Genomic DNA, 115,343 nt, shown 5'->3' with positions numbered 1-115,343 from the left:
CTTCGGCGTTCTTAATTACGGGCTGACGTTCATCGGCGTAAGTCCGTACTGGCAGCTGATCGTTAAGGGCTTGATCATTGTAGCCGCCGTTGCGTTCGATATTCGGAAGCATGTAGCGAAGAAATAAGTAGACCAAAGCGCTTCTCCTCTGCGGATGAGCGCTTTTTTTCTATGTCGCGGGCTCCCTCTGCCGCTCATACAATGCAGTAAATGGATGCAGAAGGCAGGTGAACCGAGCCGATGAACCCTATGTTTAAACAAGCCATGAAAATTCTCTTGGAGGACAAGGGGATGAAGAAAATGTACGGTGATCTGGAAAAGATGGCCAAGGAGCTGCAGAAGACCCTCAAGGAGTCGGAGGAATTGAAAAAGAAGTGGAAATGAAGCGGCAGTCAACCGAGCCGTGATTGTGAGCCCTCGTCTTTCTCTGTTATAGTTAATAAAAAACAAAGAAATGGACGGGGAGACGATGATCAAATTAGCAGCCTTTGATGTAGACGGGACCCTTCGGGACCGGGATTACCTGCCTGATTCCACTAGGGAAGCCTTGAAGAAGCTGAAGGAGCACGGAGTTCAGCTAGCCTTGTGTACCGGTCGGCCGGAATTTGAGATGGCGTCGCTTCGACAGGAGCTCGGCATCGATTGGGCCATAACCTGCAACGGAAGCCATATCGGGTATCGGGGGCAAACCGTCGTGGGCAATCCATTCCCGCAGGAGACGATTCGCAGATGGCTGGCGGAGGCGGAGCGCAGCAACCACTATCTACTGCTTTACGGCGCGGACCTGATGTATTGCAACGGAGCCGATGATACTCTCTTCCGTCAAGCGCAGCAGGAGATCGGCTTTATGGAGCCGATCCCGCTGGATACGGCAGGGGACATTCCTGATATGTTCCAAGTGATCGTATTCTGCACAGAGGAAGACGAGTATGCGTATACGGGAACGGGGGACGAGCGTGCGGGCTATTATCTTCACCGCTGGCGGCCTTGGGCGCTCGATATCAATCCGAACGGAAGGCACAAGGCGATCGGTCTGAGCCTGCTGCTGGATCATTTAGGCATTGCCCCGGAGGAAGCTGCGGCTTTCGGAGACGGCGGTAATGATTATGAGCTTCTGCAGGCGGTAGGCACCGGCATTGCCATGGGCAATGCGGATGACAGGCTGAAGGGTGTTGCCCAGCGGGTGACCCGGTCGCTTCACGAGGATGGCATTGCCTATGCCGTGAACGAGTGGCTGGTAAAGAAATAACATGCCGACAGGAGGATTCCGATCATGAACAATAAGGAGCGATTTTCGAACCGGGTGGAGGCTTATGTGAAGCATCGCCCCAGCTATCCGAAGGAGGCGCTTGACTATTTGTACGAGGTCGTAGGCTTTCAGCCCGGCTCGTCCATTGCCGATATTGGCTCAGGCACAGGCAAATTCTCCAGACTGCTGCTGGAGCGGGGAAGCACGGTGCTCGCCATAGAGCCCAATCGAGAGATGAGAGAGGCGGCCGAGGCGGCACTGGCATCGGAGAGCCGGTATCGCAGCGTTGCAGCGGCAGCCGAAGAGACGGGCTTGCCGGACCAATCGGTAGATTATATTGTCTGCGCGCAATCGTTTCATTGGTTTGACCGGGCTGCGGCACAGGTCGAGTTTCACCGTATTCTGAAGCCCGGCGGCAAGGTGGCGTTGATTTGGAACTCCCGCCGTATAGGGGGGACGCCCTTCATGGAGGCCTATGACAGGCTGGTGCGCACCTACGGTATTGATTATGATAATGTCGGACATAAGGTCATCACGGCGGATACGCTGAAGCCCTTCTTCCAAGCGGACAAGCTTACCTTGGGCCGCTTTGATTACCGTCAGTATTTTGATTACGAAGGGCTGCAGGGTCGTCTCGTATCCTCCTCCTACATTCCTACGCCGGGTCACCCTAGCTACGAGCCGATGATGGCCGAGCTAAAGCGGATATTCGAGCAAAACCGGCAGGAAGGGTTAGTGGAATTTCTGTATGATACGGAAGTGTTTTGGGGCGAAGTATAGCTACTTTAATGACGGACAATGGATCGCGTTCCACGACTTGGCGACAGGACTATCCTCAGTAGGAGGGATGCAGGCTTGAACTACCCCTCGAAGGCTAAGGTTTAGGATCAGCGTGTGGGTTACCTCCTGGCCCTCAGTCAGCAGGGTGACCCAAGCTCTGCCGTCCATGCGTTCTCTGTCGAACGGAACTCGCAACCCTTCATACCGGATGAGCGTAATGCCCGACCGGTTCACCCGCTCAGTCCACTCGTTCACATTGTGCAGTTTCTTATCCAGCGCCGCGGCCGCTTGGCCGTAATCCTGCCGGGCCAGAGCATTCATATACTGCTGGGCATACCGCTTGTGAATGGGGTTCGCTACCCAGCCGATCACCCGGATCGGGTCCAGCAGGAAGATCAAGAGAAGAAACGAGATGACACCGGTGAACGGAATCCATACGCCCGTCAGGCTGCGATTTGTTTTCATGACGAAGCAGCTCCTCCCGCTCAGAATTTCTATGAGTAAGACGGCAGCTTCGGAATAAAAGTTCCAAAAGAAGGAGCTTCTCCATCATGTTTGCTGTAACAGGCGCCATTCTATTTATTATTTATCATTTGATTTTATTGTACATCGGCTGGAACGGCTGGGTTTGGCTGCGTACCCTGTGGAGCGGCCGCAGGAGTATCCGCTATGTATACATCCTCGTACTCATGCTGCTGGCGTATTCCTTTTTTATCGGTCGATGGCTGGATGGCAATGTAATCATTACCTTGATTGGTGCGTATTGGCTTGCCTTGTTTTATTTCTCTCTCATGGTGCTTCCCCTTGCCAATCTTACGGTATTCCTGAGTCGATTTACGCGGGTCCCGCGTGCTCAGGCCGAGAAATGGATGGGCTGGGTAGCGATAGGCGCCGTAGCCGTGCTGTTTGCCTTGGGTTTGTTCAACGCGTACATACCTGTCGTAAGAAGCTACGAGATCACGATTCCCAAGAAGGTGGAAGGGAAGCAGGAGCTGCGGATCGCTATGGCGTCGGATATGCACTTCGGGATCCTGTCCGGCAGCAATCATGCCAAGAGACTGGTAGAGAACATTAATGCACTGAAGCCGGATCTGGTGCTCTTTCCCGGTGATATCATGGATGATGACATCGAACCGTTCTTAGGCAAAAACATCCCGCAACTTCTTCAGCAAATCGAAGCTCCGGTCTATGCCTCTTTGGGCAATCACGACCGGATGCACGGGAGGCTGCTGGAGGCGCTGGAGAGCACCGGCATGGAGGTGCTGTACGATGAAGCGGTGGTCGTGGATGACCGGTTCACGCTGATCGGCAGGAAGGACCGCCGGGATCGGGGAAGGCTGGAGCTGCCGCAGCTCGCGAAGCAGGCGGATCCGTCCAAGCCGGTCATCCTGCTTGACCACCAGCCGTATGATTTTGACATTGCGCAGCAGAATGGCATCGATCTTTTGGTAGCGGGACATACGCATCGCGGACAGATCGCCCCGGGCTTCCTTTTTACGGGCCGGATGTATGAGAATGATTGGGGATACCTGCAGAAGGGATCTCTCCACACTGTCGTATCCTCAGGCTATGGCTTCTGGGGAACGCCGGTTCGGATGGGCACGCGTTCCGAGATCGTCCAGATTATCGTGAAATTTCAATCGTAAGCAAACAAAACAGCCCGGATCGCCGTGATGCGTTCCGGGCATTTTTACGTGATTTATGCATTGACAAAAATCAATGCATACAGGTAATATACAAGTATACGAAATAGAGGGGGCTGAAGCAGCTGTGGGTGATTTGCATATATCCAGGCCGTCTCTGCTGGAGGTCGGCGAGGATTCCCTTCTTGCTTTGCGGACAGCAGACACGTCAGGGGTGACCAGTTGTGTTGATAAAGAGGCTTGGATCGTCAGCAGTGATGCCCCGAACGTAGTGGAGGCAAGCGGATTTCGCTTGCGGGCAATGGCTCCCGGGAACGTTACGATCCGCGTCAGGCCGTGCACGGAACCGGACGCCGAAGGCAGAAGCTGGACCGTTCAGGTAATTGACCGTCAATTAAATTCCAGTATACACCTTTTCAATAGACCGCGCATTCTCTTTACCGATAGGGAGCTGCAGGAATTTCGAAAGCGCATACAAGACACATCACCTATAGGCGAGAATTTCCTAGCAACCGATCGGCCTGCAATCCATTTTCCTCAGCTTTGGAAGAGTATGCTGAATACAGCGGATAACTACGTACAGGAAGAGCGGTTTGAGGTAAAGTATCCATCGGTCACGATGACTATGCTTGTGGAGCTGCCGCTCACGGAGCCAAAGACTATTCCTAACCCGGCGGGCTACGTCGATTATCCGTTCTGGACGATGTTCTCGCGGGCCGTGGAGGAGCGGCTGACCGTCCTATCCACTGCTTATATGGTGACCGGGGAGACGGTTTATGCGGACAAAGCGAAAATGTACCTGCTGGCTCTAACGGAATTCAGCAAATGGTATGAGTTCGACCATCGCGGTGCCGAAGGCAACTTGAGCAATGCGCATCTGGTGATCGGTGCGGCTAGCGCCTACGATGCGCTTTACGGTTACCTTACCGCCGAAGAGCGAGAGATTGCGGCAAAGGCGCTGCTTTACCGAGGGCTGCAGCCGCTCGCGATCGACCTCGGCAACCGGGATATGCACAATATCGTCGCGGCCAAGCAAGTGGCCATGATGTATGGAGCGGCAGCGCTGCATGGTGATTGTGCCTTCGCGGACAAATATTTGCAGCAGGCGTACGACTATATTTTGTCTTACCTCGATCGGAAGCTGGTATCGAGCGAGACGGAGGGCCTGCTGTACGACAACGTTGCCGCAAGGCACGTCTGGATGGCGGCAGACTTATACCGCCGGGCTACCGGCGATGCTACTCTCTGCAATCATCCTTATTTAAAGGAGGAGCTTCCGGAACGTTTCTTCCGGTTCCTTTCGGCAGGGAATACCAACACGTTCCCTAACCTTGCGGATTCGTTCCTGAAGCTGGATGTCTCCTACATGATGACGATGCTGGCATCCCACCATGCCCATCCCGCAGCAATGTGGTATGTGGAGAAGTTTGAAGCGGATAAGACTTCCGTGTTGATGAACCTGCGCGGGATTCCGTCTGCCATCGGACCCGATGTGTTTTACAAGGAGCAGCCGTCTCGGGTTTTCGGTACGATCGGTTGGGCAGCACTCCGCACGGGGTGGGGCGCCAACGACCACCTGCTGGCGTTCACCTCGAGTGGCTCCGCCAGAGATCATACGCATAAGGATCAAAACAATCTGATGCTGAACGTAGCCGGGGAATGGCTGCTGACGAATCCGGGGTATCAGGATTATGTTCCTGGGCCAAGAGCCGATTATACGGTAGGCACCGTCGGACATAACAGCTTGCTGATCAACGGACAGGGACAGTCCGCTCGGGGAGGCGGCTTTATAGCAAAGGCTTGGATGACTTCGTGCTTCGAAGCGGTGCAGGGAGACGCATCAGCCAGCTATGAGGGAGCGCTGAAGGCTTATCGCAGGAGCATCCTGCATATCAACAAAAGCTGTTTCCTGGTGTGGGATGAAGTGGAGACGAATACCGTGGACGATAGCCCGCAGCTCCTGTTTCATACGGCGTCGGCAAATCGGTTCTGCCAGCAGGATAAGGTCCTGAGCGTAAGGGATAAGGTCATGACGAACACGGTGACGATCCACGGGGAGAAGGAAGCCGTGAAGCTGCAAGTGCTCTTCCCGCCGGATGCACAGATGGACATTACGGAGTATCCGGGAGCGGAAACATACGGGCCGTACGCATCGGTCCGGGAGCAAGCATCGAAGAGCACGCGCAAGCAGTTCGTGACGCTGCTGGCGCCATCTTCGACTAACAGCACTGACATCATGGCTGAGGGCAAGGAGCTGGCGGAAGGAGTTCTCGGTGTAACCCTGGCATTCGGAGAGGGCAACGATGCACTGATCCTAAGCGCCGATGAACGGATCACAGTGGACTTTGACGGGAACCGATTCCAGGGTAAGGCACTGTGGATGCATCGGAACAGCTCGAAGCTAGCCGCATGGGAAGCGCAGCATCTGCACATCGAAGGCAGGCTGACACTGCAAGCGGAGATCCCGATGAACATCGCGTACGACGCATTCTCCGGTGAGCTGGCCGTCCACCATTACGGGCAAGAGGCGGCGGCGCTCATTTGGACAATACATGGCGAATCAAGCCGAACATGGACCTTATCTCCGGGAGAGCACAGGCTCCATAGAGTAGAAGGGGTGAATGATTGAATACGGTGACGAAGCAAGCTGCTGACAACGTAAGCTCCGTCCTTCCGCGCAAAAGCAAGGGAGCCCGCTTAAGAGCCAGGCTCTGGAAGGACCGTTATATTTATTTACTGCTGATGCCGGGGCTGCTGTTCTTTCTGGTCTACCGGTATGTGCCGATGCTCGGCATCGTCATTGCCTTTAAGGATTACAGTCCGTTCATGGGCATTGCCGATAGCCCTTGGGTCGGGATGAAAAATTTCGCCCGGATTTTTGAAAATGCGGAGGTCGTCCGGGTTATCTGGAATACCCTGATCATTTCCCTGCTGCAGATCGTGTTCGCCTTCCCGGCGCCGATCCTGCTCGCACTGATGTTGAATGAAGTGTCCCGAAGTGCGTTCAAACGCGTCATTCAGTCCATCGTTTATTTGCCGCACTTCCTCTCTTGGGTCGTTGTGGTCGGAATCGTTACGATCTTTTTCCGCAATGACGGCCTTGTAAACGACTTTCTTGTGGAGAAGTTCGGCTTGGAGCAGACGATTCCGTTTCTGACGAATCCGGATTACTTCCGAACCTTCATTGTGGCGGAGGTCATATGGAAAGAGGTGGGCTGGGGCACGATCATCTTCCTGGCGGCTCTAGCCGGCGTCAATCCGGCGCTGTATGAGGCCGCGGTCATGGACGGTGCCAGCCGTATGCGCCAAATCTGGCACATTACGCTTCCTGCTATTCGCAGCACGATTGTCATTTTGCTGATCATCCGGCTCGGGGACGTGATGGAGGTCGGATTCGAGCAGGTATTCCTGCAGCTGAATCCGTTCAATATGGACATCGGCAACACGCTCGACACCTACGTGTACTACAAAGGGATTCAACAGTCCGACTACAGCTTCTCAACAGCGGTCGGCGTGTTTAAAGGTGTGGTCGGCCTGGTGCTGGTTATGGCGGCCAACAAGCTGGCGAAGCGTTTCGGTGAGGAGGGTGTTTATTAATGAAAAACAGAACATCAGCCTTCGACCGCCTGTTCGACTGGGTTAACGTTTCCGTGCTTTTATTGATTGCAGCCGTTATGCTGTTTCCGTTTCTGTACTTGTTCTCGGTGTCCTTCTCATCGCTGGAGGACTTCCTGGCCAGCAGACTGCTGCTGTGGCCATCGAACTGGACGACGGATGCGTATGAATACATCCTTGAATCCAGAGCGTTCCGCAACTCGATGATGATCACGATTGTGGTGACGGTCATCGGTACGCTGGTGAACCTGATTTTTACGGGAACGATGGCTTATGCGCTCTCCAGGCAAATCATCGGGCAGCGAACCGTGATGTTTATGGTAGTGTTCACTCTCCTGTTTTCCGCAGGGATGATTCCTTCCTACCTGGTTGTGAAGGCGACGGGCCTGCTCGACTCGATCTGGGCGCTCATTTTACCGGTTGCTATCACGCCGTTTAACCTGATTGTCATGCGGCAGTTTTTCTTGAGCATTCCGGGCGATCTGTACGATGCGGCGCATATGGACGGAGCGAATGATTTGCAGATTTTCACGCGCATCATTCTTCCGCTTTCCAAGCCGTCGCTGGCTGCCTTCGGCCTCTTCTATGCCGTTACGCATTGGAATAACTATTTTGCGCCGATTCTTTACATCAATGCTCCGGAAAAATGGACGATTCAAGTCATTCTAAGGCAAATCGTCGTGGTAGGCGAGGCCACGGCTACCTTGGCGGGGGACAATTCCTTCTCGGAGAACCCGCCGCCGCCGGAGACGATTCAGATGGCCGCCATTTTGCTGGCTACGCTGCCGATTCTCCTGGTGTATCCGTTCCTGCAGAAGCATTTTGCCAAAGGAGTCATGCTGGGCGCTGTGAAAGGCTAGGCTTCCTTGTAAGCTTCATACTCGGGTTGTACTGAAATGACATATAAATGGAGGGTTCGAAGAATGAATGCAAAACGCACGACGTTCGTCACCTTAGCCGTCCTGCTGGCGGCAACTGCAGTAGCGTGCTCCAAGCAACCGGCAGCGGGAACCAATCAACCGAGCGCAGAGGCTCCTAAGGAAGATCCCAACAAGAAGCACACGATTACCGCACTGGACTTCCGCTACGGTGATCCGCCCCCAAGCTCGAGTCCAGGGCTGAATATGATCAACGAAAAGTTTAACATCGATTACAAGGTTACCTTTGTGACCAACACGGCCTTTGATGAGAAAATCAATGCGACCTTCGCTTCCGGCGACATTCCGGATATGGTAGGCCTGATGTCGACGGACCTGAAGGCTCGTTATGCCAAGTTTGCCAAACAAGGCGCCTTCCTTCCGCTTGACGATTACATTAAACAGTACCCGACCCTGCAGGTGGTGCCGGATTTTATCTGGGATTCTATGCGCGTCAACGGTAAAATTTATGCGATTCCGCAATATTCGCCCAAATTCCAAGTGGTTACCGTCATTCGTAAGGATTGGCTCGATGCCGTCGGGATGAAGGTACCGACAAACTATGAGGAGCTGAAGCAGGTAGCGCTTGCTTTCACGAAGAACGACCCGGACAAGAACGGGAAGAACGATACGTACGGCTTCGCTATCGGAAAGGACATCAACCCGAACTTTAACCAAGGGCCTTATTGGGATCCGGACGCTTGGTATCATAAGAACAAGGACGGAAATTACATTCCTGGCATGATCGGCGAGGGCCGCAAGGAAATCATTCAAATGCTGGCCGATCTTTACAAGGAAGGCGCGATCACGAAGGACTACGCGGTTCTGAACTGGGCGGACACGAACAAGGAATTTTATTCAGGCAAGGCGGGGATCTTCATCGGTACGCCGCGAGGCATGTCCCAAGCGTACATGGACGGTCTGCTCAAAATCCACCCGAATGCGCAGTTCGTCAGCCTGGGTGCCTTCGTGGATAAGAACGGCAACCAAGGCCTGACGGCGGGGAGCGGCTTTGCCGGTTTGACGGTGCTGAACGCGAAGCTGGCGAAGGAGCCCGATAAGCTGAAGCGGATTCTGACGCTGAATGAGTTCGGCCGCAAGTTTTATGCCGATGATCAGAAGAACGAGAAGAATGCGGATTTCGACTGGTGGTCCGGCAAGGTGGGCGTAGGCTATGACATGGTGAACGGCCAGCCGGTGAACAAGAAAAATTTTGCCTCCGACGGTTTGGCTCCATCGACTTATTTTGTAGACAATGTCGCTTGGGCACCGAAGGATACCGACGTGAATTATTCCATCACTTATCAGACGAAGCAGCTGTCCGATCTGGTCAAAGAAATTGAGACGATGTACAAGAGCGTGAAGCTTTATGCGAATCCGATCAACGGCTTGGAATCCCCTGCAGATCTGGAGAAGGGCGACGAGCTGAAGAAGTACCTCATGAACGAGCAGGTGAAAATGATCGCCGGCCAGCGTCCGGTATCCGATTGGGATAAGCTGGTTCAGGAGTACATGGACAAGGGCGGAGCGAAGATCGTACAGGAGTACAATGCCGGCATCAAAAATAAAGACCCGAAGGCGTTGTTTAAATAATGACAAACAAGGGGCAAAGCGGGCTTTTGCCCCTTTTCCTTTTAGGAGAGGAGCGGGACATCATGCTAAGACTGGCTAAAGTAGGCGTATGGCTGGACGGCGCCGCTGCGGAGAAGAGATGGCGCTATGGGCAGAACGTTTTTGAATTGTACATGGAGGAAATATTGGCTCATGCGGGAATTCCGTTTCGCAGGCTGACCACGGGTGCCGAGCTGACGGTATACAGTCCGGATGTGCTGCTCGTTGCACTGGCCGGGGAATCCGATGCGGCGCTGGAGGAGCTGCTGTCCTTCGTTCGAAGCGGCGGCACGCTCATATCCTATGCTGGGTTGAACCGTCTAGCGGGACAACTGGGCTGCCGCGAGCTTGCCGTACGGGACGCGGCGTATGCCGAGCTGCCTGAGCAGGGGATCGCCGCCGATGGGGTGGCCCTGAGGGCCTTGAAGGTACGCCCATGGGTCCGTGTAGAGGCTGAGACGGCGACGGCGCAAGGCGTGCTTCGCAAGGGAGAGCCGAACGGCGAGACGATCGGGGCGGCTTCGTTGGAGCTGGTTATCGGTTCGGGAAAGCTGATTCGCTGGAACGTCAACGTGCCGGAGACGATCGTACGTCTTCAGCAGGGCTCCGGCCCGGTAGTGGAGGACGGAATCCCGGCAGCGGATGGAACAGGCACGCTGGATGAAGGAATCCTCAAAGCGGATGATTGCTGTGAGCTGGATTGGGAGCTGGACCGGACGGAGACGGCGACAGGCGTACCTTACTACGGGGTCCCGTATGCGGACCTGTGGCGCGAAGCCATGATCGGTCAGCTGCTTCGGGAAACGTTGGAGCGCGGGGCCGCATTGCCTTTTGTGGACTACTGGCCGGAAGGTGTACGGCAAGTGGCGATGATATCCCATGACAGCGATTTTAATGTGGATGCCTCGGCGGAGGCTACGCTGGAGGTGCTGAAGGAGAACGGCGTTCAGTCCACCTGGTGCATGATCGAGCCTGGATATTCCACAGATATCTATGAGAAAATCAAAGCGGACGGCCACGAGCTGGCTTTCCATTATAACGCGCTAGAGAAGGAAGACGGCATTTGGGATGCTTACGAATTTGAGCGGCAGCTGGAGTTTATTCGCTCCTCTACAGGGGAAGAGGTCGTATCGAATAAGAACCATTATACCCGCTATGAGGGCTGGGGCGAGCTGTTTCAGTGGTGCGAGAAGAACGGGATCGAGGCGGATCAAACCCGCGGACCGAGCAAGAAGGGCAACATCGGTTTTTTGTTCGGCACCTGTCATCCGTACTACCCGATCGCTTGGTCGGATGAGCGGAACCGAACGTACAACGTACTGGAAATCGGCTTCCTGACGCAGGATCTCGAGCATCCGTCACTGGCGGATACTTCGGTGATCGACCCGTTCCTGGATGGCGTGGAGAGGGTGCGCGGCGTGGCGCATTTTCTGTTCCATCAGCTGCATGTGCTCCAGCAGCCGAAGGTGCGGGAAGCCATGGGGCTGGTAGTCCGCAGAGCGAAAGAGCGGGGCTTTACTTTCATGACGTCGGCGCAGATCTTACGCTGGGAGCAGGCCCGGCGGAGGACTGTTCTGGCAACCGGCGAACAAGGAGGACTGCAGCTGCAGCAGGCGCCGGACGGCGCTGTCGTATGGATTCCGACGACAGCAGGTGAAGGCGCGGAAGCCGTACGCTTCGGCGTAGGGTGCAGAAAGGTTGTTATTGGAGCGGGAACGGATGTACAAGCGGCAGCGGGACGGGAGGCATAACATATGGAACAGTTAGCGTTATTAGGCGGTCCGAAGGTCAAGACGACCCCGTTCGGGACGGGACGCCGCTTTGGTCTGGAGGAGGCGACCCAGCTGCTGGAGGCGCTGGAGCAGAACACGCTTTTCTACCATTTCGGCGGCAAGGTGAAGCAGTTTTTGAACGATTTTAACGTAATGTACGGAGTAAAATACAGTGTGGCCACCTCCTCCGGCACCGCTGCGCTTCATGTAGCGATGGGGGCTGCAGGCGTGTCGGTCGGGGACGAGGTGATTACAAGTCCGATTACGGATCAAGGAACGTTAATCGGAATTCTGTATCAGAATGCGATTCCCGTATTCGCCGACCTGGATCCGCATACGTACAATATGACGCCGGCATCAATTAAAGCCCGCATCACGCCAAGAACGAAGGCGATTGTCGTTGTGCATCTGGCAGGGAACCCGTGCGATATGGATCCGATTATGGACATTGCGCGCAAGCACGGGCTCAAGGTCATCGAGGATTGCGCACAGGCGTATCTTACAAGATACAAGGGACGGCTGGTCGGGACGATCGGCGACTACGGCTGCTTCAGCACCAACGATTTCAAGCACATTAGTACGGGCGATGGCGGTATGGTGACAGTAAATTCGGCAGATGAGACGGATTACCAGGTGACGCATGCCTTCGCCGATAAAAATTACCGCCGATTCGGGACGGGGCTCCAGCGGGATACGCATTATGTTGCTCCTAACTACCGCATGACGGAGCTGCAAGGAGCGGTCGGTATCGCTCAGCTGAAGAAGCTGGAGTGGATTTGCTCCCAACGCAGACGCTTTGGAGACCGGATTACGGCAGGATTGGAGAAGGTTAACGGCTTGGTGCCTCATCACGTGGCGGGGGGGAATGAATGCACGTATTGGTTCTATATGTTTCGACTGCGCGAGGAGGAGCTGACTTGTACTCGTGAGGAGTTTTGCCAGGCGCTGACCGCGGAAGGCATTCCGAACCGGGCGGGCTATATTCCGGATGTGTGCTACATGCAGCCATTGTTTCAGCAGCGCCAGGCGTACTTGGGCAGCCATTTTCCGTTTGATCAGAGCGATGTATCGTACGATCGGGGACTATGTCCGGAAGCGGAGCGGATTTTGCAGACTGCGGTGCAAATTCCTTTAAGCGAATTTTATACGGAGCAGGACGTGGAAGAGATCATAGCCGCGCTGCGCAAAGTAGCGGGTTCCTATGCGAGGTAGCGACATGGCAGATCCATTTATATGCCTTGGGACGCCGGTAAGGGCGGATGAAACGCGGTCGGCTGCGGTATGCACTTCCGCGGACGGCAAGCAGCTCGTCGTTCTTGCGGCGAGAGGCTACGTGGTCATCGTCGACCCTGAGACCGGCAGCTGCCGGCAGACGGCGTTTCCAGAGGGGCTCATCGATTATCCCTTCGGCTCCATGGCGACAAGCTCGGGCTTATTTATTACCGGGGCGGGACCGCTGCTGATGGTGCTCGATCCGTTCTTAGGTCAATTTATCCGATGGTTCCGGCCCGCACCGGAAGAAGAGATCATCGGAATGGCATTTGCCGAGGATCGGGAGGGCATCGTGTATGCCACCACTTATCCGGGGTGTAAACTGTTGCGGTTGGAGCTCTCGCAGGGAAAGGTGGAGGAATTGGTTCAGCTGGACCCGCTGCAGAAGTATGCCATGACCTTGGCTGCAGGTGAGGACGGCTGGATTTACGCCGGGATCGGTACGCAGACCGCCGTCGTAGCGGGCTTCGAACCGCGAAGCGGCGCGCTGCGGAAAGTATTTGCCGCGGGCAGGGGGGCCGGCGAAGTGCATCTTGGCGAGGACGGTCGGGTATACGCCGCTCTGCCCGCAGCGGAAAGCGGACGCAGATGGTTTCGGATGGCAAGGGGTGAAGCCGTTCCCATGGAGGGTTCGGCTGTTGCCCCTTCACTCTATTTTGGCACAGGCTACAACAAGCTGCATCGCAACTTATCCGGTCGCCGGCGGGTAATGCAATACCAGCTCGCGGAAGGGGAACTGGTGCTTTCCGACGGAGAGAGCGAGACTGCCGTTCCGCTGCGTTACGAGGGCAATGGGACGGCGCTTTCGCCTATGTTCCTTGGGCCCGACGGGCGCATCTACGGAACCTCGAACCATCCCCTTCACTTGTACTCTTACGAACCCGGTGCAGCCGGTGTGGTTACTTACGGCGGCAAGGCCGTAGAGAAGGGCGGTGGCGGCAATATTTGCGCTTATGCCTCGCAAGGGGAGCTGCTGTTCGGAGCGGCCTACGCAGGAGGGCATCTCCACGTATTGGACACGACAAAGCCTCTGGCGGGCGAAACGGGAGGCTCCAGAAACCCTAGGCTGCTTTATTCCGATGAGCGGATTCATCGTTCCCGCTGCATGCTGACGCACCCGGACGGCGAGCACGTGCTGTACGGCGGCTTTCCAGGCTACGGCATGGTGGGCGGCGCTCTCGGTGTGCTGCACGTGCCGACGGAGTCCGTCACGGTATATGAGCACCACGAGCTCTGCCCATACCAGAGCACGCTAGGCCTAGCCGCCTTATCCTGCGGCGATGTAATCGGCGCAACCAGTGTAGAGACGCCAGGGGGTGCGGAGCCCATTGCAAAGCAGGCGGAGCTGTACCGTTTCGACTGGAAGAGCCGTGCGGTTTCCGCCCGCTGGGTGCCGGTGCCCGGTGCGAAGGAAATTTCCATGATCGCAGTGGACAGTATGGAGCGGATCCATGGGCTGACCTCAGATTCAATCTACTTTGTATTCGATACGGTACGGGGTGAGCCGGTCTATCAGCAGGATTTATCCGCTTGGGGCCAAGTAGTAAGGCATGGGCTCATATGGATAGAGAGGCAAGGCAGGCTCAGCCTCATAGGGCTGTTAAGCGGAGCCGTCTTCGAGGTAGATCCGAACACGTATCGTGCCGGGCTTCTCGCAACTCTTCCGAAGCCCGCCACCAGTGGCATAGCCTATAAGGACGGGCTCTTATATTTCGGGTGCGGGTGCGAGCTGTGGATGTACCGTTTGGTGGAAGGGAGTGTATAAAACCATGGGTTATAAGCTTTCGGAGAGAACACTGGCCACGATACCTAAGCTGCTGGCCGGAGTAGATTCTTCGGCAGCATGGCAGGCGAAGCGCGAGAAGATCAGGGAGGTGTGGAAGCGGCTAGTAGGGATGCCGCCCTCGCAGGATTTTTGGCCCGAGCCTGGCCGGCACGTGGCATTCGAGGTGATGTCTGAGCGGACGGAGAAGGATCATCGCAGGCTGGATATTCGCTACTGTACGAAGGATGGCGATATCATTACGGCCTATCTGCTGCTTCCGTCAGGAATGGAGCCCGGACGGCAATATCCTGCTGTTCTCGCCATGCATCCCACAACGGATTGCGGACGAGCGGACGTAGCGACCCCACAGGGCCGAGAGAACCGGCGGTACGGCTTGGAGCTTGTATCCCGTGGCTACGTAGTGCTTGCACCGGACTCCATCAGCTTCGGCGATCGAGTGTATGAGGGGGCGGAGCCGTTCCAGACCGCGCCGTTCTACGAGCTTAACCCCCAGTGGACGGCTGTCGGCAAAATGCTGGCGGATCATCTGCTCGCTCTCAATCTGCTTTGCAGTTTGCCGGAGGTGGATCCGCAGCGGATCGGCGCTATCGGGCATTCGCTAGGTGGGTACAACGCGTGGTTTTTGGCCGGCTGGGACCGGCGTATCCGCGCGGTCGTATCCAGCTGCGGCTTCTCCATGTTCACAGCTGACCCGGAGCCGAATCGCTGGGGTCAACGGGAATGGTTTTCCCATCTTCCCGAGGTCACCCATTACCTTCGTGAGGATCAGATTCCCTTTGAATGGCACGAGGTCGCGGCATTAGCTGCTCCTACCCCCTTGTTTATGTGGAGCGGGTTGAAGGATCGTATATTCCCGAATTGGCAGGCCATCGCTGAAGGAATGTCCGATTTGGAAGAGCTGTACGGGCAGGAAGCGGCGGCCGGCTCCTTTGAGTTTTGGCTGGGCCCCGCCGGCCATGATTTTCCTCCCCGCGCAAGAGAGCTGGCGTACTCCTTCCTGGATCGATGGCTGGCCAATAATGAGAAATGATGGAAGCCGAATGGAATTGTCGCAGGTCCCATGATATACTGAAGCTTAAAGACATGTATAGGAGCGGTATATATTGCTGCGAAGAAGAAATAATTTTCAAGAACGGTACAACCAATTCCTTCAAGAGCTACGGGACGAAATCGTCAGCGGCGGTCTGCAGCCGGGCGAGTACATTTTGCCGGAAAATACACTGAGCGTTCAATATGAAATAAGCCGGGTGTCCGTTAGGAAAGCGCTAGCCGAGCTGGTCGAAGAGGGCTTGATCGAGAAGATCGCCGGCAAGGGCAATCGGGTCAAGCCGCCGGATCAGGACCAGACGCCGGTGGTGCTTCGGCTGGCCTGGTTTTCCAGCTCGTATGAAATCAATATCGTTCGCCGCATCATCGGTGCATTCGAGGAGAAGCACCCTTTCGTCAAGGTAGAGCTGGAGCTGCTTCCTGAGCAGGGATACGCCGATCTGCTGATCCGTCAGATGGAGCAGGAGCAGGGGCCGGATGTATTTATGTTATCCGATTTGCATTTCCGCCAGTGGCTGGATGCAGGGAAGTCGGAGCAGGTTACGGGCTATGTTCCGGGACACCTGAAACCGGATGAAACCACCTATCCGCAGGTGTTCGAATTGTTCTCGGACGGAGGCAGACTGCTGGCGGCTCCGTTTATTTTCTCCCCGGTCGTTATTTGCTTTAACCGCACCTTATTCCGGGAGAGCGGGCTGTCCGAGGAAACGGCGCTGAAGGATTGGGAGGATTTGCTCAGGGTAGCCAAGCATTGCACCCGTGATGTGAACGGGGACGGGCTAGTGGAGCAATACGGCTTCTGTTTCTCGTCGTCCTACAACCGCTGGCCTGTGTTTCTGCTGCAGAACGGCGGCGAGATCATGTCCGAGGACGGGGAGCGGTGCACGCTGGCCAAACCGGAGAACATCGAAGCGCTGGATTTCTGTACCTCATTGATGTATAAGCATGGCGTGTCTCCGATTTATGCCCATGGGAGCAGCCATTTGGCGGAGAGCTTATTCATGAAGGAACGCGTGGCAATGATCATGTCCACGTATTACTTCATGAATGAATTCCGGGATCATTCCATCCAATGGGACGTGCTGCCGGTGCCCCAGCATAAGAAGCAGGCGACGCTGCTGCTTGGCGGCGGCTTGGCGGTGAACGCCGGAAGCGAGCATGAGCGGGTGGCCCAGCGGCTGGTCGATTTCATGACAGGAACGGAGGCGCAGACTCTGTTGAAGCAGTATGGCTGTACAATTCCCGTATTGAAGTCGGTGGCCGAGGACGATACGCTGCTGAATCCGGCCATCCATCCGCAGCACTACAATCGGTTCTTGGATGTGCTGCCCTACGCACAGCCTCTGAGGAGCCTGCGTCTCAGCCAGCAGGAGATCGATAAGCTTTATGATGAGCTGAACCTGCTCTGGGCCTGCATGGAGAGTCCGGACGAGGCCTGTCAGAGGATTGAGCGAAGGTTTAACGAGCAACGGAGCACGCAGCCCCTTTCGTAGCTTCGAGGCGGCGAGGGGATCGACATCGCTCATATACCCGGACACATGCCGAGGATATAGTATACGTCTTAGCTTCTGGGGCTGTCCCAAAAGTCATAGATGACTGAGGGACTGCCCCTTTTTCTCAATTTTGTAAAACAAAAAGAAACCAATCCTTGGTAAAATGGAAGTGTCGAGCAACCATTGAAAGGAGAGGTTTCTTTGTTTATTCAATATACCATGGATCAGCTATGTCTGCCAATGGATTTGGAAATGGACATCCCACCACGTCACGTAGCGCGAGTTATTAATAGCTTCATCAATCGTTTGGACGACAGCTTGTTTACAGCTGCGTATCCCGGAGGCGGTCGGGATAGCTATCACCCTAAAATGCTTACTAAAATCATTGTGTATGCTTATTCTCAACGTATCTACTCCTCTAGACAGATTGCCAAGGCCGTGCGTGAGAATATCCCTTTCATGTGGCTGGCAGGTCGCCAACAGCCGGACTTCCGGACCATCAATCGGTTTCGCTCCGAGCGGATGAAGGAGCAGCTCGAGAAGATTTTTGCAGGAATGCTGGAACTACTAACGGCCGAGGGGTACATCAAGCTGGAGAACTACTTCGTTGACGGCACCAAAATCGAAGCGAATGCGAACCGGTATACGTTTGTCTGGGGAAAAGCTGTCAAGAAACAGAAAGCCAGACTGGAAGAGAAAGTGAAGCAGCTCTTTATTGAGATTGACCAGCAGGAGATTCAGGAAGATAAAGAGCACAACGGTAAGGACCTGCTCGAGCTGGGCGGAGATGTCGATCTAACAAGCGAGGGCATGGAGGCGGCCTTAACGAAGCTGGAAGCCAAGTTGAAAAGTGAACCAAAGAACAAAACGGTTAAGAAAGCGGTACGGCAGCTGCGTAAGGATTTTGTTCCCCGCCAGCGGAAGTACGAAACTCAGCTTCAGATCCTTGGCGAACGAAACAGTTTCAGCAAAACGGATCCAGATGCGACGTTTATGCGAATGAAGGAAGACCACATGGGTAACGGTCAACTCAAGCCTGGCTACAACGTACAAGTCGGCACAGAGAACCAATTTATCGTAGGTTACTCCCTCCACCAGCGTCCGACAGATACGCGTTGCCTTATTCCGCACCTTAACAAGGTAAAAGAGACGCTTGGTCGTCTTCCTAAAACCGTCATCGCCGATGCCGGTTACGGTGGTGAGGAAAATTATGCGTACCTAGAGAAAGAAAACGTGGAAGCGCTCGTGAAGTACAATTCCTTTCATAAGGAAGTATCAAGGGCATGGCGAAACGACGTATCCCGCTTAGAAAACTGGACGTACAACGAGGACAAAGACATCTGGGTATGCCCAAACGGAAGAACACTACATTTTATTAAGGAAAGCAAGAACAAGACTGATAGTGGGTACGGGGTCAAATTGCGGATCTACCGAAATGAGAACTGTGAGGGGTGTCCGTTCAAAGAGAAATGCACCAAGTCTGAACGCAGCCGTGAAATAAGGGTCAGCATGGAGTATCTTCGCTACAAAAAAGTGGCTAGAGAAAAATTAAGAAGCGAAGATGGACGCAAGCTCTCGGTTCAGCGAATGATCGAAGTGGAAAGTGTGTTTGGGCAAATGAAAAATAACCGGGGATTCCGGAGGTTCCTGCTTCGCGGCTTACCAAAAGTAAGCTTGGAGGTCGGGTGGCTTTCGCTTGCCCACAATTTGCTTAAGGTGGTGACCACGGAGCAAAAAAGACAAATAGCCGGGCAAGAATAAACCCTGCCCGGCCATTTTTATTGCGATATACGAAGTTGTAAAATAAGAGGCGGTCCCCTCGAGTAGATTTTACGCTACTTTTGGGACAGCCTCTTTCCATGATCAGAAGGGAGCCCCAAGTAGCATTGGTTCACCCCATTAAATACATGTTTTTTACTTGTATACAACTACACGTCTATGCTACAATCGTAACGATTGATCTTCTGTCTTACTATCACCTGGAAGGGGAGAAGGATTGATGAAGAGCAAATGGTTTCGAAGGCTTTCCACTACAGCTTTAACGATCGCTTTATTGGCAGGAATGGTAGCGGTTTCACCGTACCAGCCTCCGCATGCAGCCGCAGCTGAGGCAGTGCAGAATGCTTTGCTCAACGGGAGCTTCGAGCAGCTTACCGTCGATGGGCGTCCACTGGGCTGGCAGCCAGAGGGTGTATCCGGCTCGGTTAAAGTAAGCGATTCCGTTTACAAGGATGGAGCAAGAAGCCTCATTGTTGAGAAAACGACACCGGGCGTGCAAGGTGCCGTTAGTGACGCCCTTCCTGCAGCACCGTTCAGCAATGTTGTTCTAACGGCTCAAGTTCGCTCGGAGTCGGGCAGCGGCGGCAAGGTAGACCTGCAGTTCTACAGCACCGAGGGTAAGCTTATCTCGATTGTCAGCGGCTTGGTGCAGGGGGAGCCGAACGAATGGTCCGAGCTTCGCGTAGCTGCAGCAGCACCGAAGGACGGAGCGCAAGTGAAGGTCTCATTTTATTTTCCTAATGATAAAAATGGCCGCTTCTATGCAGATGACGCCGTGCTGCAGATCCGAGATACCCCTCCGTACATAACGAACCTCGGTCCTCAGAGCACCAGCTTGACGCTCATGACCGGCTCTTACGGCAAAGACCGCCAAGGTCGTGACGTCATGTACACGGTAGTGCAGGGCGATCCGGCTCAGTTCCTTGTTACGGATGTGAAGAACAAGGCAGTTCTGGGGAAACATCCGCTGGTGGCGCTGGACGGCAGCAACGTAACGGCTGCCTGGGCAATCGCAACGGCCACCGACGGCAAGGTTTACGTAGGCAGCACGCCGAACGGGACGTTGTTCCAGTACGATCCGGCCAGCGAGACGATGCGTACGATCGGCAAGCCTGTGCCTACCGATACCGTCATCTGGGTGCTGGTGCCCGGTCCGAACGGTAAGATGTACGGCGGAACCGGTTACTCCCAGTCGGTCTTTGAGTATGACCCGGCTACCGACGCAACCAAGACGTTGGCCTCCTTTAAAACGGCGAGCAAGGAGCAGCACACACGCAGCTTGGCATACGACCCTGACCGCAATGTGCTTTATGTAGGCGGCTCCGATGTAGCGAAGCTTTATAAATACGACTTGGCGACGGGACAAAAAACGGCATTAACCCCACCGGAATTTGCAGGTAAAACCTCGGTGTACGACCTGCAGTATACGGCCGGCAAGCTGTTCGTGCGACTCGACCCGGGACCGGTCATGTTCGTATACGATCCCGCAACGGCTGCATGGATAGTGAAGAATAATACGGCGTATAACACGCGCGGATTCTCTCCTGTTTCCCCGGACGGCCGGGTGTTCTATACCTTTTACGAAACGCTGCCGGACGGCAAGCAGCAATGGTCCCTGTATGAATATGACACCAAGACGAACACATATAAGTCTACCGGGGCTGATGTCAAGGGCGCAGGTGTCGCCTTCGGCTATGTTACTATGAATCTGCCGGATTACCCGGGTACCACGCTCGTAGGTTTAGCCGGGAACGGCGGTCGCGCCTTCTATTACAACCTGGAGACCGGCAAGCTGGATACGCCCGAGCTGGATTTACCGCCGCAATTCGTAGAGCTGTTCAATATCGGGAAGAGTGTGGACGGCAAAATGCTGACATCCGGCTTCATCTCGGGCGGCGGCATGGGTATTTACGCCCCGTCAGCGAACGAGACGAAGCTTTATCCACAGATTGGCCAAGTCGAGGGCTACGGTTCCCTGAACGGCAAGATGTACTTTGGGGTGTACCCGCGGGCTACCATCTTTGAGTATGATCCTACGCAGCCCTGGAATCGGACCGACCCAAGTGCACCGAACAATCCGCTTCGATTGGGCCAGCTAGGCGATGAGCAGGACCGTCCGGTCGCCTTCGCCAGTGCGGAGGAGCTTGGAAAGCTATACATCGGCACGTACCCGATAGCAGGTAAGATCGGCGGCGCTTTGACTACCTATGACCCTGGGACAAAACAATTCGATGTGAAGCGCAATATCGTTCCCGATCATTCCATTAATACCTTGCTATACCGGAACGGTAAACTGTACATGGGTACCAGTGCGATGAACGGCGGAGTGGGAAAGCTCGTCATCTACGATGTAAAAACCCAATCTATAGAGTTTGAAACCATTCCTGTTGCGGGTAAAAAAGCAGTCACCTCCTTCTTCTGGGGACCTGACGGCAAGCTGTGGGGTATGGCGATGGGGGCACTGTTTATCTTCGATCAGGATACCCGCCAGGTGACTTATAGTGACGATAAGTTCCCGGCGGCCGATTATGCTCACAGCAATCCTCGCCTCATGGTAGGGACGGACGGCAACATCTACGGCTCGATCTATCTCGGCTACGTAGCGGATAAAACCTACACGAGCAAGCTGTTCCGTATTGATGCAGATACCAAACAAGTAACCGTTCTGCTTGAAGGCAACGTGGAGAAGCTGGCGCAGGACGATTTCGGCAACCTGTACTTCAAGTACGGGAGCGAGCTGATGAAGTACAGCGATCCGAAGCTGGTCTTGAAGCTGGCACAGGTCGAGCTGAAAGCCGGACTTACGGAGCTGCGCCGCGGCGAGACGACATCCTACACTTATCAAGCTATCTTGGAAAAGGGCCGTGTCACCCGTGAGCTCTCCGGAGCCACGATTGAATACGTCAGCAGCCGACCGAAGGTAGCAGAGTTGACGGCAGACGGCCAAATTCATGCGAACCATCCGGGACAAACGGACCTGTCGGTACGCATCACGTTGAATGGAGTGACCGTTCAATCGGCGCCGGTTACCGTCAAGGTCACAGGACCGGAGCCCAAATAACGGGGGATTGCGTGTTTTTGGCAATATGGATAAATTAGGGCGGAAAGGGCACTCTTAAGATAAGACATCGTGTATGGAGGACGTTACCCATGATAGACTTATCTGTACTAGCCAATATTCATGCCGATATAGAGGTTGTGCACCAGCTGGTGGAAACCTTGAAGGCACGGGTAGACGGCAAGGATATCGGCATTCATATTTATCGAAATCGAAACGGACATTTCTTTTATGAGCTGAGCCATATGTACCGTGGCGCGGACAGCATGGACCCGGCCGTCTCGATCGGCAACAGCTACGATTCTGTCGAGGAAGCGGCGAAGGGTGCCTTGCAATCAGCTGTCATGTTTTACCGGAGCACGGATGAAGGCGGTGCTTGGGTGCGTAACGAAGCGTTTTTTCACTAGGATAAATGGATCTATGGAAGCAGCATGCCTGGGTTTGTGAGGCAGGCTGTTTTTTTATGGGGCCAGAGGTTGGCCTCGGGTCTCGTCCGCCCTTTTGGCCCTTATCCCCATGACTCAGTACGCAGGGGGGGAGTGTGGATGATTAGACCAAACCATGAGGTTTGAGAAAAAAATCACATGGAGAAGCTTGGAACACCATTCTATGGTTACAGCACTTTAACACAAAAGTATGCACAACAAAGAAAAGGAAGGTGACACCCGGGAGGAAAGTTTATAGGGCTATTTCGTTCATCTTGCATGTATCAGAGGTAGATCAAATAAGCGGTAGTCGCTAAAGGAGGCCAAGTACCTGATTACGAGCTGAAGGAAGTTAATTGTTTGTAAGTAAAGCGGGGAGCTCTCATACACAGATTAGCAAGAGTTGAGAGGATGCAGGTGCTGATTCTGGACGTGTTCAGACGATAGCAGAACTCATCCAAATAGACCTGCAAATGCTTGCGGCCTAAACCCATGAAAGTGCGATTGATCCAACGGCATGCTCGAGCTGCCAGCTGAAGCAGCGGAATAAACCGGGCAGAGCTATAGCGCTGCGCGACGAAAGTAACATCGGTAGTAGTACCGTCGATTTCGCTTTCCGTGAAGGCTTGGATCGCTTTGCCGTTCACAACACGATCACGGATATACTGCTTGGGAATCAGCTTCATTTTTACATAATCGGGCTCCGCGGGAGTCTCCATCGAAGCTCCGGCACCGACGAAGAAGGGCTGTTCCGTAGGCGAGGCTTGAAAAGATGAGTTCTGTGGGCGGTTATAGACAGCGGTGTTCACCCGAACGGTACCGAGGAGAAGTGTTTCCGTGTCCGCACAGCCGATAGCATAACGAATTTTCTGCAGCATCAGCCATGCGGTTTTGTAAGTAACACGAATAATTTGATGCAGCCGGTTGGCAGAAGTTCCTCCCTCGGTGGAGACTAGGGCAAGGGCGGTAAACCACTTGGTCAGATCCGTCTTGCTTCCTTCAAAGATTGAGCCTGTAAGAAGCGAAGCCTGATAATGACATAAACGACATTCGTATAGGGGGAGTCGGCGTGTAGAAATGACGTAGAAATCCGAATATGTGCAGCGCGGACATACAAATCCGTCAGGCCATTTTATTTGAAATAAAAGGGTGACACAAGCATCCTCCGATCCCGATGGGTACGTATGAGCTTCAGTGAACAAAAAATCGGTTTTCATAACGCGAACAGCCCCCTCCTTTTATTACCATTATACCAAACATATGTTCTGGTATCAAGAAAAAAATACCAAAAAATTCAACTGAGCGATCGGGATAAGGTCCAAAAGCGATGGGAAAAGAGTGTCCTCGCCACTTGCTGCAACTTTTTTCCAAATTCCCCGTCAACAAAAATAAACATACACGACAGGGAGGAGAACCTATGAAAGTTATCTTTTGGCTGGCGGCGATCGGGCTTGGCATTGCTTTTACTGTTAGCAGCTTGAGCTCGGCTAAAGATCCGATGCCTGTCCAAGCAGTCACACCGAAGCAGGAAGCTCTCCCGGACCCGCCGACACGGCCCCGCACAACAGACGGACTCCATGAAATTAAAAATAAAATTACAGAGCATTCGGAAGAGCTGAAGGAGCGGCATTCGGTTCAAATTCAGATGGCTGGGGTAGGCGAGGATCATATTATAGTGCATATTCGACGAATTGGTGATATCGAAGGGAACGTCTCCGAAGAGGAGCTCGCGCTGATCAACAAAACCTTGTTCGACATCGCCGGGAAGGAGTTTCCGTTGAAGCTCTCGGTTATGCAATGCTGTAAGGGCGAGCCGCAGGTTACGGGAACAATCAAGACGTTCGATCAGGAGCACCGGCGGATACTCGTCGTCAACGAGCAGAAGAAAAACGGAAATACCGATGACCCGGAGGCGTCTTGGGTAGCTCTTCAGCCTGACGGGAAGCTGATCGTAGCGGGGATTCCGTTACATACGGGGTTTAGCAAGGAACTTATAGGCAAGGAAGCAAAGGTATGGACTACAGGGCTGATGCTCTCATCCTATCCCGGCCAAACATCGGCGTTGAAGGTGGTCGTAGAATAGGCCACAAGTAAGCTGTCACCGCTAGGGCTCCTGCAATCGGATCGGCCTTTGAATTTCTGCATAATTTTCCTCAATGTCTCGCTTAATGGATTCCAGCAGATGCACGGCCTCACTTTGGATGTGGCGGTCCTCGATGCTCCGCAGCAGCGTTTGCAGGTGGTCTAATCTCCATTGGGTCACATATCTCACGGGAGTCGCCTCGCTTTTAATGTAATTGCGTAGATACTAAAAAGATTCGGACGAACTCCCCAATTTGCTACCCTACGGCGACCCCCACAAACCGGTATGAAGCGTCGAATGCTGTAACAGCAAATCTACGGCTCGTCCATATTTCAAGAAAGTGACGGTGGCTTCAATGAATCTGATGAACTGCAGCGGCTGCGGCAAGCTTCAGCTCGCATCCTACACCTCCTTGTGCCCGGACTGTTTAAAACATCACATCGACGATTCCCATCGTATCCGTGCCTACCTGCAGCAGCATCCGCTAGCCACCGTGATGGAGTTGTCCCGGGATACCGGATTGCCGTTGAAAAAAATAAACGAGCTGGTAAAAAGATAAACACGCAGAGGCCCTCTTAAGATAAGAAGGGCCTCTTTTTAATAATTGCTACGTCACGGCTACGGCCATACAGCAGCCAAGCCGACGCAACGAGCGCCATAAGCGCAGCGCAAGTGAAACTGACGGCACCGAGACCGAAGGTGCCGGCCAGGGCATAGGCGGCGAGCGGACCGGCCGCCGCCCCGATATCGACGACGGTCGTATACGTCGTCATATACGCCGCCGCGCTGCGGCCCGAGGCGGCGTCTGCGGCGAGCGCGTCGGTCAGCGTGGTGATGGCGGTGTTCGCCAGCATCACGCTGAGCAGGACCGTGAGCCACGCCGCGAGAGGCATACCGAGCGGCAGCAGGGCGAAGCCGCCCGCGGCCAGCGCAAGCGCGGCGAGGTAGAGCGGCAGGCGGCCGCTCGGGCCGTCCGACAGTCTCCCGAACCAGGGAGACAGGAAGGGCGACCAGCCCCAGCGCAGCGCCTGCACGGCGCCGGCCACCGTGGCGGCGCCGACGGCGAGGCCGAGGAGCTCGGTGCTACCCGGCAGATGGGAGGCAATGAGCGGGCTAAGCGTGGCAAGCAGCATGCCCATGAAGACAGCCGCCGTCAGGAAGCCGGACAGCAGCGGGAGCCATCCGGCGGGCGGGAGCTTCCACAACGGGGCGGAACGTGCGCTGCCGGGGACGGCTGCAGTAGTAGCCGGCACATGACGCCATGCCAGAGGCAATCCGGCCGCGGTGACGATGCCGAGCATCAGGGCGACTTCCCGCGGCCCCAGCACCTCGGCGAGCATGCCGCCGGCCAGCATGCCGATAAGGCTGCCGACGCCAATGATACCGTTATAGCTGCCGAGCAGCTTGCCGCGGGGGCCGTCTTGGCCTGCCGCTTCCAGCACGGTAAGATAGCCGCCGATGCGGAGCATGGACCAGGCTGCGCCCCAAACCATGCGAGCGATCAGGAAAGGGACGAAGCCGCTCACCAACCCGTACCCAATGGTGGTCGCAACGGCAGCCGCTGCGGCAATGACCACACCTATCCGCTTAGGCACCCGGATATACAGCCATCCGACCAACGGATTTAGCGGCAACCGAATGAAGCGATTGATGGACAGCAGGACCCCTACCTGCCACAGCGCATCCAGGCCGAATTGATCCCAGTATAGCGGCAGCACAATATATAACATAGCGTCGCCAAGCAGGCAAAGGGCTGTAACCCAAGAAAGACCTCGAACGGAAGGAAACCCGGAAGCTTGTTGCATAGGCCATAACTCCTTCTACTGCGATGTTATGCTTCATTGTATATAGAAAAAGGAAAATGAAAAGGGTAAAATAAAAACATTAAATTTCCCCTTTTATCAAGGACAGCGCCCGCAAGGAGGAGCCATGCAGCTTTGGGAGCATTATGTCGTACTGTACAAGAGCCTGTCCCCTACGATGGAAGCGCATATTTCGCTGCCCGAGCTTTCCGTCATTTTGAGCTGTACCGAGCGAAACGTAAAGCTGCTCATGCGGGGGATGCGGGAGCAGGGCTGGATAGTTTGGTCGCCGGGACGCGGGCGGGGGCGAAGGTCGGTGCTGAAGCTGCTCGCCGACCCTGACAAGCTGCTTGCCGATCAGGCGGCAGCCCGTCTGGAGGCCGGACAATGGTCGAGCCTATCATCATTGCTGCGGCAAGGAAAATTCGCCGCGCTGGGGCAAGCACCATTGCTCCGGCTGCTGGAGCAGTCGCTGCAGACGTATACTTACAGTAAAGGAGACGCTGACGTTTTGCGCTTTCCTACTTATCGAATCGTCGGCGGATTGGACCCAGCCTACGTTACCCGCAGAACCGAGCTGCATATGGTACGACAGCTGTTCGATACGTTGGTGAAATACCGCCGGGAGACGGGGGAATTCGAAGCGCAGCTTGCACATCATTGGATTCCGGGCGAACGGCGCTGGAGCTTTTATCTGCAAAAGCGGGTGCGATTTCACGACGGAACCATCATGACCTCGAAGGATGTAGCGGGTACGCTGCTTCGATTACGGGAAACAGGACCTTACAAGGACTTGTTTCGCTGCATTCGCGGCGTCGACATGCACGGCGACTACTGTATCAGCATCGATCTTCACGAACCGGTTCCCGGATTGCTGAGCTTGCTGGCTTCCACTGCTGCCTCCATCGTGCCGGCTAACCGGGAGCAGGATTATGGGGATATGCCGATCGGAACCGGGCCGTTTCGACTGTCAGACCGAAATGAGAGACTTTTGGCTTTAGAGGCGCATCCTGATTATTTCCTGCGTCCGGCTCATCTGGACCAGGTAGAGATGTGGTGTTTTCCGGAGTTATACGACCTTCGGCAGCAAAGCCGTTCGGAGCCGCTGGAAGAAATGAATTTTCAGCATTACCGGCATACGGAGCGCCAAGAGCCCTGGCAGGAGGTGGAGCGCACGGATCGGGGGTGCAAGTACATCGTCCTTAACCAAAGAAAAGCGGGTCCTCTTCAGCGGAACTCGGAAAGAAAGAAGCTTGTCATCTGTCTTACGGAGGAAGATATTGCTTTCGAAGCAGGAGGCAATCGGGGACCGCGGGCTCGGCGGCTCATCTCCGAGTTCGATCATGACGCGGAAGAAAAATGTCCTGAAAGCCCCGATGAGGCGCCGTTGCCTAATGAGGCCATTCATCTTACCGCCGCTATATACTTCGGAGGAAGCCATGAAGCCGATGCGGAATGGCTGCAAGAGAAGCTTAAGGCCAGAGGAATCCGGCTTAGCATTCGTCTTGTGCCCTTTGAGGAGCTTACCTCCGATGCTACGCTTGCTTGGGCTGACCTGCTGCTGCTTGAGCTGCCGGTCGACGAGGATGCGGAATGGACGCTTCAGGTACATCTGATGTCGCCTGCCGCCTTGCTTCAGCGGGTGCTGAGTGACGCCATGAAAGTGCAATTGCAGCAGCTGCTTGCACCGGTTCGTTCAGAACCCTCCAGAGAGAAGCGATTGGATGCATTACTTGCCGGAGAAGGGCTCTTGCTGCGTACGAACATTTTGCTTCCCTGGTACCGCTGGCGACAATCGGCTTCTTTTCCGAAGGAGCTGGAGGGTGTCCGTATCAGCTCTTTCGGTTGGGTGGATTACAAGGAGCTATGGTTTCGTTCATAAGACTCAGTTTTCCTTTTTGAGGAGAACCGGGTCTTTTTTTATGTGGATAACTACGGTTGTGGATATGTTGATGAAATGGGCTGAAGATATACACAGACTGACGCTTAGGGGGTGTGAATATTGTGTATAACGCTGTGAATAACTATTCGCTACGAGTGCTTATATTGTTTTCCGATCCCTTGGGCTTACGATCATCCGACGGCAGAGACGGCTTATCCCCACTTCCGTTAAACAGCGTTTCGGTCAGGAGCTTTAATTTGTCCATCAGCTTTCCGTAGCCGAACCCGACAAGGAAGGCAATGCCTACTTTGGCCGATAAGGAGCTGCCGGTTTGCAGCAGCATGATCCCACTTTGAAACAGTATTATTGTCATCACCGCAGCAGCTGCGCATTTCATCGGACGAACCAGATACCAAACGACCCACCGCTCGGACATTGTTTCGTAAAATTCGTGAAACAGCCGCATAGAGTACAAGGTTCCACCGATGGCCCCGGAGAGTGCGTAATAGGTGTAGGGCTCCACAGCCGCGAGCTCTACGCCGAGCAGGGTAGTTAATTTTCCGCTGCGAACGAGACCGGCCAGCCAGAAGCAGCCGATGAGCCACAGGAGCTGATACAGCAGCAGTCCAAGCTTGAAGCCGTTTTGCTTGAAAAATAGCATCCCTTCTCACCTGCTTTCCGTTTAGGTAGTACATGTTATGAGGCAAGGAGGGCAAGAGTGAATGATTTACTGGGCGGTCGTTTGCGCGGTTGCTTTCGATGCCGTATGCTGTTCTTACAGAACATCGGGAGGCGGAATTTACATGATCGGTAAAAGGCTCGGGCAAGGGAATACGGCGGAAGTGTATGCGTGGGGAAAGGATCGGGTCATTAAGCTGTTTCGTCATTCCTCTTTCGATCCGTGGATGGAGAAGGAGTATCAGCTAAGCTTATATGTATCGCAGCTGGGGCTGCCGGTTCCAAGGGTGTTTGGAATCGAGGAAGTGAAGGGTAAACGGGGCATTGTGTTCGAGCGCTTGGAGGGTCATACCCAGATCCGTCAGCTTGTCTCGCGGCCTTGGTCTGCACGGGCTGAGGGAAGAAGATTGGCCGAGTGGCATGCGGTCATTCATCAGGAGCAGGGGGAATCGTCCATGCCCAAAAGAAAGCTCTCGCTGCAGGAGGCGATTGAACATACATCCCTGCTGTCCGCCGCAGAAAAGTCGGCGATCCTGAAGCGGCTTGCACAGCTGCCGGAGCAAGACGCTCTTTGCCACGGAGACTTTCATCCCGACAACCTCATGATGACCTCCCGCGGCCCTGTCATTCTGGATTGGATGACGGCCACGAGCGGACATCCGTATTCGGATGCGGCAAGGACGGTGCTGTTGCTTACACACGCAGTGCTGCCGAGCTCAATGCCAAAGCTGGTCAAGCTGATGATCACCCGGCTTCGGGCAGCGCTATGCCAAGCTTATAAGGAGCGCTATATGGAAATGACCGGGGCCACGGAAGCGGAGCTGCAGGCATGGGAGCTCCCGCTTGCTGCGGCCCGGCTGGTAGAGAGTGTACCTGCGGAGGAGAAGCAGGTGCTTCTCGGTGTAATCCGGCGGTCCTTACAAAAGTAAACCTACTGGAAGAGGGGCGTGGACAAATAGCGTTCTCCCGTATCGGGGAGCAGGACGACGATGGTTTTTCCTTTATTCTCCGGCCGTCGCGCGATTTGAGCAGCTGCGTAAGCGGCAGCACCGGAGGAAATGCCGACGAGCAGTCCTTCGGTGCGGGTAAGCAGGCGAGCGGTCTCGAAGGCGTCCTCGTTTTTCACGGTGTAAATTTCATCGACTACGCCGCTTGCTCCTCCTTTAATAAAAGTGGTGTTATTCAATCGGTATAGTATGTATTATACCAGCGCCGTTCCTGGTTGGAAATACAAAAGGACGAAGCAAGTCTCGGTGAGACGCTGGCTCCGCCCTTTTTTCAGATGAGGACAACCTCAATTACATCGTATGCGACTGCTTCTTCTTTAATGAATAGCACTTGCGGCAGACGGGCAAATAGCTTTCATTGCCTCCGATCTGAATCTGAGCCCCTTCGAACACAGGAACGCCATCCTTGCAGCGCATATTCATGATCGCTTTCTTATCGCAGTACCAGCAGATCGTCTTGATCTCTTCGATTTTGTCGGCCAGCGCCAGCAGGTGATAGCTGCCCTCGAAGAGCTCTCCCATGAAATCCGCCCGCAGCCCGTAAGCAATGACCGGGATATTCAGCGTATCTACAATTTCCGCGAGCTGAAGAATCTGCTCTTTTTTTAGAAACTGCGCCTCATCGATTAGAATGCAGTTCGGCCGTTCTTTCAAAGCCATTTGAACCATATCCAGCCCGTCATCGATTATGATGCCTTCCTTCTGCATGCCGATCCGGGAGGCCACCGTTCCCACGCCGTACCGGTCGTCGACTAGCGGAGTGAACAGCAGCACCTTCTTGCCTTGTTCCTCATAATTATGCGCCGTCCGAAGTACCTCAATGGATTTCCCGCTGTTCATCGTGCCATATCGGAAATAGAGCTTCGCCACCTGTCAAACGTCCTCTCGCCGTAAAATACGTGTTTTATCATAGCACAAGAAGTTCAGCAGGTACAGGCAATCTCGAGCCCACTATTTGGGAGCAGCTCTCAGGCGCTTTTAGGATGGAATGGCTGGAAGTAAAATGGTGACCGTCGTTCCAAGGGAAGGTCGGCTTGCAAAATGCATACGACCCTCATGCTCGTTAATGATTTTTTGGCTGACCATCAGTCCGAGGCCGGAGCCCTTCTCTTTGGTTGTGTAGAACGGCTCGCCCAGTCGCCCCAGCAGCTCCTGCGGTATGCCGATTCCCTCATCCCGGAAGGTGAGCTCCAGCATACCCGGCTCCCTCTCGGAGGCCGCCGCACGTATCTGAATGCTTCCGCCAAGGGGCATCGCCTCGATCGCATTTTTCAAGATGTTGATGAACACTTGCTTGAGTTGATTCTCTTCGCAGCGGACCGGGGGCATATCTCCGGACGGTACCCAATCGAGCATCACATTGCTGATGTTGGCATGCGATTCGAGCAGGGAAACGACGTCCGTAAGGATCGGCTCCAGCGGCTTCACCTGAAAATGAACTGTCTGCGGCTTGGCCAGCATCAACAGCTCGCTGATGATCTGCTCGATCCGGTTCAGCTCCGAGATCATGATTTGCAGATATTGCTCCCGGTATACGGAGTCCGACTGCATGAATTGGATGAAGCCCTTGAGGGCGGTCAGCGGATTGCGAATTTCATGCGCGATGCCGGCGGCAAGCTGCCCTGCAATGGAAAGCTTCTCCGAATGCCTCAGCAGCTCCTCCGTTTTCTTTCGCTCACTGATGTCGCGGGAGACGATAAGCACCGCCTCCGCCTGTCCGTCCTGCCCGAGGATCGGCACACCTTTTGATTCGACGACCATGCTTTCATGCTCCTTGCTGGGCAGGGTAAGCTCGATCTGCCTTGCTTCCCGGCTTTGCACAATGTCTTGAAACCATTGAACGGCCTTGGTCTTCCACGGCTCCTTCAGCAGCTCGAAAGCATTGTCGCTGCCGGACGACGGATTACGAGCAATGGCCCGATGCGAAGGCGAAGCAAACAAGACTTTTCCCCGGACGTCCATAAGAGAAACGAAGTCCTTCGTATTTTCCGCAATCAAGCGATATCTTTCCTGACTTTCCCTAAGCTTTCGCTCCAAATGCTTCGCCATGGTGATATCGCGGCCAATGATACAGATCGAAACGACCTTCCGGTCGGCATTAATGATCGGGGAGAGCGTAAGACTGACGTCGATGAGCGTTCCGTCCTTGCGAAGGCGCCGGGTTTCCAGCGGAGGAATCTGCTCTCCGGAAAACACCTTGCGAAACAGATGCTCAGTCTCATCAACAAGCTCTGTGGGAATCGTCTTCGGGATGTTCCCGGCGAGCTCCTCCTCCCTATATCCGTACATGTCCCAAAAGGCCTGATTCGCACGGATGATCCGTAGTGTATCGTCCAGGATGACGATCGAATCGGCAGCATTGTCGATCATGGAGTCCAGATGCAGCTTGGTGCTCAGCAGCTCCTGTTCCTGCTGCTTCTGTGTTGTAATGTCACGGAAAAATACAGTAAGCCCGTGCTTCGAGGGATAACAGCTAATATCGTACCAGCGTTCGTGCGGAGGGTAGTAATTTTGCAAATGGCGTGGCTCCTGCTCCTCCATAGACTGGTAGTACGCACTATACAGGTTGGTATCCACCGCTTCGGGAAAAAGGTCCCATATCTCCCTGCCGAGCAACTGCTCCCGTTTGCGCCTAATCATTTGCTCCGCACCTTTATTCAAGTAAGTAAATTGCCACTGGCGATTCAGCATAATGAAAGCGTCCGGTATGGTTTCGAGCAGCGAGGAGATTTTAAGCGCCGATTCCTGAAGGGCCAGCTCGGCTTGCTTTTTCTCTGTCATATCCATGGCTTGCACCAAAATGTAGCGCCCATTTCCTGTCTGTGAGCCCAGCATCGAAACGGTAATGTGGGTCCAAACGGTATGGCCCGCCGCATGAGTAAGGCGGATGATAGCTTGATAGGGTTCAATCTGTCCCGCGAGGAATTGGCTCAGCTGATGCATGCACAGCAGCAGATCGCCGGAGTGGATCAGCGACGGGAGCGATTGGCCGCTCAAGTGGTCCGCTGTGAGCCCAAGCTGCCGGCAGATGGATTCGTTGGACAGCAGGATCTGAAGCTCCGTATTCAGCAGCAGCATTCCGGCAGGAGAGTAAACGAAGCTTTGGTATGCCAGCTCTGCCAACGGAGATGGCCGATGATCGACTGCGCCGAATAAGGCAAGCAGTTCAGCGTTTCCGATCGTTTGATTTCTTTTTAACACGGCGGCATACCCCCAAGTTAGGTTGAGTAGATTTACAATTCGCTGTATTGGAAAAATTTCCTTTTTTCAAAACGTGACAATTGGATAAATTTTCTTTAAGGCTTATACTTAAACGGATGGCAATCACCGGAATGGAGCTGAGGGAATGGGAACGATCAAATGGGCGTTGATAGGCGCGGGAGATGTAGCGGAACGACGTGTAGCAGGAGCTTTGCAGCAAGCGCAGGGAAGTACCTTGCTGGGGGCATACCGCCGAAGCCAAGAAAAGCTGAAGGAGTTTACGGACCGCTTCTCGGTGCCGAAGGCATATGGCAGCTATGATGAGGCGTTGGAGGACACGGAGGTGGATGCCGTTTATATCGCCACCCCTGTGGCCGGCCATGCGGAGCAAACGATCCGGGCGGCCCGGAGCGGGAAGCATGTGCTGTGCGAGAAGCCGATGGCGCTTACGGGCGTCCAGGCCCGCGAAATGGTGAACGCCTGCCGGGAACATGGCGTTCAATTAGGGATCGCTTATTATCGACGATTCTATCCGAAAATGCAGCAAATTCGCCGCATTATCGCCGAGGGCGGTATTGGCGTCCCGGTGTACGCTAGGGCCCAGTTCAGCGGGAAAACCGACTACGCGGAGACGGATCGGGCGTGGCTCCTTCGGCCGGAGATTTCGGGTGGAGGACCGCTGATGGATGTAGGCAGCCATGTAATCGATCAGTTGATTTACTGCTTGGGTCAGCCTGTACAGGTAGCCGGTATGACCGGCAATGTGTGGCAGTCGCTCCCGGTCGAGGATCTGGCTTCGCTCCTGATCCGGTTCGAGTCCGGCTGTCAGGCTTCGGTGCATGCCGGCTTCAGCGCAGCGGTCGGCAATCAGCTGGAGGTGTTCGGAAGCGACGGGAAAATCACCATGCGCAGTATCGAGGATTCTTTCTTCGAATGGACGGACGGCAGCGGTCAGCAGCATACATTCGACCTGCCGAAGCATATGAATATGAACGTACCTATGATAGAGCAGTTTATTCGGTCCATTCGGGGGGAAGAGACGTATCTTTGCCCGGGAGAAGAAGGCATTCTGACCTCGCTTGTTATGGAGGCGGGCTATCGGTCGGCATTCGAAGGACGGCATATTTTCGTGGAGAAATGACATTCTTTTTCGTTGTCATAACCCAAAGCAGATGGTAATATAAAACATATTATCGAAAATGTTCATAGAATTGTCACAACCAAGACATGCAGAGACTGGAATGTAAGATTCGAGGCGCTGGATGGGTGCGGCGTTTATCGATGCCATGCCGATTCCGCGCCTATTTGTGTTTTGCAGCTGTTTACGGCTTTAAAGCATCACAACCAAAAACCACAAGAAAGAAAGGTAGCGCTTTCATGATGAAAAAAGGATTGCCTGTCAAGCAGGGCTTGTACGATCCGCAATTTGAGCACGACGCCTGCGGTATCGGTTTTGTCGCGAATATCAAGGGCCGCCCCTCCCATGAGATTGTATCCCAAGCGCTGAATGTGCTTTGTAACCTGGATCATCGCGGCGGTCAGGGCTGTGAGACGAATACGGGCGACGGTGCCGGCATTCTCATGCAGCTTCCTCATACTTTCTTGCGAACGGCCTGTCAGGAGGAGGGCATCCAGCTCCCTGAACCCGGCAGCTACGGAGTGGGCATGGTATTCCTTCCTCAGGATCACGAGGCGCGCATCGCATGTGAGCGGGTGCTGGAGGAGAAGATTCGCGATTCCGGCCAGAGCTTCCTCGGGTGGAGAACGGTTCCCACCGATAACGCCTCCCTAGGGAATACTGCCAAGTCCGCCGAGCCTTATGTTCGACAAGTGTTTATCGGCGCCTCCGAAGACGTCCAGGATGAGCTTGGCTTCGAACGCATATTATACGTCATCCGCAAACGGACGGAGAACGCAATCCGGTCGGTGCAGGGCGGAGAATCGTTCTATTTCTCCAGCTTGTCCAGCCGGACCATCGTGTATAAGGGGATGCTGACCCCGGAGCAGGTCGACAGCTATTATGTCGAGCTCAGAGATCCGAAGCTTGAGTCGGCCATGGCGCTTGTTCACTCGCGCTTCTCTACCAATACGTTCCCGAGCTGGGAGCGTGCGCATCCGTACCGTTACATCATTCATAATGGGGAGATCAATACGCTCCGCGGTAATGTAAACTGGATGCATGCCCGGCAGGCGGTATGCGAAACGGGTTTGTTCGGAGAGGACTTTCGGAGCATCCTCCCGGTAATTGACACGGATGGCTCTGACTCCCAGATGTTCGATAACTGTCTGGAATTTCTCATGCTGGCGGGCCGGTCATTGCCGCATGCAGCCATGATGATGATTCCGGAGCCTTGGTCCAAGCATGAGTCCATGAGCGATGAGAAGAAGGCTTTCTACGAGTATCACAGCTGTTTAATGGAGCCTTGGGACGGTCCGGCGGCAATTTCCTTTACGGATGGTAAGGTCATCGGCGCGGTGCTGGATCGCAACGGGCTGCGTCCTGCAAGGTATTATGTTACCAGTGACGATCTCATTGTGCTTGCTTCCGAGGCCGGCGTGCTGAATATCGAGCCGGAGCGTATCGTGGCGAAGCAGCGGCTGCAGCCTGGGCGTATGCTGCTGGTCGATACGGTGGAAGGGCGCATCGTCTCCGACGAGGAAATCAAGGAGCGCATCGTGAAGGAGCATCCTTACCGGGACTGGCTCGACGAGCACTTGGTATCGCTGGAGGAGCTTCCGGAGGCGGCGGACGCCGATGTGCCGCAGACCGATCATGAAACGGTGCTGCAGCGGCAGCAGGCGTTCGGCTACACGTTCGAAAATTTACGCAAAATTTTGGAGCCGATGGCCCGTACAGGGGTCGATCCGATCGGCTCCATGGGTTTCGACGCTCCGCTAGCCGTTCTGTCGGAGCGTCCGCAGTTGCTGTACAGCTACTTCAAGCAGCTGTTTGCGCAGGTGACGAATCCGCCGATCGACGCGAACTTTGAGGAGATCATCACAGCGCAGGGCACGACCGTCGGACCGGAGCGCAACCTGATCCAGCCGGAGCCGGAGAGCTGCCGGCAGATCCGTCTGGCTACGCCGGTGCTGACGAATGCGGAGCTGGCGAAGCTGCGCCATATTCAGCGCGAGGGCTTCAAAACGGTGACGCTGCCGATTGTGTTCCCGGCCGTAAAGGGGCCGGAGGGTCTGGAGCGGGCGATGGAAGGGCTGTACGCCGCTGCGGATGATGCCATTGCGGACGGTGCTACGCTGCTCATCTTAAGCGACCGAGCAGTAGACGAGGACCATGCCGCCATCCCGGCGCTGCTGGCCGTTTCGGGCTTGCACCATCACCTGATCCGCGAGGGGACGCGTACCCGGGTCGGGCTGCTGCTCGAATCGGGCGAGCCGCGCGAGGTGCATCATTTTGCGCTGCTGCTCGGTTATGGCGTGAGCGCGGTGAATCCGTATCTGGCACTGGAGACGCTGGGGGATCAGGTGCGCAGCAACAAGCTAAAGGGGCTGACGGCGGAGAAGGCGGTTTACAATTATGTTAAGGCTGTAACCAAGGGCGTCGTGAAGGTGCTCGCGAAGATGGGGATCTCGACGATCCAGTCGTACCGCGGGGCGCAAATATTTGAAGCGATCGGGCTGGATTCGTCCGTGATCGATAAATACTTCACGTGGACGTACACGCCCGTCGGCGGTATTAAGATTGATGCGATTGCGCAGGAGGCGCTGCTGCGACATAAGCGGGCCTTCTCTCCGCAGGAGGGCCGCGACCGCGTGTTGGATACGGGAGGCGAGCTGCAGTGGCGGAAGGACGGCGAGGAGCATCTCTACCATCCCGAGACGATCCATGCGCTGCAGTCTGCCGTTCGGACGAACAACTATTCGCAGTATAAGAACTTCGTCAAGCTGATTCATCGGGAGAACGAGCGGTTCATGTCCCTTCGTTCGCTGTTATCCTTCAAGCCGGGCAGGAAGCCTGTGCCGATCGAGGAAGTGGAGCCGGTGGAATCGATCTTCAAGCGATTTAAAACCGGGGCGATGTCTTACGGCTCCATCAGCAAGGAAGCCCATGAAAGCCTTGCGATCGCGATGAACCGGATCGGGGGCAAGTCGAATACGGGCGAGGGCGGCGAGCATCCGGATCGTTTCACGCCGGACGCTAACGGTGACTCCAGGCGCAGTGCGATCAAGCAGGTGGCCTCGGGGCGCTTCGGCGTGACGAGCAACTACTTGGTCAATGCCGATGAGATTCAGATCAAGATGGCGCAGGGCGCCAAGCCGGGAGAAGGCGGACAGCTGCCGGGCTCAAAGGTGTACCCGTGGGTTGCCGAGGTGCGCGGGGTTACGCCGGGGGTTGGCTTGATCTCGCCGCCGCCGCACCATGATATCTACTCGATCGAGGACTTGGCGGAGCTGATTCACGATCTGAAGAACGCGAACCCGAGGGCACGAATCAGTGTGAAGCTGGTGTCCGAGGTCGGCGTAGGCACGATTGCAGCCGGCGTGGCCAAGGGCAAGGCGGACGTCGTGCTTATCTCCGGCTATGACGGAGGGACCGGCGCCTCGCCGCAGACGTCCATTCGCCACGCGGGCCTGCCGTGGGAGCTGGGGCTTGCCGAGACGCATCAGACGCTCGTGCTGAACAACCTCCGCAGCCGGATCACCGTGGAGACGGACGGCAAGCTGATGACCGGGCGGGATGTGGTTGTGGCCGCCCTGCTCGGCGCAGAAGAGTTCGGCTTCGCGACTACGCCGCTGATCGCCCTCGGCTGTATCATGATGAGGGTATGTCATCTGGATACGTGTCCTGTCGGCGTAGCGACGCAAAATCCGGAGCTTCGCAAGAAATTCGCCGGCGATCCTCAGCATGTGGTGAATTTCATGCACTTCGTGGCGCAGGATGCGCGCGAGCTGATGGCGGAGCTTGGCTTCCGCACCGTCGAGGAGATGATAGGCCGCACGGAGATTCTGGAGACGAACGCGGCCGTACAGCATTGGAAGGCGAAGGGCATCGATCTGGCGCCGCTGCTGCATCAGCCGGAGGTAGATGAAGAGGTGGGCCGCTTCTGCTCAGAGCTTCAGGATCATGGACTCGATCGCTCGATCGACCGGAGGGAGCTGCTCACCATCTGCGAGCCTGCGCTTGAGCGCAAGGAGAGGGTCCATGCGATACTGCCGATTCGCAACGTGAACCGCGTCGTCGGCACCATCCTCGGCAGCGAGGTCACGCGCCGCTACGGTCTGGAGGGCCTTCCGCATGACACGATCCGACTGCACTTTGGCGGCTCGGCCGGCCAGAGCTTCGGGGCCTTCGTGCCCAAGGGCATAACGCTTTCGCTGGAGGGAGACGCGAACGACTATTTCGGCAAGGGGCTGTCCGGCGGCAAGCTGGCCGTGTTCCCGCCGGAGAAGGCGAGCTTCGTGCCGGAGGAGAACATCATCATCGGCAACGTGGCCTTCTATGGCGCGACCGATGGGGAGGCCTACATCCGCGGTATCGCGGGTGAGAGGTTCTGCGTGCGTAACTCCGGTGCGCGTGCCGTCGTGGAAGGCGTCGGCGACCATGGCTGCGAGTACATGACCGGCGGGCGCGTTGTTGTTCTGGGTCCCACGGGCCGCAATTTTGCGGCGGGGATGTCGGGAGGCATCGCGTATGTGCTTGACGAGCAGGGGACCTTCGCAGAGAAGTGCAATAAGGAGATGGTGCTGCTCGAGCCAGTCGAAGAGGTGTATGAAGCCGAAGAGCTGCGTATTATGATCCAGCATCATGCTACGTTTACCGGAAGCAGCGTGGCTCAGCGCGTCCTGCATGATTGGGTGAACTTGCTGTGGAAATTCGTTAAGGTCATTCCGAAGGACTACAAGCGGATGTTCGAGGCGATCGAGCGAGTGAAGCGTTCCGGCTTAAGCCAGCAGGAAGCGATGCTCGTTGCATTTGAAGAGAACATGAAGGACATCTCCCGCGTCAGCGGCAACTAAAATAATAGGGTGTGCGGGAAAAGCCGAAAACCGTTGATGTTCATCTGCAGCGCTGCGAGTCAGTGTATCTGCCTTCGGCCGCTCTTGAAATCGGGTTGTCTGTATTGTAATTAATGGTAATAACCCGATTTCAAAGGCGGCACGTAAACTCTACGGTCAGATACACTGCTCTCCGCTAATCGATGAACACAAGGACATGCTTTTCCCACACAGCACGGAGGAAAGATAATGGGTAAACCAACCGGTTTTATGGAGTATAACCGAGAAGTACCGACCGAAGCCGCCCCTTTGCTGCGCATCAAGCACTGGAATGAATTCAGCACACCGCTCGACGAGGAGAAGCTTCAAACGCAGGGCGCCCGCTGTATGGATTGCGGCATCCCGTTCTGCCATACCGGCAAGCTGATCAGCGGCATGGCCGCCGGCTGCCCGGTTAACAACCTGATCCCGGAATGGAATGACCTGGTCTATAAGGGGCACTGGCGCGAGGCGCTCGACCGCCTGCATAAGACGAACAACTTCCCTGAGTTTACAGGACGTGTCTGTCCGGCCCCATGCGAAGGCTCCTGCACGGTCGGCTTGAACGGCTCGCCGGTAACGATCAAAAATATTGAGAAATCGATCATCGAGCGGGGCTTCTCCGAGGGCTGGGTTACCCCGCATCCGCCGGAGAAGCGAACCGGCAAGAAGGTGGCCGTGATCGGCTCCGGCCCTTCCGGTCTTGCGGCCGCAGCCCAGTTGAACAAGGCGGGACATACGGTTACGGTTTATGAACGCGCAGACCGTCCGGGCGGTCTGCTCATGTACGGGATTCCGAATATGAAGCTCGACAAGAAATACGTACAGCGCCGGGTCGAGCTCATGCAGGCGGAGGGCATTACCTTCGTGACGGGCACGGAGATCGGCAAGGATATACCCGCATCTCAGCTGAAGGCGGAGTACGACGCCATCGTGCTGTGCGGAGGCGCAACGAAAGGACGCGATCTGCCGATTGAGGGACGTGAGCTTAAGGGCGTCCATCTGGCGATGGAATTTCTCTCTAAGAACACGAAGAGTCTTTTGGATTCCGAGCATGGTGACGGGCAGTATATCAGCGCGGAAGGCAAGCATGTGGTCGTGATCGGGGGCGGCGACACGGGGACGGACTGCGTCGGCACGTCGATTCGCCATGGCTGCGCCAGCGTAACCCAATTTGAGATTATGCCGAAGCCGCCGGAAACTCGCCAGCCGAACAACCCTTGGCCGGAATGGCCGAAGGTGCTGAAGGTGGATTACGGCCAGGAGGAGGCGGCCGCGACGCAGGGAGCGGATCCTCGGCGTTATTTGATCAATACCAAGAGGTTCGTGGGAGATGAGAACGGGCATGTGAAGGAGCTGCACACCGTGCTGATCGAATGGAAGAAGGACGATCAGGGACGCTTCGTGCCGGTCGAGGTGCCTGGCAGCGAGCAGGTATATCCGGCTCAGCTCGTGCTTCTTGCGATGGGCTTCCTGGGGCCGGAATCCACTGTGCTGGATCAGCTCGGCGTGGAAAAGGACGAACGCTCCAACGCCAAGGCAGCCTACGGCAAATTCGCCACGAACGTGGAGGGGGTATTCGCAGCCGGAGATATGCGACGTGGCCAAAGCCTTGTGGTATGGGCGATCAACGAAGGACGCGAAGCCGCCCGCGAGGTGGACCGCTACCTGATGGGCTCAAGCAATTTGCCTTAGTTCTCTGCGATACAAACACGGCCTCAGACTTGCGGAGCGCCGTGTTTTTTGCATCAGACTTTAGTGAATCTTTAACTTCTCTCATGCGGCCATCGGTTATAATGATGCATATCAAAGGTCCATGACGAATTGGCTGGGGAGGAGGCGGGGGATGCTGCATCAAAAAATTGTGACACCGGAGGAACGAATGGCCCTCTTAGGCCTTAATCCGGATTCTATAGCAAAGGAAGCCGATCTAAGCGCCCTGAATCGCCCGGAGGAAGAGCCGGAGCTGAGACAGGAGGTGCGTCGTCTGCAGCGGACGGTTCTTGATTTACTGGAGCGGATGGCAGCTCTGGAGCAGCAATTGGCTCAAATGGAAGCAGCTCCTGCACGGGTTGCTCCCATTAACGAATTCGAGGCTCAGTCGGTACGCCCGGTGCCAAACGGGGAGCTTCCAATATCGCGCATGGAACGCTTTGGCCGAAGGAAGTCTCAGCCCGGCAAATGGTTCAGGTAATACCGTATAGATCCCATGCATAGGATGCTATACCACTAATAACACACAAGCCGTAAGGAGGTGCTCCCTTGGTAACAAGTGAAGAAAAGAACATGGCGCTGTTATCCCACTTACTCTGCTTTATTATCGGTATTTTTGCTCCGCTTATCATTTGGCTGATGAAGAAGGATCAATCCGCGTTCGTTGAAGACCATGCGAAGGAATCGCTGAATTTTCAGATTTCCATCATGATTTACTCGTTTATTTCGGCCATTTTGATTTTTGTGCTGGTCGGTATTGTCCTGCTCATTCTGATCGGTGTCGCAGCCTTAGTTCTAATTATTATTGCTACGATTAAAGCCGCCAACGGGGAAACATATCGCTATCCGTTAACGATTCGTTTGATCAAATAGTCTATCTAATAGCTAGCGTGAGCTGCCGCCGGGCGGCTCTTTTTTTACCCCGCCAACAATAAAACAGCCCATCGAAGGGCTTGAGCTCCCTCATGGGCTATTTCTCCTTACCGGCGCTTGCAGCCGCAAGGCGTCCAAACTCCTCGGGCCCGGTAAGGCTTAGAGCAAATCGTCGTCGTTTTGCGCGGGAACCGGATGCTTTGAGTGATGACTGGGACCTCATCATTGACCATGCGCTTCAGCAGACGAATCGCCTGCCCATACTTCGCATAATCGTAATCGCCGGTCTTCTTGTTCACAAAAGCGTAAGGCAGCTCCTCCGGCGTTATATAGGCAAACACACGTCCGTCCATCTCGGCCATAAAGACAAGGGGAGATTCCTCGTACCCTTCCTCCACCCATTGCTTCTTTGTGATGCGGTAGACCAGCACGGTGAAGATGTCCTCATACACCTTGCCCTTATACTTGAACTTAAAATGCAGCTCATATTCCGCGTCGCGGTCCGTTCGGGTTTTGCTGATGACACAGTAGCTTCTCCACCAGCTTGGAATGCGCAGCGTAAAGCCGTACCGCGTGTCGCGGTACGTGATTCGTTTCGGTGCTCTCACCTTCCTATCCCCTTTCCTGCGGTTCGATACTTTTACCATATTCAGGAGATGGAAGGATTATGGCTTAAACCAGATGTTTTTAAATTGAACCCAGTCGAGCGAATCCAGCGAAATGCCTTTGACAGAGGAGTGATACAAGGTTTTGAGCTTCTTAAAATACAGCAGCCGCAGCAGCCGCTTCGCCTTAAGCTGGGACTCGATCGCTTGCAGCAGCTCCGTACGGCGCCCGCGCTCAGACTCACGAAGAGCCGCTGTCAGCAAAAGGTCGATTTGGGCTCGGACAGAAGGCTCGACATGGCGCTGCATGCTTTTGAACAAATCGATGAGCCGCAGCTCCGCGTCGTTATCCAGCATAATGGAGAAGAGGAGCAGATCGGCCTGCAGTCTCGCTTCGCCTTTGAACTCCTCGGCACTGAGCAGTCTCAGTTCTACAGCCAGCCCTGCCTCCTGCAGGAGGGCTTGCACCAGCAGGGCATCCCGTTCGTACTGAGGGATGGTGCATAGTGACAGCCGCTCCCCCGTGTAGCCCGCCTGCTTCAGCAGTACCCTGACCTCGGTCGGAGCTACCGATACGGCCTCCATGGATAAGTGCTGCTCCGAGTCAAGGAAGCTGTCGCCGGCATAGACGGCGTCCCCGCCCAAGCGCTCAAGGAGCCGGGTCCGATCCAGGGCGGCCACAACGGCTTCGCGCAGCTCCGGCTGCGTCAGAGGGCCTTCCTTCAGCAAGTTGAAGGTAATAAACTTCGCCGTGGTTCCCTGCTGTTGAATTTGCTGCCAAGCACCGGTGGCCTCGTCGGGCAGCCGGTAATTATGCAGGATCTGAAAGCTTTCCAGCGTCCGAAAGCGGTCCTGCTCCTCCAGCCCTTCCATATGCCACAGCTCTACACGATCCAAATGCGCACGTCCCTGGAAGTAGGCGGGGAACACATCCAGCACGCACATGGAACGGTCATTTTTCACGAGCTTGAAGGGGCCGGTACCGACGGGAGAGAGCGCGAAGCGCTCCTTCAGCTCCTCGCATACGTCGGCAGGGAGGATGGAAGCGCGATTCGTGCCGGCATACTGCAGGAACAGCTCATTGGGCTCCGTAAGACGAAACTGTACCGTAATCGGATCGATTGCCTCGACAGCCTCAATCTGGCGGAGCACCCAGCTGTACAAGGAGCCGGAAGCACGCTGTTTAAGCCGTTCGAACGTATAGACGACATCCTCCGCATCCAGCTCCCGGCCATGGTGAAACAGCACACCCTTGCGCAGGTGAAAGGTCCACGCCTTCCGCTCCGCATCGGCTTCCCAAGCATGGGCCAAATGGGGCTCGATCGATTGGGTTAGCCGATTGTACCGCACTAACGGATCGAATAGCTGATGCACCAGGTGAGCCTCCGTCGTAAAGTGAATCGTAGCCGGGTCCAGTGAGGTAAGTGGCTGGGTGAGAGGAAAGCGCAGCAGATCGAAGCGAACCTTCCCCCGCACCTCGCTGCTGTAGCCGAAGTATCCGTTCAGCCAATGGTGGAAGCTTTCCTTCAGGGAGTCCGGGACATGAAACACCTTCATTTGCTCCAGCGCCCCTCGCAGATCCTTCCGCTCCACCAGATCCTTCGCCACATCCAGAATCAAGTCATCCGCCGGCTTGAGAAAAAGGAGCTTCGATCGCTGCCCTCTGCCGCGTCTTGCCTCCCAATCCACCCATCCGAGCTCCTGCATTTTTTTCAACAAAAGCTGTGTGTTCCGATGGGTGCAATCCAGCCCGCCAGCAAGCTCATCGAGGGTGACCCCCAACGGCTGCTTTTCCCGAATATGTGGATACTGCTCCCGAAGCCGCAAGTAGTGCGAGGCCAGCTTCATCCAGATCACCTTCTTTCGCCTAAAATACGAAAATTGTTATTTAAAAGTTACACTTTTTGTTCCTGTTTTTCAAGCTACAATAAGGACAGATCACCATAAGGCGGGAGGAACGATAGCCATGATGGAATTACCGGTCGAGTCGCGTATGCCGCTGACTTTATCTTGGAGAGAACAGCTGCTTAAGGAGGCGCAGGCGGAGCTGAAGCAAGGCCGGGGGGCTCCCGAGCGGCAGTGGAACACGATGACAGAGCTCGCGCGTTTGTTTTACAGCTTGCAGGAGGGGCTGCCTGTGAGTGAAGTGCTTTTCTTGGATGATGCTGAAGTGATACGGAGAGTGATCGCCAGCTCCTGCTTGTCCGACGAAACGGGGATGTGTCTCAGGGAGGCGCTTCGGTTTCCGGGCGAAAGGGAAGAGGTAGCCGCTAAAGCAGCCGAGGAATTGATTGAGGTCATCCGTGTTCTTAGCCCAAATGCCGATAGCTGGAATTGGCTTCAATAAGGAGGTAACGAACCGTTGAATACGCAACCGAGTTTGGAACGCCAAGATGGGTGGCTGCTTGCGGCGGCACTGGTTTGCGGCGCTGTCCATCACATCGTTTTTTATGAACATGCTTGGGGTGTTTCCGTCCCTTTGTTTATCGGCCTTTTCTATGCGATGTTCTTCTGGGCATACCAGGGGCGAGAGGGACGAACGCTGGGACCGTCGGCAATCGTTCTTGTTGCCGTTGCTCTGCTCAGCTTTACCTACGGCTTATTTAGCAATACGCTGTTCCGTGTATTGAATACGCTGGCGGTGCCGGGCCTGGTTCTGCTACATACCGTATGGATGGTGCGAGGCAGTCGGTTTGAACCGACAAAGCTGCTCGGGCTGATGGCCGAGCAGGTGTTGTTCCAGACGATCAGCAACGTGTCCGCTCCGATCAAGCTGCTGTTTCGGTCTATGACCTCGCGGATGTCCAGCCGGCGCTCTAAGGAGCTGGTCAAGGTGCTGACCGGTCTGCTGATTTCGATCCCCTTGCTGGCGCTGGTCGTTTCTTTACTTGCTTCCGCGGATACCATGTTCGACCGGTCCTTGTCGCGGCTGCCCAAGCTGCTGGAGGGCTTGGAGGCGGGGGAGCTTCTGTTTCGCGGACTCTGGATTGTTCTTGTAGCCGTCCTGTTATTTGCCTATATGAAAGGGCTGCTCTATCCCAAACCATTCGGCTCCGCTGCCCGTAAGGAGACGGAAGCGGGAGTATGGGAGCCCGATCCTCCCGCCCTGCAGACTTCATCAAAGACCCAGCCGCTTATCGACCCCACCATTGCTGCGACATTGCTTGTGGTGTTGAATGGCGTCTACTTGCTCTTTGCCTTCGTTCAATTCTCCTACTTCTTCGGGGGAGGGTCCTCCGCTCTGCCGGAGGGCGTAACGTATGCCGAGTACGCCCGTAAGGGCTTCGGGGAGCTGGTCACCGTCACAGTAATCAACTTCACGGTGCTCATGATCATGCTCTACGGGGTGAACCGCACCGGCATCAATGCGTACAGGCTGCTGCGCTTGCTGCTGGCGGTGCTCATCGGCTGCACGGGCGTGATGCTAAGCTCCGCCTATTTGCGGCTGTCGATGTACGAAGAGGCCTACGGCTACACCGTGACGAGGATTTTGGTGCATGCGTTTATGGTGTTCTTGCTGGTGCTGTTTGTTATCGCGCTTTATAAGCTTTGGAAGCCGAAGGTCTCGCTAATCAAGCCTTATTTGGCTGTTGCCCTGCTTGCCTACGTAGCGTTGAATTACTTGAACGTCGACGCAATCATCGCCCGCAGCAATATGGAGCGCTATGAAACGACGGGGCGCATCGATGTCAACTATTTGGGAAGCCTGAGCTACGAGGTAGTTCTATCGCTGGTGGAGCTGAAGCGCAAGCATCCCGAGGTGGGGGAAACGGACGAAGCGCTGAGGCGGATGCGGGAACGCTTGATGCGTACGGAGGACGATCCTTGGTTTTCCTTCAATTGGTCCGAATGGCAGGCCCGGAAGCTGCTTTCTGGAAAAGAGTAAATTGGTAATTCCTTACTGGCGTTGACACGGGTCTGTTAGCATATTATGATCATTTTAAACAATGAGAATAATGGCAGGCGGAGGCGGTGTCCGGTGAAAAACAAGGCTGACTTAATCCTGCATCCGGTGCGGCTTAAGATCATTCAAACGCTGGTCGGCGGCAGGCAGCTCACCGTAGGGCAAATGGCCGAGCGACTGCCCGAGGTGCCTCAGGCAACGCTGTACCGGCATTTGAATCTGCTGCGCAAGGGCGGACTGCTGGTGGTTGTAGATCAGAAGCAAATTCGCGGGGCGGTCGAACGGGTCTATGCGCTTGCCGATCAGGGGGAGAGCCTTACCGAGGAGGATCTTAAGAAGGCGACGCCGCAGGATCATATGCAGTACTTTCTGCATTTCCTTGCAGGCTTAATTAATGATTTCGGGACGTATCTGGAGGGCGAATCGATCGACCCTCGCAAGGACGGACTGTCTTATCGCCAAGCGTCCTTCTTTGCCTCGGACGAGGAGCTGCTGGAATTTATCGCCGGCTTCAGGGAGTCGCTCTACCGTATGATGGACAACGAACCTACGGAGACGCGCCGCAAGCGCATACTAACTACGATTTTGCTTCCCGATAAGCAATAAGCCAAGACCGATTACAGGTAAAAGGACCTCAATCCACACGATTCGTGGAATAGAGGTCCTTTTTTTTGCTACTCCAGCTTCCCTTCCAGATAATCCCGTATGGCCCCGGGGATCTCCTTCAGCGAGGACAAGGTCAAGTAAGCGCCGGTCGGCTTGGCCGTTACCTCCACTTGATTGAAGGACCACTCCTGCTGCGCCGGCATGAAGATCGCATGGATGCCGTTCTCCAGTGCAGGCATGATATCGGTGCGCAGGGAATTTCCGATCATCCAGGTGCTGCTGCGATCGAAGCCGTGGGAACGGATCAAGCCGCCGAGAAATTCGGTCGTCTTGTGCCGCGTTACATGAATGCGGTCGCCAAAAAACCGCGCCAAATCGGCTTCGGTTACTTTGCGCATTTGAATGGCCGGATCTCCGCCGGTATATAGATGCAGCTCATGCCCGGCCGCCTGAAGCTCAAGCAGCGTTTCCTCCATGTGAGGGTAAGGCTCGATATCGTGACCGTATACTGAATCCCCGAGCTCCTTCAAGGAGTGAACCTCATCTTCGCGCCAAGGACGTCCGAGCAGATGACAGTAATATTCATAAGTATCGATAAACGACTTGGGAAAATGGGAGGGAGAGAACCCGCTGACCAGCACCTGCTGCAGATCCAGCTCAGCCTGCTTCTTCTTCACTTCCTCAATCGATAAGTGATATCCGTGAAACCACATCTCCATCTGGTCGGCGAACTGATCCATGACCATATCAAAAAATTTATTACAATACAGCAGTGTATCGTCCAAATCAAACAAAATCGTCTGCGGCTTCATCATCGTGGTTCGGCTCCTGCTACCTATAGAATAACAGCCCCTAAACGGCTGTCCTGCTATTATACCACGACACAGGACAGCGCCGCATCCTCCTTCTCTTTTGCCTCCTGCAGCGGCAGCGCTTCTTTGCCGCCATACATGTCGCTTTTGCCTTGGAATACGGCCCCTTGCTCAATAATCAGCGAGCCGGCCAAGATGGTGCCGGAGAGCTTGCCGGTCGCCGTGATCCGGACGGTTCCTTCGGCACGCACAATGCCTTCTACACGTCCGGCAATGATCACATGGGCGGCATGCAGATCGGAACGCACATATCCCCGTTCTCCGACCACGACCTCTCCCTCCGAGCGCAGCCGGCCGCGCACCTCGCCTTCCACCCGAAGATCCGCCGGTGCATACAGGTCGCCTTCAATTACACTGCCTTCTCCGATCAAGGTGACGGCACCGCCGCTGACCGCCAGAGGAGGCTTCATCTTTCTGAACATTGCCATGATTTCTTTACCACCTTCATGATTATGTTAAGGCTAGCACTAGCTCTTCGTTGCATTGGCCGGCAAATAAGGCTTCGGATCCGTTGCCTTCCCGCCTTGAATCACCTCATAATGCAGATGCGGTCCGGTACTGCGTCCGGTAGTGCCCAGCCTTCCGATGGTTTGGCCTTTCACAACCTTATCGCCCTGCTTCACATCTAAGCTGTTCAAATGCATATACCAGGTGCGAAGTCCGGAACCGTGCTCTAGAATGACGTGGTTCCCGTGCAGCTTGTCGTAGCTTGCCGTATGTACCGTGCCGCTGCCGGAGGCATAGACCGGATCGTTCATTTTGCCGGCGATGTCGATCCCCCGGTGAAAGCTGAGCTTATGATGAATCGGATCCTTACGGTATCCGTAATTGGAGGTCACAATCCGTGACACGGTAGGCCATAGGCTTGGAGTATGCTGCAGGCGCTCTCGCTTTTCCATCAGAACGCGTCTCGATTCCGCGAAGCGGGCTTCCAGCTCGGCCATTTCGGCGCCCAGCGCCGCATAAGAGGCTTCCGTGGCGGAAGCCAACGCTTTCGTCTCCTGCGTCGTTACGGAAACGGCAGGGCCGCCCATTCCGGCTAGAGCCGAACCTCCGGCGTCGGCCTGTCCCTGTGAGATCGCTGCTTCTGCTCCCGGGGACAGCTTCTTCAGCTCATCCTCCAGCTGCTTCATTTGTTCGACCTTGCTGCGTACCTCCTCGGCCTGCTTGGACAACGAGAAGATATCGTTTTTCAACTGCTCGATCGTGGCGTTTTTGCTGTCCAAATCCTTTTCCAGCTGCTCATTTTGTCCGGATAGCTCCGCATTCCACCAATATGCCGTGGCGGCGGTATGAGCATAATGAAAATAGACGAATAAGGAGGCGATCACCAGAAGAGCTGCCGTAATTACGGTACCCCAGATGGCCGCCCGGCTCAGCTTGACACGAACGACACTGCCGTTCACCTCAGGAATGATGACGAACGTCAGCTTGCTTTGAAACCACTTGTAATTCATGATAACTCCTTTCGGTTTCTTGCACTTTCATGGATTAGCCCTCAGGGACCAACTCGGGGTTTGCCCGAAGCACGTTTTGCTCCTTTGCCGATTGGATTTCCATATGCGTCGTCCCCAGCAGGAGAACCAGGCTGATGCAATACCCGATCCCGCACAGCGTGCCGACGATAGCATATTGCCTGCCGAACATGACACCTAAAGCCACCAGTCCTATCATCAGAACTAATACGGCATTTCCGGTTCGACTCCAGGTACGGTACGATCTCTGGCCGACAAGGGAGCTCAACCATCCGTTCTTGTTCGATCGGTTCATTGGCCCGGAGCCATTCCCTGCTTCCGACTGCTTTCCCGGACTCCTCATAGGGAAGCGTCCTGCTGCAAGCAGAATGGCGACCAGAAGAAGCGGCTGGTAGCTTAAGAAAATGAGCGACGAGCTGTAGTTGCCGAAGCTGAACACCTCGGTTGTGCTTTTAAACGAAAGCAGCGAGGTGACCAGCAGAAAAAGAGCGAAGGACGTATTGATCACAGTATAATCCCTCGATTTCAGCAAGCTTGCAATGCCGTTTAAAAATGACAAGAAAATTAAGCACATTTTGCATACAAGGATGGGGACAAAGATCATCAGCACCGGCAGGTCCACCCGGTCAAGAAAGTCCGTAATATGGATATGCTGTACCAAACTATAGTTTGGATAAACCATATTGCCGGGTACGATCGGGCCGAGCACCGCCACCTCCAGCACTAACAGGAGCGTCAATAGAAAGGAGGAAATGACCGTGCCGTGACGAACCGCCGCGGTGAGCTGCCGGGCATTCCACAGGGTATGCAGGAAGGCGCCCATTACAAAAATGTCTCCGTACCAGCCGAAGGTCAAATAATTGAGCCTCAAATGATCCGCAACCGACGAGGCCAAAATCGGCTGCAATAAATTAACCGAAACTTCATTGCTGAGAAAAAGCGGCAGCAGCACAAACAGCCCGAATAGGACGGGCAGAAAAAAATCGTTTACCCGCGCTACGACCTCCACACTGGTACGGCCGTAAAATATTAGGACCAGCACCAGTACAAGGATAATCATCTCATCCGGCGTATTCGGAAGCAGAATCGTACCGATGAACTTGCCAAAGGATCGAAGATCCCGCACCAAAATGAGCCAAAGGTGAAAAAGCAGCACAAGATTGACCAGCGTGCCGGCAAATTTTCCGAAGATCGCTTTGGTAATTTCAAACATGTGCATGCCCGGAAATCGCTGCGCAATAAATCCGAAGCAAAAGGCTATCACGAACAAGTATGCCGTTGGAATCAGATACGCGAACCAGGCGTCCATCTCGGCAACACGTACAAGCTCATGCTGTATCGTCAGCAGTCCGCCGCCCGTTATTAGCGCTGCGGTCAGCCAGGCGAATTGACGGTGATTGATGATTTGCAAGTCGTTCAAGTGCATGGCACCAGCCTTTCGTTGAAGTACCTATTACGACGGGTGGATATACTTAAATACCCATGGAGAGACATTATCAATAAAAAAACCAGTCGGCATTGGTACATCGATATCGAGTACAATACAAGCAAATAAAGCAAGGGTGGCGACATACACGAGCAAATGCAGCCGCCTCATCGACCTTTTCAGTGTCTTGATTCGCTGAATATCCATCAAGACGGTTACCAGAAGCAAAGCGCCGAATACGTAAATGAAAATCGAATTCATTGTTTCTGCGTTCCCCCCTTGACGATATTCTGGTGGATCAGTCCGTTCTCCGCTATGACCGTCTTGACGTTGATATCAAACTCAGCGTCCTGAAGAGGGGCAGGCCATGCTTTGGCGTAGCTTTGCTGCCACAACGCCGGATACGAGCGGCGTAGTGCGTTGCCTAGCTGAGCCGGATCGGACTGCTGCTTGATCGACTTGCTTAACGCATCCTGGATCGAGCGCTTAATATGATCGGCAAGGGCGTTCTCTACCTTAATGGCCGGGCTTGTTTGGCTTAAATCGTAAGAGGACCAGTTTTCCAGCATCTTGGCTCGGACGAGAACCTCGATCTGGTACGTCAGTTTGCCCTCCCGAATGATGGTATTCAGATGGGATTCCGTATTGTAAATCTTCAGTGATATGGCCGAATGGTCTTCAAGCTGCAATGTAATTGGGGCGACGATTCGATGATTCATCAGCCAGGCAAGGCCGCTCGCGACATCGGATTCCAAGGTACCGACCATCTTGTCTCCCTTAAACATGGCAAACCCCAGCACGTTGACTTCCTTCGACGTCTTCTCGCTTTTCTCGGATTCCTTGACCTCCATATACGCCGCGATAGGATCGGATCCGGGAGCAGCCAAGGCTACGGCTACGTTCTTCGTGCTGACATTCATAATGTAGGGCCCCTTGGCCAGCTCCCGGATGGCTTCCGACGGAAAGCGCTCAAACTTTGGCGTAGACAGCAGCATTTTGTATGCCGGGCCCTTCGTCACAACCATGTATCCGCTTAGGCGGCTTTCCGTCGTACGCGGAAGTGTATCGAAGAGATCCTTAATTCCCTTGCGGGCAAACTCCTCGCTCACAAGAAAGACACGCCTATGGGCCAGAAACATGCGGCGGGGCATTCGCTGCTGAAGCTTGCCCTGAGCCTCTCGAACGGTAGAGCCGGTCTCGGAGTCGATGTAATAGCTCTTCTCTCCGCCGGTCCCACCTCCGCCCCCGGTGGCTCCGCCCATTTGCCCCGGCAAGGGAACCAGCACCGAGAACCGGACCTTGCCGTCCTGCTCTAGATCAACGGAAGAGGCCAGGATAAAGGCCATATCGTTGATTTCCGTTCGGTCCCAACAGCCGGTAAGCAGCATCACGCACATAACGAGGAGAGGCAAACTCTTGAGCCTTCGCCAATTCATCGTTATCATTGCTCATCCCCCTCCCGCTTGCGGTGATGTTCAATCGTTTTTCCTTTTTGGCCGCCATCCTGCAGGATTTCCTGAGAGAGATCCCCGCCCATGCGCTGCTCGTCCATGACAGGCATGAAGGCCGGGCGAGTCTCCATGGCCCACCATGGAGAACGAATGGCGATATCCTTCATATCCCTGGAAGATAACGGGCCGATAGGAGACAAGTAAGGAACCCCAAACGAGCGCAGGCTCGCCAAATGTCCCATAATGAGCATGACTGCAATCAAAATGCCGTACATTCCGAAGACGGCAGCGGCAAAGATGATCGGAAAGCGAAGCATCCTTACGGCGATGGCCCCGTTGAAGCGAGGGATCGTGAACGAGGCGATCCCTGTAATGGAGACCACGATAACGACAGGCGCGGATACGATTCCCGCCTCCACGGCAGCTTGTCCCACGACGAGGGCGCCGAGAATACTAACCGCAGAGCCGATTGTCTTCGGCAGCCGTATACCGGCCTCGCGCAGCGCCTCGAACGTAATTTCCATAATCAACGCTTCCACAACGGCTGGGAACGGAATGGACTCGCGTGCCGCAGCGACCGATAAGAGGAGCTGCGTCGGCAGCAAATCCTGATGAAACGTCGATATCGCCACATATAGACCCGGTGTCAGCAAGGAAAGCCCAAAGAACAAATATCGCAGCCAGCGCAGCAGCGTAGCGATCTGAAAACGTTCGTAGTAGTCCTCGCTGGCCTGCATAATCTCCATAAAGACAAAGGGAACAAGCAAAACAAACGGAGTACCGTCGATGACAATGCCTACACGACCCTGAAGAAGAGCCGCAGCCACCATATCGGGTCTTTCCGTATATTGAATTTGCGGGAACGGCGACCACGCGGAATCCTGAATAAATTCTTCAATGTAGCCCGACTCCAGCACAGCATCGATATCAATCTTCTCTAGACGTTTGACGACCTCCTGGACGACTTGGGGATCGGCGATCGAATCCAGATAGGTAACCACAATATTTGTATTACTCTCCCGCCCGATCGTCATCGGCTTCATCTTCAGCCGCGGCGTCTTCAGCTTCCGCCGAATCATTGAGGTGTTCGTGCGAAGGCTCTCAACGAACCCTTCACGGGGCCCCCGAATAACAGATTCCGTCTCGGGCTCGGCAATGGAGCGCTTCTCAGCTCCCCGCAGCCCTATAACGATGGCCTGTGTGCTTCCGCCGACAATCAGGCCTGTATCCCCGCTAAGCACGGCGAGCAGCAAGTCCGCGTAATTATCTGCCTTTTTCGTTTGCGATACAGGCAGCGTGGCGGACAGGATCCGGTCGGTAAGGTGCTCGCCGCCCTCCAGAATCATGAGCGCCTGCATCATGTCATTCACTTGGCCGCCGTTCACGAGTCCGTCAATATTGAAGAGAATCGCGCGGATATCCGGCTCGATCAGGAACTCGCGAAGCACAAAGTCGGAGCAATCGGCAAACAGCTTATTTAGGTAATCCTTGTTTTCCTCAAGGGTAGGGAAGACGGAAACGGATTTGAGGTCCTGAATAAACCGGTAGTCGTGCTTCTCCATCGCCTCTTCTTTTTGCTGTTGTCCTTTTTTCTTGCCTTTTCTCGGAATGATCACAGCTTCGGTACTCCTTTTCTGCCGTTATAAAAGAGTTCCGAACTATTTTTCTCAAAATTTGAAAATTTATTTAGCAAAATTTATATATCGCTCTGTTCCTGCGCCGAACGACCGTACAGACGAATAGGGAAACTCCTCCCGGTAAAGGCTAAAAGGTGCAAAGCCGAATCGCCAAAACTTTTCAAAAGCAGGGGGTCGGTACGGTGCTATGGATCATAATCGTACTTTTGTTATTCATTTCACAAATTCTCACCGTGTTGATCGGGGAGTTCAGGCATCCGTCGAAGACAGTAGCCTGGATGGTCATTCTTTTTATGTTTCCACTTATTGGTTTTTTTATGTATTACTTTCTGGCCAAGGAATACTCCCAACGCCGCAAGGTACGCCGCAAGGGGATCCGTTATGTGACCGATATTCGTTATTTGGGCAAAAAGCATTCCGCTTCCGAGCATCCGCTGGAGGAGGGGAAGCTGGGGGCCTGGCGGGATGAGCCGCGGCTGTTTGCCTTGCTCAGCAATATTCCGGGATCGTTGATTACGCAGCTCAACGAAGTTAAGGTGCTCACGAATGCGCAGCAGGCTTATCCCGTTATGCTCGAAGCATTGGAGCAGGCAACGCATCATATTCATTTTCAGTATTACACATACCGGCATGATCGAATCGGCTTGCAATTCCACGAGGTTCTGCTCCGCAAAGCGAAAGAGGGCGTGAAGGTACGCTGCATCTTTGACGGGATCGGAAGCTACAAGCTGAACCATAAGTACATAAAGCAGCTGAAGGAGGCGGGCGCCGAGGTCTATATGTTTCTCCCGGCCCTTGTCGCATTCTTCGATAAGCGCATGAACTACCGGAATCACCGCAAAATCATTGTGGTGGACGGATTAAAGGGTTATCTCGGAGGCATCAATATTGGGGACGAATATTTAGGGGCCAATCCGCGCTTGGGTTTTTGGCGGGATACGCATCTGGAGCTTTGCGGCGATGCCGTTTACTCCTTGCAGCAGACGTTTCTGACAGACTGGGCGTTCGTGACGGGCCATCAAGTGGCGGATCCGCTGCTGTATCCGGAGCATACCTGCGAGGAACGCAAAGCGGTCCAGCTGATCGCAAGCGGCCCCGACGCTTATTGGGATGCGATCCTGGAAATGTTTTTCGGCGCGATTACGACGGCCAAAAAGCGAATTTACATTACTTCGCCGTATTTTATTCCGGATGAAAGCATCGTCATGGCTCTCAAATCGGCTGCGATCAGCGGTGTGGACGTTCGCATCATTTACCCCGATAAGGCGGATTCGAGACTTGTCAACTATGCCTCGCTTTCCTTCCTGGAGGAGCTGATGCAGGCGGGGGTAAGGTTCTACAGCTACCAGAAAGGGTTTATTCACGCCAAAATCATGATCATCGATCATCTCTTGGCTACGGTGGGTACGGCGAATATGGACATGCGAAGCTTTTTCAGCAATTTCGAATTGAATGCGGTGCTTTTCGATCAGGAGTCGATTCATCGGCTTGAGCAGGACTTTTATCAGGATATGAAGGACAGCTTTGAAGTGAAACCCGACATTTTCGAGAAACGTCCCAAATGGCAAAAACGCAAGGAAGCGATAGCCCGATTGTTATCGCCGTTATTTTAAAGCACATGACAAAGGAGGTGATTGGTTGTGGTGAAACGTGGCAAAGAGGCAAGACGCAAGCATGAGCCTTCGATCGCGCCGGGGATGAGCACGCATGATCCGTTAGAGGAGGAGGCATCCGCTACGGAAGTGCAGGCAGGCGAGTCCACCCCGGTGACCCGTCTGTACTGGGACAGGACACCGCGGGATTAGGTACTTAGGGAATATGCGATAACACGTGATCCAGATTTTGCGGGGGCGTTTGCTGAATAAGGTCTCCCTTACGCTGCAGGCGTTCCCCGATATTGAGCAAATGAAAATCGCGGGGATCGGGGCGAAGGCGAACCTCCTCCCAGGTGAGCGGCGTAGAAACCGAAGCGCTTTCCCTTGCTCTAGGCGTGTAAGGAGCGGACAGCGTCTTGCCGTACCAATGCTGAAGATAATCGATATAAATGAGCGATCCGCGGTTTTTCTTCAGCCGTTCGATGGTGAACAGCTTCGGATGCATCTGAACCGCATAGCTTGCCACGAAATGCCCGATACGACGCAGCTGCTCAAAGGTGTAGCCCTTCTCTCGTGCAATCGGCACATAAATCTGAACGCCTGTGGCACCCGAGGTTTTCGGTACCGAACGTATGTTCAGCTTATCAAGAATATCGCCGATGATTTCGGCGGCCTGCATAATGCGGGGCTCCGGGTCGATGCTGGGATCGATGTCAATCAGCCATTCCTCCGGCAGCTGGGATCCGATCCGGTGAAAAGACGGATGAAATTCAAGGCAGGCCAAGTTGCCAAGCCAAACCAACGTGGGCAGTGAGTCCAGGTGTACATAATTGATGCTCTCCAGTATCGCCGTCCGCACGAAATCCGGCGTAGGCTCGGGGGTGTTTTTTTGATAAAACGACTTTTCGTTCCACCCGTTCGGGAATCGGATCGTCGTCAAATAGCGGTCTCGGCAATAGGTAAGCAGGTAGGGGGCCAAAGCGATGAGCCGTTCAAGATACATCGCCTTCGTAATGCCTTTTTCCGGCCAAAGCAGCTTGTCCGGATTCGTGATCGTGACCTCGTGACCCTCGATTAAGACGGTCGCTTTATTCTGTTTGCCGCGGGTAGCGGTTGCCATACAGAATCACTCCTCCCATTCGATATGGACAAGCTTCGGATGCCTCAATTGTCCGGCGGAGGTTACCTCAAGTCCGGTAACCGTTCCCTTGAGCGGCTTCGACAGCCATAGAATTTGCTCCCGCCGAAGTTCATAAGGCAGCTGAGTCCGGTTAAGCGGCGCTTCCGCTCGTTCCTGCTCACGTCCGAAGGTAAGGAGCCGAGTCTTCATCGAGGTATCCAAACCCAAGGAAACTCTTCCGAACAGTGCACCGTTCTTCACCATGATCAGACTCGCCACCCTTCCTTCCCGGATGATAAAGCCGATGAAGTCCACCTCATGAACCTCCGCCGTCTTCTTCTTAAACCAGTCCTTGTGGTGCTTTCCTTCCCGGTAGGGACTGCTGAGCCGTTTGGAGATGATCCCTTCCCAGCCGTTCGCATCGACCCAGTCCCAAAGCGCATCCCCGTCCGAGATCAAATCCGTGACAAATAGCTGGGGGTGCTTGTCTGGAAATAGCTCCAGCAGTTTGGCATGGCGCTCGTGATAGGGCCTGTCCCGCCAATCCTCCCCGCCATAATGAAGCAGATCGAACAACACGTAGATAAAGTGGCTTGTCTCCCGTCCTTTTATCCGTGCAGTGGCGCTGCGGGTACGTTCACGTTGGAGTATTTGGGAGAAATCCGGCCTCTGCTTCACCGTATCGAAGATGACGGCTTCTCCGTCAAGCAGCAGCGGCTGATGCTTCAAGGCATGCTCCGTAAGCAGCTTCACGGCTTCCGGATAAATATTCGTCTTATCCCCCATGTAGCGGGAGAAAAGCCGGATCCGGTTCTGCTGAAGCTCGGCAAGCAGGCGAACGCCGTCCCATTTCAGCTGAAAGCCCCATTCTGCCCCCGTGGGTAGCTTGGATTCGCGAATAGGGGCCATTGGCTCCTTGGGCAATTCGATATCGCTCATGTAAGAGCAGCTTCCTTCTCCTTATCCTTCTTCTTGCTGCCTTTGGCCCTCGGCTTCTTCTCGGCAGCGGGAGCGTCGGTAGGTACGGGAGCGGAAGGCTTGGCTTGATTCAGACTGGCCTGCAGTGCGGACATCAGGTCGATCACATTCGTGCGCTGTGCCTCCGGAGCAACGCGAATCTCTTGACCGGATACCTTCTGTTCAATAGCGTTCAATACGGCTTCGCGATAATCGTCCTTGTATTTTTCCGGCTCGAACGGAACGGACAGCTGGGCGATCAGCATCTTGGCCATCTCCAGCTCCTTATCGTTCACATTGTGCTGCTCAGGAAGGTTCGGCACCTGCTGAACGGAACGAATTTCGTCCGGATAAAAAATCGTCTCCATGGCGATACAGTTATCGATGATTCGGATGGCAGCTAAGCTGCTTTTGGATCGGATCGATATTTTTGCGATCCCGATTTTTCCTGTTTGGCGCATGGCTTCCAGAAGCAGGCTGTATGCATTGGCACCTGTTTCACCGGGAGATAGATAATACGTTTTGTGAAAATAAATCGGATCGATGTCTTCGAGATTGACGAAGTCGAGAATTTTAATTTCCTTCGTCACTTCGCCGTTCAGCTTCTCCAGCTCATCCTTCTCGAACAGAACGAACGAGCCCGGCTCGTACTCGTAGCCTTTGGAAATTTCCTGCCACTCCACCTCCCGCTCGCAATGGAGACATTTGCGGACAAAATTCAGCGGGGTATTGCACTCCTTGTGAATCATGCGCATGGGGATATCCTTATCCTCCGTCGCGGTAAACATTTTGACGGGCACGTGAACCAGACCGAAGCTGATTGCACCCTTCCATACCGTGTGCATAGGAACCCTCCTCTACCTGCGTTTGTTTTACCATTTAGTATGCTCATCTATTCGAAGCCCTAACCTGAATGCACGACGAAAAGATGGGAAAAGCTAGGATACGAACGAATAAGGGAGGGATTCCTATGGCAGAAGCGAATACGTCCGGCGGCTTCGGAGCGAACGATTCGGCTCACGAGGGGCGCGATTCCAGCTTTATGGACGAGGATCGTATGGTCAACGAGGGACTCGGAGGGGGCCAGGTGTCTCCGCAGAACGGTCTTATCGAAGACACAACCACGAATACCATGGATGAACAGGAATCGGTACTGGATGGAGGTGACAGCTAATGCAGGTGGAGCGCGCACAAGAGATTTTGAGCTCGAACGATCAGGTAGACGTCAAGCTGAATGGTGAATCCATATGGATCGACACTGTTTTTTACCATGACAAAACCGCAAGAATTCATTCCTTGAACGGTCCTCAGGATACACGGATCGTTTCGGTGGATGAGCTTCAAGAAATGCAATAAGCCTTCATCCTTGAAAAAAGCTTCTCAGCAAAGCTGCAGCCGAACGCTGCGGACTTGAGCCGGGGAGCTTTTTTGTTGCGGGTAGGGGGCTGGAGGGCTATAATAAGTTTCAATACTGAGGGAAAGGCGGTTTGCTCTTGAGCTCTATGGATGAATTTGCCTTGATCCGGCGTCTGACCTCGGACAGACAAGCTCCCTCTCTGCTGGATTCGGCCGGCGTAATGACAGGAATCGGCGATGATGCGGCTGTAGCGAAGACAACCCCTGGGAAGGAGCTCGTCCTGACCTGCGATACGATGACCGAGGATGTGCATTTTTTGCCGATCACGATGCGGGATTCGGATATCGGTTATAAAGCCATGGCTTCCGCCATTAGCGATATTGCGGCAATGGGAGGAACGGCAAGGCTCGCCATGGTGTCCGTAAGCATCCCTCCTAGGTGGACACTGGATCGCATGGAACAGGTGTATGAAGGACTGTATGCCTGTGCGAATCGGTGGAATGTCGCCGTTGTGGGCGGTGATACTACGTCCTCTACAGGAGGACTTACCTTGTCCGTATCGGTGATCGGCGAGGTGGATGCGGGGAGAGCCTTATTGCGTTCCGGGGCGAAACGCGGCGACGTGGTAGTAGTAACCGGACCGCTTGGTTTATCCGCTGCCGGACTTGACTATTTACTTAAGCAGCGGCTTCGTTCCGACGAGTGGCCGGCGTTCGATGGCCGGATCCTGCCTTTGGTGACGGCTCACTGCCGGCCGGATCCCCGGTTGGAAGCAGGAGAATTGCTGCTTAGGAGCGGAAGATGCCATGCGCTGAACGATGTCAGCGACGGTCTTGCCAGCGAAGCCTGGGAGCTTGCGGAGGCCTCGGGAGTTGGCATCGATTTGCTGGAGGAGCGGATCCGGGTGACGGATGAGCTCTACAGCTATGCCGCGGGGGCGGGGAAGGATGCGCTTGATTATATTTTATACGGCGGTGAAGACTATCAATTGATAGGAACGGTGGAAGCCGCTTATGCGCCGGAGCTGCAGGTAGCGTTCCGCGAAGCGGGTCTGACGCTGGATGTGGTCGGCTACGTGACCGCAGAGGATACCGGAGTGAGGCTGATCCGTGAGGACGGTACCGTCCAATCCTTGGATAAGAAGGGCTATAATCATTTTACAAAGGGATGAACCGATCGTATGATGAAAGAAACGTACCAATACACCGCAGAAGGGCTGGCGGATACGGAGGCGCTGGCGGAACGCTTGGCCTCGTTGTTTATCGCGGGCACGGTCATTACGCTGGACGGAGATTTGGGAGCGGGGAAGACGACCTTCTCTCAATCGGTGGCACGGGCGATCGGCGTAACCGATGTGGTGAACAGCCCCACCTTTACCATTATTAAGGAATATGAAGGGGAGCGGTTCCCTTTTTATCATATGGATGTGTATCGGCTTTCCATGGAAGAAGCGGATGACCTCGGCCTTGACGATTACTTCTACGGGGACGGCATCACCCTTGTGGAGTGGGCGTCCTTGATCGAAGACCTGCTGCCGCCGGACCGGCTTGAAATTACAATTGAGCATTTGGGTGACAGCGGACGGCGATTTCGGCTGCAGCCCTATGGTGGGCCTTACGAGGCTTGGTGCCTCGAATTGAAGAAGAACGGATTGATTGTATGAGTACACTTGCTGAGAATCAATGGATGCTGGCTGTCGACACTTCAACGAACTCGATGTCGGTGGCTTTGACGCGGGGGGATGCGCTGGTCGGAGAGATCAGCTCGGCTGCCGAACGCAACCACTCGCTTTATTTGGTTCCTACCATTCAACGGCTGCTGAAGGAAGCGGGAGTGCGGCCGAAGGAGCTTTCGGCATTTGCCGTAGGGGTAGGCCCCGGCTCCTATACCGGGGTAAGAATTGGCGTCACGGTAGCGAAGACGTTTGCCTGGACACATAAGCTTGCTTTAATCGGCGTGTCTACGATGGAGGCTTTGGCGTTAGGCGGCGCGGTGAAAGCTTGGGGCGGCGGTGCGCCGGAGGCGGATGGACTTGTGGAAGGGATTGTCCTTCACGGAAAGGGATCCTTGGCTGCCGATGAACGTGCCCGGTGGGTTGTCCCGATGCTGGATGCGCGACGGGGACAAGTGTTTACCGGCTTGTACGAGGTGCGGGGATCCAAGTGGAAGTGCTTGATTCCCGACGGGATCCGGCTGATGTCCGCTTGGGTGGATGAGCTGCTGAGCTTGCTTAAGGAACAGGGCGCCGCTTCGTTCGCAGGCGTTGCCTTTACCGGGGAGCTGGAGCTCCATCTAGAGGAGATTCGGAGGTTCGCGGGCGACTGTGACACGGCTGTGCTGGAGGCGCCGCATAAGTTGCTCGCCAGGCATATAGCGGAGCTGGGGTTGGATCGCTGGCGGGAAGGGCTGGTCCATGAAGTTCATACGTTGGTTCCGAACTATACCCAGCTGCCCGAGGCGGAAGCGAAGCTGTTGGCGAAGAAACAATAGGGAGGGAAGCGGATGGAGACGGATCGGACGTTGTCTTCCTTAAGCGCGGAGCATATCGCCTTTCGCCCTATGCGCGAGGAGGATATCCCCGTCATCTGTGAGATTGAGGTGGAGTCCTTTGCGACTCCCTGGACCTCCGGTGCTTTTCACAATGAGCTGAACAATAATCAATTCGCCCAATATCTCGTAATGGAAGTGGACGGACAGATTGCGGGGTACGGCGGGATGTGGCTCATTATGGAGGAAGCCCATATCACGAATATTGCGGTAAGAGAAGCTTACCGGGGGCGAAAGCTCGGGGAGCGGCTGCTTCGGGAAATGATGCGCAATGCCCGTCTGTTCGGGGCGCTGCGGATGACCTTGGAGGTTCGCCCTTCCAATACGGTAGCGCAAAATTTATATGAGAAGCTTGGGTTTTATTCCGTCGGTATTCGCCGCGGTTATTATACGGATAATAAAGAAGATGCCATCATCATGTGGGTGGATCTGCCGGATGTAAACCGTTTGGCCGCCCAAGAATAGAAAGGTTCGGACTTACGTGGATAATAAAGCGAAGCTTATCTTGGCTGTAGAGACCAGCTGCGACGAGACGTCGGTCGCCATCGTTCGCGACGGCAAGGACATTCTGGCAAATGTCGTCTCGAGCCAGATCGAAACGCATCAACGGTTTGGCGGGGTAGTGCCGGAGGTGGCCTCCCGCCAGCATGTGGAGACCATTACTTGGATTATTGAAGAAGCTTTGACCGAAGCGGGAGTGCAGGCAGCGGATCTGGATGCGATCGCCGTAACGCAAGGACCGGGTCTGGTCGGCTCGCTGCTTGTAGGGATGGTCGCCGCCAAAGCTCTGGCTGCGGCATTGGAGCTTCCCTTAATCGGAGTGCATCATATCGCAGGACATATTTATGCCAATCAGCTCGTTCATGAGCTCGAATATCCTTTTATTGCGCTCGTGGTGTCCGGGGGACATACCGAGCTGGTGTTTGTCGAGTCCGAGGGGCGCTTTCGCATCATCGGACAGACAAGAGACGACGCCGCCGGAGAGGCCTACGACAAGGTGGCGCGGGCGCTGAAGCTGCCGTATCCCGGCGGCCCGCATATCGACCGGCTTGCGCATGAGGCCGAGGAAGCGGTGACGCTTCCTCGGGCGTGGCTGGAGCCGGACTCCTACGACTTCAGCTTCAGCGGGCTGAAGTCGGCGGTGCTGGCCGTGCTGAACCAGGCCAGCATGAAGGGCATCGCGCTAGAGCCTTCGGCAGTAGCGCGGGGCTTCCAGGACTCGGTCATCGACGTCCTGGTGGAGAAATCGCTGCGCGCCGTAAAGGCGTACGGCGCGCGGCAATTGTTGTTGGCCGGCGGTGTGGCGGCCAACAAGGGCTTGCGCGAGGCACTGGGCGCCCGCTGTGCGGACGCCGGCGTGCCTCTGCTGGTGCCGCCGCTCAGTCTGTGTACAGACAATGCGGCTATGATCGCGGCGGCGGCGTTCCTTAAGCTCCGCCGCGGACAGTTCTCGGCCTTCGATATGAAGGCCGAGCCGCTGCTTAAGCTGGAGGGCTGGTCCGTGTAAGAAATTGAAGCCGTTCTTCTTAATTTTAAGGAGAACGGCTTTTTTAATGGGATAATATGGACGGAAAGTTAGGGTTGCATTCTCTTTTTGTTTTTGATATATTACTCCTTGTCGCTTTTGAAGCGGCCGGACAAGCTTGGTTGTCAGGCGAACTTGTTGAAAGTTGGAAAGAAAATTAAGCTTGCAATGGTCCGTAAGATGTGATAGATTATAAAGGTCGCTTTTGAACCGGTCGATTAAACCGCTCGGAGCACTAGGAATTAAATTGCCCTTTGAAAACTGAACAACGAGAGAGTGAAAATAAAACGAATCTTCGGATTCGTGCTAGCTTTGAATGAGCAAGTCGAACTTTACTTTATTGGAGAGTTTGATCCTGGCTCAGGACGAACGCTGGCGGCGTGCCTAATACATGCAAGTCGAGCGAGGGTCTTCGGACCCTAGCGGCGGACGGGTGAGTAACACGTAGGCAACCTGCCTGTAAGACTGGGATAACTACCGGAAACGGTAGCTAAGACCGGATAGATGGCTTCTCCGCATGGAGGAGCTTGGAAACACGGCGCAAGCTGTGGCTTACAGATGGGCCTGCGGCGCATTAGCTAGTTGGTGAGGTAACGGCTCACCAAGGCGACGATGCGTAGCCGACCTGAGAGGGTGATCGGCCACACTGGGACTGAGACACGGCCCAGACTCCTACGGGAGGCAGCAGTAGGGAATCTTCCGCAATGGACGAAAGTCTGACGGAGCAACGCCGCGTGAGTGATGAAGGTTTTCGGATCGTAAAGCTCTGTTGCCAGGGAAGAACGTTCCGGGGAGTAACTGCCCTGGAAATGACGGTACCTGAGAAGAAAGCCCCGGCTAACTACGTGCCAGCAGCCGCGGTAATACGTAGGGGGCAAGCGTTGTCCGGAATTATTGGGCGTAAAGCGCGCGCAGGCGGTCTTTTAAGTTTGGTGTTTAAGCCCAGGGCTCAACCCTGGTTCGCACTGAAAACTGGGAGACTTGAGTGCAGGAGAGGAAAGTGGAATTCCACGTGTAGCGGTGAAATGCGTAGAGATGTGGAGGAACACCAGTGGCGAAGGCGACTTTCTGGACTGTAACTGACGCTGAGGCGCGAAAGCGTGGGGAGCAAACAGGATTAGATACCCTGGTAGTCCACGCCGTAAACGATGAGTGCTAGGTGTTAGGGGTTTCGATACCCTTGGTGCCGAAGTAAACACAGTAAGCACTCCGCCTGGGGAGTACGCTCGCAAGAGTGAAACTCAAAGGAATTGACGGGGACCCGCACAAGCAGTGGAGTATGTGGTTTAATTCGAAGCAACGCGAAGAACCTTACCAGGTCTTGACATCCCTCTGAATGTCCTAGAGATAGGGCAGGCCTTCGGGACAGAGGAGACAGGTGGTGCATGGTTGTCGTCAGCTCGTGTCGTGAGATGTTGGGTTAAGTCCCGCAACGAGCGCAACCCTTGATTTCAGTTGCCAGCATTGAGTTGGGCACTCTGAAGTGACTGCCGGTGACAAACCGGAGGAAGGTGGGGATGACGTCAAATCATCATGCCCCTTATGACCTGGGCTACACACGTACTACAATGGCCGGTACAACGGGCAGCGAAGGAGCGATCCGGAGCGAATCCTTAGAAGCCGGTCTCAGTTCGGATTGCAGGCTGCAACTCGCCTGCATGAAGTCGGAATTGCTAGTAATCGCGGATCAGCATGCCGCGGTGAATACGTTCCCGGGTCTTGTACACACCGCCCGTCACACCACGAGAGTTTACAACACCCGAAGTCGGTGGGGTAACCGCAAGGAGCCAGCCGCCGAAGGTGGGGTAGATGATTGGGGTGAAGTCGTAACAAGGTAGCCGTATCGGAAGGTGCGGCTGGATCACCTCCTTTCTATGGAGTCCATGATGGCTGTAGGCCATCGGACATAATAGCTGACAACTGACATCGTTCCACGATGTAACAGTTGCAGCGAACTCACTCTCCTCGTTGTTCAGTTTTGAAAGGTGCAATGCCTTTCTGTACATAGGATGTTTTGCTTCGCTGAAGGCTGAAGGAATAACGGACTTTTAGGGCGTTATTTTGATGAAACAACAGCGAGAAGCTGGAATAACGGTTTTTCAGACCGCTATTTCGGCGAAAATAAGGCAAAACCGCTCCACAATCGCGTTACAGCAGAAAATAACGGTTCGAAAGTCCGTTATCTGCCTCTGACCGATTCCAAAAGCGCAAATAACGGTCTCAAAGTCCGTTATTGTGTGAGCACCTCTGGTAAATCTTGATGCTTGCATCGAAGATTGCGAGTGTGCTAAGATAACCTTCCTGCCGCGGTAATGCGAGCAACGAAGAACAATCCTTGTTCCTTGAAAACTGGATATCGAAACAAAGCAAAATGTCGAAACATCTATACGATGGTTTATCGAGCGAATGCGAGATGAACAATCTTTTAGCTGCTAGTGAGAATGTCTTGAGTTTGGAGTGACTTTGTGCGTAGCACAACGGAACGGAGAACCAAGATCATTCGAACGATTGGTTAAGCTAATAAGAGCACACGGAGGATGCCTAGGCACCAGGAGCCGAAGAAGGACGTGGCGAACGACGAAATGCCTCGGGGAGCCGTAAGCAGGCTTTGATCCGGGGATGTCCGAATGGGGGAACCCGCGTGAGGTAATACTCACGTACCACACAGTGAATACATAGCTGTGTAGGAGGCAGACGAGGGGAACTGAAACATCTAAGTACCCTCAGGAAAAGAAAACAAAAGTGATTCCGTCAGTAGCGGCGAGCGAAAGCGGAACAGCCCAAACCAAGGGGCTTGCCCCTTGGGGTTGTAGGACGTCAATGTGAGTGCAGGTTGGTAGGCGAACAGGTCTGGAAAGGCCGGCCAAAGTGGGTAACAGCCCCGTAACCGAAAGCAACCGAGACTCTAGACGGATCCTGAGTACGGCGGGACACGTGAAACCCCGTCGGAATCCGGCAGGACCATCTGCCAAGGCTAAATACTCCCTGGTGACCGATAGTGAAGCAGTACCGTGAGGGAAAGGTGAAAAGAACCGCGGGAGCGGAGTGAAAAAGAACCTGAAACCGTGTGCTTACAAGAAGTCAGAGCTCGTTAATGAGTGATGGCGTGCCTTTTGTAGAATGAACCGGCGAGTTACGTTTACGCGCAAGGTTAAGGTGAGAAGCCGGAGCCGCAGCGAAAGCGAGTCTGAATAGGGCGAATAAGTACGTAGACGTAGACCCGAAACCGTGTGATCTACCCCTGTCCAGGGTGAAGGTGCGGTAACACGCACTGGAGGCCCGAACCCACGAATGTTGAAAAATTCGGGGATGAGGTGGGGGTAGCGGAGAAATTCCAATCGAACTCGGAGATAGCTGGTTCTCCCCGAAATAGCTTTAGGGCTAGCCTCGGGTGATGAGTCGCGGAGGTAAAGCACTGATTGGGTGCGGGGCCCGCCAAGGGTTACCAAGTCCAGTCAAACTCTGAATGCCGCAGACTTTAACCCGGGAGTCAGACAGTGAGTGCTAAGATCCATTGTCAAGAGGGAAACAGCCCAGATCATCAGCTAAGGTCCCCAAGTGTGTGTTAAGTGGGAAAGGATGTGGAGTTGCAAAGACAACCAGGATGTTGGCTTAGAAGCAGCCACCATTGAAAGAGTGCGTAATAGCTCACTGGTCGAGTGACTCTGCGCCGAAAATGTAACGGGGCTAAACACACCACCGAAGCTATGAGTCCATATATGGGCAGTAGGGGAGCGTTGTAACAGCAGTGAAGGTTGATCGTGAGGACAGCTGGAGCGGTTACAAGTGAGAATGCCGGTATGAGTAACGAAAAGACAAGTGAGAATCTTGTCCGCCGTAAGCCTAAGGGTTCCTGAGGAAGGTTCGTCCGCTCAGGGTAAGTCGGGACCTAAGGCGAGGCCGAAAGGCGTAGTCGAAGGACAACAGGTTGAAATTCCTGTACCACCGTGAACCGTTATGAGCAATGGGGTGACGCAGAAGGATAGTGACGCGGACTGATGGATGTCCGTCCAAGCAGCGAGGCTGGTTAGTAGGCAAATCCGCTAACCGAAAGGCTGGGCTGTGATGGGGAGCGAAATTATAGTAGCGAAGGTCATGAGTTCAAGCTGCCAAGAAAAGCCTCTAGCCAGGGAGAAGGTGCCCGTACCGCAAACCGACACAGGTAGGCGAGCAGAGCATGCTAAGGCGCTCGGAAGAACTCTCGTTAAGGAACTCGGCAAAATGACCCCGTAACTTCGGGAGAAGGGGTGCCTCGGTAGGGTGAATAGCCCGAGGGGGCCGCAGTGAAAAGGCCCAAGCGACTGTTTAGCAAAAACACAGGTCTGTGCGAAGCCGCAAGGCGAAGTATACGGGCTGACGCCTGCCCGGTGCTGGAAGGTTAAGGGGAGCGGTTAGGGGTTAAACCCGAAGCTGTGAACCGAAGCCCCAGTAAACGGCGGCCGTAACTATAACGGTCCTAAGGTAGCGAAATTCCTTGTCAGGTAAATTCTGACCCGCACGAATGGCGTAACGACTTGGGCGCTGTCTCGACGAGAGATCCGGTGAAATTTTAATACCTGTGAAGATGCAGGTTACCCGCGACAAGACGGAAAGACCCCATGGAGCTTTACTGCAGCTTGATATTGGACTTTGGTACGATCTGTACAGGATAGGTGGGAGCCTAGGAAGCCGGAGCGCCAGCTTCGGTGGAGGCGCCGTTGGGATACCACCCTGATCGTATCGGAGTTCTAACCTGGCACCATTAGCTGGTGTGGGGACAGTGTCAGGTAGGCAGTTTGACTGGGGCGGTCGCCTCCTAAAGAGTAACGGAGGCGCCCCAAGGTTCCCTCAGAATGGTTGGAAATCATTCGAAGAGTGCAAAGGCATAAGGGAGCTTGACTGCGAGACAAACAGGTCGAGCAGGGACGAAAGTCGGGCTTAGTGATCCGGTGGTACCGAATGGAAGGGCCATCGCTCAACGGATAAAAGCTACCCTGGGGATAACAGGCTTATCTCCCCCAAGAGTCCACATCGACGGGGAGGTTTGGCACCTCGATGTCGGCTCATCGCATCCTGGGGCTGAAGTAGGTCCCAAGGGTTGGGCTGTTCGCCCATTAAAGCGGTACGCGAGCTGGGTTCAGAACGTCGTGAGACAGTTCGGTCCCTATCTGTCGCGGGCGTAGGAAATTTGAGAGGAGCTGTCCTTAGTACGAGAGGACCGGGATGGACGTACCGCTGGTGTACCAGTTGTCTCGCCAGAGGCACGGCTGGATAGCCAAGTACGGAAGGGATAAGCGCTGAAAGCATCTAAGCGTGAAGCCCCCCTCAAGATGAGATTTCCCAGTATGTAAGACCCCTTGTAGACGACGAGGTAGATAGGTTCGGGGTGGAAGCGCGGCAACGTGTGGAGCTGACGAATACTAATCGGTCGAGGGCTTATCCTATAAAGCATATGACATTTGCTGAAGTTTCGAATCCAGTTTTCAAGGCGCAAGTCGCTTTGAACAACAACCTAGATGTTTCTTGGCAGAAGCATCACGTTTGGTGATGATGGCGGAAGGGAACCACGCGTACCCATACCGAACACGACCGTTAAGCCTTCCAGCGTCGATGGTACTTGGACCGAAGGGTCCTGGGAGAGTAGAACGTCGCCAAGCAAAGAGTCCTTTGGGACACCGGAGGACTCTTTATTATGCCTTACCCGAATGACTCCGGATGGAAGAATTCGGACTTGCAAAGAGAATGACAACATGATATATTATGACTCCGCCGCTTGAGAGAGCGCAGCGGAACGCAACAAACATCGTGGATCTGACCTCGCAGGAATACCTCTTGGATGGAAAAACAAAAAGTTGCAAAACATAATGAAATATGCTACATTCCTTAAGCAGTGAAATTGCCCTTTGAAAACTGAACAACGAGAGAGTGAAAATAAAACGAATCTTCGGATTCGTGCTAGCTTTGAACATGAGCAAGTCAAACTACTTTATTGGAGAGTTTGATCCTGGCTCAGGACGAACGCTGGCGGCGTGCCTAATACATGCAAGTCGAGCGAGGGTCTTCGGACCCTAGCGGCGGACGGGTGAGTAACACGTAGGCAACCTGCCTGTAAGACCGGGATAACTACCGGAAACGGTAGCTAAGACCGGATAGATGGCTTCTTCGCATGGAGGAGCTTGGAAACACGGCGCAAGCTGTGGCTTACAGATGGGCCTGCGGCGCATTAGCTAGTTGGTGAGGTAACGGCTCACCAAGGCGACGATGCGTAGCCGACCTGAGAGGGTGATCGGCCACACTGGGACTGAGACACGGCCCAGACTCCTACGGGAGGCAGCAGTAGGGAATCTTCCGCAATGGACGAAAGTCTGACGGAGCAACGCCGCGTGAGTGATGAAGGTTTTCGGATCGTAAAGCTCTGTTGCCAGGGAAGAACGTTCCGGGGAGTAACTGCCCTGGAAATGACGGTACCTGAGAAGAAAGCCCCGGCTAACTACGTGCCAGCAGCCGCGGTAATACGTAGGGGGCAAGCGTTGTCCGGAATTATTGGGCGTAAAGCGCGCGCAGGCGGTCTTTTAAGTTTGGTGTTTAAGCCCAGGGCTCAACCCTGGTTCGCACTGAAAACTGGGAGACTTGAGTGCAGGAGAGGAAAGTGGAATTCCACGTGTAGCGGTGAAATGCGTAGAGATGTGGAGGAACACCAGTGGCGAAGGCGACTTTCTGGACTGTAACTGACGCTGAGGCGCGAAAGCGTGGGGAGCAAACAGGATTAGATACCCTGGTAGTCCACGCCGTAAACGATGAGTGCTAGGTGTTAGGGGTTTCGATACCCTTGGTGCCGAAGTAAACACAGTAAGCACTCCGCCTGGGGAGTACGCTCGCAAGAGTGAAACTCAAAGGAATTGACGGGGACCCGCACAAGCAGTGGAGTATGTGGTTTAATTCGAAGCAACGCGAAGAACCTTACCAGGTCTTGACATCCCTCTGAATGTCCTAGAGATAGGGCAGGCCTTCGGGACAGAGGAGACAGGTGGTGCATGGTTGTCGTCAGCTCGTGTCGTGAGATGTTGGGTTAAGTCCCGCAACGAGCGCAACCCTTGATTTCAGTTGCCAGCATTAGGTTGGGCACTCTGAAGTGACTGCCGGTGACAAACCGGAGGAAGGTGGGGATGACGTCAAATCATCATGCCCCTTATGACCTGGGCTACACACGTACTACAATGGCCGGTACAACGGGCAGCGAAGGAGCGATCCGGAGCGAATCCTTAGAAGCCGGTCTCAGTTCGGATTGCAGGCTGCAACTCGCCTGCATGAAGTCGGAATTGCTAGTAATCGCGGATCAGCATGCCGCGGTGAATACGTTCCCGGGTCTTGTACACACCGCCCGTCACACCACGAGAGTTTACAACACCCGAAGTCGGTGGGGTAACCGCAAGGAGCCAGCCGCCGAAGGTGGGGTAGATGATTGGGGTGAAGTCGTAACAAGGTAGCCGTATCGGAAGGTGCGGCTGGATCACCTCCTTTCTATGGAGTCCATGATGGCTGCAGGCCATCGGACATTAAAATCACTCTCCTCGTTGTTCAGTTTTGAAAGGTGCAATGCCTTTCAAGTAAATCGTTTGGTGATGATGGCGGAAGGGAACCACGCGTACCCATACCGAACACGACCGTTAAGCCTTCCAGCGTCGATGGTACTTGGACCGAAGGGTCCTGGGAGAGTAGAACGTCGCCAAGCGATTCCGCTTTTAGTGGATCATATAGCAATAAGGGCCCTTAGCTCAGCTGGTTAGAGCGCACCCCTGATAAGGGTGAGGTCGGTGGTTCGAGTCCACTAGGGCCCACCATATTAAGTTAATATTCTCTTGGGGCCATAGCTCAGCTGGGAGAGCGCCTGCCTTGCAAGCAGGAGGTCAGCGGTTCGATCCCGCTTGGCTCCACCATAACCTACCACTTGATACTTCGGTAGCAGCGTGGTAAGATGATTTTTCGCTTGTTCCTTGAAAACTGGATATCGAAACAAAGCAAAATGTCGAAACATCTATACGATGTGATGATTGAGCGCATGCGAGATCATCGATCTTTTAGCTGCTAGTGAGAATGTCTTGAGTTTGGAGTGACTTTGTGCGTAGCACAACGGAACGGAGAACCAAGATCATTCGAACGATTGGTTAAGCTAATAAGAGCACACGGAGGATGCCTAGGCACCAGGAGCCGAAGAAGGACGTGGCGAACGACGAAATGCCTCGGGGAGCCGTAAGCAGGCTTTGATCCGGGGATGTCCGAATGGGGGAACCCGCGTGAGGTAATACTCACGTACCACACAGTGAATACATAGCTGTGTAGGAGGCAGACGAGGGGAACTGAAACATCTAAGTACCCTCAGGAAAAGAAAACAAAAGTGATTCCGTCAGTAGCGGCGAGCGAAAGCGGAACAGCCCAAACCAAGGGGCTTGCCCCTTGGGGTTGTAGGACGTCAATGTGAGTGCAGGTTGGTAGGCGAACAGGTCTGGAAAGGCCGGCCAAAGTGGGTAACAGCCCCGTAACCGAAAGCAACCGAGACTCTAGACGGATCCTGAGTACGGCGGGACACGTGAAACCCCGTCGGAATCCGGCAGGACCATCTGCCAAGGCTAAATACTCCCTGGTGACCGATAGTGAAGCAGTACCGTGAGGGAAAGGTGAAAAGAACCGCGGGAGCGGAGTGAAAAAGAACCTGAAACCGTGTGCTTACAAGAAGTCAGAGCTCGTTAATGAGTGATGGCGTGCCTTTTGTAGAATGAACCGGCGAGTTACGTTTACGCGCAAGGTTAAGGTGAGAAGCCGGAGCCGCAGCGAAAGCGAGTCTGAATAGGGCGAATAAGTACGTAGACGTAGACCCGAAACCGTGTGATCTACCCCTGTCCAGGGTGAAGGTGCGGTAACACGCACTGGAGGCCCGAACCCACGAATGTTGAAAAATTCGGGGATGAGGTGGGGGTAGCGGAGAAATTCCAATCGAACTCGGAGATAGCTGGTTCTCCCCGAAATAGCTTTAGGGCTAGCCTCGGGTGATGAGTCGCGGAGGTAAAGCACTGATTGGGTGCGGGGCCCGCCAAGGGTTACCAAGTCCAGTCAAACTCTGAATGCCGCAGACTTTAACCCGGGAGTCAGACAGTGAGTGCTAAGATCCATTGTCAAGAGGGAAACAGCCCAGATCATCAGCTAAGGTCCCCAAGTGTGTGTTAAGTGGGAAAGGATGTGGAGTTGCAAAGACAACCAGGATGTTGGCTTAGAAGCAGCCACCATTGAAAGAGTGCGTAATAGCTCACTGGTCGAGTGACTCTGCGCCGAAAATGTAACGGGGCTAAACACACCACCGAAGCTATGAGTCCAAATTTTGGGCAGTAGGGGAGCGTTGTAACAGCAGTGAAGGTTGATCGTGAGGACAGCTGGAGCGGTTACAAGTGAGAATGCCGGTATGAGTAACGAAAAGACAAGTGAGAATCTTGTCCGCCGTAAGCCTAAGGGTTCCTGAGGAAGGTTCGTCCGCTCAGGGTAAGTCGGGACCTAAGGCGAGGCCGAAAGGCGTAGTCGAAGGACAACAGGTTGAAATTCCTGTACCACCGTGAACCGTTATGAGCGATGGGGTGACGCAGAAGGATAGTGACGCGGACTGATGGATGTCCGTCCAAGCAGCGAGGCTGGTTAGTAGGCAAATCCGCTAACCGAAAGGCTGGGCTGTGATGGGGAGCGAAATTACAGTAGCGAAGGTCATGAGTTCAAGCTGCCAAGAAAAGCCTCTAGCCAGGGAGAAGGTGCCCGTACCGCAAACCGACACAGGTAGGCGAGCAGAGCATGCTAAGGCGCTCGGAAGAACTCTCGTTAAGGAACTCGGCAAAATGACCCCGTAACTTCGGGAGAAGGGGTGCCTCGGTAGGGTGAATAGCCCGAGGGGGCCGCAGTGAAAAGGCCCAAGCGACTGTTTAGCAAAAACACAGGTCTGTGCGAAGCCGCAAGGCGAAGTATACGGGCTGACGCCTGCCCGGTGCTGGAAGGTTAAGGGGAGCGGTTAGGAGCAATCCGAAGCTGTGAACCGAAGCCCCAGTAAACGGCGGCCGTAACTATAACGGTCCTAAGGTAGCGAAATTCCTTGTCAGGTAAATTCTGACCCGCACGAATGGCGTAACGACTTGGGCGCTGTCTCGACGAGAGATCCGGTGAAATTTTAATACCTGTGAAGATGCAGGTTACCCGCGACAAGACGGAAAGACCCCATGGAGCTTTACTGCAGCTTGATATTGGACTTTGGTACGATCTGTACAGGATAGGTGGGAGCCTAGGAAGCCGGAGCGCCAGCTTCGGTGGAGGCGCCGTTGGGATACCACCCTGATCGTATCGGAGTTCTAACCTGGCACCATTAGCTGGTGTGGGGACAGTGTCAGGTAGGCAGTTTGACTGGGGCGGTCGCCTCCTAAAGAGTAACGGAGGCGCCCCAAGGTTCCCTCAGAATGGTTGGAAATCATTCGAAGAGTGCAAAGGCATAAGGGAGCTTGACTGCGAGACAAACAGGTCGAGCAGGGACGAAAGTCGGGCTTAGTGATCCGGTGGTACCGAATGGAAGGGCCATCGCTCAACGGATAAAAGCTACCCTGGGGATAACAGGCTTATCTCCCCCAAGAGTCCACATCGACGGGGAGGTTTGGCACCTCGATGTCGGCTCATCGCATCCTGGGGCTGAAGTAGGTCCCAAGGGTTGGGCTGTTCGCCCATTAAAGCGGTACGCGAGCTGGGTTCAGAACGTCGTGAGACAGTTCGGTCCCTATCTGTCGCGGGCGTAGGAAATTTGAGAGGAGCTGTCCTTAGTACGAGAGGACCGGGATGGACGTACCGCTGGTGTACCAGTTGTCTCGCCAGAGGCACGGCTGGATAGCCAAGTACGGAAGGGATAAGCGCTGAAAGCATCTAAGCGTGAAGCCCCCCTCAAGATGAGATTTCCCAGTATGTAAGACCCCTTGTAGACGACGAGGTAGATAGGTTCGGGGTGGAAGCGCGGCAACGTGTGGAGCTGACGAATACTAATCGGTCGAGGGCTTATCCTATAAAGCATATGACATTTGCTGAAGTTTCGAATCCAGTTTTCAAGGCGCAAGTCGCTTTGAACAACAACCTAGATGTTTCTTGGCAGAAGCATCACGTTTGGTGATGATGGCGGAAGGGAACCACGCGTACCCATACCGAACACGACCGTTAAGCCTTCCAGCGTCGATGGTACTTGGACCGAAGGGTCCTGGGAGAGTAGAACGTCGCCAAGCAAAGAGTCCTTTGGGACACCGGAGGACTCTTTATTATGCCTTACCCGAATGACTCCGGATGGAAGAATTCGGACTTGCAAAGAGAATGACAACATGATATATTATGACTCCGCCGCTTGAGAGAGCGCAGCGGAACGCAACAAACATCGTGGATCTGACCTCGCAGGAATACCTCTTGGATGGAAAAACAAAAAGTTGCAAAACATAATGAAATATGCTACATTCCTTAAGCAGTGAAATTGCCCTTTGAAAACTGAACAACGAGAGAGTGAAAATAAAACGAATCTTCGGATTCGTGCTAGCTTTGAACATGAGCAAGTCAAACTACTTTATTGGAGAGTTTGATCCTGGCTCAGGACGAACGCTGGCGGCGTGCCTAATACATGCAAGTCGAGCGAGGGTCTTCGGACCCTAGCGGCGGACGGGTGAGTAACACGTAGGCAACCTGCCTGTAAGACCGGGATAACTACCGGAAACGGTAGCTAAGACCGGATAGATGGCTTCTTCGCATGGAGGAGCTTGGAAACACGGCGCAAGCTGTGGCTTACAGATGGGCCTGCGGCGCATTAGCTAGTTGGTGAGGTAACGGCTCACCAAGGCGACGATGCGTAGCCGACCTGAGAGGGTGATCGGCCACACTGGGACTGAGACACGGCCCAGACTCCTACGGGAGGCAGCAGTAGGGAATCTTCCGCAATGGACGAAAGTCTGACGGAGCAACGCCGCGTGAGTGATGAAGGTTTTCGGATCGTAAAGCTCTGTTGCCAGGGAAGAACGTTCCGGGGAGTAACTGCCCTGGAAATGACGGTACCTGAGAAGAAAGCCCCGGCTAACTACGTGCCAGCAGCCGCGGTAATACGTAGGGGGCAAGCGTTGTCCGGAATTATTGGGCGTAAAGCGCGCGCAGGCGGTCTTTTAAGTTTGGTGTTTAAGCCCAGGGCTCAACCCTGGTTCGCACTGAAAACTGGGAGACTTGAGTGCAGGAGAGGAAAGTGGAATTCCACGTGTAGCGGTGAAATGCGTAGAGATGTGGAGGAACACCAGTGGCGAAGGCGACTTTCTGGACTGTAACTGACGCTGAGGCGCGAAAGCGTGGGGAGCAAACAGGATTAGATACCCTGGTAGTCCACGCCGTAAACGATGAGTGCTAGGTGTTAGGGGTTTCGATACCCTTGGTGCCGAAGTAAACACAGTAAGCACTCCGCCTGGGGAGTACGCTCGCAAGAGTGAAACTCAAAGGAATTGACGGGGACCCGCACAAGCAGTGGAGTATGTGGTTTAATTCGAAGCAACGCGAAGAACCTTACCAGGTCTTGACATCCCTCTGAATGTCCTAGAGATAGGGCAGGCCTTCGGGACAGAGGAGACAGGTGGTGCATGGTTGTCGTCAGCTCGTGTCGTGAGATGTTGGGTTAAGTCCCGCAACGAGCGCAACCCTTGATTTCAGTTGCCAGCATTAGGTTGGGCACTCTGAAGTGACTGCCGGTGACAAACCGGAGGAAGGTGGGGATGACGTCAAATCATCATGCCCCTTATGACCTGGGCTACACACGTACTACAATGGCCGGTACAACGGGCAGCGAAGGAGCGATCCGGAGCGAATCCTTAGAAGCCGGTCTCAGTTCGGATTGCAGGCTGCAACTCGCCTGCATGAAGTCGGAATTGCTAGTAATCGCGGATCAGCATGCCGCGGTGAATACGTTCCCGGGTCTTGTACACACCGCCCGTCACACCACGAGAGTTTACAACACCCGAAGTCGGTGGGGTAACCGCAAGGAGCCAGCCGCCGAAGGTGGGGTAGATGATTGGGGTGAAGTCGTAACAAGGTAGCCGTATCGGAAGGTGCGGCTGGATCACCTCCTTTCTATGGAGTCCATGATGGCTGTAGGCCATCGGACATAATAGCTGACAACTGACATCGTTCCACGATGTAACAGTTGCAGCGAACTCACTCTCCTCGTTGTTCAGTTTTGAAAGGTGCAATGCCTTTCAGAACTCTTGTTCCTTGAAAACTGGATATCGAAACAAAGCAAAATGTCGAAGATCATCCGATCTTAGAATAGCTACTAGCGAAATATGTTGTTTAAGAGTGACTTTGTGCGAAGCACAACGGAACGAAGAAATAGCATATGAAGCGATAGGTTAAGCTAATAAGAGCACACGGAGGATGCCTAGGCACCAGGAGCCGAAGAAGGACGTGGCGAACGACGAAATGCCTCGGGGAGCCGTAAGCAGGCTTTGATCCGGGGATGTCCGAATGGGGGAACCCGCGTGAGGTAATACTCACGTACCACACAGTGAATACATAGCTGTGTAGGAGGCAGACGAGGGGAACTGAAACATCTAAGTACCCTCAGGAAAAGAAAACAAAAGTGATTCCGTCAGTAGCGGCGAGCGAAAGCGGAACAGCCCAAACCAAGGGGCTTGCCCCTTGGGGTTGTAGGACGTCAATGTGAGTGCAGGTTGGTAGGCGAACAGGTCTGGAAAGGCCGGCCAAAGTGGGTAACAGCCCCGTAACCGAAAGCAACCGAGACTCTAGACGGATCCTGAGTACGGCGGGACACGTGAAACCCCGTCGGAATCCGGCAGGACCATCTGCCAAGGCTAAATACTCCCTGGTGACCGATAGTGAAGCAGTACCGTGAGGGAAAGGTGAAAAGAACCGCGGGAGCGGAGTGAAAAAGAACCTGAAACCGTGTGCTTACAAGAAGTCAGAGCTCGTTAATGAGTGATGGCGTGCCTTTTGTAGAATGAACCGGCGAGTTACGTTTACGCGCAAGGTTAAGGTGAGAAGCCGGAGCCGCAGCGAAAGCGAGTCTGAATAGGGCGAATAAGTACGTAGACGTAGACCCGAAACCGTGTGATCTACCCCTGTCCAGGGTGAAGGTGCGGTAACACGCACTGGAGGCCCGAACCCACGAATGTTGAAAAATTCGGGGATGAGGTGGGGGTAGCGGAGAAATTCCAATCGAACTCGGAGATAGCTGGTTCTCCCCGAAATAGCTTTAGGGCTAGCCTCGGGTGATGAGTCGCGGAGGTAAAGCACTGATTGGGTGCGGGGCCCGCCAAGGGTTACCAAGTCCAGTCAAACTCTGAATGCCGCAGACTTTAACCCGGGAGTCAGACAGTGAGTGCTAAGATCCATTGTCAAGAGGGAAACAGCCCAGATCATCAGCTAAGGTCCCCAAGTGTGTGTTAAGTGGGAAAGGATGTGGAGTTGCAAAGACAACCAGGATGTTGGCTTAGAAGCAGCCACCATTGAAAGAGTGCGTAATAGCTCACTGGTCGAGTGACTCTGCGCCGAAAATGTAACGGGGCTAAACACACCACCGAAGCTATGGGTCCAATGATGGGCAGTAGGGGAGCGTTGTAACAGCAGTGAAGGTTGATCGTGAGGACAGCTGGAGCGGTTACAAGTGAGAATGCCGGTATGAGTAACGAAAAGACAAGTGAGAATCTTGTCCGCCGTAAGCCTAAGGGTTCCTGAGGAAGGTTCGTCCGCTCAGGGTAAGTCGGGACCTAAGGCGAGGCCGAAAGGCGTAGTCGAAGGACAACAGGTTGAAATTCCTGTACCACCGTGAACCGTTATGAGCAATGGGGTGACGCAGAAGGATAGTGACGCGGACTGATGGATGTCCGTCCAAGCAGCGAGGCTGGTTAGTAGGCAAATCCGCTAACCGAAAGGCTGGGCTGTGATGGGGAGCGAAATTTTAGTAGCGAAGGTCATGAGTTCAAGCTGCCAAGAAAAGCCTCTAGCCAGGGAGAAGGTGCCCGTACCGCAAACCGACACAGGTAGGCGAGCAGAGCATGCTAAGGCGCTCGGAAGAACTCTCGTTAAGGAACTCGGCAAAATGACCCCGTAACTTCGGGAGAAGGGGTGCCTCGGTAGGGTGAATAGCCCGAGGGGGCCGCAGTGAAAAGGCCCAAGCGACTGTTTAGCAAAAACACAGGTCTGTGCGAAGCCGCAAGGCGAAGTATACGGGCTGACGCCTGCCCGGTGCTGGAAGGTTAAGGGGAGCGGTTAGGAGCAATCCGAAGCTGTGAACCGAAGCCCCAGTAAACGGCGGCCGTAACTATAACGGTCCTAAGGTAGCGAAATTCCTTGTCAGGTAAATTCTGACCCGCACGAATGGCGTAACGACTTGGGCGCTGTCTCGACGAGAGATCCGGTGAAATTTTAATACCTGTGAAGATGCAGGTTACCCGCGACAAGACGGAAAGACCCCATGGAGCTTTACTGCAGCTTGATATTGGACTTTGGTACGATCTGTACAGGATAGGTGGGAGCCTAGGAAGCCGGAGCGCCAGCTTCGGTGGAGGCGCCGTTGGGATACCACCCTGATCGTATCGGAGTTCTAACCTGGCACCATTAGCTGGTGTGGGGACAGTGTCAGGTAGGCAGTTTGACTGGGGCGGTCGCCTCCTAAAGAGTAACGGAGGCGCCCCAAGGTTCCCTCAGAATGGTTGGAAATCATTCGAAGAGTGCAAAGGCATAAGGGAGCTTGACTGCGAGACAAACAGGTCGAGCAGGGACGAAAGTCGGGCTTAGTGATCCGGTGGTACCGAATGGAAGGGCCATCGCTCAACGGATAAAAGCTACCCTGGGGATAACAGGCTTATCTCCCCCAAGAGTCCACATCGACGGGGAGGTTTGGCACCTCGATGTCGGCTCATCGCATCCTGGGGCTGAAGTAGGTCCCAAGGGTTGGGCTGTTCGCCCATTAAAGCGGTACGCGAGCTGGGTTCAGAACGTCGTGAGACAGTTCGGTCCCTATCTGTCGCGGGCGTAGGAAATTTGAGAGGAGCTGTCCTTAGTACGAGAGGACCGGGATGGACGTACCGCTGGTGTACCAGTTGTCTCGCCAGAGGCACGGCTGGATAGCCAAGTACGGAAGGGATAAGCGCTGAAAGCATCTAAGCGTGAAGCCCCCCTCAAGATGAGATTTCCCAGTATGTAAGACCCCTTGTAGACGACGAGGTAGATAGGTTCGGGGTGGAAGCGCGGCAACGTGTGGAGCTGACGAATACTAATCGGTCGAGGGCTTATCCTATAAAGCATATGACATTTGCTGAAGTTTCGAATCCAGTTTTCAAGGCGCAAGTCGCTTTGAAACGCTATTCCCTGATAGCTCAGTTGGTAGAGCACTCGACTGTTAATCGAGTTGTCACAGGTTCGAGTCCTGTTCGGGGAGCCACTTATAAGGCCCGTTGGTCAAGGGGTTAAGACACCTCCCTTTCACGGAGGTAACAGGGGTTCGAATCCCCTACGGGTCACCACTAATATGGAGGCTTAGCTCAGCTGGGAGAGCATCTGCCTTACAAGCAGAGGGTCGGCGGTTCGATCCCGTCAGCCTCCACCATATAAGATTCACACGACGCGGGGTGGAGCAGCCCGGTAGCTCGTCGGGCTCATAACCCGAAGGCCGCAGGTTCAAATCCTGCCCCCGCAACCAATTTTTATTGCGGAGCCGTGGTGTAGAGGCCTAACATGCCTGCCTGTCACGCAGGAGACCGCGGGTTCGAATCCCGTCGGCTCCGCCATATAACAACCTGTGAGGGATGAGAACCCTTGGGTTCGTCGGAGCATAAGCTTCGGTAGCTTCACATCACAGTCTCGGAGTGCAACGAAGAGTATCCCGTCGGCTCCGCCATTTTTTATTTTAACTAGGCTCGGTAGCTCAGTCGGTAGAGCAGAGGACTGAAAATCCTCGTGTCGGCGGTTCGATTCCGTCCCGAGCCACTTTTATGCCGCTGTAGCTCAATTGGTAGAGCAACTGACTTGTAATCAGTAGGTTGGGGGTTCAAGTCCTCTCGGCGGCACCATTGTAATACCACGGAGGCTTAGCGAAGTGGCCAAACGCAGCAGACTGTAAATCTGTTCTCCTTGAGTTCGGTGGTTCGAATCCATCAGCCTCCACCAGTCTGTAGGGGCATAGTTTAAAGGTAGAACAAAGGTCTCCAAAACCTTTGGTGTGGGTTCGATTCCTGCTGCCCCTGCCAGTACCTTTGATAACGTGGCGGTCGTGGCGAAGTGGCTAACGCACCGGATTGTGGCTCCGGCATTCGAGGGTTCAATTCCCTTCGATCGCCCTTTAATCAGTAATGGGGATTAGCCAAGCGGTAAGGCAACGGACTTTGACTCCGTCATGCCTAGGTTCGAATCCTAGATCCCCAGTGTATCTCATGAGTCATTAGCTCAGTCGGTAGAGCACCTGACTTTTAATCAGGGTGTCGTAGGTTCGAGTCCTACATGACTCACTTTTTATGCGGTTGTGGTGGAATGGCAGACACGCTATCTTGAGGGGGTAGTGGGCGTACGCTCGTGGAGGTTCGAGTCCTCTCAACCGCACCATCAACTCTATATGCAGTCGTGGCGGAATTGGCAGACGCGCTAGATTCAGGTTCTAGTGGTGTAACAGCCGTGGAGGTTCGAGTCCTCTCGACTGCATCCTTGCGGAAGTGGCTCAGTGGTAGAGCATCGCCTTGCCAAGGCGAGGGTCGCGGGTTCGAGTCCCGTCTTCCGCTCCATATATGTGCCCTTAGCTCAGCCGGATAGAGCGTTTGACTACGAATCAAAAGGTCGGGAGTTCGAATCTCTCAGGGCACGCCATTAAAGCTTCATCGAATTGCAAAGTGAACTGGAAACAGATTCAGACGAAGGAGTTCGTCGGAGCTGCGCTTCGGTAGGAATACTACGCAGTCGGCCAAAGGCCGTATCTCTCAGGGCACGCTATGAAAGCTTTATATTAGTAACGGGACGTAGCTCAGCTTGGTAGAGCACCTGGTTTGGGACCAGGGGGTCGCATGTTCGAATCGTGTCGTCCCGATTCTTTCAAACGCACAACCATCTCTTTTTCATAAAGAGGTGGTTTTTTTATTATTTATTTTTTCTAAAATGTGTAATTTACCACTGGAAAACTTAGGTAAGTACGATATAATGTGATACGATGTGTATCAGACGTATCGGAGGGTAAACCAGTGAAATCAGTTCGTTGGCAAAAACTTAGAAAAACCATGGCTTCTACCATGACTGCCTTGCTGTTAACTACATCGGTGCTGCCGTCGGCAGCAGATGCTACAAGCAGTGGGGGAAATGTTGCAGAACCATACGGCGCTCAGTCCGTATCTAGTGTAGCTGCTGCAACTTACCGTCTGGCTGCGCCGCTGTCATGGAATCTGTTAAGTAAGCTGAATAACGGATTTCTAAGTATGGTGTATGCGGCTTCGGATTCACCGTATACCAAGCTGAGCTCGGATGAGCGGTATTTCGCTTTTATGACGTATGCTATGGATGATGAGCAAGCTACAGGCAGAAAGGTTATCGAGGTAGAAGATCGGCAAACAGGGCAATACCGCAGGGTCAAAACTCCGGATCTGACGGGGACGGTGCTGCATTTTGACATGTCACCGAATGGGCGTTATTTTGCTTATACATATGCGGAGGATTTCATCAGCGGCAAGGTAAAGGTATACAAATACGATAGAGAAATGGACTATTTAGAGCTTGTGAACGGAACGACCTCTTCTACAGAGTTCAGGATGAATGATCGGGATTACGTCTCAATCAATGCGGACGGTCGGTATATTGCGTTCGATACGGAGGCCGACGGACTTGTGGCCGGAGACACGGATGGAAAAGCGGATGTATACCTGTACGACGCTTTAGCTGCAGGCTCGAAGCTGACTAGAGTCAGCGTACCGAAGGAACAGACATGGAACAGTGCCAGCTGGGCGCCTTCAATAAGTGCGGATGGCAGTAAGCTTGCGTTCGTATCCAATACGAAGCTGACAGAAGATACGGATTTTATCGGTACAGAGAGTCTGTACTTCTTCGACCGTAACGCCTCGGCAGGCAATGAGCTGAAGCGTATTACGCAAGGGGAGTCGCCATCGATCAGCGGGGACGGAAGATATATTGCTTTTGCCACCTCAAAAACGAACTTGGTGCCGGGTGATACGAACAATAGGGATGACATCTACGTTTATGACCATACGAATAATAGCTTCAACCGTGTCTCGCAAAACGAAGACGGCACACAGCTGTCGGGGGACAGTCAGTATCCATCCATCAGCCGGAACGGGGCCTATGTCGCTTATGAAGTAAAATCAGAAAGCGGCGCTTGGAATGACACCGAGATTTATGTTGCAGATGCGCAGGGATTGTCTTCGAGAAGGATTTCCGTTCCGGGTGCACCAATCCCTTTGCGTTCTCCGGGAAAACGTCCGATCTTGGGAGACACAGGGCAGACGGTTTCATTTTTCTCCAAGTATATGGAAAATATCAACGGCTTTGAGTTCGAGTTCTTCGATTATTTCATCGCAGCAAATGGAACGGCGCCAGCTTGGCCCGCAGGGAGTAACTTGACCGCTACAAACCTTGGTGAGGATCATATCACACTAACTTGGACGCCGGCAACAGACCCCGATGGGATTACGGGCTACGCGATTTATAAGAACGGGACCCCTATTGCTTACAAATCCGCTAATGAAGCAAGAACGTTGACACTGACCCATCAGGTGCGGGAAGAGGATACGGATTATCTTTTTCGAGTAGAGGCAATTGACAGTAAGTATCATCGCAGCATGAGCGGTCCTAGCTACAATTGGGAATCTCAAGGGGGAGGCAATCCGCCTCCGGGTGAAGAGGAAACCAGTATAACGTGGTTGGGTGAAAAGACGGATCACGGTCCGCTGAAAAAGGGCAGTAAAATCCGATTAATCGCTCAAGGCGCGACGAAGCGCGAAGCGATTGTCGAGTGGGCCTATAAAGAGTGGTCGGGAAGCGGTCAAGTGACGAAAACAGCCTCTGCCCCATTGAAGGAGAATGCCGCGGCCCCGGGCTTATACATGGGAGAACTGCAGCTGACACCGGAGACGACAGAGCTGACGAGCATGAAGCTCATGCTCAGCGGGGGAGGTCAGGTTGAAGTCAAGGAAGCGGAGGAGTTGCCTGCTCCGGTCGGCGGGGGGCTTCAGGTGGCTTTGAGTGGAGCGACTCCTGCCGAGTTACGGGGGACGCTGCTGAGCTTATACAGCCCGACAGCCGGAGATCAGCGCATGATGACGGTGCGTGAGAATGGTATTGAGGCGATTGACGGGCTGTGGCCGGGGGATGATTATGAGGTTACACTCTATGCGTCGGATGAACGGTATGAAATCGGTCGTTTAAATAATGTACGGATTGAGCCGGGCAGGACGAACGCCGTTACCGTACCTGTATCCGTACCGGCAAGATTTCAGGTGAAGGTACTGGATGCGACGGGTAAGCCGGTCTCTAACGTTCCTGTTACGTTGTGGGACGACCAGCAACAATCCATCGCATTCATGCATACCCAAGAGGATGGCACCACCTATTGGAGAGATGGTCTGCTGCGGGATCAGAACGTGACGGCTGAGCTGGATTTGCGTGATTTTTACTACGAGGTGGCTCCCGGCACCCCTTTGAGCTACAAGCTGAATGGCGGGGACAATGTGCTCACCGTCAATCTGATTGCGCCAGGCAAGGGAGTTCTTGAGGTGACGGTGAAGAGTCCGGAGAACAAGCCGGTTTTTAACGCATACGTCACGGCGACACAGAAGGTGAAGAGCAGCATGCCGCCGGTCGTTATTCAAGGGCATACGAGCTTGGACGGCAAGGTTCGCTTCGAGCTGTTTCAAGGAGAGGTTGAGCTGGAAGCGGCGGAGTATTCCTATGATTACAGCTCCGGCAAGGTAAGGGCGAGAGTGACGGACCAGACGACGACGTACCTGGACGTTCCCGTAAAGCAGCCGGATCAGGGTGTTGTCAATTTGAAGGTGTACAAAAAAGCGCTTGATACCGAGTGGCAGGGGCCGCTTGATATGCAAAATGAGAACTTTCTGTCCCATGTATCGACTCCGTTCGGCTGGGTAAGAACTTATTATTCCAACGCTGTGAGACTAGGCGGAAGTCCAGGGACGCCAGTACAGGTGTGCGTATCTGGTTCTATCCATGCTTATGTGAACTCATGTCAAACCGTGACTATGGATGAGAACTCCAATGCGACAGCCGAGGTAAGGCTTCAAGAAACAGGTGCGCGTGTGCAAGGCTCCGTAGGGTTAGGACGAAATATTTATTACTACGCTACGATCTATGAAATCAAACCGAGCGGCAGCAAGGAAAGAGTCGCGAATGTTTGGGACGAGAGCTTCCAAACGACGCCTTTTAACATTAATGTTCCGCGTGGCGGCACCTTCCGAATGGAGATCGGGAGAACGATCCGTGACACCGGGAGTAAGACGCGATATGAATATGCGCAAGTCGATTTCACCATTGACGAAGGGCAGATCAAGAGCTTAGGGACGATTTCTTTTAGTCCGACAAGTTATTTTACAAATCAATCGGGCAATCATTTCTCGGCTCTTCCTGCCAGAGCGATGGCCGGTAGTACGGTGACCTTGAGGGCTGCCTACCGTAATAATCAGGACCGGACCCTAACGAATGCCGCTTTGCTGTTGGAGATACCTCAGGGGATGTCACTCGTCTCGGATGCTAACGGCAATAAGGCGGTAAGCGGCGGCAAGGAACCGATTACCGTGGAAGGACGTCTGCTCACCGTACCGCTAGGCACCTTGGCCAAAAACGATAACGGGATCGTGACGTATAAGCTGCAGGTAGCTCATGATTATAACGAGGATACCGCCGCTGTGGGAGCCAGGATCAAGGGGCTGCTCGGGACGGATGCAGTGGAGGAAACGTTAGGCACGGTTCATCTGGATACGCCGCGGGTGACCTTGGATGCTCCGACCCGGATTTCCGACGAAGGGATGCGGACGGTGGTTAGCGGGTATGCGCCGGCGGGAAGCGAGATCAGCATTTACGATACGAATGTGAAAATCGGCGGTGCGATGGCGAATGCAGCCGGTATGTGGAAGACGGCCGTTACACTCGTGGATCTAGGCAATCCGAGCTTGCATGCGCTTTGGGCGAGCACGACAAAGGATAGCATTACCCTGCAATCCGATAAGGTCTATGTGCAATATGATAAGGATGGACCGCAGCTGCTGCGGATGGCGTTTGCCCAGCTGCCGGATAAGCGCTGGATGACGATTGAGCCTGGAAAGGATGCGCCGAATTTCGTTTACACAGTGTATCCTGGGAATCCGTTCCAGTTTGATTTTGAGTTCACGAGACCGGATAGGGTTGAGAACGTTCGGGTTTATATGGATGGGCAGGAAGGGGAGCCGATTCCGGCCGTTCGGGAAGGAGACCTGTTCAGGGCGATCGTGCCGACGACGAACGGCTCGCTTGGCGGAATTTACATTGATTATGATGTGATAAAGACGCCGCAAGCCTATGACGGACGTCTGCCGAGCATGGAGGAGGTTCGCGCAGCGTTCCCGCCGAAAATGCGTGATTTTACGATCGTATCGACGACGCCTTATGAGCTTAAGGATGGAAAATACTCCGGTTCAGCAACGCTTCAGTTCCCTCAGCTGAAGAACAAACGGATGACCATTACGATGACCGTCGACCCGGAATCGGCCTATAAGCCTTCACAGGAGGAAATCACTCTTGCGGAGCGGTCCGGTGTACCTGCGGTACAGAAGAGCTTTGAAGTGGTGGAGACGGACGTTTCCTTAGCGATAGCCATCAAGGGCTATATGTCAAGAGAGATGGTTGCTCAGCAAGGTGCCGCATCGTTCGCAGGCGCTAGGGCGAAGCTATCGGGTTCCGGCGATTGGGGGCATACGGCGGAATATTTTATGGAGATTAAGGCGGATGTGGATGAAGTAAACGACCAGATCTCCGAGATCAAGGATCAGTTCGACGGCTATAAGGAATACGCGGAGAAAATCAACAAGATCATGTATAACGTGGAAACGAGCGGCTTGGATTGTCTAGATGAAATGCCGACGACCGCGAAGCAGGCAGGAAAGGCGTTAGCGGCTGTCGTGCTTGGCGAGGTGGCGAAAACGGCTCTCGGTGCATGGACCGGGGCTATGGCGCTGACCGGACCTGCCGGGGTGGTTGCGGGTGTTGTAACGGGTGTGGTCGAGGATAAGATCGACAACTATGTGGATGCACAGATCGACTCCGTCGGCAGCGGATATAATCAGTGTAACGATCCGGAGAAGAAAAAGAAGAAGGGCCGGAAAATCGCCGATCCTAGGTGGATCTATGATCCGAGCGGTTATGTGTACGAGGCGGTAAAAAGCAACCGTCTGGAGGGCGTCGAAGCAAAGGTCATGTACCTGGATAACGGGGTATGGAGACCTTGGCTCGAAGCCGGGGAATACGGTCAAGTGAATCCTCAGCAAACGGATAAGGAAGGCAAATACGGCTGGGATGTCCCGCCCGGCAAATGGAAGGTCGAGTGGAGCAAGAACGGCTACCTACCTAAGAGCAGTGCAGAGCTTGATGTCCCACCGCCTCATACGGAAGTGAATGCAGGACTTGTTTCCCGCGAGGAGCCGAAGATAGCTACTGTCACAGGGGTTACCTACGATGGGGGCAGTTACGTGGATGTAACGTTCTCGAAGTACTTGAAGGTGACGAGGCTGCCGGAAGGTGCCATTGTTCTGGCGGGTGCAGGCGGGGGTTCCCTAGAGCTGAACCAGGCGGCGTTCATTCAGGAAGAGACGGGCGATAACAACGAGAAGCTGTCCCGGACGATTCGGCTGGTGCCGAAGACTCGATTGGTTACGGGCGGCGAGTATAACGTGACATTGGATAATAGGTACTTCCTTAGCTATGCGGGTGTTTCGATGCTGACGTCCAATAGCGGGCCGCATGGATTGATCGTGAAGGAGCTAGACACCGCCGGACCGATTGCGGTCAAGGCGATGGCTGAGAGCGGAGGTCGAGTCATTCGCCTTACGTTCAACGAGCCGATTCAGTACAGTGCGGATACAGCGAAGCTTCAGTTGAACGGCGTTGCGGGAACGATTAGTTCGGCCGTTGCCGCTACGAAGAAGGGCATTGCCGAGACACAAGAGCTGGTACTGACACTGAACGGACAGCAGATTACGGGAGCAGCCCAGTTAACGCTTCTCGATGGAGCGGTGAAGGATCTGGGCGGCAATGGGTCTGCGGCAGGGGTATTGTCGCTGACGCCGGACATGAATCCCGGATTAAGCGGGTTGTCGGTGAGCACGGGGCTCTTGTCGCCTGCGTTTGAACCCGGAACGTTAGCGTATACGCTTGTGCTTCCTGCAGGGACGAAGCAGCTTGCACTTACGGCAACCGCTGCTGATGCCGGAGCAAAGCTCACCATCGGCGGGGAGCTTGCTGTCAGCGGGGCAGCTAAGACGATAACCGTTCCGGCAGACGGGAATATCCGTGTCGAGGTGGAGCTTGGCGGTGGTGCCGCGGTACGTGAGTATGTATTGAAGGTTCGTTATGATGAAGAAGGAAATTCGTCTGGTGACGGGCCTGGGGGACTCGGTGGTCCTAGCGCTGGCGGTGGTTCACCACAGGATAAGGATCCGTTGAACCTCGGCGAAACGGCCACGAAAGAGCGCAAACCGGAATCTTCTGGTACAGGGAATGCTGTGATAGTGAATGTGCCTGTAGAAGCAGTAGTTAATGCGTTGAAGGATGGAATAAAGGGCAAAGAGCTGTATGTCGAGGTTACGGACACCGTTGAGGAAGTGGTTGTAGAGCTTCCTTTGGAAGCGGCGCGACAGCTGGGCAAAGCGGAGGGTACACTGCTGCTAAAATCAAAGCAGATGAATGTCCGTTTCAAGGCTGACGAGTTGAAATATGATGGTGTACCTGTCGGAGCGAAGGTACGTTTGGTTGTCAATCAGGCGGAGACTAAGCTGGTTGAATCGGCAGTCGCTTCAGCACGTAAACAAAGCGAAGGCTTACAGCTGGTGTCGGGCCTGCAGTTTGTTCGTGTGGAAGCTGTGGACGGAAATAAGGTAATTGGACTTTCAGGCAGCGACCAAAAGGGCATAACAGCACAGTTCAACGCAGCGAAGGGGAAGGTATCGGATGTATATCGTTACGATGCTGGAATAGGATTATGGAAGCATGTGCGGAGTAAAGACGGATTATGGTTCGAAGCGGACGCATCAGGTCCGTATGCGGCTATGAGCTTTAAGAACAGCTTTGCCGATACCGTAGGGCACTGGGCTTATCAGGATATCGATTGGATGGCGCGCCGCTTGCTTGTAAACGGTGTTTCGTCCGGCGAGTTCAAGCCGGAAGGCTCGGTGACCCGAGCGGAGTTTGCGGCCATCCTGGTACGGGCGTTGGGGCTTACCTCTAGCGGAAGTGTTGCCGGAGGTCAGCAGACCTTCACGGATGTGAGCGCGGACGCCTGGTACCACGATGTGGTGACAGCCGCGGCGGCATCGGGTCTCGTGAATGGAATGGACGGCGGTATGTTCCAGCCGAACGAGACGATTACCCGGGAGCAGATGGCGGTCATGATGAGCCGGGCGCTTGAATTGCTTCGTATAGGCGGGACCAGTAGTGCTGGTGCGTCTTTAGGAGCGTTCTCTGACAGCGGCAAGGTTCAAGACTGGGCGAAGGAAGGCGTGGAAAAGGTGCTGAAGGAAGGCCTCATGCAAGGCATGACGGACACGACCTTTGGACCGGAAGGCATTACGACCCGAGCTCAGGCTGCGATCGTTGTCGGCAGGATGCTGAAGAAACAGGAGTAGATGAGAGCACCCCTTCACTGTTCGCGGTGGAGGGGGTGGTTATGTTCTCCCGCTTTTAAGGACATACTACTCCTCGAATGTATTCTTACAGGAGGTGTCTCTCATGAGCAACGACGTACAAAACAACCAAGAGAATCCGGAACTGGCGGATCTAGGGACGCATATGGCGGGTGCGGTGAATTCGTATAAGACGCGCACCACGGATGAACCGGTGCAGATCAATCCGCCGGAAAATTTGAATCCAGGGCCTTATGACAACCGGGATCAGCGCTTCGATAATAAAGAAAACGGGAAGCCGATCTAACAAGGCTCCCTCAGCAAATGCATAAAACCCGAGCCTCCGACGGAGGACTCGGGTTTATTTTTTCGTTCTCGAAATCAGATCGGATACCGTGACAAACTCATAGCCCTGCTGTTTGAGCTCGGGGATAATCCGCTTCAACGCCTCCACGGTTTGGCTGCAATCCCCCTCAAGGTCGTGGAACAAAATAATATCGCCGTTATGCACATTGCCAAGCACTGTCTGTACAATCTTGTCCACACCCGGCTTGCGCCAATCCTGAGTATCCTGGTACCAGGACCACATGACTACCGTGAGCTTGTCCTCCTTCATCGAATGGAGCAGCGTATCGTTGTAGAAGCCTCCCGGCGGCCGGAAAACATGCGGCATTTGCTCAGTTATATCGAAGATAACCTCCTGCGTTTGCCGGATCTCATCGACGAGGCGTTCGGCAGGGTAGTTTTTGAGAAAATGATGGTCAAAGGTGTGATTCGCAATCTCATGCCCTTCGTTCACTTCACGGATGGCGATCTTCGGGTACATCTGTACTCTTTTGCCTAATACAAAGAAGGTTGCCTTCGCTTGATACTGGTTCAAAATATCGAGAATTTGCGGGGTATAGCGGGGGTTCGGCCCATCATCGAACGTAATGGCGATCAGCTTCTGATCGGTATCCACCTTCCACACGACCTCACTGTTCGGATTCGCGGAGGAGCTGCCCATGGTTAATAAAGCAGCAAGCATCAACATTGGTAAACGGCTGAGCTTCTTCATCTAACGTACACCTCCGGATATGAGATCTATTCATTAGAGTGGGGAACGGCCAACCGTTCTATGCAAGCAGCTCCTAAGGCAAAAAAAAGCAGCCTTCCACGAATGCAGAAGACTGCTTTTCTCTCCCTACTTCAGCACATAAATCTTAACCTGTTGAATGCCGAAATTGTAAGCCTTGCTTTTGCTGACAGGAACGAAGATATCGATCTTGTTGCCTTTCACCGCGCTGCCTACGTCGGTCGCCGTAGCAAACATCCCGTCCTGAGGCAGACCGTCGAACGAGTACCCTTCGATATACACCTTGGATCCAAGCGGAATAACCGAGGGATCAACGGCAATCGTGCCGAGCTGCAGAGGGTTGCCCATGTAGTCGCGGGCGCCCCAGCCATTCTCGGAAGGGGAAGCGGTATAGGCGGTTGCCTTCGCTTCGATGACCTTCTCATACTTGGGTGCATACCACGCAGGAGCGTAATATTTGCCGTCGGTGCCGTAAATGCCGATCCGGTTCGTACCATCCCACTGAGCTATCATGCCAAAGGCATCTGAGATCAATCGGAATGGAACATAAGCACGACCGTCAATAAGTGCCGTATTGTACGTTTGGGAGGAGGCTTGTCCGTTTATAGAAATGGTTGGATTGCCTAAGGTAAAAGAGACGGTCGTTTTCTCGTTGGATAAAGCGATCTGGATATCCGAGCCGTTCTGGGTCCAAGACGTCTTCAATCCAAGCTGATCGGCAATGATACGTGCCGGAACCTGAAGCTTGTGCTGCTCCGGGTCGATAAACGGCTGTGCGTCAGGGAACACCACCAGCTTGTCGTTCACCTGCACCTTTACATCATCGTTGGTGAGCGCCGGTGCGGCGTGAGCCGGTGTGCTTGCGAAAACAAGCGGCAGCGCCAAAGCGCATGCCAAAGCAAAGCCTTTGGTACGAGAAAAAAGTGACATTGAGTTCCTCCTATTTGCCTCCGAGGTTAGTTGTCGGGTTCGGGAAGAGGTATGCTCCCTAGCTGCGTTCCGTTACGGCTGCCAAGCCGCGCGGCGCAGCATTCACCCCATGGGTAATGCGTCCCCCGTACGTACATGAAAAACTGTATGATTCGGCATTTTTTAAATTTACCACAGGATAAATTCGAGCTCAACTCATAAATTCATCCAAATCCTCCCTCTATTTGGAAGAAGCTTTTCCATGAGCAGGGCGCCAGTGGTACAATAAGGTATATTCGGAAGATAAGCGCGTTTTCTGTCGGAAGAGGGGAAGATTATGTATCAACGGGATTATATATTGCGGCTCATCAAGCAGGCGGCCGAGGCGATCCACAAGGTGATGTTCCTGAGGAAAAACAGGCAGCTTGAGGAAGCGATGGCGCTTCTGAACCAGGCGATGAAGCAGCTTCTAGGCTTGAATTCAGACCTGGTCAGGGCGTTGTCGGTAAAGGATTTGCTTCTGCTGCTGTCCAAAACGGGTGAGGTGGATCTCGGGAAAACTCTGGCGCTCGGGGATATGCTGAAGGCGGAGGCTTTACTGCTCGACGATCTCGGAGAGGTTCAAGGGGCGCGGCAATGCAGGCTTAAGGCAGCCGAACTGCTGCTGACGGCAAGAATACCTGATGCATTGGAGGGAGAATGGCGGGACGCTTTTATCGTATTAATTGACGAGTTACTGATTCCGGTAGAGCGGTCGAGCAAGCCGGAGGGGTTATTGACTCTGCTATTCCCCTATTATAATGAAACCGGCCGATGGGCGAAGGCGGAGGATGCTTTGTTTCATTATATAGAAGCAATTTCAGGTGGCGGGAAGGAGGAGCAGCTGCTAGAGCTGTTATACCGCGGAGCGGAGATGGTGCAGCCATGGACAGGACTGTCGGAGCAAGAGCTGTCCGCAGGCGGCTTATCGTCGGAGGAAGTTGAGGAGCTGCTTAGGGAACTTCAGGAAATGAAACGGAAGGTTTCGGCACGTCTGGAAAATAAGCGTGAATGAACTGTGAAATGCGAACTATTTTTCTTGATAAAATATTGAATGTTCGGTTTTTAATGTTGACATGCGATGTGAATGGCGGTAAACTAAAAAGGCAAAATGCTCCACAATCAGTATGAATATCGTCGAATCATCTCGTATAATGTCGGGAATATGGCCCGATAAGTCTCTACCCGAAAACCTTAAATTTTTGGACTACGAGTAAGCGAAGAAATGGAAAGGTCGGCACGCGATGCACGGCCTTAGCTTGCGCTTAGGGGTACTTCTTGTCGTCCTGCCGGTAGATTGCATAGGCTGCAACTCTATCACCCAGGGCGTTTTTTGTTTTCATAATAGATGAAATTTTTAGATGGAGGTTCGTGATGTCTGTTCTTGTTGGTGTCATTATGGGAAGCCAGTCGGATTGGGAGACGATGAAGCACGCGTGTGACGTACTTGATGAGCTCGGCGTGCCTTACGAGAAAAAGGTCGTTTCCGCGCATCGCACGCCGGACCTGATGTTTCAGTATGCGGAATCCGCTATAGAGCGCGGTTTGAAGGTCATTATCGCGGGAGCGGGCGGCGCGGCGCATTTGCCGGGGATGGTTGCCTCGAAGACGATTTTGCCGGTCATCGGCGTTCCGGTGAAGACTTCGACGCTGAGCGGTGTGGATTCACTCTACTCGATCGTGCAGATGCCTGGCGGGATTCCCGTGGCCACGGTAGCCATCGGCCATGCCGGTGCGACCAATGCAGGCCTTCTGGCCGCACAGATTCTCGGCGCGTTCGATCCAGCGCTGCAGCAGAAGATTGCAGACCGTCGTGAGCGGATCGCTCAGAAGGTCATCGAAAGCAGTGAGCTGTTATGAGTTCCAAGGCTTATGACGCAAGCAAGGTGATAGCGCCGGGCGGAACGATCGGTGTGCTGGGCGGCGGACAGCTGGGGCGCATGCTGGCTCTGGCGGGCCGCGCGATGGGCTATCGATTCGTAACGCTGGACCCGACCCCCGATTCCCCGTGCGGACAAGTGGCGGATCGGCAGATTACGGCCGCCTATCACGATGTGGATGCAGCAAGACAGCTCGCGGACCTCGCGGACGTGATTACTTATGAATTCGAGAATGTGGATGCCGATGTAACGAAGCTGCTGATGAGCGAGTCTTACGTGCCGCAGGGCAGTCAGCTGCTCTACACGACACAGCACCGCTTGCGTGAGAAGCGGGCTATCGAAGCTGCGGGAGTGAAGGTAGCGCCTTACGCAGAGATCGGCAGCGCGGAGGAGCTTCGGGCAGCGGTAGAGCGGTTCGGAACGCCATGCGTGCTGAAGACGGCCACCGGCGGCTACGACGGCAAAGGGCAATGGGTGATCCGGTCGCTGGACGAGGTGCCGGAAGCGTATGAGACGCTGAGCCGCGCGAAAACGGAGCTGGTGCTGGAGCAGTTCATCCACTTCGACAAGGAAATTTCGGTGATCGCGGCGCGGAGCCCGCGCGGGGAAGTGAAGGCTTTTCCCGTGGCGGAGAACGTGCATGTGAACAATATTCTTCACCTGTCGATCGTGCCGGCAAGAGCAGCGGATGCGGTGCTGGCTGAGGCGGAGCGAATGGCTGTAAGAATTGCTGAGGAGCTGGATGTGATCGGCTTGATCGCCGTTGAGATGTTTCTGACGAAGGACGGAGAGCTTTACGTCAATGAGCTGGCGCCGCGTCCTCACAACTCAGGGCATTACACGATGGAGGCTTGCAAGACGTCGCAGTTCGAGCAGCATGTACGTGCGATCTGCAATCTGCCGCTCGGAGATCCGGCTTTGCTGACACCTGTAGTGATGGTGAACGTGCTAGGAGAGCATGTGGAGCCGCTGCTGGAGTGGATTGTAAAGACGGAGTCGGAGACAGCCGTCGAGGGAGTGACCGCAAAGGTGCACCTGTACGGGAAGGCGGAAGCGAAGACCGGCCGGAAGATGGGGCATGTGAACCTGCTTACCGGTTCGGCGGAGACGGCGATGCGTTGGATAACGGCTTCTAACATTTGGGAAACTAAAAATAGATAGTACACACACGGAGGAGTAAGAAACCATGATCGAACGGTATACAAGACCCGAGATGGGGCGCATTTGGACGGAGCAAAACAAGTTTGACGCCTATTTGGAAGTGGAGCTGCTGGCCTGCGAGGCTTGGTCGGAGCTGGGCGTGATCCCGAAGGAAGACGTAGTGGAGCTGCGCAAGAATGCAAGCTTCAACATCGACCGTATCTATGAGATTGAGCAGGAGACTCGCCACGATGTCATCGCGTTCACCCGTGCGGTATCCGAAACGTGCGGACCGGAGCGCAAATGGGTTCATTACGGCTTGACTTCCACAGACGTGGTTGATACGGCGCTGGGCTACCTGCTGCGTCAGGCGAACGAGATTCTTGAGAAGGACATTCAGAACTTCATTGAGATTCTGAAGGACAAAGCGATTCAATACAAGGACACGGCGATGATGGGCCGGACACATGGCGTACATGCCGAGCCGACTACTTTCGGTTTGAAAATGGCGCTCTGGTACGAGGAAATGAAGCGTAATCTGGAGCGATTCAAGTTTGCGGCGGACGGCGTGCAGTACGGAAAGATTAGCGGCGCCGTAGGTACTTACGCGAACATTGATCCTTTCGTTGAAGAGTATGTGACGAAGAAGCTGGGCACGAAGCCGGCTCCGATCTCGACCCAAACGCTGCAGCGTGACCGTCATGCGGAATATATGGCGACCTTGGCATTGGTGGCTACGTCGCTCGATAAGTTCGCTACGGAAATTCGCGCTCTGCAGAAAAGTGAGTTCCGAGAAGTCGAAGAGCCGTTCGCGAAAGGGCAAAAGGGCTCCTCGGCGATGCCGCACAAACGCAATCCGATCGGCTGTGAAAGCATCTCCGGTCTGGCGCGCGTCATCCGCGGACATATGATTTCCGCCTATGAGAACGTGCCATTGTGGCATGAGCGCGATATCTCGCACTCCTCGGTGGAGCGGATCATTTTGCCGGATGCGACGATTCTCCTGAACTACATGCTGAACCGTTTGGGCAACATCATCAAGAACCTGACGGTATTCCCGGAAAATATGAAGCGCAACATGCGTTCTACGTACGACGTTCCATTCTCCGGTCGCGTGATGACGAAGCTGATCGATAAGGGCTGGAGCCGTGAAAAAGCTTACGACACCGTGCAGCCGCGTGCGATGCAGGCGTGGGAGGAGCAGCGCTCGTTCCGCAAGATCGTGGAGGAGTCCGCTGATATCACGAGCGTGCTGAGTGCGGAAGAGATAGACGATGCGTTCAATCCGAGCTGGCATTTAAAGCATGTGGATACGATTTTCAAACGACTGGGCTTAAGCTAAGTCTTTAGGGCGGAGGAGAAACAAGTGAACGAGCAAACGACGGTAGCGATTTCGAGCGCTGAGCCTTATGTAAAGGCGCCGCTGCTCTACAAAGGCAAGGTTCGTGAGCTGTACGATTTGGGAGAGCATTACCTGATTGCGGTGACGGACCGGATCTCGGCATTCGACTGGGTGCTGAGCCCGGCCGTACCGGATAAGGGCAACGTCCTGAACAGCTTGAGCAAATTCTGGTTTGAGCAAACGGCCGGCATTCAAGAGAATCATGTAGTGCATGGCGATGTGGATCGTTTAGGTGATGTGATTGCGGATCGCGAGATCATGAAGGACCGCTTCATGGTAACGAAGAAAGCGCAGCGGATCGATATCGAATGCGTCGTTCGCGGCTACATTACCGGCGGCGGCTGGAGACAGTATCAGCAGAGCGGCGAGGTCAACGGGCACAAGCTGCCCGCGGGTATGCGCAAGAACGAGCGGTTCCCGGAGCCGATCTTCACGCCGGCGGCGAAGAACGATGTGGGCCATGACGAGGACATCTCGATCGCCCGCATGGAGGAGCTGGTTGGGGCCGAGCTGACACGCCAGCTGGAGGAGAAGAGCATCCGCTTGTACGAATTCGCCCGTGCGTATTGCGAGGAGCGCGGCATTATTTTGGCGGACACGAAGTTTGAGTTCGGACTGATTGACGGCGAGATCATCCTGATCGACGAGATCTTCACGCCGGATTCGTCGCGCTTTTGGGCGAAGGAGAATTACGCGCTGGACATCGAGATCGACTCGATGGACAAGGAGCCGGTTCGGACCTACCTGGCCGGCACGGACTGGGACAAGAACAGCGAGCCGGATCCCTTGCCGCAGCATGTGGTGGACGAAACGTCGCGGCGCTACCGAGACATTTATAACCGATTGGTTTCTAATAAATAAATTTTAGATCGAGCCAAGGAGGCTATTTTCCATGTTAAAAGCAACGGTTTACGTAACGATCAAGCAAAACGTATTGGACGTACAAGGTGCGGCGGTATCGGGCGCACTGCACTCCATGGGCTTCGATGAAGTAGGCAAGGTGCGCATCGGCAAATACTTGGAAGTAGAACTGAACACCACGGATCGTGCCGTTGCGGAAGAGCGCGTGAAGTCGATGTGCGAGAAGCTTCTGGCGAACACCGTTATTGAAGACTATAGATACGAACTAGCGTAAAATCACAATTTTGAGGAGGAGCACGATATGAATTTCGCAGTGTTGGTGTTTCCCGGCTCCAATTGTGATATCGACTGCTACAAGGCGGTAGAAGAAACGATCGGTCAGCCTGTTGATTATGTATGGCATACAGAAACGGATTTGTCCAAATACGATTGCATCCTGGTACCTGGCGGCTTCTCTTACGGTGACTATCTGCGCTGCGGCGCGATTGCGCGTTTTGCTCCGGTAATGAATGCGGTAGTGAAAGCGGCTGAAGAGGGAAAGTACATCCTGGGGATCTGCAACGGGTTCCAAATTTTGCTTGAGTCCGGCCTGCTGCCGGGCGCGATGCTTCGCAACCAATCTCTGAAGTTCCGCTGCCATGCGGCGATGCTGCAGGTGGAGAATACGGCGACTCCTTTTACATCCGAATATAAGCAAGGCGAATTGATCAATATTCCTATCGCTCACGGCGAAGGCAACTATTATATCGACGAAGCGGGTCTGGCGGAGCTGAAGGCCAATAACCAGATCGTGTTCCGTTATGAAGCAGGCAACAATCCGAACGGTTCGGTTGACGATATTGCAGGAATTTGCAACAAACAAGGCAATGTACTTGGCATGATGCCTCACCCGGAGCGCGCGGTTGCGGAAATTTTGGGCTCGGCGGACGGCAAGCGGATGTTCACATCGATCTTGAGCACTTGGAGGGAAAAGCATGGCGCAGCAGCTATCGGCTAAGGAGCCTACGGCACAGCAAATCGAGGAGCAAAAAATTTACAAGCAGATGGGCGTAACGGATGATGAGTATGCCAAAATCTGCGGATTCCTGGGCCGGAAGCCTAACTATGTAGAGATCGGCGTATTCAGCGTCATGTGGTCCGAGCACTGTTCTTATAAAAATTCGAAGCCTGTTCTGCGCAAGTTCCCTGTAACAGGGCCTCGCGTGCTGATGGGTCCCGGCGAAGGCGCAGGGATCGTGGATATCGGCGACAATCAAGCGGTCGTATTCAAAATCGAATCGCACAACCACCCTTCCGCGATCGAGCCTTATCAAGGCGCCGCGACAGGTGTGGGCGGGATTATCCGCGATATTTTTTCCATGGGTGCGCGCCCGGTGGCGGTGCTGAACAGCTTGCGCTTCGGCCGTCTGGAGAATGAGCGTGTGAAGTATTTGTTCGAGCACGTAGTTTCGGGTATTGCCGGCTACGGCAACTGTATCGGGATTCCGACGGTTGGCGGCGAAGTGATGTTCGATGAGAGCTATGAGGGCAATCCGCTGGTTAACGCGATGTGTGTAGGTATTATTGACCATGACAAAATTCAACGCGGTGTGGCCAAAGGGATCGGCAACCCGGTATTCTACGTAGGTCCTCCTACTGGCCGTGACGGGATTCATGGCGCGACCTTCGCGTCGGAGGAGCTGACGGAAGAGTCTGAAGCAAAGCGTCCTGCGGTTCAAGTGGGTGACCCTTTCATGGAGAAGCTTGTACTGGAGTCCTGCTTGGAGCTCATTAATAGCGGTATTGTTGTCGGTATTCAGGATATGGGTGCAGCGGGTCTGACTTGCTCCAGTGCAGAGATGGCTTCCAAAGCAGGCAACGGCATCGAGCTGAACCTCGATATGGTTCCACAGCGTGAAGAAGGCATGACACCTTACGAAATGATGCTGTCCGAATCACAAGAGCGCATGCTGTTCGTTGTAAAGCCGGAGCATGAAGCGCAGGCGGTTGAAATTTTCGAGCGTTGGGGCCTGATCTGTGCGAAGGTCGGTAAAGTAACGGATGACGGGCGCTTGAAGCTGTATCACAAGGGCGAGCTGGTCGGCGATATGCCGGTAACCGCGCTTGTTGACGAGTGCCCTGTATATAACAAGCCTTCGGCGGTGCCTGCTTATTACGAAGCCGGTGCTTCCGTCGATACTACCCGCTATGCGGAAGTGACGGATTTGAACGGTGCTTTGTTGAAGGTGTTGGCCTCCCCGACAGTCGCAAGCAAAGAGTGGGTTTACAATCAGTATGACTACATGGTGCGTACTTCTACAGCGGTTCGTCCGGGTTCGGATGCTGCGGTTGTTACGGTTCCGGGAACGCGTAAGGCGCTGTCGATGTCGACCGACTGCAACGGACGTTATGTTTATTTGGATCCGGAAGTGGGCGGTATGATCGCGGTAGCGGAAGCGGCACGGAACAACGTATGCTCCGGCGCAGAGCCGCTGGCGATTACGGACAACCTGAACTTCGGTTCGCCGGAGAAGCCGGAAATTTTCTGGCAGCTGGAAAAAGCGGTTGACGGGATGGCGGAGGCTTGCCGCCAGTTGAGCACGCCGGTCATCGGCGGTAATGTGAGCTTGTACAACGAGAACGCGAAGGGCGCGATTTACCCGACGCCGGTTGTCGGTATGGTCGGCCTCGTCCACGATGTGGATCACATCACGACGCAAGCGTTCAAGCGCGAAGGCGATGTGGTGTTCCTGTTGGGTGAGACTCGTGCGGAGCTGGGCGGTTCCGAGTTCCAGTACGTTGTACATGGCGTGACCGAAGGTCGTCCTCCTGCGATTGATCTTGCGGTGGAGAAGAAGCTTCAGGACGGTTTGCTCGCTGCGATTCAAGCGGGTCTGGTTGCTTCGGCGCATGACCTGGCCGAAGGCGGCTTGGCGGTAGCGTTGGCTGAGAGCTGCATCAGCGGTCGTTTGGGCGCCGATGTGAATTTCGCGAGTGAGCTGCGCAGCGATATTGCGCTGTTCAGCGAAAGCCAATCCCGTGTTCTCGTAAGTGCTTCCGCTGATCAAGCGGAGGAGCTGGCTGCTTTCCTGAGCGGTCGCGGAATTCCTGTGCAGAAGCTGGGCGTAGTCGGCGGCTCCGACCTGCGCGTGAGTGTGAATGGGTCCCCTGTTGTAGAAGCATCGGTAGCACAATTAGAAAAGGTCTGGAAGGATGCGATTCCATGTCTGATGCACTAAAGCTTTGGACGGGGCGATTCTATAACGAAGGAATTAACAGCCATGACGGGCTGTTCGATAAATTGCGGGAGGAGTGCGGCGTATTCGGGGTGTTCGGTCATCCTGAGGCCGCCTCGCTTTCCTATTACGGTCTGCATGCCTTGCAGCACCGCGGACAAGAAAGCGCCGGGATCTGTGTGGCGGATGGGGAGAAGTTCAATTACCACCGCAACATGGGTTTGGTGAAGGAAGTTTTTACGAATGATGTGCTTGCCGAATTGGTCGGCAGCAATGCGATCGGCCATGTGCGTTACTCCACCTCGGGTGAGAGCAAGCTGGCGAATGCACAGCCGTTGGTGTTCAAATACCGCGAAGGTGATCTAGCAATCGCTACGAACGGGAACCTGCACAATGCCCCGGAGATCAAAAAGCGGCTCGAGCGCTCGGGCTCGATCTTCCAAACGACAAGCGATACCGAGGTTGTGGCTCACTTGATCGCACGCTCAAAGCACGATGATATCGTGCTGGCGGTGAAGGAAGCGCTGCTGCAGGTTGAGGGAGCGTATGCTTTCCTGTTCCAGACAAAGGATAAGCTGATCGTTGCACGGGACCCTCACGGGTTGCGTCCGTTTGTCGCAGGCCGTTTGGGTAATGCTTGGCTGTTCGCCTCCGAGACATGCGCGTTCGATGCGGTGGGCGGCACGTACTACCGTGACATTGCACCAGGCGAGCTGCTTGTGCTGGATATGAAAAGCGGCGTTGTCGAGGATCGGTTCTCGCCGATGAAGCAGCGTGCGATCTGTGCGATGGAATATATTTATTTTGCTCGTCCGGATAGCGATATCGACGAGATCAACATCCATTCCGCCCGGAAACGGATGGGTAAGCAGTTGGCGCTGGAAGCGTTCGTGGATGCGGATGTAGTTACCGGTGTGCCGGATTCCTCAATTTCGGCGGCGATCGGCTTTGCCGAGCAGACGGGCATTCCGTACGAGCTGGGGCTGATCAAGAACCGCTACACGGGCCGGACATTCATTCAGCCTTCGCAAGAGCTGCGCGAACAGGGGGTAAAAATGAAGCTGTCGGCCGTACGGAGTATTGTGGCCGGTAAGCGGGTTGTCATGATCGACGATTCGATCGTGCGCGGCACGACTTCCTTGCGGATCGTAAACCTGCTTCGCGAAGCGGGAGCAACGGAAGTGCATGTGCGCATCAGCTCGCCGCCTTTCGCGAACCCATGCTTCTACGGCATCGATACGCCGGACCGCAAGGAGCTGATCGCGGCGACGAAGTCGGTCGAGGAGATCCGTAAGGCGATCAACGCCGACTCGCTGCACTTCCTGACGAAGGACGGCCTGCTGGCTGCCATCGGCCGCCCGAACGCGGAGATCAATCGCGGTCACTGCACCGCGTGCTTCGACAACCAGTATCCGACGCAGGTACCGGACGGAGCTGCGGCTTCTTGCGGCGGGTGCGATTGAGGCTGTGGCGCTAATGCGATGCATGGTGCGAGTGGAGCAGGCAATAACGGCCCTCGCCGCTAAGTGCGGCACGAGGCAGTGGGTAGCCGGTTCCAGAGTGGAATAGCGCACCTGAGTGCCGTTAATGCGATGCATGGTGCTTGTGGAGCAGGCAATAGCGTCCAACAGTGCCGCTATCGCACACATTGCACTTGGAGTAACCTATACCACCGATACAATGCAACGGAGTTATCAGACCCAACTACAATAACCGCCGGTTTTTCGGGCGTGGATTTTATTCAGTGGAGTGCCGATAGGCGAAGGGTCGTGTGTTGCCTGGAGAGTTTACGTGCCTCCTTTGATCAGGAGTTCTTACCGCAAGGTAAATTAGTTTGAGAACTCCTGATCAAGAGAGGCCGCAAGGCAACAGCACGAACCCGTAGACGGTCAAGGCAAGCACTTAAAAAATACGGGAGTGAAAAACCTAATGTCCGATGCATATAAACAAGCCGGAGTCGATATCGCGGCCGGCAATGAAGCGGTAGAGCGGATGAAGAAGCACGTCAAAACGACGTTCCGTCCTGAGGTTCTGACGGACCTGGGCGGCTTCGGCGCCCTGTTCGGCCTGAACAAGGACAAATACGAGGAGCCCGTGCTGGTCTCCGGCACCGACGGCGTAGGCACGAAGCTGAAGATCGCGTTCGCGATGGATAAGCACGATACGATCGGAGTAGACGCCGTAGCCATGTGCGTGAACGACATCGTAGTACAGGGTGCGGAGCCGCTCTTTTTCCTCGACTACCTCGCTTGCGACAAGGTTATTCCTGAGAAAATCGAAGCGATCATCAAAGGCATCAGCGACGGCTGCGTGCAAGGCGGCTGTGCCCTGATCGGCGGAGAAACTGCGGAAATGCCGGGCATGTACAGCGAAGGCGAGTATGATATTGCCGGCTTTACCGTGGGTATTGTGGATAAGAAGAAAATCATCGACGGCTCCACTATCAAGCCCGGCGACGTAGTTCTCGGTCTCGCTTCCAGCGGTGTACACAGCAACGGCTTCTCCCTCGTACGGAAGCTGCTCCTTGAGCAGAAGGGTTACAGCCTGCATGACACTGTAGCGGCACTTGATAACCAACGTCTGGGCGACGTGCTTCTGGCACCAACCAAAATCTATGTTAAACCAATCCTTAACGCGCTTCAGCAAGGCCTGCAAATAAAAGGAATGGCTCACATTACCGGCGGCGGTTTCCTGGAAAACATTCCACGCTGCTTGCCTGACAACGTGAACGTGGAGGTCGACTACGGCTCCTGGCCGATCCTGCCGATCTTCAAGCTCATGCAGGAAGAAGGCGGCATCAGCAACAACGATATGTTCCGCACGTTCAACATGGGGATCGGGATGGTCGTCATCGTGTCGGAGGAACAAGCGGACGAAGCGAAGCGCCTTTTTGCAGAGCAGGGTGAAACTGCCTATACACTGGGCCGTGTAACCGCAGGGGAACGGATCGTTACCTTCCAAGGGGCGGTCGTATGACCAAGCCGTTAAGCATCGCGGTGTTTGCTTCCGGAAGCGGAAGCAATTTTCAAGCGATTGTGGATGCGGTGAACGCCGGCAAGCTCGATGCACGCATCGAGCTTTTGGTTTGTGATAAGCCTGCCGCGCCTGTCGTAGAACGTGCCAAAGCAGCGGGGATCCCCGCCTTTACCTTTAAGCCGAAGGAATATCCCTCCAGGGAGGCCTATGAAGCCGAAATCCTCAAGCAGCTGCAAGACAAGCAAGTCGAGCTCGTGGTGCTGGCCGGTTACATGCGCATCCTAACGGATGTGATGGTTCAGGGCTATTGGGGGCGGATGATCAATATCCATCCCTCGCTGCTGCCGTCCTTCCCGGGTCTTCACGCGGTACGTCAGGCGCTGGAGCACGGCGTGAGGATTACCGGGATTACGGTGCATTACGTGGACGGGGGACTCGACAGCGGTCCGATTGTCGACCAGAGGGCGCTGACGATCCTGCCGGATGACACGGAGGACACGTTAACGCAGCGAATTCACCGCATGGAGCATGAGCTGTATCCGCAGGTCATTCAAGGCATTGCCGACGGAACGTACCGTTATCATGAGAATAGAGTACAAATACAGACTAAGGATGGGATTGCAAAATGAGTCAAACGACGAGCCAGACCAATGTCATTAATTTGCGCTATGGGATGAACCCGCATCAGAAGCAAGCGCAGCTGCGCAGTGACGGCCCTTTGCCAATCAAGGTAGTAAACGGTGACCCCGGCTTCATCAACCTGCTCGATGCCCTGAACGGCTTCCAACTGGCCCGTGAGCTGAGACGTGCTACCGGACTTCCGGCTGCCGCCTCCTTTAAACACGTAAGCCCGGCGGGAGCTGCTGTAGCGGCGCCTCTAACACCGGAGCTGGCCAAGGCTTATTTCGTCGAAGGCCTGGAGCTTTCCCCGCTGGCTACAGCTTATGCCCGTGCACGCGGTGCGGACCGCATGTCCTCCTTCGGCGACGCGGCAGCGCTTAGTGATGTCGTGGACGCTTCTACAGCACAGCTGCTGAAGCGCGAAGTATCCGACCTGGTCGTAGCTCCCGGCTACACGGATGAGGCTCTGGAAATCCTCAAGGCGAAGAAAAACGGCGGCTATCTGATTTTGCAAATCGACCCGGATTACGTTCCAGACCCGATCGAGATCCGCAACTTGTTCGGTTTGACTCTGCAGCAAGAGCGTAATGATGCTGTTATCGACGAATCCTCACTGGGGAAAATTGTTACAGAGAATAAGGATCTGCCGGAAAGCGCAAAGCGCGACATGCTGATCGCTCTTGTAACGCTCAAATATACGCAATCGAACTCTATCTGTTATACGCTGGACGGACAAACGATCGGGATCGGCGCAGGCCAGCAGTCCCGTATCCATTGTACGCGCCTGGCCGGCGACAAGGCGGACCGCTGGTTCCTTCGTCAGCACCCGACAGCGCTGAACATGCCTTTCCGTCCGGGCCTCAGCCGTGCCGAGCAGAACAATGCCATCGACCTCTGGCTTGAGGATGAGCTGACGCCTGTTGAGCAAGCAGCTTGGGAGCAGTGCTTTAACGAAGTGCCGAAAAAGCTGTCCCGTGAAGAAAAGCGTGAATGGCTGAGTAAGCTGCAGGGCGTATCCTACGGCTCGGATGCGTTCCTTCCGTTCCGCGATAATCTTGACCGCGCTAGCCGCAGCGGCGTGAAATACGTTGTGCAAGCAGGCAGCTCGATGCGCGACGAAGAAGTGGTACAAGCCGCCAACGACTATGGCATGGTAATGTGCTACTCCGGCGTACGCTTGTTCCACCACTAAGAGGAGGTTCGATCCGAAGTGACTACGACGACAACGACAAGAGCCGCGCAAGCGGAGCAATATGTACAAAGCCTAAGCGCCAACGTATATCCCGGCCGCGGCATCGTGATCGGTTTGACGCCGGACGGTACCCGTCTGATTCAGGTGTACTGGATTATGGGCCGCAGCGAGAACAGCCGTAACCGTGTTTTCATCCAAGAGGACAATGGCTTTGTTCGCACCGAAGCAAAGGACCCTGCGAAGCTGACGGACCCGTCCTTGATTATCTACTATCCGGCCAAGCATTTGGGCGGAGCACATATCATTACGAACGGCGATCAAACCGATACGATCCATGAGGCTTTGCAAAAAGGCGGCACGTTCGAAGCGGCTTTGAGCACCAGAACGTATGAGCCGGATGCTCCGAACTTCACTCCGCGGATTAGCGGCATCATCGACTTGGCCGACAGCCAGTTCGCGTACAAGCTGTCCATCCTGAAGTCGGCGGGCAACACGGAAGACCAAACGCTGCGTCACACCTATACGTATGAAAAAGCGATCCCTGGCTTTGGCCATTGCATCCATACCTACGAAGGGGACGGCAATCCGCTTCCGTCGTTCAAGGGAGAGCCGCAGCTGGTTCCGCTCGGCGACAGCCTGGAGGAAATTTCGAATACGTACTGGAATGCGTTAAATGACGAGAACCGCATTTCTCTGCTTGTCAAATCGATCAATGTAGAAACAGGAGCTACGGAGCTGCTGGTTCGAAATAAAGACTAAGGAGGACCTGAAAAGTGCGGATACTAGTTGTCGGCCGAGGAGGCCGTGAGCATGCGATTTGCTGGGCGCTCCGCAAGAGCCCTAAGATTCAGGAACTCTACTGTGCTCCGGGGAACGGCGGGATTGCCGGTCTCGCGGAATGCGTGGCCATCAATGAGAATCAGTTCGACGAGCTGGCCAGCTTCGCTATCGATCATAATATCGATCTGGTAGTTATCGGTCCGGACGATCCGTTGTCGGAAGGCATCGTCGACCATCTGGAAGCAAAGAACTTGACCGTGTACGGCCCCCGCAAAAATGCGGCGATCATTGAGGGCAGTAAGGTGTTTACGAAGGACCTGCTGAAAAAATACAACATTCCTACCGCTGCGTATGAATCTTTCGAGCGGTATGAGGATGCGTTAGCGTATTTGCACAAGCAGCAAATTCCTATCGTTATTAAAGCCGACGGCCTGGCGGCAGGGAAAGGCGTTGTCGTAGCGCAATCGATGGAAGAGGCGGAGAAAGCGCTGCAGGATATCATGGTGAACAAGGTGTTCGGGGAGTCCGGGAATCAGGTCGTGATCGAGGAGTTTTTGACCGGACAAGAAATGTCAATTCTTTCGTTCGTGGACGGCGATGTGGTGAAGCCGATGGTGCCTGCTCAGGATCACAAGCAGGTGTTTGACAACGACAAAGGGCCGAATACCGGCGGTATGGGAACCTACACTCCGCTGCCGCACATTCCGCAATCCGTCATTGATGAAGCCATTGAAACGATCATTAAGCCGACTGCGGCTGCTATGGTGAGCGAAGGACGTCCGTTCCGCGGTGTTCTCTTCGCGGGACTCATGATCACCCCGAATGGCCCGAAGACGATTGAATTTAACGCTCGCTTCGGTGATCCGGAGACGCAAGTTGTATTGCCAAGATTAAAGACCGATCTGCTGGACATTTTCCTGGCTACGGTCAATGGACGACTCGACCAAATGGAAATCGAGTGGAGCGATGAAGCGGCGGTTTGTGTTGTTCTCGCTTCGGGCGGATACCCGGCGTCCTATCCGAAGGGTCTTCTGATCGAAGGCTTGGATGATGTGCAGGAATCACTCGTATTCCACGCGGGAACCGCTGGGAAGGACGGACACATCGTAACAAACGGAGGCCGGGTTATCGGAGTAACGGCACTTGGCAAGGATATTGCCGAGGCGCGGAATAAAGCTTACGCCGATGCAGACCGCATTCGATTCGAGGGCAAGCATTACCGTACGGATATTGCCAAGAAAGCACTTGTATAAAAAGAGCCGGGACCATGCGATTCAGTAGGGTTCCCGGCTCTTCTATCTATTCTTATCATTTTCGCCCGCTGCCCTTTATCACGATCTTATCCCAGTTCCGGTGCACGAGCATGGCGGCTCCTATGACGCCCAGTATAATAACAAGAGAAAGCCAATATTCATGAAAGTAGTAGGCGAACGGCTGCATGAGTATCCCCTCCATAGCTGGTTTTCGATTATCCCTAGAATACCCAAGCAGTAGAACGATTACACGAAAGAGGCAAGGAGAATAAAATAAACGCTTTTCAACCATAATACAAAAACGGCGGATAGCCGTTTGCATCGACTAACCGCCGTTCTATTTTCAAACGATGGGCGCAGGATGATAGTGTATGTTTGCTTTTGTGCAGTACCGCTGGCGTACATCCGCATGGAACTCAGGAAGCCCTGGTTTTTCGACCCCGAAAACAGTGCGAAATCCTCCTTCGTCAGTCGAAATACATTTTCCTGAGAAGCTGCCGTGTGGATGGACGACGGTGCCGCGTTCTCTTGAACCTGCTTTATTATGTCACCGCATGCGTAAAGTATGCGGATGTTTTCGTGGGAAATTTTTTAATTATAGTGAATAATCCTCAAGGGACTGTGCAACGATAGTATGGGCATGTAATTCCCGACCAATCGATGTTCTAGGAGGATTTCGCAAATGCATAACGTAACCGCACAAATCCAGCAATGCCAGCAAATCATTCAACAGCTGATCCGTCAAACGGAGCAATCCAATCAAGTGTACCAGCAAATGCTGCAGCAGGAAGCTCAAAACGCACAAGAGCTCGAAAGATTGGCTCAGCGTGAGCGTCAAGCGGTTCAAGTAATCCAGCAAGCGCTGCAAGGTCACCATATCGCGATCCAAAACATGCAGCAATGCGCTCAAATCACGGCTCAGCTGGAGCAAACGGTAGCGCAAATGAGCAATATCGCCATGCAGCAAGCTCAGCAATTCACAGCACAGCAAAACCGCAGCTACTTCCAATAAAATGCTGCCTTTTAAAAACACCGGCACTCTCGATAAAAGAGGATGCCGGTGTTTTTTCGCTTACCATGAAAATTCCCCTTGCGTTCCGTCTCCTAGATCGGCCACGTGAATGTGCAGCCGGCGAAGGTGGAGCAGACCCGGCTCAAACGGCTTTCCATGAAGATCGACAAAGCGGCTGAGTGGCAAGCTTGAGCCTCCCCGGGGCACGACATCCACCGTGTGGGAATACTCTCCGTTGATCGTAAGGGTCACCTGCTTCCAAACGACGGGGTCTCCATTCCGCACGATGAGATGTTCCTTGGTTAAGGCGATATCAGCCAACAGAGGCTGTGAGTCGCTTGGTACGGAAGCATTTCCGCAGCCTGCCAGGAATCCGAACAGAAGGATGATGAACAAGCCGAGCCGCTTCATGGTTGAACGCCTCCTTTGTACTGTACGGTAAGGACGGCATCGAAGAGAAGGTTCGGTGCTTTCGGATGGCTCCGGTGCACCTCGACGGCAAGGACATTGCGACCGGAGCGCAGCTTATCCATTCGGGACGTAAGATCGAACGCTTTATAAAGCACTGCTTCGTTCGGTTCAGCCAGCTTCTGAGGGGTCAGCAACCCCGTGGACAGAGAGCCTCGAGCCAGCTCCTCCCCGTTCAAATAAGCAGCGAACCCATCCTCGTAGCTAATCAGAAGGGACATGGCAGCCAGCTCCTCCGGCTTTCCCGTAAACTCGAACGATTTGCGGAAATAGTAGGCGGGTGACTCGGCAGGCAGGGGGAGCTGCGTGCGAAGCTGCCGCTTGAGCAGCGGGTCCCGATGCTGTCCGAAAGGCGCCCCGTCCAGCTGCCACCCGGCATCGGGAAAGTCCGGGCTTCGCCAATCCCCGGCAGGCACGTTCGCGGCTCCAGTGGAGGGATGCTCTCCATGCATATCGAAGCCCTCCGGGATGAAGACAGGAAGGTCTTCTCCTCCGGCCCGGTAAAACCACAAGGACTGCTGAGGGATTAGGGTTACGGGCGGAAGAGCCGCCAGTTCCTGTTTCTCATAGGGCGAACTGTCCAGAACGACATACCCGAGGTCCGCTCCTTTTCGCGAAACGACCTTCACTCGCAGCTGCCCGCTAGTCCCCTCCAACAGCAGCTGCACCGCTTCAGGAAACTGTTTCTCAGGGGTCCACCTCTTCCATTCCACTGCAGAAGGAACGCTCATGATTCCTTCGGTCTCCTGCATCAGTGAGCTTTGCCTCATATAAACGTCACTGCCTGCGAGCACAGCATCAACAGCCGATGCATTCAAACGGTCCCACAGGAAGGCCTCCTCGGGCAGCTGATCCACCACCAACAGGTTCATGGCTTTGCCGGGAGACAGGGAAGCATCACGCGCCCAGTTCCATTGAGCTGCCGCACTTGAAGTTTCCGTCATACGCGAAGCGTTCAGCAGGAGCAAGCGGACGTTCGCGTATTCGACGGCATACACGGTTTTGCCGAAGCCGGGCAGAGCTTCCGCAGGCAGGCTCGGGTAAGCGTCGGCGAATGCCTGGGCCGTTACGCTGCCGTCATACACCGGCAATAATGTGGGAACCGGTCCGAGCTGCTCGGAGACGGCACGGAGAGGCGCGATCGTAAGGGTACCGTCAGGCTGGCCTGCCGATACCTGCTCCGCGCCGCGCAAGCCGTAATAAACGGCTCGAAAGGCAGCCGGCTCCGATGATTCAGCCTGCATTAGACCCTGCAGCGGAATCCGTGACCACCAGAGGGAGCTTAGCATAAGGCCGAAGCCGGTCAGAACCGTTAGGAGCAGCAGATAAGGGGGACGCTTAGCCATGGCCGGCATAAGACTCCTTTCAATCAATTCATTGGTTAAGGCAAGGTCGGCGTCCAGCCGAAGACAGCATGATAGACCGGAGGCCAATAACCGACGAGAAGCAGGACGAACCCTACCATGAAGATGTAAAAATGCGGCTTGAGAGTGCAGGCTCGCCTATGAAGCAGCACATGCAGGAAGAGCCAGCTAAGCAGCCAGCTGAGGAGCCCGACGGTTTCCTTGCCGGCATAGGCGCCGATTCCCCACCAGCCTGGAATCCAGGAGCCGAGCTTTAACAGCAGCTGCGGGGCCCGAAACGGCTCGGCGAGCGTCCAAAGATGACTCGCCAGCATTAGCGTCAGCCCGAAGAGTACAGCGTACATGGCGGCAACGGCCTCTCCCGTCGCAGGGCTTTGTTTTTCACTCATGATTATCCCGTTCCCCTCTGGAAATTACACCATAATCAGCTTCGTTATGCCTAATCCGAACACCAACCCGATCAGCAGACAAATCCACAGCAGGGTAACCAGCAAAGCTATGACGGATGCGATCCCCGGATGCGATTCAGCCGCCGTCTTATAGCGTCGCAGCAGCCAGGCCGCGGCGATGCTAAGCGGGAGCGGGAACAGCGAGACGAACTCCTTATACTCCATGGCGATCATATGACCTGCGGGCTCATGATACATCAGCCATTGCTGCCCTCCGTCCGGCTGACGGTAGCCGATGTACAGCCAGTTGCCAAGGATAATGGTTAACAACACCAGTAGGCTGGTGGCCCAAAGAAGCAGCTCCAGTCTGGCGGCGGAGCCTTCTTTGCTGCGCAGCAATGGATACGTTCGATGCAATGCCTGGCAGCCCAGCAGAACCGTGATCGTCGCCCCCAGCCCATGCAGAATGGAAGCCCAAGGATGAACAGTGGCCCCGAAGATATTGAACACGGGTATAAGCAGAAAAAGAATGACGGCAACGGAAGCCTGGGTAACCGCCCAATCGCGAAGGTTCAAATAAGGTTTCATGCGATGAAACGCCTCATTTTATAAAAAGAGTGAGATTCTATCCTCATCTTACCTCCTGGACGCAGGGAATTGCAAAATAAGGAAGGAAATTCACCTCGGGACATTCGTCGATTTTTGCTGGAAATCTGTACAAAAGCTAACTTTTCCATTAATATGAAGGACGGATATGCGGGTCACGGATGATCTGAAGAAAGGGGTTTCATCATGGATCAAACAGCACTTTTGCAATGGCTGACAAGCCAGCAGCATCCTGTTCTTGATCAAGCGGCTAGAATCATTACCATCCTGGGCGGCGAGGATTTTTATTTATTCGCCATACCTATTATTTATTGGTGCTTCTCGAAAAGAATAGGCTTTCGCTTGTTTTACGTATTTGCCTTGTCGATGTTTGTGAACAGCTTCTTGAAGTCAGCCTTCGGGAATCCGCGTCCCGTCGGTACGGAGGGGATCCGCTCGATTTTTACGGAAACAGCCTCGAGCGGCTACGGGTATCCGAATGATTCATTTCCCAGCGGCCATACGCAGGGGACGACGTCGTTCTGGCTTTACTTGGCCAGTGTCGCCGGAAAACCTCTGCTGTGGGTGGCGGCTGCTCTCATGATTGTTCTTGTATCATTGTCCCGAATGTACTTAGGTTTGCATTGGCCCATGGATGTGCTCGGAGGCTTGGGAGTGGGCCTCGTCATGTTCGTGCTGGCCGTGCTCTTCGAGCGGTTGTTTCCGTATCCTCCGTTTTTGTTGAAGGTACTGGGTCTCATTATACTGCCGGTGGCCTTAACCTTGTGGTTTCCCGTTCCCGACGCTGCGAAGGTGACCGGTGTTATGCTCGGAGCGGGTCTCGGTCATTTGCTGGAGGAAGGCCGCATTAAGATGGGGTTGCCTGCCGGATGGTTCAACCGGGTCATTGCCTTCGTGATTGGGATCGCCGGTGTGCTGCTGTTGAAATCGGTTCTCAAGACCGTTTTCCCTGCCGGACTGCTGTACGACTTCCTGCGTTACGGCTGCATGGGCTTGTGGATTACAGGAATCGCTCCATGGATTTTCGTTGTAACACGGCTTTATGGCCGAGAAGGACGGTCATTCCGGCATTTTCCATAACCTAAGGGGACAGCAAGGCGCTGCCTAAGCAAAAGCGAGGGAGCGCCTCTTGACAATATCAACTGTAACCAATATAATAACAGTAAGCAAACACGACGCAGGGAGGATTTACGGTGAACAGCGAGTTTACGATAGCGGTGCATAGCTTGGTGCTTCTCGCCTACCGATCCGACCATATGGCGACGAGTGAGATGCTCGCTCACAATGTTTGCACGCATCCGGCGCGTGTGCGCAAGGTCATGAGCAGCCTCCGCAAGGCAGGCTATGTGAAGACCAAGGAAGGAATCGGCGGCGGCTATCAGCTGAGCTGCGAGCCTTCAGCCGTCACGCTGGATGAGGTGTACCGTACGACCTCGATCGGTTCCATGAAGCCGGGCTGGTGCTCGGGTGATGTGGAGCAGGAGTGTATGATCGCCTGTAACATGGCGGAGGTTATGGACGGCATTTTTAACGAAGCGGAGCAGCAGCTGCTGGACTACCTGAAGAAGGTCACTGTAGCGGATGTGCTCAACAGGGTACGCGAATCAAGCAACCGATAGTAACGGCGCTTATGCCTCAGGCGGAGCGCATTATTTTCAAGAAAACTGTTACCAAAAATGTTTCAGATTAAGGAGGGAAGGGCCATGGTGGGTACGAACCAAGTGAATGTAGGGGATTGGGTCAGCGGTACCTCGCAGGAGGATGAGAAGTTTATCGGGTATGTGGAAGCCTTGTATGCCGAGGGAGGCTTGCGAGTCCGGGTGACGCAGAGCGACCACGCGGAAGCGGTGGGCCGTGCCGTTGATAGCATGACGGCGAAGGTGGCGAAGCTGCCGGTATACGTCCCTGTGCAGAAGGAGGAGCTTGAGCTGCTGCTGGATTTGGCGCTGCAGATGCACGACCGGGAGTGGTTCGACGAGCTTACCGGCCGAAGCGCAGCTGCTTCGAAGGAGCCTGGAAGGGAGCTTGGTCATTCATGGTCTCCTTCTTATATATCCAGGCTGAGCGGCGGGAGACTGCCGAAGGTAAACTGAATCTCTATAATAACAAAGGAGTGGATTGGTTATGGCGATTACGAATGTAAATGATGCGGTGTTTAAAGAAACGATTCAGGAGGGTGTTGTGCTGGTAGACTTCTGGGCTCCTTGGTGCGGCCCTTGCAAAATGATCGCTCCGATTCTGGAGGAGCTGAACGGCGAGCTGGGCGACAAAATCACGATCGCCAAGGTGAATGTGGATGACAACCCGGAGACGGCAGGCGCCTACGGAATCATGAGTATCCCTACGCTGAAGCTGTTTAAGGACGGGAAAGAAGTAGGGTCCGCCGTAGGCTTGCGTCCGCTGCAAGAGCTGAAGGCACTAATTGAGCCTCATTTATCGTAATTTATAGATGATATTTTGAGCGCGCGGCGTCTATAATGGTAGAAACGCTTAAAGGAGGCCGCGCGCTTGTACCCTTCGTTCTTTTTCTCCCATGGAGAGCCAACGCTGGTATTGGAACACCACGCTTATACCCGGTTCCTGCGTGCTCTTGGCATGCAGCTGCCGAAGCCCGCTGGAATCGTCGTGTTCAGCTCCCATTGGAAAAGTCCCGTACAGAAAATTACAGGCAGCCAAAGGCTGAAGACGATGAAGGATGTCTTCGGGCTTCCGGAGGCTTTGAGCGAGTTCGAATATCCTGCCCAAGGAGACATTGTGCTCACGCTGAAGCTGCAGCGATTGTTCGAGGCGGAAGGCATCGCCTGCGAGGTGGATGAAGTCCATGGACTGGACCATGGGGCGTGGTCGGTGTTATCGCTGCTTTTTCCGGAGGCAGATGTGCCGGTGGTTGCCGCATCGGTGAATCCCCGCTTGGTGCCGGAGGACTGCTACCGCATTGGACGGGCTATCGGCGAGCTGAAGGAAAGCGGCTATTTGATCCTCGGCATCGGAGGGACGGTGCACCATCCTCTGCGGATGGATTGGGAGCGCGAAGCGGCTGTCGATGCATGGGCGCTGGAATTCGATGCGTGGCTGGAGGAGACGGTGCAGGTGTGGGATACGGAAGGACTCTTCGATTACATGGCGCGTGCGCCCTATGCTGAGAAGGCTGTCCCTGCCCCGGAGGAGCTGATCCCCTTGATCATCAGCATGGGAGTCTCGGACCGAAAGAAACGGACGAAGCTGCTCCATCAGGAATATCAATACGGAAACATGAGCTTGAATTGTTATATGTTCAGTTGAAAAAATTTAAATTGTTCACGTGAACAATTTTTGTGGATAAACCTCCGGCACCCTGTTATAATCGGCTTGAGATCGATAATAACGACGCTGGAGGTTATTTGCCATGAAACTGTCCGTATTCACTGTTGTTACCCCGGATTTTACGCCGGAGGAGCTCGCGGCTGCCGCGAAGGAAGCGGGTCTTGACGGCATCGAGTGGCGGTTCAAGGAAGTCCCGGAGGAGGCCAAGGGGGAGAAGCCGTCTTTCTGGCGCAACAACCTTTGCTCCATTGATCCGAAGGCTTCCGACGAGGAGATTGCACGGTTCGATCGCGCGGCGAAGGAGAACGGGCTGGAGAGCCTTAGCGTAACCCCGTATTTGACGGCCGGTGACCTGGAGGCTACGGAGCGCGTACTGCAGGTAGCTCAGAAGCTGGGCGCGAAGATGATTCGTGTCGGCGTACCGGGCTACAACCGATCGAAAAATTATAACGAGTTGTTCGACGTTGCTGTCCGTTACCTGGAGGGCGTTGAGCCGCTCGCTAAGAAATATGGCGTCAAATGCCTGGTAGAGACGCATCATCACACCATTACGCCAAGCGCAGGCCTCGCTCATCGCCTGGTCAGCAAATTCGATCCGAACCACATCGGCGTATTGTTCGACCCGGGCAATATGATTCACGAGGGCTACGAGAATTTCCGCATGGGTCTTGAGCTGCTTGGGCCTTACCTGGCACATGTACATATGAAGAACACCGGCTGGAAGAAAACCGAGCTGCGCGCGGACGGTTCGCAGGCTTGGACTTCCTACTGGGAGCCGAACCTTGAGGGTGTCGTCGATTGGAAGCAAGTGATCGAGGACCTGAAATCCGTCGGCTATGACGGCTACATCGGCGTTGAGGACTTCAGCGGCAAGTACGGCTCGAAGGAGCTGCTGGTTCAGTTCGCCAAGGAAGTGCGCGCCTTATTGGCATAAACAGCAAAAGCTCTCCCTTGCTCTCCCGGTTCATTCGGGAGAGGGGGAGAGCTTTTTTTGCGGCAGAAAGGCGAGCGACGCCAGCCCCTCAGCACGCTGTGCAGTGGCATATTTGCCATTATTACCGTGGATTGGGGCATGATCGGCCTGTGTAATCGCACAATTGCGATTGCACAGTCTCTGCGAGCGACGCCAGCCCCTCATCGCGCTGTGCAGTGGCATATTTGCCACTATTACCGTGGGTTGGGGCATGATTGGCCTGTGTAATCGCACATTTGCGATTACACAGTCTCTGCGGGCGACGCCAGCCCCTCAGCACGCTGAGCAGTGGCATAATTGCCACTATTACCGTGGATTGGGGCATGGTCGGCCTGTGTAATTGCACATTTGCGATTGCACAGTCTCTGCGAGCGCCGCCAGCCTCTCAGCGCGCTGTTGTAGTGACATAATTGCCACTATTACCGTGGATTGGGGCATGATCGACCTGTGTAATCGCACATTTGCGATTACACAGTCTCTGCGAGCGCCGCCAGCCCCTCAGCACGCTGTGCAGTGGCATAATTGCCACTATTACCGTGGATTGGGGCATGCTCGGCCCCTGTAATCGCACATTTGCGATTACACAGTCTCTGCGAGCGACGCCAGCCCCTCAGCACGCTGTGCAGTGGCATAATTGCCACTAGTACCGTGGATTGGGGCATGATCGGCCTGTGTAATCGCACATTTGCGATTGCACAGTCTCTGTGGGCGACGCCAGCCCCTCAGCACGCTGTGCAGTGGCATAATTGCCACTATTACCGTGGATTGGGGCATGATCGGCCTGTGTAATCGCACATTTGCGATTGCACAGTCTCCGCGAGCGCCGCCAGCCCCACAGCACGCTGTGCAGTGGCATAATTGCCACTATTACCGTGGGTTGGGGCATGATCGGACAGTGTAATCGCACATTTGCGATTGCACTGTCTCTGCGAGCGACGCCTGGAGCTAGACTAGAAAGTAGACACACTCTATCAGCGACCTGGTACAATAAAATAAACTGAAAGGTCGAGGTGTGTCATGGGAGATATTCGTCAGCATTTTGATGAAGAGTTCAAGCGTCAAACCGTAAAACATATGCAAGAGAGTGGGAAAACCCCAGCCGAAGTGTCCAAAGAATTGGATATCCCTGTAAGCGGCATTCGAGCGTGGAGAAAGCAGTTTACCAACACGGGTGAAAAGTCGCAACTGTTTGTCGATTACGAACGACTCAAAAAGCTCGAAGAGATGAATCGA

Annotated in this window: 88 protein-coding genes, 19 tRNA genes, 9 rRNA genes, 2 pseudogenes and 2 riboswitches (2 of these 120 only partly in view); of the genes and pseudogenes, 91 read left to right on the top strand and 27 right to left on the bottom strand. The window is 54.4% G+C overall.

What is annotated here, in order from left to right:
- From mglC to RAC89_RS09400, 4 genes are all read left to right on the top strand, one after another.
- On the top strand, window positions 1-127 hold the 3' end of the coding sequence (gene mglC / locus RAC89_RS09415; RefSeq protein WP_306613182.1) for a galactose/methyl galactoside ABC transporter permease MglC. It extends 884 nt beyond the left edge of the window; the window shows 127 of its 1,011 coding nt (coding positions 885-1,011); the start codon falls outside the window, past its left edge; its stop codon occupies window positions 125-127.
- Window positions 128-240: 113 nt separating this feature from the next.
- Window positions 241-384, top strand: coding sequence for a hypothetical protein (locus tag RAC89_RS09410; RefSeq protein ID WP_306613181.1), 144 nt, complete (start codon window positions 241-243; stop codon window positions 382-384).
- Window positions 385-469: 85 nt separating this feature from the next.
- Entirely contained in the window at window positions 470-1,249 is a 780-nt protein-coding gene (locus RAC89_RS09405; protein WP_306613179.1) for a Cof-type HAD-IIB family hydrolase, read from the top strand.
- Window positions 1,250-1,273: 24 nt separating this feature from the next.
- Entirely contained in the window at window positions 1,274-2,029 is a 756-nt protein-coding gene (locus RAC89_RS09400; protein WP_306613178.1) for a class I SAM-dependent methyltransferase, read from the top strand.
- Here RAC89_RS09400 and RAC89_RS09395 read toward each other — a convergent pair whose 3' ends face one another.
- Window positions 2,030-2,494 carry a hypothetical protein gene (locus tag RAC89_RS09395; RefSeq protein ID WP_306613177.1) on the bottom strand — a complete coding sequence of 155 codons (465 nt, stop codon included), beginning with the start codon at window positions 2,492-2,494 and terminating at the stop codon, window positions 2,030-2,032. It lies immediately after the preceding gene.
- An 86-nt stretch (window positions 2,495-2,580) separates the two neighbouring features.
- Between RAC89_RS09395 and RAC89_RS09390 the strand changes: the two genes are divergently transcribed.
- From RAC89_RS09390 to RAC89_RS09330, 13 genes are all read left to right on the top strand, one after another.
- Window positions 2,581-3,675: a metallophosphoesterase gene (locus RAC89_RS09390; protein WP_306613175.1), complete on the top strand. Its 1,095-nt coding sequence runs from the start codon at window positions 2,581-2,583 to the stop codon at window positions 3,673-3,675.
- Between the two features lie 124 nt (window positions 3,676-3,799).
- Complete coding sequence (locus tag RAC89_RS09385) at window positions 3,800-6,301, top strand: heparinase II/III domain-containing protein (RefSeq protein WP_306613174.1); 2,502 nt, start codon at window positions 3,800-3,802, stop codon at window positions 6,299-6,301.
- A gap of 113 nt (window positions 6,302-6,414) precedes the next feature.
- On the top strand, window positions 6,415-7,269 hold the full coding sequence (locus RAC89_RS09380) for an ABC transporter permease (RefSeq protein WP_306616074.1): 855 nt from the start codon (window positions 6,415-6,417) through the stop codon (window positions 7,267-7,269).
- Window positions 7,269-8,147, top strand: a complete 879-nt coding sequence (locus tag RAC89_RS09375) for a carbohydrate ABC transporter permease (protein ID WP_306613173.1) — start codon at window positions 7,269-7,271, stop codon at window positions 8,145-8,147. Before RAC89_RS09380 ends, RAC89_RS09375 begins: the two co-directional genes overlap by 1 nt.
- A gap of 63 nt (window positions 8,148-8,210) precedes the next feature.
- The gene (locus RAC89_RS09370) at window positions 8,211-9,797 is read left to right on the top strand and encodes an extracellular solute-binding protein (RefSeq protein WP_306613172.1); all 1,587 of its coding nucleotides are present in this window, start codon (window positions 8,211-8,213) and stop codon (window positions 9,795-9,797) included.
- 62 nt (window positions 9,798-9,859) lie between these two features.
- Window positions 9,860-11,566, top strand: coding sequence for a polysaccharide deacetylase family protein (locus RAC89_RS09365; protein ID WP_306613171.1), 1,707 nt, complete (start codon window positions 9,860-9,862; stop codon window positions 11,564-11,566).
- 3 nt (window positions 11,567-11,569) lie between these two features.
- Window positions 11,570-12,799, top strand: coding sequence for a DegT/DnrJ/EryC1/StrS family aminotransferase (locus RAC89_RS09360; protein ID WP_306613169.1), 1,230 nt, complete (start codon window positions 11,570-11,572; stop codon window positions 12,797-12,799).
- 4 nt (window positions 12,800-12,803) lie between these two features.
- Entirely contained in the window at window positions 12,804-14,624 is a 1,821-nt protein-coding gene (locus tag RAC89_RS09355) for an NHL repeat-containing protein (protein ID WP_306613168.1), read from the top strand.
- A gap of 4 nt (window positions 14,625-14,628) precedes the next feature.
- Window positions 14,629-15,675, top strand: a complete 1,047-nt coding sequence (locus RAC89_RS09350) for an alpha/beta hydrolase family protein (protein ID WP_306613167.1) — start codon at window positions 14,629-14,631, stop codon at window positions 15,673-15,675.
- A gap of 73 nt (window positions 15,676-15,748) precedes the next feature.
- On the top strand, window positions 15,749-17,185 hold the full coding sequence (locus RAC89_RS09345) for an extracellular solute-binding protein (protein ID WP_306613165.1): 1,437 nt from the start codon (window positions 15,749-15,751) through the stop codon (window positions 17,183-17,185).
- A 201-nt stretch (window positions 17,186-17,386) separates the two neighbouring features.
- On the top strand, window positions 17,387-18,946 hold the full coding sequence (locus RAC89_RS09340; protein ID WP_306613164.1) for an IS1182 family transposase: 1,560 nt from the start codon (window positions 17,387-17,389) through the stop codon (window positions 18,944-18,946).
- Window positions 18,947-19,184: 238 nt separating this feature from the next.
- A complete protein-coding gene (locus RAC89_RS09335; RefSeq protein ID WP_306613163.1) occupies window positions 19,185-22,025 on the top strand; it encodes a hypothetical protein in 2,841 nt (946 codons plus the stop codon).
- A gap of 89 nt (window positions 22,026-22,114) precedes the next feature.
- Window positions 22,115-22,429, top strand: a complete 315-nt coding sequence (locus RAC89_RS09330) for a hypothetical protein (protein ID WP_306613162.1) — start codon at window positions 22,115-22,117, stop codon at window positions 22,427-22,429.
- A 353-nt stretch (window positions 22,430-22,782) separates the two neighbouring features.
- Here the strand turns inward: RAC89_RS09330 and RAC89_RS09325 are convergent, their stop codons facing one another.
- The gene (locus tag RAC89_RS09325) at window positions 22,783-23,664 is read right to left on the bottom strand and encodes a transposase (RefSeq protein WP_306613160.1); all 882 of its coding nucleotides are present in this window, start codon (window positions 23,662-23,664) and stop codon (window positions 22,783-22,785) included.
- Between the two features lie 200 nt (window positions 23,665-23,864).
- On the opposite strand from RAC89_RS09325, the gene RAC89_RS09320 reads away from it, so the two are divergent.
- On the top strand, window positions 23,865-24,530 hold the full coding sequence (locus tag RAC89_RS09320; protein WP_306613159.1) for a hypothetical protein: 666 nt from the start codon (window positions 23,865-23,867) through the stop codon (window positions 24,528-24,530).
- 21 nt (window positions 24,531-24,551) lie between these two features.
- Here the strand turns inward: RAC89_RS09320 and RAC89_RS09315 are convergent, their stop codons facing one another.
- Window positions 24,552-24,719 carry a hypothetical protein gene (locus RAC89_RS09315; RefSeq protein ID WP_306613157.1) on the bottom strand — a complete coding sequence of 56 codons (168 nt, stop codon included), beginning with the start codon at window positions 24,717-24,719 and terminating at the stop codon, window positions 24,552-24,554.
- A gap of 166 nt (window positions 24,720-24,885) precedes the next feature.
- Here RAC89_RS09315 and RAC89_RS09310 point away from each other — a divergent pair, with 166 nt between their 5' ends.
- Window positions 24,886-25,089, top strand: coding sequence for a hypothetical protein (locus RAC89_RS09310; protein ID WP_306613155.1), 204 nt, complete (start codon window positions 24,886-24,888; stop codon window positions 25,087-25,089).
- Between the two features lie 16 nt (window positions 25,090-25,105).
- Here RAC89_RS09310 and RAC89_RS09305 read toward each other — a convergent pair whose 3' ends face one another.
- Complete coding sequence (locus RAC89_RS09305) at window positions 25,106-26,335, bottom strand: MFS transporter (protein ID WP_306613153.1); 1,230 nt, start codon at window positions 26,333-26,335, stop codon at window positions 25,106-25,108.
- A 124-nt stretch (window positions 26,336-26,459) separates the two neighbouring features.
- Between RAC89_RS09305 and RAC89_RS09300 the strand changes: the two genes are divergently transcribed.
- Window positions 26,460-28,214, top strand: coding sequence for an ABC transporter substrate-binding protein (locus RAC89_RS09300; RefSeq protein WP_306613152.1), 1,755 nt, complete (start codon window positions 26,460-26,462; stop codon window positions 28,212-28,214).
- Between the two features lie 142 nt (window positions 28,215-28,356).
- On the opposite strand, the gene RAC89_RS09295 is transcribed toward RAC89_RS09300, so the two are convergent.
- Complete coding sequence (locus RAC89_RS09295; protein ID WP_306613151.1) at window positions 28,357-28,875, bottom strand: hypothetical protein; 519 nt, start codon at window positions 28,873-28,875, stop codon at window positions 28,357-28,359.
- 61 nt (window positions 28,876-28,936) lie between these two features.
- Between RAC89_RS09295 and RAC89_RS09290 the strand changes: the two genes are divergently transcribed.
- Window positions 28,937-29,821 (top strand): aminoglycoside phosphotransferase family protein, encoded by an 885-nt coding sequence (locus RAC89_RS09290; protein ID WP_306613150.1) that lies wholly within the window; start codon window positions 28,937-28,939, stop codon window positions 29,819-29,821.
- A 2-nt stretch (window positions 29,822-29,823) separates the two neighbouring features.
- Here the strand turns inward: RAC89_RS09290 and RAC89_RS09285 are convergent.
- The 3 genes and pseudogenes from RAC89_RS09285 to RAC89_RS09275 form a co-directional block, all read right to left on the bottom strand.
- A pseudogene (locus RAC89_RS09285) lies at window positions 29,824-30,039 on the bottom strand (pyridoxal-phosphate dependent enzyme); the annotation flags it as partial.
- 151 nt (window positions 30,040-30,190) lie between these two features.
- Window positions 30,191-30,769 (bottom strand): thymidine kinase, encoded by a 579-nt coding sequence (locus tag RAC89_RS09280; RefSeq protein WP_306613149.1) that lies wholly within the window; start codon window positions 30,767-30,769, stop codon window positions 30,191-30,193.
- Between the two features lie 108 nt (window positions 30,770-30,877).
- Window positions 30,878-33,100: a PAS domain-containing sensor histidine kinase gene (locus RAC89_RS09275; protein WP_306613148.1), complete on the bottom strand. Its 2,223-nt coding sequence runs from the start codon at window positions 33,098-33,100 to the stop codon at window positions 30,878-30,880.
- Between the two features lie 145 nt (window positions 33,101-33,245).
- On the opposite strand from RAC89_RS09275, the gene RAC89_RS09270 reads away from it, so the two are divergent.
- The 5 genes from RAC89_RS09270 (at window position 33,246) to RAC89_RS09250 (ending at window position 41,680) form a co-directional block, all read left to right on the top strand.
- Window positions 33,246-34,241 (top strand): Gfo/Idh/MocA family protein, encoded by a 996-nt coding sequence (locus tag RAC89_RS09270; protein WP_306613146.1) that lies wholly within the window; start codon window positions 33,246-33,248, stop codon window positions 34,239-34,241.
- 236 nt (window positions 34,242-34,477) lie between these two features.
- Window positions 34,478-39,076, top strand: a complete 4,599-nt coding sequence (gene gltB, locus RAC89_RS09265) for a glutamate synthase large subunit (protein WP_306613144.1) — start codon at window positions 34,478-34,480, stop codon at window positions 39,074-39,076.
- A gap of 228 nt (window positions 39,077-39,304) precedes the next feature.
- Window positions 39,305-40,789: a glutamate synthase subunit beta gene (locus tag RAC89_RS09260; RefSeq protein WP_306613142.1), complete on the top strand. Its 1,485-nt coding sequence runs from the start codon at window positions 39,305-39,307 to the stop codon at window positions 40,787-40,789.
- Window positions 40,790-40,940: 151 nt separating this feature from the next.
- Complete coding sequence (locus RAC89_RS09255; protein WP_306613140.1) at window positions 40,941-41,288, top strand: hypothetical protein; 348 nt, start codon at window positions 40,941-40,943, stop codon at window positions 41,286-41,288.
- 68 nt (window positions 41,289-41,356) lie between these two features.
- Entirely contained in the window at window positions 41,357-41,680 is a 324-nt protein-coding gene (locus RAC89_RS09250; RefSeq protein ID WP_306613138.1) for a DUF4870 domain-containing protein, read from the top strand.
- A 107-nt stretch (window positions 41,681-41,787) separates the two neighbouring features.
- Here the strand turns inward: RAC89_RS09250 and RAC89_RS09245 are convergent, their stop codons facing one another.
- Window positions 41,788-42,288, bottom strand: a complete 501-nt coding sequence (locus tag RAC89_RS09245; RefSeq protein WP_306613136.1) for a hypothetical protein — start codon at window positions 42,286-42,288, stop codon at window positions 41,788-41,790.
- A gap of 57 nt (window positions 42,289-42,345) precedes the next feature.
- Window positions 42,346-44,133, bottom strand: coding sequence for an ABC transporter substrate-binding protein (locus RAC89_RS09240; protein ID WP_306613134.1), 1,788 nt, complete (start codon window positions 44,131-44,133; stop codon window positions 42,346-42,348).
- 118 nt (window positions 44,134-44,251) lie between these two features.
- On the opposite strand from RAC89_RS09240, the gene RAC89_RS09235 reads away from it, so the two are divergent.
- The 3 genes from RAC89_RS09235 (at window position 44,252) to RAC89_RS09225 (ending at window position 46,795) form a co-directional block, all read left to right on the top strand.
- Entirely contained in the window at window positions 44,252-44,632 is a 381-nt protein-coding gene (locus RAC89_RS09235; RefSeq protein ID WP_306613132.1) for a hypothetical protein, read from the top strand.
- 15 nt (window positions 44,633-44,647) lie between these two features.
- Window positions 44,648-46,171 (top strand): DUF4153 domain-containing protein, encoded by a 1,524-nt coding sequence (locus tag RAC89_RS09230; protein ID WP_306613130.1) that lies wholly within the window; start codon window positions 44,648-44,650, stop codon window positions 46,169-46,171.
- Between the two features lie 93 nt (window positions 46,172-46,264).
- A complete protein-coding gene (locus tag RAC89_RS09225) occupies window positions 46,265-46,795 on the top strand; it encodes a helix-turn-helix domain-containing protein (RefSeq protein ID WP_306613128.1) in 531 nt (176 codons plus the stop codon).
- Window positions 46,796-46,863: 68 nt separating this feature from the next.
- On the opposite strand, the gene RAC89_RS09220 is transcribed toward RAC89_RS09225, so the two are convergent.
- The 7 genes from RAC89_RS09220 to RAC89_RS09190 are packed head-to-tail and all read right to left on the bottom strand — an operon-like array spanning window position 46,864 to window position 53,581.
- On the bottom strand, window positions 46,864-47,607 hold the full coding sequence (locus tag RAC89_RS09220) for an HAD family hydrolase (RefSeq protein WP_306616073.1): 744 nt from the start codon (window positions 47,605-47,607) through the stop codon (window positions 46,864-46,866).
- A gap of 59 nt (window positions 47,608-47,666) precedes the next feature.
- Window positions 47,667-48,095: a bactofilin family protein gene (locus RAC89_RS09215; RefSeq protein WP_306613126.1), complete on the bottom strand. Its 429-nt coding sequence runs from the start codon at window positions 48,093-48,095 to the stop codon at window positions 47,667-47,669.
- Between the two features lie 39 nt (window positions 48,096-48,134).
- Complete coding sequence (locus RAC89_RS09210; protein ID WP_306613123.1) at window positions 48,135-49,124, bottom strand: M23 family metallopeptidase; 990 nt, start codon at window positions 49,122-49,124, stop codon at window positions 48,135-48,137.
- A gap of 34 nt (window positions 49,125-49,158) precedes the next feature.
- Window positions 49,159-50,553 (bottom strand): GerAB/ArcD/ProY family transporter, encoded by a 1,395-nt coding sequence (locus tag RAC89_RS09205; RefSeq protein WP_306613121.1) that lies wholly within the window; start codon window positions 50,551-50,553, stop codon window positions 49,159-49,161.
- A gap of 42 nt (window positions 50,554-50,595) precedes the next feature.
- Window positions 50,596-50,829, bottom strand: coding sequence for a hypothetical protein (locus tag RAC89_RS09200; RefSeq protein WP_306613119.1), 234 nt, complete (start codon window positions 50,827-50,829; stop codon window positions 50,596-50,598).
- On the bottom strand, window positions 50,826-52,013 hold the full coding sequence (locus RAC89_RS09195; protein ID WP_306613118.1) for a Ger(x)C family spore germination protein: 1,188 nt from the start codon (window positions 52,011-52,013) through the stop codon (window positions 50,826-50,828). The genes RAC89_RS09200 and RAC89_RS09195 overlap by 4 nt, the downstream gene beginning before the upstream one ends.
- On the bottom strand, window positions 52,010-53,581 hold the full coding sequence (locus RAC89_RS09190; protein ID WP_373430011.1) for a spore germination protein: 1,572 nt from the start codon (window positions 53,579-53,581) through the stop codon (window positions 52,010-52,012). The genes RAC89_RS09195 and RAC89_RS09190 overlap by 4 nt, the downstream gene beginning before the upstream one ends.
- A gap of 257 nt (window positions 53,582-53,838) precedes the next feature.
- Here RAC89_RS09190 and cls point away from each other — a divergent pair, with 257 nt between their 5' ends.
- Together cls and RAC89_RS09180 are read left to right on the top strand one after the other, a co-directional pair.
- Window positions 53,839-55,269: a cardiolipin synthase gene (cls, locus tag RAC89_RS09185; protein ID WP_306613114.1), complete on the top strand. Its 1,431-nt coding sequence runs from the start codon at window positions 53,839-53,841 to the stop codon at window positions 55,267-55,269.
- Window positions 55,270-55,299: 30 nt separating this feature from the next.
- Entirely contained in the window at window positions 55,300-55,461 is a 162-nt protein-coding gene (locus RAC89_RS09180; protein WP_306613112.1) for a hypothetical protein, read from the top strand.
- Window positions 55,462-55,465: 4 nt separating this feature from the next.
- On the opposite strand, the gene ligD is transcribed toward RAC89_RS09180, so the two are convergent.
- From ligD to ku, 3 genes are read right to left on the bottom strand one after another with little or no spacing between them, the layout of a single operon-like run.
- Entirely contained in the window at window positions 55,466-56,371 is a 906-nt protein-coding gene (gene ligD, locus RAC89_RS09175) for a non-homologous end-joining DNA ligase (RefSeq protein WP_306613110.1), read from the bottom strand.
- Between the two features lie 6 nt (window positions 56,372-56,377).
- Window positions 56,378-57,310 carry an ATP-dependent DNA ligase gene (locus tag RAC89_RS09170; RefSeq protein WP_306613109.1) on the bottom strand — a complete coding sequence of 311 codons (933 nt, stop codon included), beginning with the start codon at window positions 57,308-57,310 and terminating at the stop codon, window positions 56,378-56,380.
- Window positions 57,307-58,173, bottom strand: coding sequence for a non-homologous end joining protein Ku (gene ku / locus RAC89_RS09165; RefSeq protein ID WP_306613108.1), 867 nt, complete (start codon window positions 58,171-58,173; stop codon window positions 57,307-57,309). Before ku ends, RAC89_RS09170 begins: the two co-directional genes overlap by 4 nt.
- A gap of 125 nt (window positions 58,174-58,298) precedes the next feature.
- Here ku and RAC89_RS09160 point away from each other — a divergent pair, with 125 nt between their 5' ends.
- The 38 genes from RAC89_RS09160 (at window position 58,299) to RAC89_RS08975 (ending at window position 88,959) form a co-directional block, all read left to right on the top strand.
- A complete protein-coding gene (locus RAC89_RS09160) occupies window positions 58,299-58,502 on the top strand; it encodes a hypothetical protein (RefSeq protein ID WP_284642213.1) in 204 nt (67 codons plus the stop codon).
- Complete coding sequence (locus RAC89_RS09155; protein WP_306613107.1) at window positions 58,502-58,684, top strand: H-type small acid-soluble spore protein; 183 nt, start codon at window positions 58,502-58,504, stop codon at window positions 58,682-58,684. The genes RAC89_RS09160 and RAC89_RS09155 overlap by 1 nt, the downstream gene beginning before the upstream one ends.
- A 146-nt stretch (window positions 58,685-58,830) precedes the next feature.
- Window positions 58,831-59,856 (top strand): thiamine-phosphate kinase, encoded by a 1,026-nt coding sequence (thiL, locus tag RAC89_RS09150; RefSeq protein WP_306613106.1) that lies wholly within the window; start codon window positions 58,831-58,833, stop codon window positions 59,854-59,856.
- Window positions 59,857-59,865: 9 nt separating this feature from the next.
- On the top strand, window positions 59,866-60,348 hold the full coding sequence (gene tsaE / locus RAC89_RS09145; protein WP_306613105.1) for a tRNA (adenosine(37)-N6)-threonylcarbamoyltransferase complex ATPase subunit type 1 TsaE: 483 nt from the start codon (window positions 59,866-59,868) through the stop codon (window positions 60,346-60,348).
- Window positions 60,345-61,175: a tRNA (adenosine(37)-N6)-threonylcarbamoyltransferase complex dimerization subunit type 1 TsaB gene (gene tsaB / locus RAC89_RS09140; RefSeq protein WP_306613104.1), complete on the top strand. Its 831-nt coding sequence runs from the start codon at window positions 60,345-60,347 to the stop codon at window positions 61,173-61,175. The genes tsaE and tsaB overlap by 4 nt, the downstream gene beginning before the upstream one ends.
- Window positions 61,176-61,187: 12 nt before the next feature.
- Entirely contained in the window at window positions 61,188-61,697 is a 510-nt protein-coding gene (gene rimI, locus RAC89_RS09135) for a ribosomal protein S18-alanine N-acetyltransferase (protein ID WP_306613103.1), read from the top strand.
- A 16-nt stretch (window positions 61,698-61,713) separates the two neighbouring features.
- Window positions 61,714-62,739 (top strand): tRNA (adenosine(37)-N6)-threonylcarbamoyltransferase complex transferase subunit TsaD, encoded by a 1,026-nt coding sequence (tsaD, locus tag RAC89_RS09130; RefSeq protein WP_306613102.1) that lies wholly within the window; start codon window positions 61,714-61,716, stop codon window positions 62,737-62,739.
- Between the two features lie 56 nt (window positions 62,740-62,795).
- The gene (locus RAC89_RS09125) at window positions 62,796-62,918 is read left to right on the top strand and encodes a hypothetical protein (RefSeq protein ID WP_306613101.1); all 123 of its coding nucleotides are present in this window, start codon (window positions 62,796-62,798) and stop codon (window positions 62,916-62,918) included.
- Window positions 62,919-63,094: 176 nt separating this feature from the next.
- Window positions 63,095-64,629, top strand: a 16S ribosomal RNA gene (locus tag RAC89_RS09120).
- A gap of 638 nt (window positions 64,630-65,267) precedes the next feature.
- Window positions 65,268-68,180: ribosomal RNA gene (locus RAC89_RS09115) — 23S ribosomal RNA — on the top strand.
- A gap of 96 nt (window positions 68,181-68,276) precedes the next feature.
- Window positions 68,277-68,393: ribosomal RNA gene (gene rrf / locus RAC89_RS09110) — 5S ribosomal RNA — on the top strand.
- Window positions 68,394-68,722: 329 nt separating this feature from the next.
- Window positions 68,723-70,257, top strand: a 16S ribosomal RNA gene (locus RAC89_RS09105).
- A 94-nt stretch (window positions 70,258-70,351) separates the two neighbouring features.
- Window positions 70,352-70,468 (top strand): 5S ribosomal RNA (rrf, locus tag RAC89_RS09100).
- A 32-nt stretch (window positions 70,469-70,500) separates the two neighbouring features.
- Window positions 70,501-70,577: transfer RNA gene (locus RAC89_RS09095), tRNA-Ile, on the top strand.
- Between the two features lie 20 nt (window positions 70,578-70,597).
- A tRNA-Ala gene (locus tag RAC89_RS09090) sits at window positions 70,598-70,673 on the top strand.
- Between the two features lie 226 nt (window positions 70,674-70,899).
- A 23S ribosomal RNA gene (locus RAC89_RS09085) occupies window positions 70,900-73,811 on the top strand.
- A 96-nt stretch (window positions 73,812-73,907) separates the two neighbouring features.
- Window positions 73,908-74,024, top strand: a 5S ribosomal RNA gene (gene rrf, locus RAC89_RS09080).
- A gap of 329 nt (window positions 74,025-74,353) precedes the next feature.
- Window positions 74,354-75,888, top strand: a 16S ribosomal RNA gene (locus RAC89_RS09075).
- Window positions 75,889-76,164: 276 nt separating this feature from the next.
- Window positions 76,165-79,075 (top strand): 23S ribosomal RNA (locus tag RAC89_RS09070).
- The 16S, 23S and 5S rRNA genes sit together here with 19 tRNA genes alongside, the layout of an rRNA operon.
- Before the next feature lie 68 nt (window positions 79,076-79,143).
- A tRNA-Asn gene (locus RAC89_RS09065) sits at window positions 79,144-79,219 on the top strand.
- Window positions 79,220-79,226: 7 nt separating this feature from the next.
- Window positions 79,227-79,301: transfer RNA gene (locus RAC89_RS09060), tRNA-Glu, on the top strand.
- Between the two features lie 7 nt (window positions 79,302-79,308).
- Window positions 79,309-79,384, top strand: a tRNA-Val gene (locus tag RAC89_RS09055).
- A 16-nt stretch (window positions 79,385-79,400) separates the two neighbouring features.
- Window positions 79,401-79,477, top strand: a tRNA-Met gene (locus RAC89_RS09050).
- An 11-nt stretch (window positions 79,478-79,488) separates the two neighbouring features.
- Window positions 79,489-79,565 (top strand) — tRNA-Asp (locus RAC89_RS09045).
- Between the two features lie 126 nt (window positions 79,566-79,691).
- Window positions 79,692-79,764, top strand: a tRNA-Phe gene (locus tag RAC89_RS09040).
- A gap of 7 nt (window positions 79,765-79,771) precedes the next feature.
- Window positions 79,772-79,847: transfer RNA gene (locus tag RAC89_RS09035), tRNA-Thr, on the top strand.
- Between the two features lie 12 nt (window positions 79,848-79,859).
- Window positions 79,860-79,944: transfer RNA gene (locus RAC89_RS09030), tRNA-Tyr, on the top strand.
- A gap of 6 nt (window positions 79,945-79,950) precedes the next feature.
- A tRNA-Trp gene (locus RAC89_RS09025) sits at window positions 79,951-80,024 on the top strand.
- Window positions 80,025-80,041: 17 nt separating this feature from the next.
- Window positions 80,042-80,114, top strand: a tRNA-His gene (locus RAC89_RS09020).
- 13 nt (window positions 80,115-80,127) lie between these two features.
- Window positions 80,128-80,199: transfer RNA gene (locus tag RAC89_RS09015), tRNA-Gln, on the top strand.
- A gap of 10 nt (window positions 80,200-80,209) precedes the next feature.
- Window positions 80,210-80,282 (top strand) — tRNA-Lys (locus RAC89_RS09010).
- Window positions 80,283-80,290: 8 nt separating this feature from the next.
- Window positions 80,291-80,376: transfer RNA gene (locus RAC89_RS09005), tRNA-Leu, on the top strand.
- A 12-nt stretch (window positions 80,377-80,388) separates the two neighbouring features.
- Window positions 80,389-80,472, top strand: a tRNA-Leu gene (locus tag RAC89_RS09000).
- Window positions 80,473-80,477: 5 nt separating this feature from the next.
- Window positions 80,478-80,552 (top strand) — tRNA-Gly (locus RAC89_RS08995).
- A 5-nt stretch (window positions 80,553-80,557) separates the two neighbouring features.
- Window positions 80,558-80,634: transfer RNA gene (locus tag RAC89_RS08990), tRNA-Arg, on the top strand.
- A 143-nt stretch (window positions 80,635-80,777) separates the two neighbouring features.
- A tRNA-Pro gene (locus tag RAC89_RS08985) sits at window positions 80,778-80,851 on the top strand.
- Between the two features lie 151 nt (window positions 80,852-81,002).
- The gene (locus RAC89_RS08980; protein WP_306613100.1) at window positions 81,003-88,655 is read left to right on the top strand and encodes an S-layer homology domain-containing protein; all 7,653 of its coding nucleotides are present in this window, start codon (window positions 81,003-81,005) and stop codon (window positions 88,653-88,655) included.
- A gap of 103 nt (window positions 88,656-88,758) precedes the next feature.
- Window positions 88,759-88,959 (top strand): hypothetical protein, encoded by a 201-nt coding sequence (locus RAC89_RS08975; RefSeq protein WP_284642197.1) that lies wholly within the window; start codon window positions 88,759-88,761, stop codon window positions 88,957-88,959.
- 54 nt (window positions 88,960-89,013) lie between these two features.
- Here the strand turns inward: RAC89_RS08975 and RAC89_RS08970 are convergent, their stop codons facing one another.
- Both RAC89_RS08970 and RAC89_RS08965 read right to left on the bottom strand, forming a co-directional pair.
- Entirely contained in the window at window positions 89,014-89,709 is a 696-nt protein-coding gene (locus RAC89_RS08970) for a polysaccharide deacetylase family protein (RefSeq protein ID WP_284642195.1), read from the bottom strand.
- 126 nt (window positions 89,710-89,835) lie between these two features.
- A complete protein-coding gene (locus tag RAC89_RS08965; RefSeq protein ID WP_306613099.1) occupies window positions 89,836-90,657 on the bottom strand; it encodes a stalk domain-containing protein in 822 nt (273 codons plus the stop codon).
- A riboswitch (cyclic di-AMP (ydaO/yuaA leader) is annotated at window positions 90,658-90,825 on the bottom strand.
- A 148-nt stretch (window positions 90,826-90,973) separates the two neighbouring features.
- Here RAC89_RS08965 and RAC89_RS08960 point away from each other — a divergent pair.
- From RAC89_RS08960 to purD, 14 genes are all read left to right on the top strand, one after another.
- Entirely contained in the window at window positions 90,974-91,690 is a 717-nt protein-coding gene (locus RAC89_RS08960) for a DUF6483 family protein (protein ID WP_306613098.1), read from the top strand.
- 112 nt (window positions 91,691-91,802) lie between these two features.
- Window positions 91,803-91,905, top strand: a riboswitch (purine riboswitch).
- A gap of 144 nt (window positions 91,906-92,049) precedes the next feature.
- The gene (purE, locus tag RAC89_RS08955) at window positions 92,050-92,535 is read left to right on the top strand and encodes a 5-(carboxyamino)imidazole ribonucleotide mutase (protein WP_284642190.1); all 486 of its coding nucleotides are present in this window, start codon (window positions 92,050-92,052) and stop codon (window positions 92,533-92,535) included.
- Window positions 92,532-93,716 carry a 5-(carboxyamino)imidazole ribonucleotide synthase gene (gene purK / locus RAC89_RS08950; protein ID WP_306613097.1) on the top strand — a complete coding sequence of 395 codons (1,185 nt, stop codon included), beginning with the start codon at window positions 92,532-92,534 and terminating at the stop codon, window positions 93,714-93,716. Before purE ends, purK begins: the two co-directional genes overlap by 4 nt.
- Window positions 93,717-93,741: 25 nt before the next feature.
- Window positions 93,742-95,037 (top strand): adenylosuccinate lyase, encoded by a 1,296-nt coding sequence (gene purB / locus RAC89_RS08945; RefSeq protein ID WP_306613096.1) that lies wholly within the window; start codon window positions 93,742-93,744, stop codon window positions 95,035-95,037.
- A gap of 24 nt (window positions 95,038-95,061) precedes the next feature.
- Window positions 95,062-95,958 (top strand): phosphoribosylaminoimidazolesuccinocarboxamide synthase, encoded by an 897-nt coding sequence (locus tag RAC89_RS08940; RefSeq protein ID WP_306613095.1) that lies wholly within the window; start codon window positions 95,062-95,064, stop codon window positions 95,956-95,958.
- 31 nt (window positions 95,959-95,989) lie between these two features.
- Window positions 95,990-96,232, top strand: coding sequence for a phosphoribosylformylglycinamidine synthase subunit PurS (gene purS, locus RAC89_RS08935; RefSeq protein ID WP_284642182.1), 243 nt, complete (start codon window positions 95,990-95,992; stop codon window positions 96,230-96,232).
- Window positions 96,233-96,259: 27 nt separating this feature from the next.
- Window positions 96,260-96,955, top strand: a complete 696-nt coding sequence (purQ, locus tag RAC89_RS08930) for a phosphoribosylformylglycinamidine synthase subunit PurQ (RefSeq protein WP_306613094.1) — start codon at window positions 96,260-96,262, stop codon at window positions 96,953-96,955.
- A complete protein-coding gene (gene purL, locus RAC89_RS08925; protein WP_306613093.1) occupies window positions 96,933-99,176 on the top strand; it encodes a phosphoribosylformylglycinamidine synthase subunit PurL in 2,244 nt (747 codons plus the stop codon). Before purQ ends, purL begins: the two co-directional genes overlap by 23 nt.
- Window positions 99,161-100,636 (top strand): amidophosphoribosyltransferase, encoded by a 1,476-nt coding sequence (gene purF, locus RAC89_RS08920; protein WP_284642176.1) that lies wholly within the window; start codon window positions 99,161-99,163, stop codon window positions 100,634-100,636. The genes purL and purF overlap by 16 nt, the downstream gene beginning before the upstream one ends.
- A 466-nt stretch (window positions 100,637-101,102) precedes the next feature.
- Window positions 101,103-102,149 carry a phosphoribosylformylglycinamidine cyclo-ligase gene (gene purM / locus RAC89_RS08915; RefSeq protein WP_306613092.1) on the top strand — a complete coding sequence of 349 codons (1,047 nt, stop codon included), beginning with the start codon at window positions 101,103-101,105 and terminating at the stop codon, window positions 102,147-102,149.
- On the top strand, window positions 102,146-102,778 hold the full coding sequence (purN, locus tag RAC89_RS08910) for a phosphoribosylglycinamide formyltransferase (RefSeq protein ID WP_306613091.1): 633 nt from the start codon (window positions 102,146-102,148) through the stop codon (window positions 102,776-102,778). Before purM ends, purN begins: the two co-directional genes overlap by 4 nt.
- Window positions 102,775-103,962 carry a phosphoribosylaminoimidazolecarboxamide formyltransferase gene (locus RAC89_RS08905; RefSeq protein WP_306613090.1) on the top strand — a complete coding sequence of 396 codons (1,188 nt, stop codon included), beginning with the start codon at window positions 102,775-102,777 and terminating at the stop codon, window positions 103,960-103,962. The genes purN and RAC89_RS08905 overlap by 4 nt, the downstream gene beginning before the upstream one ends.
- A gap of 18 nt (window positions 103,963-103,980) precedes the next feature.
- A complete protein-coding gene (locus tag RAC89_RS08900; protein ID WP_306613089.1) occupies window positions 103,981-104,721 on the top strand; it encodes an IMP cyclohydrolase in 741 nt (246 codons plus the stop codon).
- 14 nt (window positions 104,722-104,735) lie between these two features.
- Window positions 104,736-105,995: a phosphoribosylamine--glycine ligase gene (gene purD, locus RAC89_RS08895; RefSeq protein WP_306613088.1), complete on the top strand. Its 1,260-nt coding sequence runs from the start codon at window positions 104,736-104,738 to the stop codon at window positions 105,993-105,995.
- A 55-nt stretch (window positions 105,996-106,050) separates the two neighbouring features.
- Here purD and RAC89_RS08890 read toward each other — a convergent pair whose 3' ends face one another.
- A complete protein-coding gene (locus RAC89_RS08890) occupies window positions 106,051-106,182 on the bottom strand; it encodes a hypothetical protein (RefSeq protein WP_284642162.1) in 132 nt (43 codons plus the stop codon).
- 495 nt (window positions 106,183-106,677) lie between these two features.
- On the opposite strand from RAC89_RS08890, the gene RAC89_RS08885 reads away from it, so the two are divergent.
- On the top strand, window positions 106,678-107,007 hold the full coding sequence (locus RAC89_RS08885) for a hypothetical protein (protein WP_284642160.1): 330 nt from the start codon (window positions 106,678-106,680) through the stop codon (window positions 107,005-107,007).
- Window positions 107,008-107,067: 60 nt separating this feature from the next.
- Here RAC89_RS08885 and RAC89_RS08880 read toward each other — a convergent pair whose 3' ends face one another.
- Genes RAC89_RS08880 through RAC89_RS08865 form a run of 4 tightly spaced genes read right to left on the bottom strand, consistent with a single transcriptional unit; the run spans window position 107,068 to window position 109,816 of the window.
- Window positions 107,068-107,418, bottom strand: coding sequence for a hypothetical protein (locus tag RAC89_RS08880; protein WP_306613087.1), 351 nt, complete (start codon window positions 107,416-107,418; stop codon window positions 107,068-107,070).
- Window positions 107,415-108,821, bottom strand: a complete 1,407-nt coding sequence (locus RAC89_RS08875; RefSeq protein ID WP_306613086.1) for a hypothetical protein — start codon at window positions 108,819-108,821, stop codon at window positions 107,415-107,417. Before RAC89_RS08875 ends, RAC89_RS08880 begins: the two co-directional genes overlap by 4 nt.
- Before the next feature lie 35 nt (window positions 108,822-108,856).
- Window positions 108,857-109,228, bottom strand: a complete 372-nt coding sequence (locus RAC89_RS08870) for a hypothetical protein (RefSeq protein WP_306613085.1) — start codon at window positions 109,226-109,228, stop codon at window positions 108,857-108,859.
- Between the two features lie 24 nt (window positions 109,229-109,252).
- Window positions 109,253-109,816: a hypothetical protein gene (locus tag RAC89_RS08865; RefSeq protein ID WP_306613084.1), complete on the bottom strand. Its 564-nt coding sequence runs from the start codon at window positions 109,814-109,816 to the stop codon at window positions 109,253-109,255.
- Between the two features lie 204 nt (window positions 109,817-110,020).
- Here RAC89_RS08865 and RAC89_RS08860 point away from each other — a divergent pair, with 204 nt between their 5' ends.
- The 7 genes and pseudogenes from RAC89_RS08860 to RAC89_RS31845 all read left to right on the top strand — a co-directional run.
- Window positions 110,021-110,914 carry a phosphatase PAP2 family protein gene (locus tag RAC89_RS08860; protein WP_306613083.1) on the top strand — a complete coding sequence of 298 codons (894 nt, stop codon included), beginning with the start codon at window positions 110,021-110,023 and terminating at the stop codon, window positions 110,912-110,914.
- A gap of 113 nt (window positions 110,915-111,027) precedes the next feature.
- The gene (locus RAC89_RS08855; RefSeq protein ID WP_284642148.1) at window positions 111,028-111,453 is read left to right on the top strand and encodes an RrF2 family transcriptional regulator; all 426 of its coding nucleotides are present in this window, start codon (window positions 111,028-111,030) and stop codon (window positions 111,451-111,453) included.
- Between the two features lie 84 nt (window positions 111,454-111,537).
- A complete protein-coding gene (locus RAC89_RS08850; RefSeq protein ID WP_306613082.1) occupies window positions 111,538-111,927 on the top strand; it encodes an IDEAL domain-containing protein in 390 nt (129 codons plus the stop codon).
- Between the two features lie 31 nt (window positions 111,928-111,958).
- Window positions 111,959-112,276 carry a thioredoxin gene (gene trxA / locus RAC89_RS08845; protein ID WP_284642143.1) on the top strand — a complete coding sequence of 106 codons (318 nt, stop codon included), beginning with the start codon at window positions 111,959-111,961 and terminating at the stop codon, window positions 112,274-112,276.
- A 66-nt stretch (window positions 112,277-112,342) separates the two neighbouring features.
- Window positions 112,343-113,116: a DODA-type extradiol aromatic ring-opening family dioxygenase gene (locus tag RAC89_RS08840; protein WP_306613081.1), complete on the top strand. Its 774-nt coding sequence runs from the start codon at window positions 112,343-112,345 to the stop codon at window positions 113,114-113,116.
- A gap of 103 nt (window positions 113,117-113,219) precedes the next feature.
- Window positions 113,220-114,071, top strand: coding sequence for a sugar phosphate isomerase/epimerase family protein (locus RAC89_RS08835; RefSeq protein WP_306613080.1), 852 nt, complete (start codon window positions 113,220-113,222; stop codon window positions 114,069-114,071).
- A 1,065-nt stretch (window positions 114,072-115,136) separates the two neighbouring features.
- Window positions 115,137-115,343: pseudogene (locus tag RAC89_RS31845) on the top strand (IS3 family transposase) (it continues 935 nt past the right edge of the window).

Origin of the sequence: Paenibacillus sp. GD4, from assembly GCF_030846225.1 — a bacterium.
In the GTDB taxonomy this organism is placed as follows: domain Bacteria; phylum Bacillota; class Bacilli; order Paenibacillales; family NBRC-103111; genus Paenibacillus_G; species Paenibacillus_G silviterrae.
Note: the sequence above shows the minus strand (reverse complement) of the source record. Positions and strands in the feature narration are given on the sequence as shown.

Coding starts and splice junctions, on each gene's coding strand:
- RAC89_RS09290 (WP_306613150.1), top strand. CDS start 28,937: ATGATTTACTGGGCGGTCGTTTGCGCGGTTGCTTTCGATGCCGTATGC.
- RAC89_RS09295 (WP_306613151.1), bottom strand. CDS start 28,875: ATGCTATTTTTCAAGCAAAACGGCTTCAAGCTTGGACTGCTGCTGTAT.
- thiL (WP_306613106.1), top strand. CDS start 58,831: ATGGATGAATTTGCCTTGATCCGGCGTCTGACCTCGGACAGACAAGCT.
- RAC89_RS08860 (WP_306613083.1), top strand. CDS start 110,021: ATGGATCAAACAGCACTTTTGCAATGGCTGACAAGCCAGCAGCATCCT.
- RAC89_RS08850 (WP_306613082.1), top strand. CDS start 111,538: ATGGTGGGTACGAACCAAGTGAATGTAGGGGATTGGGTCAGCGGTACC.
- gltB (WP_306613144.1), top strand. CDS start 34,478: ATGATGAAAAAAGGATTGCCTGTCAAGCAGGGCTTGTACGATCCGCAA.
- RAC89_RS08965 (WP_306613099.1), bottom strand. CDS start 90,657: ATGTCACTTTTTTCTCGTACCAAAGGCTTTGCTTTGGCATGCGCTTTG.
- RAC89_RS08885 (WP_284642160.1), top strand. CDS start 106,678: ATGCATAACGTAACCGCACAAATCCAGCAATGCCAGCAAATCATTCAA.
- RAC89_RS09255 (WP_306613140.1), top strand. CDS start 40,941: ATGCTGCATCAAAAAATTGTGACACCGGAGGAACGAATGGCCCTCTTA.
- RAC89_RS09220 (WP_306616073.1), bottom strand. CDS start 47,607: ATGAAGCCGCAGACGATTTTGTTTGATTTGGACGATACACTGCTGTAT.
- RAC89_RS08970 (WP_284642195.1), bottom strand. CDS start 89,709: ATGAAGAAGCTCAGCCGTTTACCAATGTTGATGCTTGCTGCTTTATTA.
- purK (WP_306613097.1), top strand. CDS start 92,532: ATGAGTTCCAAGGCTTATGACGCAAGCAAGGTGATAGCGCCGGGCGGA.
- RAC89_RS09260 (WP_306613142.1), top strand. CDS start 39,305: ATGGGTAAACCAACCGGTTTTATGGAGTATAACCGAGAAGTACCGACC.
- tsaB (WP_306613104.1), top strand. CDS start 60,345: ATGAGTACACTTGCTGAGAATCAATGGATGCTGGCTGTCGACACTTCA.
- trxA (WP_284642143.1), top strand. CDS start 111,959: ATGGCGATTACGAATGTAAATGATGCGGTGTTTAAAGAAACGATTCAG.
- RAC89_RS08870 (WP_306613085.1), bottom strand. CDS start 109,228: ATGAGTGAAAAACAAAGCCCTGCGACGGGAGAGGCCGTTGCCGCCATG.
- RAC89_RS08890 (WP_284642162.1), bottom strand. CDS start 106,182: ATGCAGCCGTTCGCCTACTACTTTCATGAATATTGGCTTTCTCTTGTT.
- RAC89_RS09390 (WP_306613175.1), top strand. CDS start 2,581: ATGTTTGCTGTAACAGGCGCCATTCTATTTATTATTTATCATTTGATT.
- RAC89_RS09240 (WP_306613134.1), bottom strand. CDS start 44,133: ATGAAGCTGGCCTCGCACTACTTGCGGCTTCGGGAGCAGTATCCACAT.
- purB (WP_306613096.1), top strand. CDS start 93,742: ATGATCGAACGGTATACAAGACCCGAGATGGGGCGCATTTGGACGGAG.
- RAC89_RS09300 (WP_306613152.1), top strand. CDS start 26,460: ATGCAGCTTTGGGAGCATTATGTCGTACTGTACAAGAGCCTGTCCCCT.
- RAC89_RS09375 (WP_306613173.1), top strand. CDS start 7,269: ATGAAAAACAGAACATCAGCCTTCGACCGCCTGTTCGACTGGGTTAAC.
- RAC89_RS09125 (WP_306613101.1), top strand. CDS start 62,796: ATGGACGGAAAGTTAGGGTTGCATTCTCTTTTTGTTTTTGATATATTA.
- purE (WP_284642190.1), top strand. CDS start 92,050: ATGTCTGTTCTTGTTGGTGTCATTATGGGAAGCCAGTCGGATTGGGAG.
- RAC89_RS09200 (WP_306613119.1), bottom strand. CDS start 50,829: ATGAATTCGATTTTCATTTACGTATTCGGCGCTTTGCTTCTGGTAACC.
- RAC89_RS09400 (WP_306613178.1), top strand. CDS start 1,274: ATGAACAATAAGGAGCGATTTTCGAACCGGGTGGAGGCTTATGTGAAG.
- RAC89_RS09365 (WP_306613171.1), top strand. CDS start 9,860: ATGCTAAGACTGGCTAAAGTAGGCGTATGGCTGGACGGCGCCGCTGCG.
- purS (WP_284642182.1), top strand. CDS start 95,990: ATGTTAAAAGCAACGGTTTACGTAACGATCAAGCAAAACGTATTGGAC.
- purF (WP_284642176.1), top strand. CDS start 99,161: ATGTCTGATGCACTAAAGCTTTGGACGGGGCGATTCTATAACGAAGGA.
- RAC89_RS09405 (WP_306613179.1), top strand. CDS start 470: ATGATCAAATTAGCAGCCTTTGATGTAGACGGGACCCTTCGGGACCGG.
- RAC89_RS09325 (WP_306613160.1), bottom strand. CDS start 23,664: ATGAAAACCGATTTTTTGTTCACTGAAGCTCATACGTACCCATCGGGA.
- RAC89_RS09370 (WP_306613172.1), top strand. CDS start 8,211: ATGAATGCAAAACGCACGACGTTCGTCACCTTAGCCGTCCTGCTGGCG.
- RAC89_RS09215 (WP_306613126.1), bottom strand. CDS start 48,095: ATGGCAATGTTCAGAAAGATGAAGCCTCCTCTGGCGGTCAGCGGCGGT.
- RAC89_RS09395 (WP_306613177.1), bottom strand. CDS start 2,494: ATGAAAACAAATCGCAGCCTGACGGGCGTATGGATTCCGTTCACCGGT.
- RAC89_RS09360 (WP_306613169.1), top strand. CDS start 11,570: ATGGAACAGTTAGCGTTATTAGGCGGTCCGAAGGTCAAGACGACCCCG.
- rimI (WP_306613103.1), top strand. CDS start 61,188: ATGGAGACGGATCGGACGTTGTCTTCCTTAAGCGCGGAGCATATCGCC.
- RAC89_RS09355 (WP_306613168.1), top strand. CDS start 12,804: ATGGCAGATCCATTTATATGCCTTGGGACGCCGGTAAGGGCGGATGAA.
- RAC89_RS08975 (WP_284642197.1), top strand. CDS start 88,759: ATGAGCAACGACGTACAAAACAACCAAGAGAATCCGGAACTGGCGGAT.
- RAC89_RS09210 (WP_306613123.1), bottom strand. CDS start 49,124: ATGAATTACAAGTGGTTTCAAAGCAAGCTGACGTTCGTCATCATTCCT.
- RAC89_RS09195 (WP_306613118.1), bottom strand. CDS start 52,013: ATGATAACGATGAATTGGCGAAGGCTCAAGAGTTTGCCTCTCCTCGTT.
- purM (WP_306613092.1), top strand. CDS start 101,103: ATGTCCGATGCATATAAACAAGCCGGAGTCGATATCGCGGCCGGCAAT.
- tsaE (WP_306613105.1), top strand. CDS start 59,866: ATGATGAAAGAAACGTACCAATACACCGCAGAAGGGCTGGCGGATACG.
- RAC89_RS09310 (WP_306613155.1), top strand. CDS start 24,886: ATGAATCTGATGAACTGCAGCGGCTGCGGCAAGCTTCAGCTCGCATCC.
- RAC89_RS08960 (WP_306613098.1), top strand. CDS start 90,974: ATGTATCAACGGGATTATATATTGCGGCTCATCAAGCAGGCGGCCGAG.
- RAC89_RS08835 (WP_306613080.1), top strand. CDS start 113,220: ATGAAACTGTCCGTATTCACTGTTGTTACCCCGGATTTTACGCCGGAG.
- purL (WP_306613093.1), top strand. CDS start 96,933: ATGGCGCAGCAGCTATCGGCTAAGGAGCCTACGGCACAGCAAATCGAG.
- RAC89_RS08880 (WP_306613087.1), bottom strand. CDS start 107,418: ATGAAGCGGCTCGGCTTGTTCATCATCCTTCTGTTCGGATTCCTGGCA.
- RAC89_RS09335 (WP_306613163.1), top strand. CDS start 19,185: ATGAAGAGCAAATGGTTTCGAAGGCTTTCCACTACAGCTTTAACGATC.
- RAC89_RS09305 (WP_306613153.1), bottom strand. CDS start 26,335: ATGCAACAAGCTTCCGGGTTTCCTTCCGTTCGAGGTCTTTCTTGGGTT.
- RAC89_RS09155 (WP_306613107.1), top strand. CDS start 58,502: ATGCAGGTGGAGCGCGCACAAGAGATTTTGAGCTCGAACGATCAGGTA.
- RAC89_RS08905 (WP_306613090.1), top strand. CDS start 102,775: ATGAGTCAAACGACGAGCCAGACCAATGTCATTAATTTGCGCTATGGG.
- purQ (WP_306613094.1), top strand. CDS start 96,260: ATGAATTTCGCAGTGTTGGTGTTTCCCGGCTCCAATTGTGATATCGAC.
- RAC89_RS09380 (WP_306616074.1), top strand. CDS start 6,415: ATGCCGGGGCTGCTGTTCTTTCTGGTCTACCGGTATGTGCCGATGCTC.
- RAC89_RS08865 (WP_306613084.1), bottom strand. CDS start 109,816: ATGAAACCTTATTTGAACCTTCGCGATTGGGCGGTTACCCAGGCTTCC.
- ku (WP_306613108.1), bottom strand. CDS start 58,173: ATGCACACGGTATGGAAGGGTGCAATCAGCTTCGGTCTGGTTCACGTG.
- RAC89_RS08875 (WP_306613086.1), bottom strand. CDS start 108,821: ATGGCTAAGCGTCCCCCTTATCTGCTGCTCCTAACGGTTCTGACCGGC.
- RAC89_RS09320 (WP_306613159.1), top strand. CDS start 23,865: ATGAAAGTTATCTTTTGGCTGGCGGCGATCGGGCTTGGCATTGCTTTT.
- RAC89_RS09330 (WP_306613162.1), top strand. CDS start 22,115: ATGATAGACTTATCTGTACTAGCCAATATTCATGCCGATATAGAGGTT.
- RAC89_RS09350 (WP_306613167.1), top strand. CDS start 14,629: ATGGGTTATAAGCTTTCGGAGAGAACACTGGCCACGATACCTAAGCTG.
- RAC89_RS09270 (WP_306613146.1), top strand. CDS start 33,246: ATGGGAACGATCAAATGGGCGTTGATAGGCGCGGGAGATGTAGCGGAA.
- purN (WP_306613091.1), top strand. CDS start 102,146: ATGACCAAGCCGTTAAGCATCGCGGTGTTTGCTTCCGGAAGCGGAAGC.
- ligD (WP_306613110.1), bottom strand. CDS start 56,371: ATGGCAACCGCTACCCGCGGCAAACAGAATAAAGCGACCGTCTTAATC.
- RAC89_RS09410 (WP_306613181.1), top strand. CDS start 241: ATGAACCCTATGTTTAAACAAGCCATGAAAATTCTCTTGGAGGACAAG.
- RAC89_RS09235 (WP_306613132.1), top strand. CDS start 44,252: ATGATGGAATTACCGGTCGAGTCGCGTATGCCGCTGACTTTATCTTGG.
- RAC89_RS09170 (WP_306613109.1), bottom strand. CDS start 57,310: ATGAGCGATATCGAATTGCCCAAGGAGCCAATGGCCCCTATTCGCGAA.
- RAC89_RS09190 (WP_373430011.1), bottom strand. CDS start 53,581: ATGGAGAAGCACGACTACCGGTTTATTCAGGACCTCAAATCCGTTTCC.
- RAC89_RS09160 (WP_284642213.1), top strand. CDS start 58,299: ATGGCAGAAGCGAATACGTCCGGCGGCTTCGGAGCGAACGATTCGGCT.